The 111,857-nt window shown below is 41.9% G+C and carries 136 protein-coding genes and 1 pseudogene (2 of these 137 cut by a window edge); 58 read left to right on the top strand and 79 right to left on the bottom strand.

Features of this window, described 5'->3' with window-relative positions; genetic code table 11:
• The 3 genes from SYN7509_RS26895 to SYN7509_RS0222580 form a co-directional block, all read right to left on the bottom strand.
• On the bottom strand, positions 1–373 hold the 5' end (the start) of the coding sequence (locus SYN7509_RS26895) for a two-partner secretion domain-containing protein (protein ID WP_009631556.1). 2,141 nt of this gene lie to the left of the window's left edge; the window shows 373 of its 2,514 coding nt (coding positions 1–373); the start codon lies at positions 371–373; its stop codon lies beyond the left edge, outside the window.
• Entirely contained in the window at positions 373–1,131 is a 759-nt protein-coding gene (locus tag SYN7509_RS0222585; protein WP_009631557.1) for a DUF3598 family protein, read from the bottom strand. The genes SYN7509_RS26895 and SYN7509_RS0222585 overlap by 1 nt, the downstream gene beginning before the upstream one ends.
• A 167-nt stretch (positions 1,132–1,298) precedes the next feature.
• Entirely contained in the window at positions 1,299–3,734 is a 2,436-nt protein-coding gene (locus SYN7509_RS0222580; protein ID WP_009631558.1) for a CHAT domain-containing protein, read from the bottom strand.
• Positions 3,735–3,779: 45 nt separating this feature from the next.
• Here SYN7509_RS0222580 and SYN7509_RS27915 point away from each other — a divergent pair, with 45 nt between their 5' ends.
• Positions 3,780–4,517 carry a DUF928 domain-containing protein gene (locus SYN7509_RS27915; RefSeq protein WP_009631559.1) on the top strand — a complete coding sequence of 246 codons (738 nt, stop codon included), beginning with the start codon at positions 3,780–3,782 and terminating at the stop codon, positions 4,515–4,517.
• Positions 4,518–4,609: 92 nt separating this feature from the next.
• Positions 4,610–6,685 carry a CHASE2 domain-containing protein gene (locus SYN7509_RS27910; protein ID WP_158506188.1) on the top strand — a complete coding sequence of 692 codons (2,076 nt, stop codon included), beginning with the start codon at positions 4,610–4,612 and terminating at the stop codon, positions 6,683–6,685.
• 107 nt (positions 6,686–6,792) lie between these two features.
• On the opposite strand, the gene SYN7509_RS0222565 is transcribed toward SYN7509_RS27910, so the two are convergent.
• Entirely contained in the window at positions 6,793–7,422 is a 630-nt protein-coding gene (locus SYN7509_RS0222565; RefSeq protein ID WP_009631561.1) for a hypothetical protein, read from the bottom strand.
• A 143-nt stretch (positions 7,423–7,565) separates the two neighbouring features.
• Here SYN7509_RS0222565 and SYN7509_RS0222560 point away from each other — a divergent pair, with 143 nt between their 5' ends.
• From SYN7509_RS0222560 to SYN7509_RS0222550, 3 genes are all read left to right on the top strand, one after another.
• Positions 7,566–8,156, top strand: coding sequence for a Uma2 family endonuclease (locus tag SYN7509_RS0222560; RefSeq protein WP_227501581.1), 591 nt, complete (start codon positions 7,566–7,568; stop codon positions 8,154–8,156).
• Positions 8,157–8,222: 66 nt separating this feature from the next.
• Complete coding sequence (locus SYN7509_RS0222555) at positions 8,223–8,483, top strand: hypothetical protein (protein WP_009631563.1); 261 nt, start codon at positions 8,223–8,225, stop codon at positions 8,481–8,483.
• Positions 8,484–8,589: 106 nt separating this feature from the next.
• Complete coding sequence (locus tag SYN7509_RS0222550; RefSeq protein ID WP_227501580.1) at positions 8,590–8,895, top strand: pepsin/retropepsin-like aspartic protease family protein; 306 nt, start codon at positions 8,590–8,592, stop codon at positions 8,893–8,895.
• 106 nt (positions 8,896–9,001) lie between these two features.
• Here the strand turns inward: SYN7509_RS0222550 and SYN7509_RS0222545 are convergent, their stop codons facing one another.
• Together SYN7509_RS0222545 and SYN7509_RS0222540 are read right to left on the bottom strand one after the other, a co-directional pair.
• Positions 9,002–9,298 (bottom strand): hypothetical protein, encoded by a 297-nt coding sequence (locus tag SYN7509_RS0222545; RefSeq protein WP_009631565.1) that lies wholly within the window; start codon positions 9,296–9,298, stop codon positions 9,002–9,004.
• Entirely contained in the window at positions 9,295–9,582 is a 288-nt protein-coding gene (locus tag SYN7509_RS0222540; protein WP_028954530.1) for a hypothetical protein, read from the bottom strand. The genes SYN7509_RS0222545 and SYN7509_RS0222540 overlap by 4 nt, the downstream gene beginning before the upstream one ends.
• A 298-nt stretch (positions 9,583–9,880) precedes the next feature.
• Between SYN7509_RS0222540 and SYN7509_RS30820 the strand changes: the two genes are divergently transcribed.
• The 6 genes from SYN7509_RS30820 (at position 9,881) to SYN7509_RS0222520 (ending at position 14,497) form a co-directional block, all read left to right on the top strand.
• Positions 9,881–11,029, top strand: coding sequence for a dynamin family protein (locus SYN7509_RS30820; RefSeq protein WP_051482674.1), 1,149 nt, complete (start codon positions 9,881–9,883; stop codon positions 11,027–11,029).
• 371 nt (positions 11,030–11,400) lie between these two features.
• On the top strand, positions 11,401–11,724 hold the full coding sequence (locus SYN7509_RS30815; RefSeq protein ID WP_051482673.1) for a hypothetical protein: 324 nt from the start codon (positions 11,401–11,403) through the stop codon (positions 11,722–11,724).
• 209 nt (positions 11,725–11,933) lie between these two features.
• Positions 11,934–12,098, top strand: a complete 165-nt coding sequence (locus SYN7509_RS30810) for a hypothetical protein (protein ID WP_202807371.1) — start codon at positions 11,934–11,936, stop codon at positions 12,096–12,098.
• A 291-nt stretch (positions 12,099–12,389) separates the two neighbouring features.
• A complete protein-coding gene (locus tag SYN7509_RS30805; RefSeq protein WP_051482672.1) occupies positions 12,390–12,635 on the top strand; it encodes a hypothetical protein in 246 nt (81 codons plus the stop codon).
• A 453-nt stretch (positions 12,636–13,088) separates the two neighbouring features.
• Positions 13,089–13,424, top strand: a complete 336-nt coding sequence (locus SYN7509_RS30800) for a hypothetical protein (RefSeq protein ID WP_028954529.1) — start codon at positions 13,089–13,091, stop codon at positions 13,422–13,424.
• A gap of 65 nt (positions 13,425–13,489) precedes the next feature.
• Positions 13,490–14,497, top strand: coding sequence for a patatin-like phospholipase family protein (locus tag SYN7509_RS0222520; protein ID WP_009631568.1), 1,008 nt, complete (start codon positions 13,490–13,492; stop codon positions 14,495–14,497).
• 646 nt (positions 14,498–15,143) lie between these two features.
• On the opposite strand, the gene SYN7509_RS26870 is transcribed toward SYN7509_RS0222520, so the two are convergent.
• The 6 genes from SYN7509_RS26870 to SYN7509_RS0222485 form a co-directional block, all read right to left on the bottom strand.
• Complete coding sequence (locus tag SYN7509_RS26870) at positions 15,144–16,517, bottom strand: hypothetical protein (RefSeq protein ID WP_009631569.1); 1,374 nt, start codon at positions 16,515–16,517, stop codon at positions 15,144–15,146.
• Positions 16,518–16,864: 347 nt separating this feature from the next.
• Entirely contained in the window at positions 16,865–17,143 is a 279-nt protein-coding gene (locus tag SYN7509_RS0222510; RefSeq protein WP_009631570.1) for a hypothetical protein, read from the bottom strand.
• Positions 17,140–18,117, bottom strand: a complete 978-nt coding sequence (locus SYN7509_RS0222505) for a helix-turn-helix domain-containing protein (protein ID WP_009631571.1) — start codon at positions 18,115–18,117, stop codon at positions 17,140–17,142. Before SYN7509_RS0222505 ends, SYN7509_RS0222510 begins: the two co-directional genes overlap by 4 nt.
• A 30-nt stretch (positions 18,118–18,147) precedes the next feature.
• A complete protein-coding gene (locus SYN7509_RS29915; protein WP_148298169.1) occupies positions 18,148–18,351 on the bottom strand; it encodes a hypothetical protein in 204 nt (67 codons plus the stop codon).
• Positions 18,352–18,411: 60 nt separating this feature from the next.
• Positions 18,412–19,182, bottom strand: coding sequence for a Rha family transcriptional regulator (locus SYN7509_RS31100; protein ID WP_051482671.1), 771 nt, complete (start codon positions 19,180–19,182; stop codon positions 18,412–18,414).
• Positions 19,183–19,387: 205 nt separating this feature from the next.
• Positions 19,388–19,603, bottom strand: a complete 216-nt coding sequence (locus SYN7509_RS0222485; protein ID WP_009631574.1) for a helix-turn-helix domain-containing protein — start codon at positions 19,601–19,603, stop codon at positions 19,388–19,390.
• A gap of 460 nt (positions 19,604–20,063) precedes the next feature.
• Between SYN7509_RS0222485 and SYN7509_RS0222480 the strand changes: the two genes are divergently transcribed.
• A complete protein-coding gene (locus tag SYN7509_RS0222480; RefSeq protein WP_009630433.1) occupies positions 20,064–20,660 on the top strand; it encodes a hypothetical protein in 597 nt (198 codons plus the stop codon).
• 132 nt (positions 20,661–20,792) lie between these two features.
• Here SYN7509_RS0222480 and SYN7509_RS31485 read toward each other — a convergent pair whose 3' ends face one another.
• Positions 20,793–20,921, bottom strand: a complete 129-nt coding sequence (locus tag SYN7509_RS31485) for a hypothetical protein (RefSeq protein ID WP_009630434.1) — start codon at positions 20,919–20,921, stop codon at positions 20,793–20,795.
• A gap of 85 nt (positions 20,922–21,006) precedes the next feature.
• Between SYN7509_RS31485 and SYN7509_RS0222470 the strand changes: the two genes are divergently transcribed.
• The 3 genes from SYN7509_RS0222470 to SYN7509_RS0222460 are packed head-to-tail and all read left to right on the top strand — an operon-like array spanning position 21,007 to position 22,667.
• Positions 21,007–21,756, top strand: coding sequence for an SDR family oxidoreductase (locus tag SYN7509_RS0222470; RefSeq protein WP_009630435.1), 750 nt, complete (start codon positions 21,007–21,009; stop codon positions 21,754–21,756).
• Between the two features lie 51 nt (positions 21,757–21,807).
• A complete protein-coding gene (locus tag SYN7509_RS0222465) occupies positions 21,808–22,191 on the top strand; it encodes a DUF4440 domain-containing protein (RefSeq protein ID WP_009630436.1) in 384 nt (127 codons plus the stop codon).
• Between the two features lie 17 nt (positions 22,192–22,208).
• Complete coding sequence (locus tag SYN7509_RS0222460; protein WP_009630437.1) at positions 22,209–22,667, top strand: ester cyclase; 459 nt, start codon at positions 22,209–22,211, stop codon at positions 22,665–22,667.
• A 209-nt stretch (positions 22,668–22,876) separates the two neighbouring features.
• Here the strand turns inward: SYN7509_RS0222460 and SYN7509_RS0222455 are convergent, their stop codons facing one another.
• From SYN7509_RS0222455 to SYN7509_RS26855, 3 genes are all read right to left on the bottom strand, one after another.
• Positions 22,877–23,287: a GFA family protein gene (locus SYN7509_RS0222455; RefSeq protein ID WP_009630438.1), complete on the bottom strand. Its 411-nt coding sequence runs from the start codon at positions 23,285–23,287 to the stop codon at positions 22,877–22,879.
• An 85-nt stretch (positions 23,288–23,372) separates the two neighbouring features.
• Positions 23,373–23,498 carry a hypothetical protein gene (locus SYN7509_RS31480; protein ID WP_255327337.1) on the bottom strand — a complete coding sequence of 42 codons (126 nt, stop codon included), beginning with the start codon at positions 23,496–23,498 and terminating at the stop codon, positions 23,373–23,375.
• 146 nt (positions 23,499–23,644) lie between these two features.
• On the bottom strand, positions 23,645–23,950 hold the full coding sequence (locus SYN7509_RS26855; protein ID WP_009630439.1) for a Dabb family protein: 306 nt from the start codon (positions 23,948–23,950) through the stop codon (positions 23,645–23,647).
• Between the two features lie 425 nt (positions 23,951–24,375).
• On the opposite strand from SYN7509_RS26855, the gene SYN7509_RS0222440 reads away from it, so the two are divergent.
• A complete protein-coding gene (locus SYN7509_RS0222440) occupies positions 24,376–24,705 on the top strand; it encodes a glycosyltransferase (protein ID WP_009630440.1) in 330 nt (109 codons plus the stop codon).
• A 20-nt stretch (positions 24,706–24,725) separates the two neighbouring features.
• Here the strand turns inward: SYN7509_RS0222440 and SYN7509_RS0222435 are convergent, their stop codons facing one another.
• The gene (locus SYN7509_RS0222435) at positions 24,726–26,393 is read right to left on the bottom strand and encodes an IS1182 family transposase (RefSeq protein ID WP_009630441.1); all 1,668 of its coding nucleotides are present in this window, start codon (positions 26,391–26,393) and stop codon (positions 24,726–24,728) included.
• Between the two features lie 113 nt (positions 26,394–26,506).
• Here SYN7509_RS0222435 and SYN7509_RS26850 point away from each other — a divergent pair, with 113 nt between their 5' ends.
• A complete protein-coding gene (locus tag SYN7509_RS26850; RefSeq protein WP_009630442.1) occupies positions 26,507–26,833 on the top strand; it encodes an RES family NAD+ phosphorylase in 327 nt (108 codons plus the stop codon).
• 67 nt (positions 26,834–26,900) lie between these two features.
• Positions 26,901–27,590, top strand: a complete 690-nt coding sequence (locus SYN7509_RS0222425) for a thermonuclease family protein (protein ID WP_028954526.1) — start codon at positions 26,901–26,903, stop codon at positions 27,588–27,590.
• An 83-nt stretch (positions 27,591–27,673) separates the two neighbouring features.
• Here the strand turns inward: SYN7509_RS0222425 and SYN7509_RS0222420 are convergent, their stop codons facing one another.
• The 3 genes from SYN7509_RS0222420 to SYN7509_RS0222410 form a co-directional block, all read right to left on the bottom strand.
• A complete protein-coding gene (locus tag SYN7509_RS0222420; RefSeq protein ID WP_009630444.1) occupies positions 27,674–28,852 on the bottom strand; it encodes a ParB/RepB/Spo0J family partition protein in 1,179 nt (392 codons plus the stop codon).
• Entirely contained in the window at positions 28,824–29,648 is an 825-nt protein-coding gene (locus tag SYN7509_RS0222415; RefSeq protein WP_028954525.1) for a ParA family protein, read from the bottom strand. Before SYN7509_RS0222415 ends, SYN7509_RS0222420 begins: the two co-directional genes overlap by 29 nt.
• 320 nt (positions 29,649–29,968) lie before the next feature.
• A complete protein-coding gene (locus tag SYN7509_RS0222410) occupies positions 29,969–31,216 on the bottom strand; it encodes a hypothetical protein (RefSeq protein WP_009630446.1) in 1,248 nt (415 codons plus the stop codon).
• A gap of 121 nt (positions 31,217–31,337) precedes the next feature.
• Here SYN7509_RS0222410 and SYN7509_RS27890 point away from each other — a divergent pair, with 121 nt between their 5' ends.
• Entirely contained in the window at positions 31,338–31,709 is a 372-nt protein-coding gene (locus tag SYN7509_RS27890) for a DUF4326 domain-containing protein (protein WP_009630447.1), read from the top strand.
• A gap of 27 nt (positions 31,710–31,736) precedes the next feature.
• On the opposite strand, the gene SYN7509_RS0222400 is transcribed toward SYN7509_RS27890, so the two are convergent.
• The 4 genes from SYN7509_RS0222400 to SYN7509_RS0222390 form a co-directional block, all read right to left on the bottom strand.
• Positions 31,737–32,132 (bottom strand): hypothetical protein, encoded by a 396-nt coding sequence (locus SYN7509_RS0222400; RefSeq protein ID WP_009630448.1) that lies wholly within the window; start codon positions 32,130–32,132, stop codon positions 31,737–31,739.
• Between the two features lie 96 nt (positions 32,133–32,228).
• Complete coding sequence (locus SYN7509_RS26840) at positions 32,229–32,915, bottom strand: hypothetical protein (protein WP_009630449.1); 687 nt, start codon at positions 32,913–32,915, stop codon at positions 32,229–32,231.
• Positions 32,916–32,921: 6 nt separating this feature from the next.
• On the bottom strand, positions 32,922–33,131 hold the full coding sequence (locus tag SYN7509_RS29905) for a hypothetical protein (protein ID WP_009630450.1): 210 nt from the start codon (positions 33,129–33,131) through the stop codon (positions 32,922–32,924).
• 42 nt (positions 33,132–33,173) lie between these two features.
• The gene (locus SYN7509_RS0222390; RefSeq protein WP_009630451.1) at positions 33,174–33,587 is read right to left on the bottom strand and encodes a hypothetical protein; all 414 of its coding nucleotides are present in this window, start codon (positions 33,585–33,587) and stop codon (positions 33,174–33,176) included.
• A 14-nt stretch (positions 33,588–33,601) separates the two neighbouring features.
• Between SYN7509_RS0222390 and SYN7509_RS0222385 the strand changes: the two genes are divergently transcribed.
• Positions 33,602–34,312, top strand: coding sequence for an IS6 family transposase (locus tag SYN7509_RS0222385; RefSeq protein ID WP_028954523.1), 711 nt, complete (start codon positions 33,602–33,604; stop codon positions 34,310–34,312).
• Positions 34,313–34,463: 151 nt separating this feature from the next.
• Here SYN7509_RS0222385 and SYN7509_RS31840 read toward each other — a convergent pair whose 3' ends face one another.
• Positions 34,464–34,940: a tyrosine-type recombinase/integrase gene (locus SYN7509_RS31840; RefSeq protein WP_009630228.1), complete on the bottom strand. Its 477-nt coding sequence runs from the start codon at positions 34,938–34,940 to the stop codon at positions 34,464–34,466.
• Positions 34,941–35,594: 654 nt separating this feature from the next.
• Between SYN7509_RS31840 and SYN7509_RS0222375 the strand changes: the two genes are divergently transcribed.
• Entirely contained in the window at positions 35,595–36,284 is a 690-nt protein-coding gene (locus SYN7509_RS0222375) for a GAF domain-containing protein (protein ID WP_009630229.1), read from the top strand.
• A gap of 241 nt (positions 36,285–36,525) precedes the next feature.
• Here the strand turns inward: SYN7509_RS0222375 and SYN7509_RS0222370 are convergent, their stop codons facing one another.
• The gene (locus tag SYN7509_RS0222370; RefSeq protein WP_009630230.1) at positions 36,526–37,215 is read right to left on the bottom strand and encodes an HAD family hydrolase; all 690 of its coding nucleotides are present in this window, start codon (positions 37,213–37,215) and stop codon (positions 36,526–36,528) included.
• Between the two features lie 129 nt (positions 37,216–37,344).
• On the opposite strand from SYN7509_RS0222370, the gene SYN7509_RS0222365 reads away from it, so the two are divergent.
• The 3 genes from SYN7509_RS0222365 (at position 37,345) to SYN7509_RS30310 (ending at position 38,198) form a co-directional block, all read left to right on the top strand.
• Complete coding sequence (locus SYN7509_RS0222365) at positions 37,345–37,548, top strand: hypothetical protein (RefSeq protein ID WP_009630231.1); 204 nt, start codon at positions 37,345–37,347, stop codon at positions 37,546–37,548.
• Positions 37,549–37,634: 86 nt separating this feature from the next.
• Complete coding sequence (locus SYN7509_RS29900) at positions 37,635–37,919, top strand: hypothetical protein (protein WP_148298168.1); 285 nt, start codon at positions 37,635–37,637, stop codon at positions 37,917–37,919.
• 114 nt (positions 37,920–38,033) lie between these two features.
• Positions 38,034–38,198, top strand: a complete 165-nt coding sequence (locus tag SYN7509_RS30310; RefSeq protein ID WP_009630232.1) for a hypothetical protein — start codon at positions 38,034–38,036, stop codon at positions 38,196–38,198.
• A 33-nt stretch (positions 38,199–38,231) separates the two neighbouring features.
• On the opposite strand, the gene SYN7509_RS0222355 is transcribed toward SYN7509_RS30310, so the two are convergent.
• The 3 genes from SYN7509_RS0222355 to SYN7509_RS0222345 are packed head-to-tail and all read right to left on the bottom strand — an operon-like array spanning position 38,232 to position 42,114.
• Positions 38,232–39,398 carry a hybrid sensor histidine kinase/response regulator gene (locus SYN7509_RS0222355; RefSeq protein WP_202807370.1) on the bottom strand — a complete coding sequence of 389 codons (1,167 nt, stop codon included), beginning with the start codon at positions 39,396–39,398 and terminating at the stop codon, positions 38,232–38,234.
• 9 nt (positions 39,399–39,407) lie between these two features.
• The gene (locus SYN7509_RS0222350) at positions 39,408–39,854 is read right to left on the bottom strand and encodes a response regulator (protein ID WP_009630234.1); all 447 of its coding nucleotides are present in this window, start codon (positions 39,852–39,854) and stop codon (positions 39,408–39,410) included.
• Positions 39,808–42,114 carry an ATP-binding protein gene (locus SYN7509_RS0222345; protein ID WP_028954522.1) on the bottom strand — a complete coding sequence of 769 codons (2,307 nt, stop codon included), beginning with the start codon at positions 42,112–42,114 and terminating at the stop codon, positions 39,808–39,810. The genes SYN7509_RS0222350 and SYN7509_RS0222345 overlap by 47 nt, the downstream gene beginning before the upstream one ends.
• Before the next feature lie 391 nt (positions 42,115–42,505).
• Between SYN7509_RS0222345 and SYN7509_RS30305 the strand changes: the two genes are divergently transcribed.
• Complete coding sequence (locus tag SYN7509_RS30305) at positions 42,506–42,652, top strand: hypothetical protein (protein WP_158506186.1); 147 nt, start codon at positions 42,506–42,508, stop codon at positions 42,650–42,652.
• On the opposite strand, the gene SYN7509_RS0222335 is transcribed toward SYN7509_RS30305, so the two are convergent.
• Positions 42,644–43,366, bottom strand: a complete 723-nt coding sequence (locus tag SYN7509_RS0222335) for a hypothetical protein (protein ID WP_009630237.1) — start codon at positions 43,364–43,366, stop codon at positions 42,644–42,646. The genes SYN7509_RS30305 and SYN7509_RS0222335 overlap by 9 nt on opposite strands.
• A gap of 100 nt (positions 43,367–43,466) precedes the next feature.
• Between SYN7509_RS0222335 and SYN7509_RS0222330 the strand changes: the two genes are divergently transcribed.
• Positions 43,467–44,177: an IS6 family transposase gene (locus tag SYN7509_RS0222330; RefSeq protein ID WP_028954484.1), complete on the top strand. Its 711-nt coding sequence runs from the start codon at positions 43,467–43,469 to the stop codon at positions 44,175–44,177.
• Positions 44,178–44,243: 66 nt separating this feature from the next.
• On the opposite strand, the gene SYN7509_RS0222325 is transcribed toward SYN7509_RS0222330, so the two are convergent.
• From SYN7509_RS0222325 to SYN7509_RS0222280, 10 genes are all read right to left on the bottom strand, one after another.
• Complete coding sequence (locus SYN7509_RS0222325; RefSeq protein ID WP_009630156.1) at positions 44,244–45,074, bottom strand: PRTRC system ThiF family protein; 831 nt, start codon at positions 45,072–45,074, stop codon at positions 44,244–44,246.
• Complete coding sequence (locus SYN7509_RS0222320) at positions 45,052–45,693, bottom strand: hypothetical protein (protein WP_009630155.1); 642 nt, start codon at positions 45,691–45,693, stop codon at positions 45,052–45,054. Before SYN7509_RS0222320 ends, SYN7509_RS0222325 begins: the two co-directional genes overlap by 23 nt.
• Positions 45,653–46,387: a hypothetical protein gene (locus SYN7509_RS0222315; RefSeq protein WP_009630154.1), complete on the bottom strand. Its 735-nt coding sequence runs from the start codon at positions 46,385–46,387 to the stop codon at positions 45,653–45,655. Before SYN7509_RS0222315 ends, SYN7509_RS0222320 begins: the two co-directional genes overlap by 41 nt.
• Complete coding sequence (locus SYN7509_RS0222310) at positions 46,366–47,115, bottom strand: hypothetical protein (protein WP_009630153.1); 750 nt, start codon at positions 47,113–47,115, stop codon at positions 46,366–46,368. The genes SYN7509_RS0222315 and SYN7509_RS0222310 overlap by 22 nt, the downstream gene beginning before the upstream one ends.
• A complete protein-coding gene (locus SYN7509_RS0222305) occupies positions 47,073–47,504 on the bottom strand; it encodes a hypothetical protein (RefSeq protein ID WP_009630152.1) in 432 nt (143 codons plus the stop codon). Before SYN7509_RS0222305 ends, SYN7509_RS0222310 begins: the two co-directional genes overlap by 43 nt.
• Positions 47,505–47,507: 3 nt before the next feature.
• Positions 47,508–47,921, bottom strand: coding sequence for a hypothetical protein (locus SYN7509_RS0222300; RefSeq protein WP_009630151.1), 414 nt, complete (start codon positions 47,919–47,921; stop codon positions 47,508–47,510).
• Between the two features lie 11 nt (positions 47,922–47,932).
• Positions 47,933–48,742: a PriCT-2 domain-containing protein gene (locus SYN7509_RS0222295; RefSeq protein ID WP_084610778.1), complete on the bottom strand. Its 810-nt coding sequence runs from the start codon at positions 48,740–48,742 to the stop codon at positions 47,933–47,935.
• A gap of 150 nt (positions 48,743–48,892) precedes the next feature.
• A complete protein-coding gene (locus SYN7509_RS0222290) occupies positions 48,893–49,783 on the bottom strand; it encodes a DUF4351 domain-containing protein (protein WP_009630149.1) in 891 nt (296 codons plus the stop codon).
• A 71-nt stretch (positions 49,784–49,854) separates the two neighbouring features.
• Positions 49,855–50,085: a hypothetical protein gene (locus SYN7509_RS0222285; protein WP_009630148.1), complete on the bottom strand. Its 231-nt coding sequence runs from the start codon at positions 50,083–50,085 to the stop codon at positions 49,855–49,857.
• Between the two features lie 119 nt (positions 50,086–50,204).
• On the bottom strand, positions 50,205–50,420 hold the full coding sequence (locus SYN7509_RS0222280) for a hypothetical protein (protein WP_148298167.1): 216 nt from the start codon (positions 50,418–50,420) through the stop codon (positions 50,205–50,207).
• Positions 50,421–50,443: 23 nt separating this feature from the next.
• Here SYN7509_RS0222280 and SYN7509_RS0222275 point away from each other — a divergent pair, with 23 nt between their 5' ends.
• Positions 50,444–51,025 (top strand): hypothetical protein, encoded by a 582-nt coding sequence (locus tag SYN7509_RS0222275; RefSeq protein WP_009630146.1) that lies wholly within the window; start codon positions 50,444–50,446, stop codon positions 51,023–51,025.
• Here the strand turns inward: SYN7509_RS0222275 and SYN7509_RS0222270 are convergent.
• From SYN7509_RS0222270 to SYN7509_RS0222255, 4 genes are all read right to left on the bottom strand, one after another.
• Positions 51,022–51,246, bottom strand: coding sequence for a hypothetical protein (locus tag SYN7509_RS0222270; RefSeq protein ID WP_009630145.1), 225 nt, complete (start codon positions 51,244–51,246; stop codon positions 51,022–51,024). The two genes, SYN7509_RS0222275 and SYN7509_RS0222270, sit on opposite strands and share 4 nt — an antisense overlap.
• A 49-nt stretch (positions 51,247–51,295) precedes the next feature.
• On the bottom strand, positions 51,296–51,988 hold the full coding sequence (locus tag SYN7509_RS0222265) for a hypothetical protein (protein ID WP_009630143.1): 693 nt from the start codon (positions 51,986–51,988) through the stop codon (positions 51,296–51,298).
• Positions 51,989–52,059: 71 nt separating this feature from the next.
• Entirely contained in the window at positions 52,060–52,362 is a 303-nt protein-coding gene (locus tag SYN7509_RS0222260) for a hypothetical protein (protein ID WP_009630141.1), read from the bottom strand.
• Between the two features lie 84 nt (positions 52,363–52,446).
• The gene (locus SYN7509_RS0222255; protein ID WP_028954484.1) at positions 52,447–53,157 is read right to left on the bottom strand and encodes an IS6 family transposase; all 711 of its coding nucleotides are present in this window, start codon (positions 53,155–53,157) and stop codon (positions 52,447–52,449) included.
• Positions 53,158–53,223: 66 nt separating this feature from the next.
• Here SYN7509_RS0222255 and SYN7509_RS26830 point away from each other — a divergent pair.
• Positions 53,224–55,143: pseudogene (locus SYN7509_RS26830) on the top strand (Tn3 family transposase); the annotation flags it as partial.
• Between the two features lie 54 nt (positions 55,144–55,197).
• On the opposite strand, the gene SYN7509_RS0222245 reads toward SYN7509_RS26830, so the two are convergent.
• The 13 genes from SYN7509_RS0222245 to SYN7509_RS0222185 form a co-directional block, all read right to left on the bottom strand.
• Positions 55,198–55,737: a family 10 glycosylhydrolase gene (locus tag SYN7509_RS0222245; RefSeq protein ID WP_009629930.1), complete on the bottom strand. Its 540-nt coding sequence runs from the start codon at positions 55,735–55,737 to the stop codon at positions 55,198–55,200.
• 54 nt (positions 55,738–55,791) lie between these two features.
• Entirely contained in the window at positions 55,792–56,283 is a 492-nt protein-coding gene (locus SYN7509_RS26825) for a hypothetical protein (RefSeq protein WP_009629931.1), read from the bottom strand.
• 56 nt (positions 56,284–56,339) lie between these two features.
• Complete coding sequence (locus SYN7509_RS0222235; protein ID WP_028954517.1) at positions 56,340–57,218, bottom strand: IS982 family transposase; 879 nt, start codon at positions 57,216–57,218, stop codon at positions 56,340–56,342.
• 33 nt (positions 57,219–57,251) lie between these two features.
• Positions 57,252–58,244, bottom strand: coding sequence for a hypothetical protein (locus SYN7509_RS26820; RefSeq protein WP_009629871.1), 993 nt, complete (start codon positions 58,242–58,244; stop codon positions 57,252–57,254).
• 21 nt (positions 58,245–58,265) lie between these two features.
• The gene (locus SYN7509_RS26815) at positions 58,266–58,634 is read right to left on the bottom strand and encodes a DUF2272 domain-containing protein (protein WP_009629872.1); all 369 of its coding nucleotides are present in this window, start codon (positions 58,632–58,634) and stop codon (positions 58,266–58,268) included.
• Positions 58,634–59,463 (bottom strand): IS1 family transposase gene (locus SYN7509_RS29365; RefSeq protein WP_148297933.1). Its coding sequence is split into 2 segments (ribosomal slippage): positions 58,634–59,119 and positions 59,122–59,463, totalling 828 coding nucleotides; the frame shifts between segments, so codons are not numbered across the junction. Before SYN7509_RS29365 ends, SYN7509_RS26815 begins: the two co-directional genes overlap by 1 nt.
• 32 nt (positions 59,464–59,495) lie before the next feature.
• Entirely contained in the window at positions 59,496–59,945 is a 450-nt protein-coding gene (locus tag SYN7509_RS26810) for a C40 family peptidase (RefSeq protein WP_009629938.1), read from the bottom strand.
• A gap of 114 nt (positions 59,946–60,059) precedes the next feature.
• Entirely contained in the window at positions 60,060–60,209 is a 150-nt protein-coding gene (locus tag SYN7509_RS30300) for a hypothetical protein (RefSeq protein ID WP_009629937.1), read from the bottom strand.
• A 300-nt stretch (positions 60,210–60,509) separates the two neighbouring features.
• The gene (locus SYN7509_RS27885; RefSeq protein WP_009629936.1) at positions 60,510–61,400 is read right to left on the bottom strand and encodes a peptidoglycan recognition protein family protein; all 891 of its coding nucleotides are present in this window, start codon (positions 61,398–61,400) and stop codon (positions 60,510–60,512) included.
• A 21-nt stretch (positions 61,401–61,421) separates the two neighbouring features.
• Positions 61,422–62,867 carry a S8 family peptidase gene (locus tag SYN7509_RS0222200; protein ID WP_009629935.1) on the bottom strand — a complete coding sequence of 482 codons (1,446 nt, stop codon included), beginning with the start codon at positions 62,865–62,867 and terminating at the stop codon, positions 61,422–61,424.
• Between the two features lie 40 nt (positions 62,868–62,907).
• Positions 62,908–63,687, bottom strand: coding sequence for an IS1 family transposase (locus tag SYN7509_RS28830; protein ID WP_009630072.1), 780 nt, complete (start codon positions 63,685–63,687; stop codon positions 62,908–62,910).
• A gap of 121 nt (positions 63,688–63,808) precedes the next feature.
• Complete coding sequence (locus SYN7509_RS0222190; RefSeq protein ID WP_009630104.1) at positions 63,809–64,360, bottom strand: hypothetical protein; 552 nt, start codon at positions 64,358–64,360, stop codon at positions 63,809–63,811.
• A gap of 130 nt (positions 64,361–64,490) precedes the next feature.
• Positions 64,491–64,823, bottom strand: coding sequence for a hypothetical protein (locus SYN7509_RS0222185; protein ID WP_009630103.1), 333 nt, complete (start codon positions 64,821–64,823; stop codon positions 64,491–64,493).
• Between the two features lie 430 nt (positions 64,824–65,253).
• Between SYN7509_RS0222185 and SYN7509_RS0222180 the strand changes: the two genes are divergently transcribed.
• From SYN7509_RS0222180 to SYN7509_RS0222175, 3 genes are all read left to right on the top strand, one after another.
• Positions 65,254–65,505, top strand: a complete 252-nt coding sequence (locus SYN7509_RS0222180; protein ID WP_148298165.1) for a hypothetical protein — start codon at positions 65,254–65,256, stop codon at positions 65,503–65,505.
• Positions 65,506–65,661: 156 nt separating this feature from the next.
• Positions 65,662–65,796, top strand: coding sequence for a hypothetical protein (locus tag SYN7509_RS31475; RefSeq protein WP_255327336.1), 135 nt, complete (start codon positions 65,662–65,664; stop codon positions 65,794–65,796).
• Positions 65,797–66,157: 361 nt separating this feature from the next.
• Positions 66,158–67,669, top strand: a complete 1,512-nt coding sequence (locus SYN7509_RS0222175) for a cryptochrome/photolyase family protein (protein ID WP_009630101.1) — start codon at positions 66,158–66,160, stop codon at positions 67,667–67,669.
• Positions 67,670–67,776: 107 nt separating this feature from the next.
• Here SYN7509_RS0222175 and SYN7509_RS0222170 read toward each other — a convergent pair whose 3' ends face one another.
• Together SYN7509_RS0222170 and SYN7509_RS0222165 are read right to left on the bottom strand one after the other, a co-directional pair.
• Positions 67,777–68,700: an alpha/beta fold hydrolase gene (locus SYN7509_RS0222170; RefSeq protein WP_009630100.1), complete on the bottom strand. Its 924-nt coding sequence runs from the start codon at positions 68,698–68,700 to the stop codon at positions 67,777–67,779.
• 114 nt (positions 68,701–68,814) lie between these two features.
• Positions 68,815–69,774 carry an orange carotenoid protein N-terminal domain-containing protein gene (locus SYN7509_RS0222165; protein WP_028954515.1) on the bottom strand — a complete coding sequence of 320 codons (960 nt, stop codon included), beginning with the start codon at positions 69,772–69,774 and terminating at the stop codon, positions 68,815–68,817.
• Between the two features lie 256 nt (positions 69,775–70,030).
• Between SYN7509_RS0222165 and SYN7509_RS0222160 the strand changes: the two genes are divergently transcribed.
• On the top strand, positions 70,031–70,327 hold the full coding sequence (locus SYN7509_RS0222160) for a hypothetical protein (protein WP_009630106.1): 297 nt from the start codon (positions 70,031–70,033) through the stop codon (positions 70,325–70,327).
• A 58-nt stretch (positions 70,328–70,385) separates the two neighbouring features.
• Here SYN7509_RS0222160 and SYN7509_RS0222155 read toward each other — a convergent pair whose 3' ends face one another.
• Positions 70,386–70,808 carry a hypothetical protein gene (locus SYN7509_RS0222155; RefSeq protein WP_009630105.1) on the bottom strand — a complete coding sequence of 141 codons (423 nt, stop codon included), beginning with the start codon at positions 70,806–70,808 and terminating at the stop codon, positions 70,386–70,388.
• Between the two features lie 64 nt (positions 70,809–70,872).
• A complete protein-coding gene (locus SYN7509_RS0222150) occupies positions 70,873–71,583 on the bottom strand; it encodes an IS6 family transposase (protein ID WP_028954484.1) in 711 nt (236 codons plus the stop codon).
• A gap of 14 nt (positions 71,584–71,597) precedes the next feature.
• Here SYN7509_RS0222150 and SYN7509_RS0222145 point away from each other — a divergent pair, with 14 nt between their 5' ends.
• The 5 genes from SYN7509_RS0222145 to dinB all read left to right on the top strand — a co-directional run bounded on the left by SYN7509_RS0222145 (position 71,598) and on the right by dinB (position 75,444).
• Positions 71,598–71,921 (top strand): hypothetical protein, encoded by a 324-nt coding sequence (locus SYN7509_RS0222145; RefSeq protein WP_028954514.1) that lies wholly within the window; start codon positions 71,598–71,600, stop codon positions 71,919–71,921.
• 149 nt (positions 71,922–72,070) lie between these two features.
• Entirely contained in the window at positions 72,071–72,757 is a 687-nt protein-coding gene (locus SYN7509_RS26800) for a tyrosine-type recombinase/integrase (RefSeq protein ID WP_051482669.1), read from the top strand.
• Between the two features lie 269 nt (positions 72,758–73,026).
• The gene (locus tag SYN7509_RS30295; RefSeq protein ID WP_158506185.1) at positions 73,027–73,170 is read left to right on the top strand and encodes a hypothetical protein; all 144 of its coding nucleotides are present in this window, start codon (positions 73,027–73,029) and stop codon (positions 73,168–73,170) included.
• The gene (locus SYN7509_RS0222135) at positions 73,151–74,260 is read left to right on the top strand and encodes an alkene reductase (protein WP_227501579.1); all 1,110 of its coding nucleotides are present in this window, start codon (positions 73,151–73,153) and stop codon (positions 74,258–74,260) included. The genes SYN7509_RS30295 and SYN7509_RS0222135 overlap by 20 nt, the downstream gene beginning before the upstream one ends.
• A gap of 47 nt (positions 74,261–74,307) precedes the next feature.
• Positions 74,308–75,444, top strand: coding sequence for a DNA polymerase IV (dinB, locus tag SYN7509_RS0222130; protein WP_227501578.1), 1,137 nt, complete (start codon positions 74,308–74,310; stop codon positions 75,442–75,444).
• Between the two features lie 18 nt (positions 75,445–75,462).
• On the opposite strand, the gene SYN7509_RS0222125 is transcribed toward dinB, so the two are convergent.
• On the bottom strand, positions 75,463–75,780 hold the full coding sequence (locus tag SYN7509_RS0222125) for a hypothetical protein (RefSeq protein ID WP_028954511.1): 318 nt from the start codon (positions 75,778–75,780) through the stop codon (positions 75,463–75,465).
• A gap of 350 nt (positions 75,781–76,130) precedes the next feature.
• On the opposite strand from SYN7509_RS0222125, the gene SYN7509_RS0222120 reads away from it, so the two are divergent.
• Both SYN7509_RS0222120 and SYN7509_RS0222115 read left to right on the top strand, forming a co-directional pair.
• Positions 76,131–76,625, top strand: coding sequence for a hypothetical protein (locus SYN7509_RS0222120; RefSeq protein WP_009630629.1), 495 nt, complete (start codon positions 76,131–76,133; stop codon positions 76,623–76,625).
• 116 nt (positions 76,626–76,741) lie between these two features.
• The gene (locus SYN7509_RS0222115; protein ID WP_009630630.1) at positions 76,742–78,226 is read left to right on the top strand and encodes a cytochrome P450; all 1,485 of its coding nucleotides are present in this window, start codon (positions 76,742–76,744) and stop codon (positions 78,224–78,226) included.
• Here the strand turns inward: SYN7509_RS0222115 and SYN7509_RS26795 are convergent.
• The 8 genes from SYN7509_RS26795 to recD2 form a co-directional block, all read right to left on the bottom strand.
• Positions 78,220–79,623, bottom strand: coding sequence for an FAD-dependent oxidoreductase (locus tag SYN7509_RS26795; protein ID WP_227501577.1), 1,404 nt, complete (start codon positions 79,621–79,623; stop codon positions 78,220–78,222). The two genes, SYN7509_RS0222115 and SYN7509_RS26795, sit on opposite strands and share 7 nt — an antisense overlap.
• Before the next feature lie 310 nt (positions 79,624–79,933).
• Positions 79,934–80,164, bottom strand: a complete 231-nt coding sequence (locus SYN7509_RS0222100) for an ATP-binding domain-containing protein (protein ID WP_084610774.1) — start codon at positions 80,162–80,164, stop codon at positions 79,934–79,936.
• Between the two features lie 163 nt (positions 80,165–80,327).
• Positions 80,328–81,941, bottom strand: a complete 1,614-nt coding sequence (locus tag SYN7509_RS27875) for an AAA family ATPase (protein ID WP_009630381.1) — start codon at positions 81,939–81,941, stop codon at positions 80,328–80,330.
• Positions 81,942–82,066: 125 nt separating this feature from the next.
• Positions 82,067–82,996: a DUF6262 family protein gene (locus SYN7509_RS26785; RefSeq protein WP_009630382.1), complete on the bottom strand. Its 930-nt coding sequence runs from the start codon at positions 82,994–82,996 to the stop codon at positions 82,067–82,069.
• Positions 82,993–84,606 (bottom strand): tyrosine-type recombinase/integrase, encoded by a 1,614-nt coding sequence (locus tag SYN7509_RS0222085; protein ID WP_009630383.1) that lies wholly within the window; start codon positions 84,604–84,606, stop codon positions 82,993–82,995. Before SYN7509_RS0222085 ends, SYN7509_RS26785 begins: the two co-directional genes overlap by 4 nt.
• Positions 84,599–86,080: a tyrosine-type recombinase/integrase gene (locus tag SYN7509_RS0222080; RefSeq protein WP_009630384.1), complete on the bottom strand. Its 1,482-nt coding sequence runs from the start codon at positions 86,078–86,080 to the stop codon at positions 84,599–84,601. Before SYN7509_RS0222080 ends, SYN7509_RS0222085 begins: the two co-directional genes overlap by 8 nt.
• Positions 86,077–87,153 carry a tyrosine-type recombinase/integrase gene (locus SYN7509_RS0222075; protein ID WP_009630385.1) on the bottom strand — a complete coding sequence of 359 codons (1,077 nt, stop codon included), beginning with the start codon at positions 87,151–87,153 and terminating at the stop codon, positions 86,077–86,079. The genes SYN7509_RS0222080 and SYN7509_RS0222075 overlap by 4 nt, the downstream gene beginning before the upstream one ends.
• On the bottom strand, positions 87,125–89,257 hold the full coding sequence (gene recD2, locus SYN7509_RS26780; RefSeq protein ID WP_084610772.1) for an SF1B family DNA helicase RecD2: 2,133 nt from the start codon (positions 89,255–89,257) through the stop codon (positions 87,125–87,127). The genes SYN7509_RS0222075 and recD2 overlap by 29 nt, the downstream gene beginning before the upstream one ends.
• A 140-nt stretch (positions 89,258–89,397) precedes the next feature.
• On the opposite strand from recD2, the gene topA reads away from it, so the two are divergent.
• Both topA and SYN7509_RS0222060 read left to right on the top strand, forming a co-directional pair.
• A complete protein-coding gene (gene topA / locus SYN7509_RS0222065; protein WP_028954508.1) occupies positions 89,398–91,623 on the top strand; it encodes a type I DNA topoisomerase in 2,226 nt (741 codons plus the stop codon).
• Between the two features lie 116 nt (positions 91,624–91,739).
• A complete protein-coding gene (locus SYN7509_RS0222060; RefSeq protein ID WP_009630468.1) occupies positions 91,740–92,213 on the top strand; it encodes an ASCH domain-containing protein in 474 nt (157 codons plus the stop codon).
• Between the two features lie 203 nt (positions 92,214–92,416).
• On the opposite strand, the gene SYN7509_RS0222055 is transcribed toward SYN7509_RS0222060, so the two are convergent.
• The 7 genes from SYN7509_RS0222055 to SYN7509_RS0222020 form a co-directional block, all read right to left on the bottom strand.
• The gene (locus tag SYN7509_RS0222055; protein WP_009630469.1) at positions 92,417–93,841 is read right to left on the bottom strand and encodes a hypothetical protein; all 1,425 of its coding nucleotides are present in this window, start codon (positions 93,839–93,841) and stop codon (positions 92,417–92,419) included.
• Between the two features lie 23 nt (positions 93,842–93,864).
• Complete coding sequence (locus SYN7509_RS26775) at positions 93,865–97,224, bottom strand: DUF3987 domain-containing protein (RefSeq protein ID WP_009630470.1); 3,360 nt, start codon at positions 97,222–97,224, stop codon at positions 93,865–93,867.
• A gap of 146 nt (positions 97,225–97,370) precedes the next feature.
• On the bottom strand, positions 97,371–97,601 hold the full coding sequence (locus SYN7509_RS26770; RefSeq protein ID WP_009630471.1) for a hypothetical protein: 231 nt from the start codon (positions 97,599–97,601) through the stop codon (positions 97,371–97,373).
• Between the two features lie 404 nt (positions 97,602–98,005).
• The gene (locus tag SYN7509_RS27870; RefSeq protein WP_009630473.1) at positions 98,006–99,169 is read right to left on the bottom strand and encodes a DUF3102 domain-containing protein; all 1,164 of its coding nucleotides are present in this window, start codon (positions 99,167–99,169) and stop codon (positions 98,006–98,008) included.
• 601 nt (positions 99,170–99,770) lie between these two features.
• A complete protein-coding gene (locus tag SYN7509_RS0222030) occupies positions 99,771–100,136 on the bottom strand; it encodes a helix-turn-helix domain-containing protein (protein ID WP_009630474.1) in 366 nt (121 codons plus the stop codon).
• A gap of 60 nt (positions 100,137–100,196) precedes the next feature.
• A complete protein-coding gene (locus SYN7509_RS0222025; RefSeq protein WP_227501576.1) occupies positions 100,197–100,724 on the bottom strand; it encodes a hypothetical protein in 528 nt (175 codons plus the stop codon).
• Positions 100,685–102,229 (bottom strand): group II intron reverse transcriptase/maturase, encoded by a 1,545-nt coding sequence (locus tag SYN7509_RS0222020; RefSeq protein WP_009630476.1) that lies wholly within the window; start codon positions 102,227–102,229, stop codon positions 100,685–100,687. The genes SYN7509_RS0222025 and SYN7509_RS0222020 overlap by 40 nt, the downstream gene beginning before the upstream one ends.
• Positions 102,230–102,392: 163 nt before the next feature.
• On the opposite strand from SYN7509_RS0222020, the gene SYN7509_RS31470 reads away from it, so the two are divergent.
• The gene (locus SYN7509_RS31470; RefSeq protein ID WP_255327334.1) at positions 102,393–102,521 is read left to right on the top strand and encodes a hypothetical protein; all 129 of its coding nucleotides are present in this window, start codon (positions 102,393–102,395) and stop codon (positions 102,519–102,521) included.
• Positions 102,522–102,765: 244 nt separating this feature from the next.
• On the opposite strand, the gene SYN7509_RS26760 is transcribed toward SYN7509_RS31470, so the two are convergent.
• Entirely contained in the window at positions 102,766–103,155 is a 390-nt protein-coding gene (locus SYN7509_RS26760; RefSeq protein ID WP_009630477.1) for a Rha family transcriptional regulator, read from the bottom strand.
• A gap of 211 nt (positions 103,156–103,366) precedes the next feature.
• Positions 103,367–103,582: a helix-turn-helix domain-containing protein gene (locus SYN7509_RS0222010; protein ID WP_028954506.1), complete on the bottom strand. Its 216-nt coding sequence runs from the start codon at positions 103,580–103,582 to the stop codon at positions 103,367–103,369.
• 454 nt (positions 103,583–104,036) lie between these two features.
• On the opposite strand from SYN7509_RS0222010, the gene SYN7509_RS0222005 reads away from it, so the two are divergent.
• The 16 genes from SYN7509_RS0222005 to SYN7509_RS0221930 all read left to right on the top strand — a co-directional run.
• The gene (locus SYN7509_RS0222005) at positions 104,037–104,624 is read left to right on the top strand and encodes a hypothetical protein (protein ID WP_009631575.1); all 588 of its coding nucleotides are present in this window, start codon (positions 104,037–104,039) and stop codon (positions 104,622–104,624) included.
• A gap of 272 nt (positions 104,625–104,896) precedes the next feature.
• A complete protein-coding gene (locus SYN7509_RS0222000) occupies positions 104,897–105,163 on the top strand; it encodes a hypothetical protein (RefSeq protein ID WP_009631576.1) in 267 nt (88 codons plus the stop codon).
• Complete coding sequence (locus SYN7509_RS0221995) at positions 105,163–105,456, top strand: hypothetical protein (protein WP_009631577.1); 294 nt, start codon at positions 105,163–105,165, stop codon at positions 105,454–105,456. The genes SYN7509_RS0222000 and SYN7509_RS0221995 overlap by 1 nt, the downstream gene beginning before the upstream one ends.
• The gene (locus tag SYN7509_RS0221990) at positions 105,447–105,731 is read left to right on the top strand and encodes a hypothetical protein (RefSeq protein ID WP_009631578.1); all 285 of its coding nucleotides are present in this window, start codon (positions 105,447–105,449) and stop codon (positions 105,729–105,731) included. Before SYN7509_RS0221995 ends, SYN7509_RS0221990 begins: the two co-directional genes overlap by 10 nt.
• 154 nt (positions 105,732–105,885) lie before the next feature.
• Entirely contained in the window at positions 105,886–106,218 is a 333-nt protein-coding gene (locus tag SYN7509_RS0221980) for a helix-turn-helix domain-containing protein (protein WP_009631579.1), read from the top strand.
• A gap of 13 nt (positions 106,219–106,231) precedes the next feature.
• Positions 106,232–106,807 carry a hypothetical protein gene (locus tag SYN7509_RS0221975; protein ID WP_009631580.1) on the top strand — a complete coding sequence of 192 codons (576 nt, stop codon included), beginning with the start codon at positions 106,232–106,234 and terminating at the stop codon, positions 106,805–106,807.
• 82 nt (positions 106,808–106,889) lie between these two features.
• Complete coding sequence (locus SYN7509_RS30290; RefSeq protein ID WP_158506184.1) at positions 106,890–107,066, top strand: hypothetical protein; 177 nt, start codon at positions 106,890–106,892, stop codon at positions 107,064–107,066.
• Between the two features lie 8 nt (positions 107,067–107,074).
• Positions 107,075–107,401, top strand: coding sequence for a hypothetical protein (locus SYN7509_RS0221965; protein ID WP_009631581.1), 327 nt, complete (start codon positions 107,075–107,077; stop codon positions 107,399–107,401).
• A gap of 2 nt (positions 107,402–107,403) precedes the next feature.
• Positions 107,404–108,213, top strand: a complete 810-nt coding sequence (locus tag SYN7509_RS0221960) for a hypothetical protein (protein WP_009631582.1) — start codon at positions 107,404–107,406, stop codon at positions 108,211–108,213.
• Positions 108,214–108,241: 28 nt separating this feature from the next.
• Positions 108,242–108,541 (top strand): Lar family restriction alleviation protein, encoded by a 300-nt coding sequence (locus SYN7509_RS26755; protein WP_009631583.1) that lies wholly within the window; start codon positions 108,242–108,244, stop codon positions 108,539–108,541.
• A gap of 176 nt (positions 108,542–108,717) precedes the next feature.
• The gene (locus tag SYN7509_RS0221950) at positions 108,718–109,014 is read left to right on the top strand and encodes a hypothetical protein (RefSeq protein ID WP_009631584.1); all 297 of its coding nucleotides are present in this window, start codon (positions 108,718–108,720) and stop codon (positions 109,012–109,014) included.
• On the top strand, positions 109,011–109,421 hold the full coding sequence (locus SYN7509_RS28825) for a zinc-finger-containing protein (protein ID WP_009631585.1): 411 nt from the start codon (positions 109,011–109,013) through the stop codon (positions 109,419–109,421). The genes SYN7509_RS0221950 and SYN7509_RS28825 overlap by 4 nt, the downstream gene beginning before the upstream one ends.
• 12 nt (positions 109,422–109,433) lie before the next feature.
• Positions 109,434–109,637 carry a hypothetical protein gene (locus SYN7509_RS0221945; protein ID WP_009631586.1) on the top strand — a complete coding sequence of 68 codons (204 nt, stop codon included), beginning with the start codon at positions 109,434–109,436 and terminating at the stop codon, positions 109,635–109,637.
• Between the two features lie 185 nt (positions 109,638–109,822).
• Positions 109,823–110,434: an alpha-ketoglutarate-dependent dioxygenase AlkB gene (locus tag SYN7509_RS0221940; protein WP_009631587.1), complete on the top strand. Its 612-nt coding sequence runs from the start codon at positions 109,823–109,825 to the stop codon at positions 110,432–110,434.
• Between the two features lie 212 nt (positions 110,435–110,646).
• Entirely contained in the window at positions 110,647–111,177 is a 531-nt protein-coding gene (locus SYN7509_RS0221935; RefSeq protein ID WP_009631588.1) for a hypothetical protein, read from the top strand.
• 65 nt (positions 111,178–111,242) lie between these two features.
• Positions 111,243–111,857, top strand: the 5' portion of a protein-coding gene (locus SYN7509_RS0221930; RefSeq protein ID WP_009631589.1) for a hypothetical protein. The gene runs 234 nt beyond the window's last position; the window shows 615 of its 849 coding nt (coding positions 1–615); its start codon is at positions 111,243–111,245; its stop codon lies beyond the right edge, outside the window.

Below are 111,857 nucleotides of genomic sequence, written 5' to 3'. Positions count from 1 at the left end.
CATTAGGACCAAAAATCGTTCCATTAGGATTGATTAAAAATAAGTTAGCTGTGCCATTAGCTTGAATTAATCCGTCAATATTGGAGATTGACGAGCCTGTTACGCGGCTAAAAATGTTTTGAACGTCTAGAGAATTATTAAAATAGACTGTACTACCAGTAGGAACAGAAAATTCTTCAAAACTATGAAACAAATTGCTTCCACTTTTATTACCTCCTTCAATGATGATAGATTGATCCTGATTTGTGATAGAAGAACTTACAGGCAAAGTTACATCAGGCACTATTTGTCCTGCAACAGATAAAGGAACTAATGTATAGAATAAAATACTATACTTAAAAATTTTAAAGGAAAGTATTCGTAATCTGTTCATTAATCAAGAGTAAAAGTTTCTAGGGTAAAAATTTCAAAACCAGATTTTTTGAAATGCCTAATGCCACGTTGGAGTAGAGTAGGATTTACAAGGAAGTCTACTACAAACATCATCTCTTTTCCATCCTCGACTTGCTTTGGACAACTAACGGAAACGCCCCCAGGAAAGTGTAATGTGTACTGATGTTCGCTTAAATCCTCCAGCTTTTTCCATTGACTTACTTCTGAGTTCAAAATTTTTAAATCATGTGTCATTGATTCAAGAACTCCTTGCCAATTACCTTTTAGTTCATTAGCTAGAAATGGAAAAAATTCTTCAGCAAAGTCTCCAAGGTATTCAGGACTGATTGTTATACGCTGCAATGCACCGTTGCTATCGTACATTACAGCAGCACTTGCCCCTTTATTCTCATGCCTAAAACCAATTTCAAAACCAAAAGGAACCGATGATTTTACTGCCGTAGATCCCCAGGAAAAACTATTGTGTAAAAATAGCGGTGTTGTAATTGTTTTTTTATAGGGACCGAAGATTTTTGATTCAGTTTTGCCATCAGCATAAGTGTAGTCATTATGGTGATGAACAGTGCTTCCATCTTCGCTTAGATGAAAGCACCTCACGCATTTAAAAGATTCAATTGCTTTTCCATTAGCAGAGTATCTAGTCCAAATTCCATACCAATCACCCAAGTGGTACTGGCAAAAATTTTCCCAGTTTTGTGATTGCTCGTGGAGTGTAAATTCGGTATTATTCGCTGCCATATTGGGTTTTCCGTAGTAATTTACTTTAATTTGCAATTAGCCTATAAAAAATTAAAAACCAAAATTTTGAAACCTGATTAAGCTTAAGTCTGTCGAAAGATTCCCTCCAACTTGGTAATGGAGTTGCGCTATCAAACTAACTAAGGAGATTTAATTTGTCCTTTGTTTTAATTATTGACCAAGATAAAGCTAGACCATTTGACAGGATGACTGTTAGGAATAGAAATTAAACTTAACTGAGCTTTTCTAAGTGCTTCTGCTTTGGTTGTACCTGGCTGATGCACATGAGAGTAAAAGCTTTCAATTAATGTTACAGTATCAGCATCGTTGACAAACCACAAGCTAGCTAAAATATTTTTAACCCCAGTACGCGCAGCAAGCCCAGCGATACCTAAAATAGAGCGGTTATCGCCTGCCGCGGTTTGACAAGCGCTAAGGGTAAGCAAGTTTACAGGCTCTTTGTCAGCTAAGAGGACATCTTCAAACTCCTGCAAAGAGATACGACGGTCATAGGCTTGGAGGAAAGTGCTGTTTGCTGTCCCCCTAAATCTACCATGGGTTGCCAGATGAAGCACTGAGTAATTTTTATGCTCACCTATTTGCTTTTCCAAGTTAGCCAAAGTAAACTTTTGGTCTAGAAATCTCTTGCCCCCTAAAATATTATTTACAGATTGAGTTTCGGCATTAACATTAGGTAAGGAATCAAAAGGTGGCACTTTTACAGTCAAACCAAATACTAGGGCTTTTTGCTCTTTCTTTTGCGGTTCTCCTGTATTTAATCCTAAACCAAGAGAAGTAGACACTGCGTACTTTTGAACTAAAAATTGCTTGCCATCATGCAATGCTGCCATTGGTATATTTCGCAATACACCATCGTTGATAAAAATTAGGGTATTAGGTTCACTCTGGGCTAAATCTGCTGCCATTGGACGGATTAGCAGATTGTAGAGTCTTTGTGCTGGCTCAAGATATGTGTCAGTACCAAAATCTTCTAACTTGGTGCGGAATTGCTCGATCTCGCTTTGCATCTGCTTTGCTGTTAGCTTTGCTGGGTAGCTTTTGAGCGTACCATCAGGTAAACGTAAGATTAGATAAGTGCGATCGCTCAAGATTAGAAAATTAATAACAGCTTCTTTAGCCCTCAGAGGTTGTTGAGTTGTACTGAGGGCTATCTTCACCTGCAAACACTCGTCGCCAAAAAAGCTTTGCAGTTCGGTTAACTTCAACAATTGAGAAACAGAAAGCGCCTCTTGAGCCTGCCCCTTGTCTAGCAGCAATGCCATGAGTTCTCGGTAGACAGGTTCAACCGAATCGCGGATATCAAATTGTAAGTCAGTGTTGGCACTAACAACATCCCCTCTAATACGTTGTAAAGTAGCGATCGCTTGCTTATAAGAGGTTATTGCCTCTTTAGGCGCATTACTGGCTTGGTAAATGCGTCCTGCCTGCCACTGCCAGCGATACAAGCTGTCAAAGGCGCTAACGCTCTCTGCCGCACTTTGGGCTTGGCGCGTCAACTTCATCGCCTGTTGTAGTTGTCCTGATTGCTCATAGACATGACCATTAGCTCCTAGAGCAAAAGATTGAGTGCGAAAGTCGCCAAGGCTTGCACTAATGGCACTAGCTTTTTCTAAACTGTCAACTTTTTGCTTACCTGTTTGATATTGGGTTAATTGAATAAGAGCATTGGCTTTATTACGAGAGGGAGGCAAATCATCAAGGATAGAGAGCGCTTGCTGATTGTACTTGGTAACTAAATCCGGTTGTGATGAGAGGGCAATTATATTGAGCAACGCTTTAACTTGAGGTGTACCACCAACAGTATTACCCAAGGCAACAGCGCGGTTGGCAGCAGCAATAGCGGCACTCCGATCTCGCTGGATTAGTGTAGCTAGACGAGTTTTTTCTTGAGTATCTTTTTCCTGCTGGGCAGATTGTGATTGAGTTAAGTACCGCCCCTGACGAGCTTGCAAAAGGTTGACTTGATTGTTGAGAGCAATAGTTATGTATCTAGCATTGCCTAGTTCTTGAGCTAACTCAAGGCTAGATTGATAAGCTGCCAAAGATTTATCATAGTCCCCAGCTAGAGCGTAAGCATTTCCTAATACCCCTTGGGCTACGGTAGCCACTTCTTTGTTTCGAGCTTCTTGGGCGATTAAAATTGCATTTTCTACCAACGGTATTGAAGCGCGAAACTGACCGAGATCGTTATAAACTTGCGCTCGATCAATTAGCGTTTTAGCTAACATTGAGCGCGACTGGTTATCTGGTTGTTGCTGATAAATTTTAGCTGCTTGTTCCCATTGCCTTACAGCTTCGGTCAGATTACCCGAAAGCTGGTAAGCAGAGGCTAGATTATTATGGATGTTAGCTTTAACTTTATCAGTTGGGGCTGATTTTAAAGCCTCAAGCCAGAGCGAGATCGCTTTATCGTACTGTTTTGACTTGTAATAGTTATAGGCTGTAGTAATTGTTTGTGTGTTTGTAGGTAAGGCTTGCGAACGTAATGGATTTATTGGTATTAAGTTGAGTAGAAGGCAAAAACTGATACTCAGTAAAAAGAGAATTAAAATCCTGAAGCGCCATCGCTTACTTATGAGCATAAAATTTATGTAATAATTTACTCGAATAAAATTTGCCTTGACAAAATGAGATATTCCTTAAAAGTTGCTTTATTACTGTTTGGTTTTACAGTATTTGTAATGCCAGACATTGATGTAATTAATGTACCTATAATAGGACGAACGGTAAACTTTAGTAAAAAAGTTTCTGCTCAAACTGCCCAAGTGTACATTCCGCCAGTAGGTCCAAATAGGACATCACGGACTAAAGGGGCAGGTTCGAGAGGATGCGACCAGTCTGGGAATACAAACTTGCAACTTTTAGTCCCTGACGATCACCTGCCCTTAACTGTATCGGCTCGTCCGACTTTCTTTTGGTACGTATCAGATATAACGCTGCCTGTACGATTCACTTTGGTAGAACCAGGGGTAGCAAAGCCGATTGTAGACCGCTCTTTTAAGGTAAAGCGTTCAGGTATCGTGCAATTAGAGTTACCATCAGATGTTCCTGGGTTGGCATTGGGCAAAGAGTACCGTTGGACAGTATCTTTAGTGTGTAACAAAGAGCGTCCCTCAGAAAACAGCTATGCTGATAGCTCGATTAAGCGTGTAGCTATTACTCCTGCACTTGCTCAAACGCTTACAAAGGAAGGTCAAGAGCCACAAAAACGTAGTTTAGTTTATGCACGATATGGGATCTGGTATGATGCGCTCGACAGTAGCTACATCAGTTATAAGGCAAATCCGCACGGCAAAGTAACGTTCTGGTATTTTTCTAAATTGCTCTCTCAGGTGGGGATGTCCACAGTAAGTGATCGGCAGTAGCCTAACACTATTAGTAGTCAGTAGAAGTATAAAGGCAACGACCGTTCAACTCGATTATGCGTAATTTAAAATCAGCTTTGCTTTGGTATTTTGTGGCTGCATTTCCAACAATAGCAATACTTGCAGTACGCGCTCTAGGTTGGATGCAGCCTGTCGAGTGGACGGCGTTAGATATATATTTCCAACTGCGCCCTACTGAAACGGTAGATAATAGAATTGTAATTGTTGGATTTGAAGAAAAAGACATTGCGATCTTAAAATCAGCAGAGCCGCTATCAGACGAACTCCTAGCCCAGTTGCTAACAAAAATTAAGCAGCAAAAACCACGAGTAATCGGACTAGACTTCTATCGAAATGTGCCAGTAGGGAAAGGATACCCCCAATTAGCTCAAGTATTTAAAACTACACCTAATCTCATTGGTATAGAAAAAGTAATTGGCGACAAGTATTATCCAACGATTGCACCGCCACCTGTTCTCGAACAGCTAAACCAAGTAGCTGCTGTTGATACAGTAGAAGATGGAGATGGTGTGGTTCGTCGCGCTCTTTTATTCCTTAATAACCAAACAAGAACTTTAGGAGTAGCTCTTGCCCTTAGTTATTTAGCAAAGGAAGGGATTGCCCCGAAAACTGTTGATGATTGTTGCATGAAAATAAAAGACACAATATATAGACCGTTGCAGGAAAACGCTGGTAGTTACGTCCGCACTGACTCAGATGGCTACCAAGTTCTGCTTAACTACCGCAACCCCAATCAAAGTTTTACTAGAGTATCAATTACCGATATTTTAGCGGGGAAAAAATTTAACAATTTGATGCGCGACCGCATTGTTTTAATCGGTAGAACTTCTCCAAGCTTCAACGATGATAAATTTTCTACTCCTTATAGCTGGAATCTAAGAACAACACCGATTGAAATTTCTGGGGTGGAAGTTCAAGCTCAAATAGCTAGTCAAATTGTTAGTTCGGCTTTAGATAATAGACCAATAATTAAAACTTTAAACGAACAAGTAGAACTATTATGGATGATAAGTTGGAGCCTACTAATTACTATTTTAGCTAGAAAATGGTGGCACACTAGCGATTCAAAAAACTTAGTAGCAAAGTTTTTTCTGAATTTGATATCTAGCAGTTTAGCAGCAGCAGTTGCAGTAATAAGCATTAGCTACTTAGCTTTTTTATGGGGTTGGTGGATTCCAGTTGTCCCTTCTTTTTTAGCTTTAACTATATCTCCTTTATTAATTTCCACTTATACATACATTATTAAGTTGAACGAACGTCAACGAAATTTAGAAGTAAAGGTTGCCGAACGCACTCAGGAATTAGAGCAATCTATGACTCAACTGAAGAACATTCAAGAGCAGCTTATTACTCAATCTAAACTTGCTTCTCTAGGTACTCTGATGGCAGGAATAGCGCATGAAATTAATAATCCTCTTAGTTTTGTAATCTATTTTACAGATATGGTCATTCAAATGATTGAAAAGCTGCAATTAGAAATTGAGCAAGAATATGAATATTTACCGATAGCAATAATTGAGAACTTTGAAGAAATTATTACTGGTATTACTCCAAATATTACAGATATTAAAAGTCAAGCTAAGAGAATAGAATTAACTATTCAAAGCATGACTTTTTCAGCAGACCGACCAGCTTTTCCTTCCCAGCCTATTAATATTAATGAACTAATTGAGTCAACAATTAAAGTAGTTTCTTATAGTTTGCAATACAAATATAGTGATTTTGACGTTAAATTAATAACTGAATACGACAACTCAATTGGGCAAGTTAATTTTATTGCTCAATATATTTACAGAGCTTTAATAAATATTATCGATAATGCTTGCCAAGCAGCTTACGAAAAATCTTTAACTGAACAAGTCCTAAAGCCAGAAGTCAAGATTAAAACAAAGAATTTGGCTGCAAATGATTCTGTAGAGATAACTGTCCAAGACAATGGGGCAGGGATACCTCAAAATATCCTAGATAAAATTTTCGATCCTTTCTTTACTACAAAAACTCCCGATAAAGGAACTGGAATCGGTTTGTATTTCGCTTATGAGCTTATCGTTAACAGACATAAAGGTCAGATAGGTGTAAATTCTCAATCAGGTATCGGCACTATCTTTACGGTGGTTTTACCCAAAAATGTTGAAGTTAGTGGTTGAAATTTATTAAACACAATTTATATTATTGTGTTTATTTATAAATATTGTTTAAAACTATGGCTAATAACGTAGTTGTATGATGATCCATAGTTTTATACCCCACCCTTCTATCTGGTTGCGCTGTCCTCAACGGCTGCTTTCGACATACTATACTTACCCAGTTTTCCCCGATACCATTTCCCTTTCTTCGCTCCCACCGAGAGGATATTAGAGACACGCTCCCGCGCTGTACTTTTTATATCTTTTGGGATTTCCGGTACAAAGAGAGTATTTAGTATTGTAGTAATCTCTAATACCCGATCTGGCTGTTGCTGCATGACTTCAAAAACAGCAACAGCTAAACTGTCCTTAATAAACTCGTCTTGTAAATACTGTTGCCAAATAGCTGCTTCCTTAATTGTCTCTTTAGCGGGCGCAGGTTTTTTATTTAGTTTGTCGCTGTTAGGCGATAAGTTTCTCTTACCTTGTCGCTTTGGAGGTTGTGGCGCAGTTTCGGTAATTTCCGTCGTTACCTCGTCTAATTCTTCTGGAATTGCCGCTTCTTGAGGTTCTGCCACATTTTCAACAACCGGGGTTGGTTCTGCTACGGTTGTGGGAGTGGCAGTATTTGATAGAGGAAATAGACTAATAACGTTTTTAAGACTATGGCGTTTTTCTTGAATTGACTGGAGTTGAAGTGTTAATTCAACTTCCTGTGTTGCTAATTTATTATCAATTTCTAGCAGTTGGGCGACCATAAGATCGGAGGATTGGGAGTTTTGCACCAGGAAAATAAGTTGAAGTAAACGATATCCTCTTTATAGCTTAATTGGGCAGTAATTTTTTTATTGAGTGTAGAGACGCGCGGTCGCATAATTAGGCAGTATCCTAGAAAATAACTATGTGTTTGGGCTTATCCTCTATGATTGCTTCTCCTGGGCAGCCTTACCTTACCTTCCACGAGTACCTCCAGATGGAGGAGCAAAGCAATATCAAGCATGAATACGTTGATGGACAAATCTTGGCTATGGCAGGTGCAAGCGATGCCCACGTCACCATTGCTCTAAACCTCGCTTCTAGCTTACGCAGCCACGTTAGGCGTTCTGGCTGTCGTGTTTACATCTCAGACATGAAAGCCCGAATTGAATCGCTCAATCGGTTCTATTATCCCGATGTTATGGTTACTTGCGATCCCGATGACCAAGAAACTCCTACCTATAAGCGTTTCCCTACTTTAATCGTTGAAGTCTTGTCTGAATCTACTGAAGCTTTTGACCGGGGCGATAAATTTGCTGATTACCAAGAAATAACCAGCCTGCGCGAGTACGTTCTAATTAGTACCAAGCGCAAAAGAGTTGATTGTTTTAGGCGTGGTGAACAAGGGTTATGGGTATTACAGTCTTATCGACCGGATGGGACATCATTTCGGTTCGATAGTATTGGTTTTGAGGGGACAATAGTAGGGCTGTACGAGGATGTAACGTTAGGATAATTGAAGCGTAGCATTAAAGATAATAGCAATTAATCTATTTAATAAGTAAATACCCCTTTATAGCCTATGCCTTTATCCGAATTACTTCCTACCGTCAGTCAATTATCTCATCAAGACAAGCTACGCCTAATTCATTTTCTGCTATTAGCAGTAGCAAAAGAAGAAGGTTGCGAACTGGAAGCAAGTAACATTGGAACTCAGGAGGATTCGTTACTAAAGCAGTTGGCATCTACCGAAGCGGTTGTATGGTCGCCTTATGAAGCAGACGAAGCAGTTCAAACGCTTTCAGAGCTTTTAGTGGCAGCAAAGCGTGGTGACAATGCTTGATAGCAAGCGGTTTTCTTTTATCGAACGTACTAACAGTCGCGGTCTATCTAGCACATTGCCATATCTACCGCTCTCGCTGACCTACAGAGATCGGTCTTGTGAGACTATGGCTTTACTGGACACGGGAGCAAGCGTTAATGTTTTGCCTTACGAGGTTGGATTGCAATTGGGCGCAGTCTGGGAAGATCAAACAGTTCCAATCGAATTAAGCGGTAATTTAGCTCAAATGGAAGCGCGAGGGTTGGTTTTATCAGCTACCGTTGCGGAGTTTCCCTCTGTCTTGCTGGCATTTGCCTGGACGCAATCTACAGAGGCTCCGTTAATTCTAGGTCACATGAATTTTTTTGCCGAGTTTGATGTGTGCTTCTATCGTGCTGATCTAGCTTTTGAGTTACGTTCAAGAGTAAAATAGCGGGAGCGAACCAGCAACCCAGCATTACGTTGGTACGAATGGGGTGATAAAGTCTTTGGGCGTTACGCTCAAAATAAGCAAATTGCTGTTACTGACTGCGATCGCTTCAGTTAGCTTCCTCAATTTGGCGACTTGAACCGAACCTCACCTCAATAAGCTTGCCCACCAAAGACCCATCAGTCTCAGAAACGATATTCCCCGCCTCATCCTCAAATACGAGCTTCTGCACTATATCGATCACAACTACTTTACAGTTGCGATCGCTATTAACTAGCGCAAGAAAATCATGTCCGCACTTTTGAGCAATCCTTTGGCGTTGGGCTTGGGCTTGTTTTCGCACTGCTCGTAGTTCTAACTCTAACTGGGCAATACGCTTTTTGAGTGGGTGAATGCGATCGCTCATTTTACTTCTCCCCCATTAATAAAGCGCTCAACCTCCGACCAAGACAATGACCGTAACCGACTCCACAATCCTTGACCACCGCCCACGAAATGCACCATGATATCGCCGTTATGAGACTGGGAATACTGCATCAACCGCAGCTTGATTGCTTCATCCGCCCATTCCTTCCAGCCGCAGCCTGGTTTAGTTAGGGAAGGCTTTTGACCAGACTTAAGGGCGTGAATGAATAAACCAATCCCCGGTTTATTTTTCCAGGTAGCGATCGCTTGCTGAAAATACTCCAAAGCATCATTAGCCCGCGCTGGATAACGATCAAGAGCAGAATTAAGACTCGTGTCGAGAAGCAGGACTAGCTAAGGAATTGACCAACACAGTATTTTGAGGGAATATATCGCCCCCGTTTCAAACTCAATTCAGTAGGACTCATTGTTACTTTTGAGCAATTGCCTTTTAGGGACAAGCAGGCAATTGGCTAGTGAGCGGTAAAGCAATCAATAGCTTAGTAATTTTACTGAGGTAATAACTAACCTATTGAGCAACGATAGGCTTAAGTGGATTCACTATTATTCGGAATAAAACTTAATGGTTGCTGAAATTCTCAAGCCGACCGTCCAAGACTTGCAAAAAGACGTTATTGAATTGCTAGAGCAAATCAGCGCCTTAATGAACCGTGCCAGTACAGCACTTGATTCTGATAATAATGAGAACAAGTACGGAGAGTTTCAGAAAGATGTAATTGCCGCAGTCATCAAGGTTAAAAAATTAGAGTTAAGAATGGCGATTGTTGCGCCGATGAAGGCGGGAAAATCTACTATTATTAATGCGATCGTTGGTCAAGAAATTCTACCTAGTCGTAATGCGGCAATGACAACACTGCCCACAGAAATTATCTTTAATGCCGAGCTAGAAGAATCAACTTTAACACTAAGTGCTGAAATCTTAACAGTTTTTCAGGAGACGGTTATAGCTTTACGTCAAAAAATTAAGGCATTAGGCACTGAGCAGATGAAGGAACAAATTGCTCAGTATCCACATTTAACTCAGTTATCACAAGAGATTCAAAATGCAGTAGGATTCCAAACTCGTATTAAAACTACTGGACGCGAAGAAATTATTAAGGCGCTAACAGGTCTAAACGATATTATCCGTTTGTGTAGTTTATTAAATCCTGCTAAAGATCCTCTTGGTCAGCTAGAGGATGTTCCTTGCATTGATACATCCTTTTGGCGATCGCAGACGACTCAATTAGACAAGCTCGGCAACTTAGTCATTGTGGATACTCCTGGACCCAATGAAGCAGGAGACAATCTTAAACTAGGAAGGATTGTGTCAGAGCAATTAGCAAAAAGCTCAATAGTATTAATTGTTTTAGATTTTACTCAACTAAAAACAGAAGCAGCAGAGAAAGTTAAAAAAGATGTTCAACAAGTTATTAATCTACGTGGCAAAGAGAACTTGTACGTCTTGATTAACAAAGTTGACCAGCGCCGTGACGGGGACATGAATCCTGAGCAAGTGCGACAGTTTGTAGAGGCGGAATTAGGGCTTGGAGATGCTAGAGATACAAAGCGAGTGTTTGAGGTATCAGCTAGAAGGGCGTTTTCTGCGGCTAACTTTATGCAGGAGCGAGAACGCAAACCTAATGCCGAAGTTACTGAAATGCAAACAGCACGTTCACTAGCTCAAGAGGTATTCGGGATTGATTGGGAAGAAGAGCTTGAGGAGACCTAGCAGTAGATGAAAATACATCAAAAAAGCGCCAAAAAACTATTGGAAAAAGTCCGGGAGATTTGAGCCATTTCTAGAAGGAGCAATTAATGCACTTATGGAAAGAGCGGCTCCTAAGTGTATAAAGTCTGCGCTTAATCTTAGTCGTAGCCGCTTGATAGAACTGCGTGATGATGTAAAACTTCGTAGCAGTGCCATCGCTCAAGATGCAGAAAAAATCTAAAATCTGAAGTTGATAGCTTAGAAACTGGACTTAGAGCGTCGTTAGTTTTTTGTCAAAGTCATCTACAAGAAGTTGATAAAATTAAAAGCCGACTTCAACAGAAACTTGTTTGTATTCTTGAGAATATTAAGGGAGCAAGCTAAAGTTAGCATTGGAACACTACTTTCAAAAGAACAGCTCCGAGCGTGGTAGTTGCGCGCTTGCACCTCAACACTTTGAGGCTGCATTTCTAAACAAAGATATATCACTTCCAAATCTTAATCTTATAAGTTGGTTTAATTGGATATATAAAAAGCTTAATTCTAAAGTAGATTATACAAGTTCGGGGAAAGTCGAATTTAAAAGTAAAGTTGATGCCAAAGAGTTTACAGACCAGGCAGTTGCGTGGGCTAAACAAAGAGCAGAAATTATACTTGCTGCTACACGCGAACAAGTTGGAGAAGAAATCGAACAAGGAGCGTCAAAAGGTGCTTGATTGACTATTTCAAGTCAAGCCAATAATTTGGCGGGCGCATAGTCGTTTAAATGAAACTTTTAGTAACTTAGATTTAGCATTGCCACAACCTAACCTTGAAGCTGATGGAGTATAAATTTAGTCCAAACCTGACGTAGACCAGTCAATATCGAAATAATGATAGATGGCGGTTACGGAGAACGAGTCGTAAAAAAAAGAAAATTATCGCATTGGTTTGGCTCGTCCCACTTGAAGTCAAAGAAACTTTTAAACGACGACCTGATACAAAGGAAAATTTTTATACGGTTTCTTTAGAAGAATTAATTATTCAGATTAATCAATCAATGGAAACAAGCATTAATAGTATTAGTCAAGGGATTAACTCAGTATTTTAGATGAAGATTTTAAGGGAGAGGGTGGATGTCCCTATTTTACAAAGCTTGGATAATTTATCTTCGTAACTACCAAAATAGTTTAAACCAAGCTCAAAAAGACCAGAAACTTTTACTTGACACAGCAAGAGCAGTTAGTAAGTGAACTTACTTCTGTAATTCCAGAAGCAGGTGAAAAAATCAAAAATAGCAGATACCTATATTGAACGTACAGATTTTTTAATGAGAGATAAGCAATGGACCGATATTCTTTACTCTCGAACCTTCAAGTACGCAAAGTGCAGAATATAGGCGTTGCCAAGCCCGTCAACCGATCGCTTACAATATCCGCAGCGCCAAGTTCCTATCGTTGGTGATAAAGCCTTAGTCGATCTAGTTAATGGCATTCAAGTTAGCAAGATATTATCCGCTACTGCAAGAGTAGAGGCTTCTTTAGACAAAGTGTTTGATACCCTTGATAATAGCGACAATAAGCGAAGACTTTGCTTGATGGCACACCTACTTGCTGGTCAAGAAAGCCTTATCAAACCTGGGTGCTAGAACTTAGCGATTTGCGGCTGTGTATTAGTCCAAGTAGCCTTGCAAGTTACCGCAAACATCAATTATTAGAGGCGCGGGGATGCTATTCGGCACTCAAAATCAAATCGTGCACCAACAACACAAAACAATCGACATACTATCTTTAGGCAACAAACTTTGACCAACTCGCTCAAACACATCGAACAAGACTTGACGAGCAAGAAGCAAGAATACATAAGCTAGAAGTGCGTGTTGCTGCTAATGAAGATTTAGACCAATATATCCACGGCTTGGGCAGGAAGGGCAAACCTACAGTCAGCTAAATTGGTGTTGCAAGTTGCCATCACTACGCGGGAAGTCTTCAGGCAGTTCTGTTGTTAAGTACGAACTAGAAACCGGGAGATAAGGAGCGTTTATCGCCAGCTACTTGTAAATAAAATCCTGTGCTACAAGTAAAGAACTACCTAAAACTTTTTGCCGCTAGCGACCTGTTTATTATTAGAACAAGCTTGGTCAGAAACTAAAAGTAGCGAAGTCTTTCCCGCACGAGAATTAGCTGCGGGGTTACTTGAAGTTCGGCTCCTACTCCCCCATCAACGCCTTGTTCATACTCCTTACTTGTTTGCGATTGGGACAACGTTGGAACTCGCAATACTACCTGAAGAAGCCAAAGTTAATAAACCTGCGAGTAGTGCGATCGCATTATGTCGCGCTCAAATTGCTCCTATTTCGCGCACTACCGATGTCAAAGAGTTTATTACTGCGGTGGTAGAAGAAACAGCTAACGATTGTTTAGCGATAATGAGATGAGATTAGGAGCGAGTAAAAATGTCTTACAAAGTCAGCACAGTAATTGAATAAATATTTACACCACAATGAAATCTATTAAACCTAAAATTGGACTTGTACTTGCTGGAGGAGGTGCAAAAGGAGCGTATCAAGTGGGAGCATTAAAATACCTGTCCGAATTAGGGATAGTACCCCAAATTATTGCTGGTACTAGCATCGGCGCTCTTAATGGTGCAGTTTTGGCAACTCATTCACCATTCCCTGACGCTGTAAACCGATTAAGTGAAATGTGGCAGCAGTTAGGTAAAGCGCCAATTTTACGACCGAATACTGGTACAGTATCCCAAACATTTAGTTATGCGGCTCAAACTTTCGTCCCTACATTGCGCGAATGGGTGCTTGATTTTTTAGTGCAACAAGGACTAATAAAAGACCGTAGTGCTATATTTGACCCTGCTCCTATCGAGCAACTATTAAGAGACTCTGTAGATCCAGCTAACTTCGCTAATGGAATTGAATTATGGGTAACAGTATTTCCTTCTTTAAAAATTCCTGGGTTGGGCTACGATTGGTTAATTGATTTTGTTCGCGCTAAAACTGGAACTGATTCTCATTGGCTGTGCGTCCAAGACTTTAGAGACACAGAAACTATTTATAACTTACTGTTAGCTAGTGCCGCTATTCCTTTAGCGTTTCCTAGTCGAAAAGTTAATGGCAAAGCTTATGTAGATGGGGCTTTAGCTGACAATGTACCGCTAAAAGCACTAGCAGCGCGTGGATGCACTCATGCAATTGTAATTCACTTGTGCAATGGTGCAGTGTGGAGTCGTCACGACTTCCCAGAGCAGACAATTATTGAAATTAGACCAGAACAACCAATTGATAGCAGCGACAATCTATTTTTAGGTTCAATTAGTAGTTTACTAAATTTTAAAAGCGATCGCATTTACGAACTACAACAGCAAGGCTACAACGATGCAGAACGTTGTTTAAAGCCAATAATTCAAACCTTAATAAATACTAAAAACCAGCGCCTTACCCATGATGCGCTAGCTAATTCTACCCAAAGTTTATTAGAAGACTTGCCCCTTTAACCCTCTTTAATCACTCTGGGTAAACACACACAAAATAACCAAGACTTGAACAAGCTTGTAATGTAAGGCTTTCAAGCTTAATTTCATCACAGATGAACTCACTTACGCCAACTTTGCCAAAATCCTTATTCACAAGAGGTTCCAGATTTTAATCTTCCGAAAGTGACAAATGAGGAATATCATCTCTGTAAATCTTTCTTTGCCATGAAGCGATTGTTTGAGTTAGTAACTCACCAGCAAATTTTTAATTTCCCAAAGGTATTCATGTATGGTGTGTTTTCATAACTGATTCAGGATTGCTATATATAAATGTTGCCACTTGAATAGGAACTTATAATTCGTTGAATATAGACAAAAGTATTTCATTTATTAAAATTATTTTAATTTATTATTTCCTTTTAGAATATAGCAACATTTTACTATCAGCACAAAAGCTGACAATGTTCTTAATCTAGTTTCATAATGAGATATTTATGGTCAAAACGATTATGATTCCAGGTTATTATGATGAGCATACGTTTTGCTTTGATACCCCAATACTTACTCAAATATTAAAAGAGTGAAATCAAAAATTGTTAGTGAGAGCAAACCAATCTCAAGAAACTGATTTAGCTTATCTACCCTTCTCAATTCAATTATTTTAAATCTAACTTAACAAGATTATGTTATCAATCAGATCAAGTAAAGTTGTATAACATTTTCGCTCATCAATTTTTTGCTTAACCAAGAGCCAGCTTTCTTTTACAAGCTCAGTTTTGGTAGTTTGTTCAAAAAGATTTACCATAATTTCTGGAATTTCTCTATCAGCCGAATAAATCTGGTCGTTTTGCCAAAATGCTTGTAATATAATAATTAGTTCTTCTTCAAGAAGCCATGTTGATATTAAAAGTAACTTTTTACCGTAGAAACTGCTTGTAGCAAAGCTTTTAGATTCTATAAATTTATTAATTGTATAATTTTTGTAAGTGAATATAATTTCAGTTATCTTTTGAGATTTAAGTTTTATTTTATTTTTGTCAATAATTTCTATTGCAAAAGTTAAATCTTCATTATTAAATTCATTAATTTTCTCAAATGCAGCAGATTCAAAAATAGGTATTTCTAAAGCATGAACTAACAACACTGCATTATAATTATCACTGAGGTTTTGAATATTTTTTAAACAAATCTGAGCTTTTACTCTCTGTCTTTCATTTAGAGCTTCCCACACTTGCATACGACGTAAATAATTAAAAACTTTGTACCACTCTACATCAGGCACAGAATCAATAATTTTGGGGAGTTCAGTCTTGATGACTTCATGAAAGTCAGCAAAATAAAGTTCTGATATTGCTTCTAAAGCAATATTTACACGATTGCGTTGTTTTCGAGTTATTTCATTTTCAACTAATAACCTTTTTGTTAATACAATTATTATATTCCTAACTAATGCTTTACGAGCATGACCTAAAGGACTTGACTTAAAAATTTGAATCGCTTGCTGTTTATCTTGTTCTGGAAAAAACTCAGACTCTATATCCTTTAAAATGTGATTAAGAGCAACTTTGCCTTGAACAGGCGGATGTTGTAGTAAATATATTATTGCATTACGTAAATGGTAACGTGCTAACTCAGGTGTAGCCTGAAATGGTTCTTCTAATGATTGCATAGAAGGATGAGCGCAACGATTACGGTCAAGATTTAATCTTCCCAAATCTTGACATTCTATTGGTGAAATAAATTCAAGTTCTTGAGCTAATTCAGGTATGCTGATTTCAAAATTCCATAGCTCTTTTGGATTATTTGATAAACGAAGGGTTTCAAATCTTGCTAATAATTCTTTTGCTCGTTTATCTCCAGTTAATTCAAGTTGACGCAACTTGAAAAGAACATCAAATACTACTGCATTCCAAGTTGAAACTATACAAGAACGAAAAGCACCTACTCGATAACAAGAAACAGCCTCTTGAATGTACTCTCTTGTTGTTTTGTCTTTACAACGTAGGATTAGCTCATCTAAATCAACTAAATGGTCACTCATATGTCTTCAACTTAATTAATAAGCAGTAATTGGAGTTAAAAATATATTTCCCATAAATATGCCTTTTCTAACAGTTTTAGAGAAAGTAAGACTGAATCAGCAAGTTCCAAGATGTAATGAGCAAGAATGCAGAAAGCTACTTAACGTTAGTTCGAGATAAGGAAAGAGCAAAAAAGTAGTCTGAAAGTACCAATTAATTAATTTACCTAACTGTTTTATGTTTTAGATATTTCTTGGGCTACTGCTGGGTATTAATTTTAGTAACATTTGTAATGACGATGGAGCAAATACACTCTAGGGTATTGATGCTTAAAACTATTCGCAGAAAAGCTTGTTTAGCAACTCCCTCAATACAGTAAATTAAACCTTACCTCAATAATCTTCCCCACTAAAGACCCATTGGTTTCAGAAACGATATTCCCTTCCTCGTCCTCAAATACAAGCTTTTGCACTATATCGATGGCAAACACTTCACAATGGCGATCACTATCAATCAATGCCAGAAATTCATATCCGCACTTCTGAGCAATCCTTTGACGTTGGGCTAAGGCTTGTTTCCGCACCGCTCGTAGTTCTAACTCTAACTGGGCAATGCGCTTTCTTAGCGGTTGGGTACGATCGCTCATTCTAATCCTCCATTAGCAATAGGCTCAACCTCCGCCCACGAAAGTAATCGCAACTGACTCCACAATGCCTGACCGCCGCCCACGAAATGCACCATGATATCGCCGTCCTGAGAGTGTGAGTATTGCATCAACCGCCGCTTTATCGCTTCGTCCGCCCACTCTTTCCAGCCGAAGAATGCACAAGGCGGAGTAGCATCTTCAGAAGGTACGCCTTCTTTCAAAGCCTTAACCAGCACTCCAGTCAGGTTACAACGCCAATTTTCTTGTACTGCAATTTTCAGTCTTTCCAGCGCCGCCGGGAAATTAGACCAGTATTTTTCGATGGCGGCTTTGACCTGAGAATTAGTTTGAACTTGCGATGATAAACGAGAAATTTGAGTACAAGCACTTTGCAATTCTTCACCAGTTGGAGGAATTACAATCTTTTGTTCAGGGATAGGTTGTTCTTCCTCTTTAACTTTTTCCCCAGCAGCAGGCAGGCTGTGTTGTGGTTGTACTTGGGATGAATTAGGAATTAAACTTATGTATGCTGTCTGATTTTCTGCTATCGGCTGCCTAATTTCAGACTCCCGGCTATCTGATTTTAGGCAGTCGGCTGTCTGATTTTCGATTGTAGAAATATCTACAAGCGGCGCTAATTCTTGTTTGAGCCTGTCAAAATCAATGGAGTACGCCCAAATGTTATCTGTTGCCCAACGCTTGTAGGGGGTCTTCCTCAGTATTCCCATTTCGCACAAGTCTTTGAGGTGGCGGAAAACTGTGTCTCGACAACAACCAAGAGCTTCGGCTAATTCTTGGTTGATTACATAAACCCAAGGGGGCTTTCCTGCTTTCAATTTGTTATGAATCCAGCCGTCTAACCAGGAGAGGATGTATGCTTTGAACTTTTTAACTCCCCTAAACTTACTAAGATATTCAGTCAAAATATTAGTAGGGTGCTGCACTTGCCCTAGAACTGCTGAGGTAAATGTCATGGCTTCACCTCCTCTATCTTTTCGCCCGTTTCAGGACTGATGACCCAGAGGACAGGAAGACAACTGCACCTGTAGATAATGCCGTAGTATTCGTCCATGCCAGAGACAATGCCAAAGCGATTGCACCTGGGGGCAACGACATCTCAATAAGTCAAGTTGGGTCTGAGCGCGATCGCTAGTCAGCGCCTCTAAAACCTGACGGTAATCGCCAAGCTCGTTTACGTTTGTTGACATAAATTTATCTTAATTTTGGTTAGGTGTAGAAAAACTTGGCTACTGGGAAAAAGAATGCACTCACTCGCCCAATATTCGTTGCCTCGACCCTTGCCGTGCTGCCCAAAGCCTGTCTAACTCCGGGACATACTCGAACGGTACAAACTGGCAGGGAGCGGCAGTCATTGCTGGCTGGATGAAATGATCTTTGCCCATCGATTGCAGCCAATTGACCAACTCTTGGGGCTTCTTCATCCCATAGCGTCTAGCGAGTTTTGTTTTTGATAGCCCTTCGTAGGTTCGGACGGGTCTACCTGAACGATCAACCAGGATATTTTTCTCGACAACAATTGGCGGTTGTTCGACAATTGCCTCTGGTTTACCCAAGATTAGCCCTAGCATCCCAGCACCGTGCATCGTTACGATAGCGCTAGAGACTTGCATCAGGCGCTCTTGACTCTGGGCGGCGGTGGCTTGGGCTTGCGCTACTTGTAGCTCTAGCTTTAGGCGTTCGATTTCTTGGGATTGGGCGGGGATAAGTTGTTTGGCTTTAACAAAAGCATCAACTAAGGCATCCTTACAGTTAAGGACTTGTTGGGTATTGCGGCTATAAGTCATTAACAATGTTGACTGCCGCTCATCTAGCCAAGCATAACGAGTATGAGAACCCCCGCCCTGCGGACGTTTGACCACATCTACTTCAAATCGAAGTGGTGATTTTGCTTCCAGTCGGGCTGAATATTTGTCGATTGTCTTAAGTAAAGTATGATGTTCGATTCCTAGTTCAATCGCAACTAACCGGGAATCAACAACTAAAATACCATTACGCTCGGTAACTGTTAAATTAGACATTGGCATAACCTCTACGGTTAAAAGTTAGGTTGTGGTAGGTAGCGATCGCATCTCCGCCAAGAGTCAGGCGATTGCTACTCTTTACAGCTAAAAGTTTCTATGACAAAAGCTGCTTGGAAAGAAAAACCATAATATTTTGCAAGCTATAAGAAATGATGATGTTGGCTAGGATTTAGTAATTAGTTGTTAAATCAATTACTGCTGACTAATCTCCTTCTTCAAATATCACTTCAAATAGATCGCCTATGCCTTTGCGAAAAAATTTGCATAGAACCATTAATGTATCTTTATCAATTCGTTCAAACTGATTACGATATAGCTTTCCTACAGTTGTAGGGCTTAATCCTGTTGCATCTGCAAGTTGACTTTGATTAAGACCCTGTTCGTCCATTACCTGTTTAAGCTTACAAATCACTTTCATCCTAAGAACTCTGCCCGTATTATAACAGCTAGCTAGCTAGTTAACAGAGTTATTAGCTAGCTTTATATATTACAGGTAAAAGATCACTATATCTAATAGCTAGTTAACTTGACAGCTAGTTAACTAGCTGTCATAATACAAGTATGGATGAGGAAAGCAAACCGCCTCACCGAGAACCAAAAATAAAGAGTTGCACTTTCATTGACCGATTCACAACTCTAGACAAAGAAATAAGGTTGTTGTTAGCTCGATAACAAGGGAACTGGAAACGGGGCATCGCCTGCAACCCCCAGACGAGAGACAAACCAGGTAGCCCGGAAGGGATGAACGCTGATTAGAGATGCCCTGGTGGATTAAAAATTTACTTTAGACAATTTGTACAAACAACAAAGCCTGTAGCGTTCGACTTTCGACGGGAGAGCGCTTACAGGCTTTGTTTCCTATTACCTAGGTAACTTAAATGTTAACTCAAGCAAAACCTACAATTCAAGTCTGCTCTGAATCTACCCCGAAAATCTGGGATAGAGCAACAACCAAGGCAAACATCGGCGACATTATCCACGCTCCTTTTACACCTGTCATGCAGATATTGAACAAAGACGTTTACGCCGATGGTCGAGTATGGCTGAAAGTTAAACCTACAACCGCTTCTTATCTAGAAGAATGGGTACTTGATAAGGAAGACGATGACGTACTACCACCGCCCCAAAATGAGTTTGAGCAAGGATTTAATCACGGACGATTAGAGGCGATAGATAAAACAAACCCACTGTATACAAAAGCCGAATGCGAATACACCAGAGGATATACAGAAGGCTATAAACAGCATACAAAACCATATATACCAACTCCTCCCCCTAAACCCCTTACCTGGTCAGTAACTTATGACCACAAGTGGCAATGGTATTGGGTCTGGGTAGGCGGTCGCGCTATTGGTCGAGCGGACGACCATGAAGAAGCCGAACAGATAGGACAAAAGTATCTGGGGTTGAGCCGAGATAGCTGTAAAAAAGTGCCACTTACCTTAGCAGACATGATTTTAGGGAGTTTTGAGTAGCATTAGCAGACATAAAACCCTTGTTTGAGTCAATTTACATCTGCTAATAATAGTTAGCAGACATTAGCCGAGCGGAACAAACTATGGCTGAAATCTAGACCTAGTAGGTCTTAAGAGCAAAGTGGCACTGAATTACACGTATCTCGGCTCAATCCCTAAATAGAGCCGTTGTGCCGCAACCGTTACACTCCGTTCTTGAAATAGTGATTCAAAAGCAACCAGCAAATTTAAGTCTATTGCTGCTAAGTCAATTGATTTCATTGATACCTACTATATTTATAATCGATTTGATTAATTTATAGGATTTTGATAGGGTAAATTCAAGCTTGATTGAGTAACGAATATCATGAAAGAACAATCTAGAATCGCGGTTGTAACGGGAAGTAATCGCGGTTTAGGCTATGCGATCGCTAAAAAACTAGGTCAGCGTCAAGAAGTCCAAGTTGTTTTAACAAGTCGTGATGAAGCGTCTGGTCGTGCGGCTCACGAAAAACTAGCTCAAGAAGGTGTAAGCGCTGACTATCATAGTTTAGATGTCAATAGCGATCAAAGCGTAGAAACCTTTACACAATGGTTGAGTCAAACTTATGGCAAAGTTGACATTTTGATTAATAATGCTGGAGTCAATCCTACAGGGCAGATTGAAGAATCCAGCGTATTAACTGTAAAACTTGAGACGATGCTCTCAACCTTTACCACAAATGTTCTCGCTGTCGCGCGCATTTCTCAAGCTCTAATTCCCTTGATGAAAGAGCAAAACTATGGGCGGATTGTGAATGTTTCAACGGAGATGGCATCGCTTACTATCACACCGAATGATTATTATCCTCTTGCTCCATCCTACCGATTGTCTAAGCTGGGACTCAATGGACTAACAGTACTTTTGGCAAAGGAGCTACAAGGAACCAACATTTTAGTGAATGCTTACTCACCCGGTTGGATGCAAACTGATATGGGTGGCGAAAATGCGCCCTTCACCGCCGAAGAAGGCGCGGAAACTGCGGTGTATCTGGCAACTTTGCCCGATGGTGAAGCGCAAGGTAAGTTCTTTGCTGAAATGCGAAAATCTGGCGACGCGATCACACTAAATTGGTAATCCTTTAAAAGAATTGAGCCACTATCGAATCATTAACTGAGAATAGCCATAATGACTGAGAATATCCGCGATTTTAGCAAATACTGGAATGAAATGAGCGCAAAAAGAAATCTGCCTGGAATAGTTGCGCTCCATACCACAAATACCTGGTGGCTTCCGCATAATGATGCTCGTTCTGTCGGCACTAATAAAGTTAGAGAAACCTACGAACGACTTTTTCAAGCTCAAAATATGAGCCTTGTTCATACGACCGAGAACATTACAGTCAGCAAGTCGGGTGATATGGCAGCCGAAATCGGTGCCTACGAACTTAGCATGGACACTCCGCAGGGAGAGTTCAAAGATAAAGGCAAATACTTTTTTCTGCTAACCAATGTTGGTAGTGAATGGAGAATCGCCGCCGATATGTTCAATAGTGATAAACCAATTTTGTAGCAAAGGAGCTGATACAAATGCAACACGACAACATTACTCTTGCTCGTCGTTTCGTTGAAGGCGTACTTGGCGGTCAAAACCCTGCCGCTTTTGACGAAATAGTAGATGAGAATATAAGAATTTCCACCGGACTGAAGCCGGATGGGGATATCAGAGGTAAGGAAGAGTACCAAACTATATTAACCAAGTTTGGTTCAGCTTTCACGAACGGTCGTCTGACGATTACGGACATTTTTGCATCCGCAGACGGCGAGCGCGTGGTAGTAATGTTTGATGCCTACGCTACTCATACTGGAGAGATGTTTGGCGTGTCAGCCACTGGCATTGAAGTACCTATGATTGAAACTCATGTTATGCGCTTTGCTGGTGGTAAGTTGGTTGAAAATATTGTCGGTGGCAATAATCCGCTCGGCTTCGAGATGCTATTGGCAGACGCAATACGACCGCTAGTGTTACCAGAGGTGTACAGCAAATAAGCTTCCTCACTAACGAACTATCAGTCTCAGAAATAACATTTCCCTCTTCATCCTGGAATATAAGCTTCTGCACTGTGCCAGTAATAGTTACCTTAGCACTAGCATCAGGAGCGTTATCATCAGCGCAAGAAATTTATGCCCGTATTTATCAGCAATTCTCTGAAGTTACCTCTGCCCACTAGATGCACCATGATGTCTCCTTAAGTGCCTTAAATATTCTCACTTGACGCAAATTTGGTGAATATTTCGGCTTCTGTCATATTCAAGGTTTGGTTAGCAAATTCGTAGTAACTAGGTTTCCTGTCGATAAAGATTTGCTCCTTGAACTCAAACTCAAGACCATCTTGAAAAAGACCTACTGGGACAAAATATTCATTGGTAGACAATAACCTGTAAAAAATATGCGTACCACATTCACTGCAAAAAGCTCTTTGCGCCCATTCTGAAGACTTGTACACTTTTAGTTTATCAACGCCCTCTATCTGCACTTCTAAGCCGCAAGATACAACTAATGCTGGTCCGCCTCCCCATCGCCGACACATCCCGCAATGACAGGCATCTATGCTTTTTTTATCTGGCGTTCTGATGGTTACCGCACTGCAAAGGCACTGACCCTCCATCCCTATCTCCTCAAACTTAATTGACTACCGTTTGATTTTGACACATACTACTGGGGGTAGGGTGTAATTAACACCACGAATTCTCTCAAGGGCTTTCCAGATTTTCGGTGACAACCACTTTACAGTTGCGATCGCTATCAAATAAAACTAAAAATTCATGTTCGCACTTTTGAGCAATCCTTTTACGTTGAGCTTGGGCTTGTTTCCGCACCGCTCGGACTTCTGTTTCTAACTGGGCTATGCGTTTTCTGAGTGTGTGAGTGCGATCGCTAACGGCGGAAGGCAGATCCCAACCCCAATCTGTCTGCTCATCACTTACTGATTTGTGTTCTGCTACGAGCGAAGTGCAGAATTTACTTAATCAGCAACAAAATCAAATGCAACCGCATCTTTGAGGAGCGCAAACAAGGCATTTTTAACAATTTCGTGATGGGGATGAGGTAGATAGAAGTCGCGGGCTGCAGCGTTTTCAAAAGTGGTGAGAAAACCGTGCGTAAAGCCTTTGTTAAATCCTTCAGGACTAGAATAAGCACCACTGGAACAGTAATCAATTCCAGGAATAGAGTGCTTTAATTCCTCAACTGCTTGCAGAACTTCCGCGATCGTCGTGTCGTTCACATCTTGCTTAAATTTGAGCAGTACCATGTGATGAACTTGAGGCATAGCGATCAGGCTCCAAACCTATTAGTGTGCAAACTGCATGACCAGAAATTGCAATTCTGTTCAGTCTAGATTACATATTGCAAATCATAGCAGTAGGAGTCCTATGCAACAAAAGTAAGTTGCAGAAGCAAGTTTAGACTACGAACAGTGCAGTAGAAAAAAGTATCAACTGAGCAAAGCTTGAAGATTGGTAGCGATAGCAAATATATCAGCAATTAAAGCTGTCAACGATTGTTCAATCCATTCTTGTTTTACTTCACCATCGCTGAGAAGATATTCTTGAATAATTATTCCTCCTAAGTTAGAACCTAAAACTAATTAAAGCCGATTCTCAATCTCAAGCTGAAATTAGCAAATCATACTGATTAAATCACGCTATGACTATAAACTAAATAACAAACGTCTTTTGCGGATGAGAAAATCTCATGACTCATTTTGGCATCATTTGTCCTGCGGCGACGGGTCATCTTAATCCTATGACGACTTTAGGTTACGAACTTCAAAGACGCGGTCATCGTGTCACTGTATTAGGAATTGAAGACGCTCAACCAAAAGTTCTAGCCGCAGGCTTAGAATTTCAGGTGATTGGCAAATCTGATTTTCCTAAAGGAGCAACCAAAGACTTATTTACTCAACTTGGTAATCTGAGTGGGTTTAAGGTATTGCAGTACACAATTAAGTGGATTACTAAGGCAGCCAAGATGTCTCTTCGGGATGCTCCAGAAGCAATTAAAGCAGTAGGTATAGGGGTTTGAGTAGCAAGTGATACTGTTGGTTAACTTAACAACCCATTGTTAGGACGAAGAAAGGCGAATCGGGATATTCGTGTCTGAGCAAAAGGTACATCATCAAGCCAAGCCACCATCCGCACAAAATTAATAGCCGTTGCCGTAAGAATATGCTGTAGTTGAACTTTGGCTAAACCGTGATAACGGGCTTTTCGTAAACCGAAGGCTCTAACTCCCTGGGAAATAGTTCCTTCTACTCCTGCTCTGATCTGATAAATTTCCTTCCATGCGGGAGTTTCTTGTTGAATTCTTTGGGATTGAAGAAGTTCATGCTCGTTCTGTTGGCGTAGAGTTAGTCTTCGGGCTTCCGTCTTTGAGTGAGTACATAAAGCCCGACTTGGACACAGTAAGCAAGTCTTTCTAGGAAAAGAAACCCGAATTACGGAATTGCCCCATTGATCTTGATAAGGAATCCATTTTTTGAGGCTTTTTTTTCCTTGAGGACAGGTCACTCGTTTAGTGTGCCAATTAATCTGGAATTGGCTGATGTCATAAGCCTCGGAATTTTTGGACTGCCAACTCGCATTAGGACGCATGGGTCCAATAATTGCCACCCCGTAGTGCTTCTGACTCTTAAGCAATAGAGTTGCATCAACATAACCCGCATCCACAAGATGCTCGTCAGGAAGTAAAGCTTTCGCCTCTAAGGATTGATGAATAAGTTCTGTCTGGTCAACATCGGCGCGATTAGCTGGTGTTGTCTCTACACTAGTGATGAGATGAACTCGATCTTCATCGCAGGTTTCTGTAAGATGAACTTTGTAGCCAGTCCAGGTCGTCGTGCGTTTGTTGCCATAACGAGCATCTGGGTCGTAGGGCGAGTCAAAACGTTTTCCCGAAGGCGCTAAGTCTTTTGCCTGCCGCCAGTGCAGTTGTCCGTTTTCCACAAAATATTGAGCAATCCATGTTTGACGCAGAATTTCAACTAATTCCAACTGGCGCAGCCATTCGGGAGTGGTCGGGTCATCATAAATGGCATCAAGCAAGCGCATTCCATCTATCCCGATTTTTTCGCCATAAGTATTACGAGCTTCAATCCCTTTTGGTAGACGTTCCTCGCAGACCGGACGACTGTAACGGTCAAACCAATCTGCCTCTATTTGAGTCCTTAGCCAACTTGGGGCAACAGTTGCCAGAGTGTTGAGAGCAGCTCTCAAGGTTTCCCCAACACATTCTAGGCGATTGAGAGTCCGAATTGCTCCCAGAATATGGGTTGAGTCTGTTCGTTGTTTACCCTTGTTCTTCAACCAGCCTTTTCTCTGGCATTGTTCTAAGAACTTATCTAAAAGAATGTCTACAACTCCTCCCTCAATGAGGCGTGAACGGAACTCACTTAGAACGGAAAAGTCAAATCCACAGTCGGTTAATTCTAGTCCTAACGCATATTTCCAGTCAATACGACCTCTGACTGCTTCGGCTGCTTGTCTGTCTGCTAACCCTTCTATATATTGCATGACGCAGATCAAGACTAACTGCCAAGGAGCAATCGCCGGATGCCCTTCCAAGGAAAATAAAGCTTCAAAATCCTTATCTGTGTAAATTGTTCCTAATTCATCCCTGATGGTTAAATATAGATTCCCTTTCGGGAATGCTGCTTTTGCCACTTGCTCTGTTTCTTTTGGGACTGGCTTGATGGGTTTTGGATGTAAGGACATACCCTGACTCCTTTACCTGACTTGGTTACTCGAATAATTTCTAGGATATCTGTTGCTATTCTTTTTATAGTCCTCTTTTTCTTGGTTTTGTTAAGTTAACCAACAGTATCCACTTGCTACTCAAACCCCTACATACCGAGAGCGATCGCATTCCTTTAGTCGCCATCCGTGCTTTTCTGCCCGACAACATTGCGATGACGGTAATAGACGTAGATAGCCTACCGGAGAATTGGCAAAGTATAGAAGCTTATTCGGTTTTGCAAAATATCGGAAAGCAGTGGCTTCAAAAGCAAGAGACAGCCGTGCTGAAAGTTCCATCCTCTATTATTCCCGTTGAATTTAATTATCTGCTTAATCCTCAGCATCCTGACTTGCAGATTAGTTTAGAGCCACCACTGAAGTTTAAGTTTGACGACCGGATGTGGAAGGTTAATCTATAAAATGTTCAACGCACTAACATTTTGGGAACACTGATAATATCCACCGCCCAAATCTTGCTTAATCCCCTTGAAAAACTTATTAATTAAAATCTCGTTAGTTTTTCCTCTATTATTTTCTCCCTCCCTAGCCTTAGCTCAGAACGCCCCCGCCACCGTCATTAGCATAGGCGACGGCGACACCTTGCGAGTCCGCCAATCAGGACAGGTGACAACAATCCGACTTGCTTGCGTTGATGCTCCTGAGCGATCGCAAAGTCCTTGGGGACAGCAATCGACATCCAAACTCAAGCAACTGCTACCCCCAGGTACGCCAGTGCAAGTCCGCACGATAACGCGCGATCGCTATGGGCGAACTGTTGCCGAGTTATATGTCGGTAAGCAATCGGTTAATCTCCAAATGGTCAAAGACGGTCAAGCAGTGGTTTATCGCCAATACCTCAGTGGATGTGCTGCCACTAAAGACCAGTATTTACAGGCAGAAGTTCAAGCGAAAAAGCAACGGTTGGGCTTCTGGAATCAAAAGTCACCTGTGATGCCTTGGGATTACAGGCGGGGGAAGCGTAGCAGCAATCCTCAAATAAATAAAGTCGCTTCATCTACACGAACTCAATCTCTACCAAATTGCACTAATAGCGATTGCAATTGCAGCGATTTTCAAACTCAAGTCCAGGCGCAGCAGGTGCTAAAGGCTTTCCCTGGGGATAAATTTAGGCTGGATAGCGATTCGGATGGGGTAGCTTGTGAAAGTTTGCCATAGTTGAAAAGCGATCGCTCGTGGTCAATAAAACAAGTTACAAACATCATTTAGTTGCTTGCTAGAAAACTGACAGCAGCGATATATCACTTTAATAAGCTCTTTAGATGCTCAAGCGTATTTTCAAGAGTTTGTTGAAGTTCCAGTAACTGTTCTGATGTTGCCTCTCTATTTGAGAGATCGAGCTTTTGAACACTTGCCAAGAAACGATCTACCTGCCTATTTCTACTAATAGATTTAGAGGGTTGTACATACTGTGCTTCTTGTTTGATTACCCATTGTTTAGTTTGCGATATGGAAAGGTTTTGAGCGCGAACTTCTTTAATTCCTTTTTCACGCAGCGTTTTTGCTTGTCGTTCTGTAATACCAAGTTGTGCTGCGGAAAGTCGATTAAGAATCAAAGCCTGGGGGCAACCTAGGGATTGTTCGCGCACTGCGGTTTTCAAGTCTGGAGTGAGATTTAAGATTGGAAAAACATTTCGATTTAATGAAACTGGATGCTCTTGCAAGCTTAAAAAAATACTGAAAACTTGGAGTTCTACTTTCTCCATTTCCCACTGGTCTAAGACAACCTGCCAATGATCGCTTGGTTGTAAATGAAGCCGTTCTCCAAGACTCTGCTTATTTCGTTTCAAGCGAGTCAAAACCCTATTAATAACACGTGGGACTTCTTCTGGAAGAAGTTCAGGAATCTCATCGCACGCAATCGCTACCAACGTCTCAGCTTTATCAAGAGTATTTAATCCACGTCGATGCAAGCTCGTCAGATACGCTCTACGCCGTAGGATCTTTGACAGGTCGGGTTTGGCTGTAAGTACAGTATTTATTGTCTCCCATCCTAAGCTTTTTGCTGCCCGCCAACGGCACTCCCCATCAAACAACATTCCATCCTCAAACAAAATAATTGGATCGAGTTGTCCTTCTTGTTGCAAAGAAAGTGCCATCGATTCTACTTCTTCGGTAAAGGTTTTACGCGGCTGCTCTGGATTTGGCTGAATTTTACTAACAGGGTACTGGATGGTTCCTTGATTTTCTTTTAAATGTTCTCGCAGTTGGCTAATCTGACTTTGCAATTGCGAATTGCCTGGTTCAAGAGAACGCGATCGCAATTGTTCGATCTCGGTAACTAGATGTTGCTCGCGATCAACTTGTTGATTTAACTGATGCTCTAATATCTTAAGCCGCTCTCGTAAATTGTGTACTTCTTGATTTTGATCGACTTCTGAGAAAAAGCTATCAACGTCGAGCCGATTTTGTTTTACCACGTTTCCCTCCTTTAATTTTTTCTCCGATTGCCAGAGCTATTGTTTCAATTGGTTTTAATGCTGGATGTGTTGCACGATGTACTCTCAAAGGAATAGCTTCCGACCAGGCATTTGTAAAAGCCGTGTAATGTTTAATAGCAGGAAATACATGATACCCCCTTGCCTCGTATTTTGGTGGCAGTTCTTTAGAAAGGCGTTGATGTTCTGCCCCATCTTCCACGTTATTAATAACAAATCCTAGAAATGCGGGTGCTGGAGACAGTTGAAGTTCTTGAACGTTAGCTGCGTACCAATCGAGCAAAACCCTCGTGCCATCAATTGCTTTAGCATCTGGCATAAGCGGAACTAGCAAATGCGTAGCAGCAATCAAAGCAGACTTAGGAATTTGCTCTAATGTAGCTGGGCAATCAAAAATAATTAGATCGTGAGGCAGAGGATACTCAGTTAAAGCCTCCTGTAATAGATGGCTTCCACCAGCTTGAGCAAGATTAGACATAACTTTAAACAAAGCACTTCCACCTTGGAACACTTCTAAGCTCTTTACGTGCTGTTCCCATACGTGAATTAAAGTGTATGTTCCATCAAAAAAACCAGAGTAAATCCAAGCGGTAGTGGCTTTCGGAGCCGGAGTTTTGTTCAGTCGGCAAGCTACATTGAGAGAACCTTGAGGATCAAGGTCAAAAATAGCAACTTTGTATCCCAACCGAGCGACTTCGTAGCCGAGGTTGGCTGCTAGGGTCGTCTTTCCAACGCCTCCTGCTCCAGTCATAATTGCAAGTCTTATTTGATTGAGCATACTATAAAAGCATTTAGTGACTGAGTTAGATTTTGTACCGTAATGCTACAGTACATTTTACACAACGTTTTTATCGCAGTATTTCTTAAATGTGAATATAGTATCAGGATCGGTAGCAATTAAAAATTTGTATTCAGCGAAACGTATTAATTTTGTACTGTAGAGTTACAGTACGCCAACTAACTTGTTCATCCTAAATCCAAAGTATTTAAAAGTAAATAGAATAGTTAGTCCCTTAAGGAAGATCCATTAGCAAGCTTGATGATCTGCAAAGGATATCCTGTTAGCAAATTAATAATCATCTAGCAGCAGCAATCATCTTATTTTTCCAGGCTGGCTATATAAACTCCCAGTTTGCCCGGTACTCCCTGCCAGCGTTTTTCATTAGCTCCAGACCAAAGAGCTTTGCCTATCTTATTTTTAGCCGCAGCAAACACTTCTTCTTCTGCTTCGCCAAATAAAACTCTTGCTACCTTCTCTGAGTTCATAGCTTGCCCAATATTTTCCTGTAAAACTTTTTCCACAGCTTGCGTCAGCTTTAGACCGTGATAAGCCGGAGGCAAAGCCTCTATTAGAGCGATCGCAGAAATTTCTTGCTGTTTGGTATTAGTTTTTTTTGTCTCTGGCTTTTTAATCGCTTGTTCTAGGACAATGGTGTAGCAGCCAGAGCGACCTGGTACTTTATCCCACAACCCGTTTTCTGTACCTTGATTCAGTGTATTGTAGAGTCTATTTTTTTCAGCTTTAAATGCAGGCATCTCCAAATCACCGAATAGAGACTGAATAATATCATCTATGTGTAGAATATTACCTGCTTCTTCCTGTAGTAATTTTTCTATGGCTTCAGATTTGCTCAAATCCTGATACTGCGGCAATAATGGTTGTTTTAAAGGCTTCCTAGCCTTTTGGGTGGGATGAATAAAAACTTCTTGCTCTAATATTTCAGGTGTTGTCTTTTGAGAAAGGTTGTCTTGGATAGCGGCATCTGGTAATTCTTCATCTATAAGCTCTGGGGTTTCAACTACTGGCTTAGTAGTGTCAGCCTCTAATTCTATCGGTAGCTTTTGGTCATCAACATTATGTGTAGAGGTTAAATCAGCTAAAAGGTCTTCTGACGAACTTTGCTCCTGGATATATTCTTCTAGTGATTGTAATGGTTCAACTTCTTCGGCTTTTGGTATAGCCTCGCTTATAGATTCGGAAATCTCATTAGCTTCTTGTAGGGCTAAATCATCGTCTACGGGGCTTGCCTGCAACAAAATAGCATTGTCGTTTCCTTGCTGGATTATTAATTGATCGGCGAGTAAAGCATTGATGTGATTTAGCTGCGATCTCGCACTACTTGAAGCACGATTGTTCTCCTCAACAATAGTTTGATAATGCACTCGCATTTGGGTCAAATTTTCTCTAAACTGTTGGCTACCTGATAATTCATTAACAAGGAGAGCGTTAATGTGGGTTAAAGACTCCTCGGCAAGTTTTATCGAGCGATCGCTCTGTTGGATTTGCTTGGTGTAGTGCGATCGCATTTCAATTAAATTATCAATGAAGCGCTCAAGTTGGGGCATTAATAAATTACTCTTTCTCGAAAAAACTGATATTACAGTTAATATACTAATCCTAATGCTTTTTCTAGCTGTAAAGTACAGGACGCGCTACCGCGCGGAAAAGGCGGAAAGGAAAAAACTTATGATAAAAGTAACCAACGGCTACATCGTGGGTTGGGATTCCGGTCATTATATCGGACGCGGTGGCAAAGGTAAAAAAGGCTCGGCTTTAGCTAATCCCTTCAAGTTGGCAGATACCAGCAATACTGAAGAACGCGATCGCGTAATCGCTAAATATCGCCGTTGGCTTTGGCAAAAGATTCAAGAAAAAGACTCGGCAGTGATGGCTGAGTTATTCTATTTGAAGGAACAAGCGATAGCGCAAGCACGCACGCAGGGCTTCGCAAACGATTTAAACTTGCTATGTTTTTGTAAGCAACCAACGCGCGAGGTTGCTTGTCACGGGGATGTGATTAAGTCATGTTTAGAGTGGATGATAAACCAAGAAGAATAGCTTTTGGAAAAGTTGAGTGCGATCCGCTCATAATACTTCTCCCCCACCAGCAACAAGCTCAACCTCCGCCCATGACAATGACCGTAACCGACTCCACAATCCTTGACTGCCGCCGACAAAATGCACCATGATATCGCCGTTCTGGGAGTGCGAGTATTGCATTAGCCGTCGCTTGATTGCTTCGTCCGCCCATTCCTTCCAACCGCACCCAGGTTTGGTCAGTGATGGCTTTTGTCCAGTTTTAACGGCATGAATAAACAAGCCAATCCCTGGTTTATTTTTCCAAGTAGATAGAGCCTGCTGAAAATACTCCAAAGCATCAGTCGCCCTGTCGGGATAACGGTCAAGGGCAGAATTAAGGATAGTATTGAGGCGCAGAGTGTCTACAGACTCAGTAGTCAGGGCTGATAGTTGGGTGAGCAATCCAGCGCGAGCAGGCGATTCAAACAGTCTTACTTGTGGAGGTGGGCAATTTGAGTGATCGCTATTGGGTTTAGAAAGCTGGTTAGCTGGGACAGGTTAAGGTAAGCCGTTACTCTGTTCATCGGTTATGGATTGGGAAGAAGCAGAGGAGTCTACAGGAGTATTTGAGCAAGGCAACCCATCAAAATCGTTTTGGATATGATCGCCAGAGGCGGAACGTAGATCCCGAACAAAATCTGGCTGCTCGTTACCAGACAACTTATCTTGCTTTAACGATGGAGTGCAGGATCTAGCTATTACCGCCTTATTTAACTTTTCTTGTTTCCTCTCCTCGCTCTGGGGGGAGGTATTTTCTGAAGTAGTAATTGTTGTAGTCTCTGTAGATGAACTGCTCAAATTGGCTACATTAAGGTGTTCGATTTGAGCATATTGAAAGTGCTGATTTGAACAAATGCTAGAAATCAATACTTCCAGCCGTTGGTAGTTAATGCTGTACCACTTCGTCTGAATCCAACGCTGTTTGTCGAATCGCTCGGTCTTAAGTAAATTCAATCCTTCTAGTCGAGCGATCGCCTTGCGAATTGCGCTCAAGCTCAAGAAGGGGAACTGCTGCTGCCATGCTTGGTAAGTGTTATAAATCCACCGACAACCGTTAATTAAGTGGTTTGACCTTTCCAACCAATAGTGAATTTGCTGGAGGATGACCGCTTCGTGTAAACCAATCTCCTTAGCTAAGTCTGGTGGGATAAGTAAGGGATGCAAGGCAAGTGATGTTGTTGTCATACTACTTTAACCTCCCTTTAGCTTCTCGCCTGTTTCTGGACTAATTACCCAAAAGACATCGTTGCAGGTGCAGTGGTAAATTTTACCGTAGTATTCGTGTACACCAGAGACAATGCCAGGGCGATCGCATTTGAGGCAGTAGTTGTTTCTTTTGAGATTGCCTTCAGTTAGGGCTTTTATAATGTGGCGACTATTGCCAGGGTCGTAAGATGGCATAAATTATTCCTCAATGCGTAAATGTGTATGGAAAAAATTTGGCTACTGGGAAAAAGACAATTGCTCACCAAGCAACCGTTGCCGCGACCCTTGCTGTAATGCCCACAGCCTGTCTAGCTCTGGTACATACTCGAACGGGACGAACTGACACGGCGCGGCGGTTAACCCTGGTTGGATTAGATGATCTTTGCCCATAGACTGAAGCCAGTTGACTAAATCTTGGGGCTTCTTCATCCCATAGCGCCTAGCGAGTTTTGTTTTCGACAATCCCTCGTAGGTTCTAATGGGTCTGCCTGAGCGATCCACTAATATATTTTTCTCAACAATCGGCGGTTGCTCGACAATCGCCTCCGGCTTACCCAAGATCAGCCCCAGCATCCCCGCGCCGTGCATGGTGACGATGGGGTTGTGTTGCAAAAAATGGTAGGCTGAAATAATTCCGCTAGAGAAAATCATTGTACCGGCCTCTAATGAATTCTAAATCCCCCTTCAAGTGGCGGCATTATCAGTCAGAAATCATCCTACGTTGTGTTCGGTGGTATCTAAGCTATCCGCTTTCCTATCGCCAAGTAACAGAGATGGTGAACGAGCGGGGATTAGATATACATCACAGCACCGTCTTCCGTTGGGTGCAAGAATATAGTCCAGAAATGGACAAACGAGTCAGACCGTATCTAAAGCTTACTAATGACTCATGGCGGGNAGATGAAACCTATATTTTGGTCAAAGGCAAGCAGAAGTATTTATACCGAGCAGTCGATTCGGCAGGGAACACCTTAGACTTCCTCCTCACAGCGAAGCGGGATGCGAAAGCGGCGAAACGGTTTTTGCGTAAGACATTGAAAGCAATTCACACTTCCGTACCAAGAGTCATCACTGTGGATAAGAACCCTGCTTATCCAAAAGCGATTAACGTACTCAAAGCTGCCAATAAGTTACCCGAAGTAGTGAAATTACGACAGATTAAATATCTCAATAATATTGTGGAGCAAGACCATCGGGGGATAAAACGATTAGTCAAACCAGGAATGGGATTTGGCTCCTTCAACACTGCAAGAAGAACCATTCGGGGATATGAAACTCTGAACATGGTTAGAAAAGGACAAGTTATTGGTGTTCCCAGGGGAGCCATCAAAGAGCGACTTGTCTTTATCTATCAAATCTTTGGGGTAGTTGCATAATTTCAACTCCTGCCACAGGGGTTTTCTGTCTTCACTAAGTTTTTGCAACACAACCGATATTTTTCCCAATTCTGATTTATTGCTTGGATTTAATCATCTAATCAGTGCCATGAATCAATTCAAACCCTTTTATTCTTCTGGATGAAATGCTTTATTTACTACTTTTTAATCTCGGAAAGTGACAGAAGAGGGTTATATGACGAATAGTTCTAGTAGACAGAGGGGCTTTGCGTTCGGAGACAAACACATACTGGGTTTCGGGATAGTCTCGCTGAATCTGACGTAATGCTCTCAGCTCAGGAGCGCGTAAGGGATGGGTGCTATCATGTCCGTGTTTTACTCTTCGGATCTCAATGTAGCCTCCACTTAAATCGACCTGTGACCATTTCAGTGCAACTAACTCTGCCGTGCGCAACCCATGCCGAAACATGAGCAAGATAATCGCTGCATCTCGAACTCCATGCCGACCAAATGAATGAGCCGCACTGAGCATCGCTGCAACTTCTGAAGGACGCAAATATTCCCGCTCTCGTTTTGAAGGGACTTTCACGGGTGGAGGAGAGCGAGAAACAGACTTTGCCGAAAAGAGAAGTTGGTCGAGTTCGGTAAGGATGGCTAAAAGCCTCATAATAGGTTTCTTCTTCCATCATACATTGCCTAAATTGACTCAAACTAGGCGATGTTTTTTAGCCTTTAATACATTTCTAATTTACGAAACTTTACATCGTGATAAATTTTGCGCGTATCTTGTCTTTACCCCCTAATGACTGGTGACACCTCGCAGAGTACCTATGAATAAAACAGTTACAAGGTACTTTAATTTTTTCTAACTCCCTAGCAGGCTAACTTATTAGTAATACTGGATTAGAAAACTCACTTCCAATAAAAGCAATCATTTTAAGCTATCTGTTTCAAAGAATTGTTCAAGATAGATAAAACAAGATTTGCTTTTTCTGGAATATCTTTTTACCCTTTTTGTACTTAAATATGGCTTAGACCTGGGCTTAACACAATTGGTTTAGTTAATTATGTTAAGCACTGTCAATCTTTTTATTGTTTACAATCACGGCTAGTTATGCTTATAAGTAAAGGGTTAAACTAACTCACCTTATCCACTATTACTTGAGGACAGTTGAGGTGTTAGGAGCGGTCTGTACAGGTGAACTATCTTTGTGCAGTTTAACCCTAGGTGCAAGGCATTGATACAAGCGTACATTAGCTCAAAAGCAAAAGTTGCTGATAACTGCTGACTTTTGCTGTTCGACAAAAACAGACATCTCCTATGAAACCAGCAATAAAATTCAACCAGGAAGCTGCTAGACTTGAAGCACTGAGACAATACAGTATTTCAGATACTTCTTCAGAACAAGCATATGATGACTTTACCTTATTAACCTCTTTTATCTGCCAAGTTCCGATTGCTCTGCTCAGTTTTGTTGACGCAGAGCGTCAGTGGTTTAAGTCAAAAATCGGATTAGAGGTAGCTCAGACTGCTCGAAATATCTCGTTTTGTGAAAACGTGATTTTAAGTGAGCGAACATTGGTGGTTAAGGATACACTATGTGATGAACGCTTTTGCGATAATCCTCTTGTTACCTCTGCACCGGGTATTCGGTTTTATGCGGGCGCGCCGCTAATCACTTCGGCAGGATATATCCTTGGTTCATTGTGTGTAATCGATCATCAACCACGAGATTTGTCAGACTTACAAAAGATAGCACTGGAGGCTCTGGCGCGGCAGGTAGTAACCCAATTAGAGTTACGGCGGGTGTCTTTAAATCTAGCCAATGCCCTCAATAAGATCGAGCAAATCGCAGGATTGGTGCCAATTTGTTCATACTGCAAAGGAATTCGCGATGACCAAGGTTATTGGTCAACGGTCGAAAAGTTCATCATGCAGCATTCAGGCGTGGAATTTACTCATAGCATTTGTGATAATTGTGTGCGCCAGCATTTTCCCGACGTGGCATAAGTCTTGCTAGCACCGCCAACACAGGAGTCATCGAGCGCACAAAATTGAGGCAGAAAAAGTATATAAATAACCTTATTGAATCAAACTAAATCATTGGGACGCTCGATAAGTGAAAGTCTTTCTCAAACCTTCATAAATTGAAGCGTGACACTGCCTATTTTCACATTAGTAGGCTTACCATTAGGCTAAACGATTCAAGCAATCACTTGAACACTCATTATAACTTGGCATCCACCAAAAATCACTTGAGCGGAGACTCGTCGTAGTGTGCCATCAGGTCGGCGGCTATATCTTGGTAGATGGCAATGCAACCTGCCCGGCGTAGTTTTTCTGGGGAGAAACCACCAGAAAGTACACCAATCGTGCGTAAATTCGCCTTAGCTGCCGCTTCTGCGTCATAGGGTGTATCACCCACCACAATGACATTATTAGGAGCAACGTCCCCTAACTTATCCAATGTGACCAAGAACAAATCTGGATCTGGCTTAGACGATTTCACCTCCATAGTAGTGGTTGCAGCATCGACCAGTTCTTTAACATTCAGGATCTTTATGTAGGCTGCCACATCGTCCTTGGTAGCCGAGGAAGCTAGAGCAATGCGTTTGCCGTCTGCTTTGATTGCCACGAACAACTCACGCACTTGAGGAAAAGCTTTGATCCGGGGATGATATTCGTTCTTGTACAGTTCCCTGCGATAATCTCGCATCCGTTCGTCGAAAGTGGGACTTTGACCATCATTTGATTGGTTAAGTTCTTCCAGGGAAAAAAAGACTGGCATTAACTTGTCACTGCCTTTACCAATCTGGAAGCGGATCTGCTCATAAGGAATCTGATGACCAAAGTGAGTAAAGGTTCTCTCCCAGGACTGGGCATGAAAGTCAACAGTATCAACCAGTGTTCCGTCGATGTCAAAAATTATAGCTTCAATCACAAATTACTTGCTCGGATGTCTAGTAATAGAACGTTGTTGTATATTGCAGCAAAATTAGCCGCAAAAATGTTCTTCCGCAAGATAGGTAGACTGGCAATTGAAGGTATCTACGAATAACTTAAAAGTAGGATGAGCCTAGATTTTAGTCAGAGAATTCGTCGTGGCTTAAGGCACTTGTTATTCCAAGCGGAGGCGGCAATGATAAATTTTGAGCAAGCAAAATTACTCTACCTCAACGCGACTAACTCTGCTAAAGTTAGCGCTCAGGAAAAAAGTGGGGCATGGGTAAAGTTGGAAACGGTTGAACAGCATTTATTATTATTCAAACCCTAATCACGAATAAATGCACGGCTTTAGAACCTGCCCCAACGAGATTTTACGCTCCAATAAGACTATTTACTGACGAAGATTTGCGCCAATTGAGCGCCGAGTGCTTAGGCGAAGTCATCGTTTCTCCTGGTGGCAGCTTTCGTTATCAGGTGATTTCGGACCCACTCTGTCGGTTGTATTGGGAGCGTGGGAAACCACAACCAAATATAAATGAATCGGCGTATTGCCGAAACTCTAGCGGCAAAGGTTGGAGGCGATCTCATCCTAATTTTCTTTCCTATCAGATCGCCGACGGCAGCTTTGTAACAGTGCGATGGCAGTTGCCAGTACAGCAGACTATCGGATCTATCAGCGTAAATCTAGTAGCCGCTTGAAGAATAAAGTGCGGTGGCTTTGACAAAACAAGCAACATAATCATTTCCAGCGTTTTAAAAGGATTCCGTTTTAAAATTGAGGGATGATAATATGGTTCTGCTCAGGAGAGAACAATGATTGACGACAAAACTTTTGAAAAACTACAAAATGCCTCGATTGAAGATCGTATTAGTGTTATTGAGGCAATTTTGGGATCGTTGAAAAATGACATTAAACAAAACAGTACACCTGGTTATTCTTTCATTTTGGATGCCCTATCAGCCCTAAACACCGTTTAAATTGGTATGAGCTAATTGAATTTATCCTCTGGGTTAGTCATTAGAAAAGTTTTGTAAAGGTAAAATTGCCGTAAATACACTACCTATACCGATTTCACTTTGCACAGAAATTTGACCGCCGTAAACTTCCACGCACTTTTTAACAATCGCTAGTCCTAAACCCGTACCAGGAATTTTGTCCGTATTTTCTGCCCGATGAAACGGCTGAAATAGCTTTAAAAAATCCGATTTTGGGATACCAATGCCTGAATCTTTGATTTGAAAAGTTACGGTTTTTGCTTGAAAAGTTAAATCAAAATGGACTGTACCGCCGCTAGGTGAATACTTGAGAGCGTTGGAAAGGAGATTGGTTAAAATGTGTTGCAGCAAGCTTTGATCCCATAAACCTACTGTTAATTCTCCGGTGCTGGTAAAAATTAGTTGATGGCTGGGAGAAAGGAAAGGCTGAGTTTCCGCAACTATTCGACGACAGAGAGATTCTAAATTGAGCGATTCAAGATTGCACTCAAGCTTACCGACATCGGCTTTACCAATTAATAAAACTTCTTCTAGCAAGCGATCCATATTAAAAATCGCTGCGCGAATTAGCTGGTATTGATTAGACTTTGTTTCTTGACTCAATTCATGCTCGTGGTCTTGCAGCAGTCCTGTGGAGAGTAAAATTGCTGTTAACGGGTTGCGGAAGTCGTGAGAAAACATCGAGACAAAAGCCGATGTTTGTTGATTTACTTCCTTGGCTTTAACCAATTGCGCCGTTTCTTCAATAACTTTCCCTTGTAGCGTCTGATTTGCCGATCGCAATTGCTCTGCTACTTGTTTGCGTTCGATTGCGTAAACTAGCGATCGCACTAAAACTTCTGTATTGTTGACTTGACGCTTGACTAAATAATCTTGCGCTCCCTGACGTACTGCTTCAATTGCTAATTCTTCATCATTAGTATTTGTTAGCACCACAATCGGTAAACTAGGTGCTAAATCCTTTAAAGGGGTCAAAGAGTCTAGTCCTTGACTATCTGGTAAAGTTAGATCCAACAAAATTATATCAAAGCAACTTTCCTCAAGTTGCGTTAAAGCTTCTTTTAAGCGCGTGACATGAACCAGACTAAACTGTTTACTCTGGGAAGCTTGCAAAAATTCGTGCAACAGTCTAGCTTCGGCTTTGTTGTCCTCAATTAATAAAACTTTGATTGCTGTAGACATAGACTGCATTTATTCTGAAGGTAAAGTAACAATTTCTAGCCAAAATTCTTCAATCTCTTTAATGATTATAAATAGCTGGCGGATATTACGAGGTTTTGTAATGTAGCAATTTACCTGCAAATCGTAGCTTTGAGCTATGTCTTCATCATTACTAGAAGTTGTCAGCATTACTACGGGAATGCTTTTGAGCAGAGGGTCTGCTTTAATTTCTGCTAATACTTCTCTACCATCTTTCCTCGGCAAATTCAAATCCAGCAAGATCAAGTCAGGACGAGCAGCAAGAGTGTACTCGCCCTCTTGACGTAAATAAGCCATAGCATCTATACCGTTTCTGACTGCGACGACTTGATGGGTTACAGTGCTACTTTTAAACGCTTCTTCAATTAAACGAATATCGGCTTTATTGTCTTCAACTAAAAATATCGTTTTGTGTCTTTTGTCCGTTTCTACGCTCATGCTTGCGCCCTCCTACGGGAATAGTAAAGTAGAAAGTTGCGCCTTGTCCTAATTTTGATTCTACCCAGATTCGTCCTCGGTGACATTCGACGATTTTCTTACATATCGCTAAACCCATACCTGTACCAGGATACTCATCCCGCGTATGCAGGCGTTGGAAAATTACAAAAATGCGATCGCTAAATTGCTCCTCGATCCCCATACCGTTGTCTTTAACGGCAAATAACCACTCATCGTCTAAGCGAGTAGCACCGATATGGATTTGAGGTAAATTACTACTATGGAACTTAATGGCGTTACTAATTAAGTTTTGGAATAGCTGCATTAGCTGTGTCCCATCAGCTAAAACTGTTGGTAGTTCGTCGCTCGTAATTGTTGCGCCAGTTTCGTTAATGCGTCCTCGCAGGTTAGTTAGGGCGCGGTTTAAGGCTGTTTCTACATCTATTGGCTGAAACTCAACTGAGAGCAACTCTACTTTAGAATAGGTCAGCACGTCGTCAATTAAAGTTTGCATCAAGCTAACTCCTTCTACAGCAAAATTAATAAACTCTTTCGCATCTTCACCAAGTTGCTCTTTGTAGCGCATTTCTAATAGCTGCACGTAGTTTGCTACTTGATTGAGGGGTTCTTGCAAGTCGTGGGAAGCAACATAAGCAAACTTTTTTAAGTCCGCATTAGAGCGTTTTAAGTCTTGAGCCAATTGAGCTAATTCGTCAGCTTGACGTAGAACAATATTTACAATTGCCTTTCTCAGTTCAAGGGCGGCTTCAATTTCTATTTGTTTCCAGGGTAAAGAAGTTAAACGTACAGTTTCTTTCCATAAATCGAAGGATTTACGTGGAGATAGGCGGATATTTCCGTTTGATTGGATAGTTTCAAATGCTTTATTAGGATCGCCTCCCCAATTTACAGTTTGAATTACTTCTTGTCTAAACCAAAGTACATAATGACGCTTAGATATTTGAATTGCTAATAAACCACTAGCAACATTTTTAAACTTTTCCGCATCAGGATAAATTTGTGCCAAAGAATTAGTATAAAAAATTTCTTCTTTAACATTATTTTTTAGCCATTCAACTAAAAAATTAATCTCGTCTTCTTTAGGAGTATTTCCGATTACCGTGCAGTTATTGCCAACACCAATGGCGGCTCCTTGAGCGCTAGTAAGATTGAGAAGATTAGGCTGGTATTTCACTAAGCCATCAATAAAATTTTCTTCTTGAGACATATACTCAATCAAAGCTAACTGAATATGACTTAGTTGGATTCGATAGTCGTAATCTTTTGTTTCTTCTTTTGTAAAAATTTCGGCAAATATTACTCGTCCCAAAAATTCGCAAGCTTTACGCAGTTCGTAAGAAATATATTTGGGTGTTTGATGATGACAAGCTATTAGTCCCCAAAGTTTGCCGTCTAGGTTGCCATCTTTAGTTAAAGATATAGTTAAAGAAGCCCCAACACCCATATTATGCAAGTATTCTAAATGACAAGGGGATGCGCTTCTTAAAGTAGAATAAGTTAAATCTAGTGGACGCTCGTTAGTTGGATTTTGGGCGGGATAAATTTCTACAGATTCCGCTTGAGTGTCAGGGATTAATCTCATCCAATTAGCGCTAAATAATTTTCTAGCAGCTTGGGGAATATCTGATTCTGGATAGTGCAACCCTAAGTAAGTTTCCATACTTGCAAGTTTTTCTTCCGCTAGCACCGAACCATGTCCATCAGTATCAAACTTGTACAACATTACTCGATCAAAACCCGTAACCTTCCGTACCTCTTTAACAATAATTTGACAGAACTCGCGCAAGCTTGAGGTTTCTTGAAGTTGATTGATAGATGCTCTAGCTAAGTTGTAAAAACTGAGAAAAGGGATATTTTCTTGAGAAATAGCTGGCTCTAATTCTAAAATTAAAAATCCGTCAATATTGCGATGAAATATCCCATCAAATATTAAGTAATCGTTGGCTTGGTTTTTTACCCAAATTTTGGTGGAATTAATATAATCAAGACTATCTTCTGCTAATCCTACCCGGATTTTTTCTACTTGAAAGGGATCGAGTAATTCTTCTAAGCTTTTGTGCAAAACTTCTTCACAAGCCAAGCTAAAAACCTTAGCTGTATTGCTACTAACTTGAACTACAGTCAATTCTGGCTCTTGCAAAACTAAAAGCAAGCCGTGAGCTTGAATTTTACTTGCTTTAATCACTCTTTCTTCAAAGCTGTTGATGCCTTGAACTTGTAAATCGATTTTCATGACGATTCTCTTATTTTGCCAAAAGGCGATCGCAATTACAATAGATCGATGGTATTCACTGTCTTAGCAATCAACTATTACTTAAAGCTCCCTTAAAGTAGCAATTTAATACTTACCTTGCAAGTTGTTATTATAACCTTTAGTTCAACGGTGCGATCGCCACAAACTAGGTAGGGTTTCACAAGCAAATGTTGAAAATTGATTTGTCCATCGACTTATTGATAATTTATACTTGTTTTTGGCTCGGTAAGTGCAGAATCATTGATACTTGTCCGACTTATTTTGTAAGTTGCTACTAACAAACAGTTTTTTTATTTAACTAAAATTTTAAGTTTCTTATCAATTTTTATCAAAGTCGTAATTTTACATAAAAATATGCTACCCCGTAGCAATGAGAATGTCTGAAGAAACACGAGCCACCTTAGAGAAAATAGCCCTTCAGTATGGGTGCAAGTATGGCAATAAGCCTTGGATTGCTGGATTACTAGCCAAGATTGCAGAGGGTGAGTTGCTGATTGTTCCTGCCCCTCCTGGTTCACGCTGATAACCCAGCCTGTCGAGCGTTGGAAGCTTGGCTACGCGCAAATTCCTGTCGTTCCACTTTAGCAATGCTACTTAGACGCTCTTGCAACTGAGGAGACTTTAGCCCTTGGGCAAGACTCCGCATCTCCATAGTTTGCGATGCTTTATCCCATAAAGAGTAAGCTCTTTCCAGCTTATTCCATTGCCCTAATTGGTGTTCTCTTTGCTGCAAATGGGCGATCGCATTCTCTAGCTTGTTTGCCGTCTGTTCTACCTGGGCAACAGCTAAGTCGTATTTCCCATTCCAACTGCGGAAAGGGCTTTTCTGCATAGCTTCAACGGTCGCTAACTGCTCAGATTGCTTGCTTCCCAAAGTGTTGATATAGTCCGTAATCTGCTTAACCTCCGACTCAACTTTTTGTCGGTCAGCTAGAGGTGGAGATCCCGGTGGAGGCGTGTTTAAGTAGTTGGTGATATTTTGGTTGAGGTTGACCAGATCCCCATCGCTCAGGTTACTCAACTGCTCAACCACCATTAATTGTTTATAGTACGCCTGAAAGTCTGTCTTCATAGCTGTTACAGCTTTATCAGTTAAAGGTATTCCTATTTTGAACTCGTTACCAATTTCAGAAATCCGGTCAAGATGCTTTGGGGATTTATTTAACTCCCTGGCGGCTCTGTACCAATCGCGCAGCGTATTGAGCGATGGGCTAGAAGACTGTAAGGTAGCCAGCATTTCGTTAGTCCGCTTATCAACGCGCTCTACTACTGGTTGTGTTGCAAAAAATGGTAGGCTGAAATAATTCCGCTAGAGAAAATCATTGTACCGGCCTCTAATGAATTCTAAATCCCCCTTCAAGTGGCGGCATTATCAGTCAGAAATCATCCTACGTTGTGTTCGGTGGTATCTAAGCTATCCGCTTTCCTATCGCCAAGTAACAGAGATGGTGAACGAGCGGGGATTAGATATACATCACAGCACCGTCTTCCGTTGGGTGCAAGAATATAGTCCAGAAATGGACAAACGAGTCAGACCGTATCTAAAGCTTACTAATGACTCATGGCGGGTAGATGAAACCTATATTTTGGTCAAAGGCAAGCAGAAGTATTTATACCGAGCAGTCGATTCGGCAGGGAACACCTTAGACTTCCTCCTCACAGCGAAGCGGGATGCGAAAGCGGCGAAACGGTTTTTGCGTAAGACATTGAAAGCAATTCACACTTCCGTACCAAGAGTCATCACTGTGGATAAGAACCCTGCTTATCCAAAAGCGATTAACGTACTCAAAGCTGCCAATAAGTTACCCGAAGTAGTGAAATTACGACAGATTAAATATCTCAATAATATTGTGGAGCAAGACCATCGGGGGATAAAACGATTAGTCAAACCAGGAATGGGATTTGGCTCCTTCAACACTGCAAGAAGAACCATTCGGGGATATGAAACTCTGAACATGGTTAGAAAAGGACAAGTTATTGGTGTTCCCAGGGGAGCCATCAAAGAGCGACTTGTCTTTATCTATCAAATCTTTGGGGTAGTTGCATAATTTCAACTCCTGCCACAGGGGTTTTCTGTCTTCACTAAGTTTTTGCAACACAACCGTTCGTACTGTTTAATACCTGGCTAAAGTATCGGGGTGAGTATATAAGCTCCGCGACGAACCAGAATTGATATCAAAGTAAGTCGCAAATTTTCTCAACCCCCCTGTTAAAGTAAGAGCTAATAGATATTCACTGGCGATCGCGGCAACGTGCTGATTGACAAACAAACTCTGTTGGTTTCGAGCTATTAATTCCGCACAAGAAAGAGGAGTTTGGGCAATCTCCTCTGGCAAAGGTTGTAGTAATTCAGGATGAACAAGAGCGGGACTAGGCAGATGCTTACAGAAGTTTGGTTGAGCTAAGTTATCGAAGGCTTTTTCAAACTTGAAGCAACTTGACGAACCGAGTAGAACTTGCCCAGAAGTACGGTGGTTGCCGCAATCGAGCCACCAAGTATCGGGCAAATAATAAGTTCCATTTCCTCTACCAAGACTTTCAGCAATTGTCTGACGAGCGGCGGCATTGTCTACGCAACCAACTACGATGATTAGAGTATGCCAGTGTGCTTTTGCCATTTCAATCGTAAAGTGCTGATTAATAGCACCAATATTACAGCCCATAGCAAGAGCGTACCTTGCTGCCAAGACTTCGGCTTTCGGTAAACCAATATCTCCAGGTTGGAAGTTTTGCCTAGGGATATTTTTTGCTTCGATAATATCCGGGTCAATAACTGTACATGAAGTAGTTTTATTAGTAGTTGCCTCAATTTCCTTCATTAATCTGGCGATCGCACCAATTAAAAATCCTCCCGTTCCGCCTGCACCAACCAATAGAAACATTACATGGTCATGCTGGGAGACAACTAGCGGTACAGATTGGCTATAAGACAAATCTATTTGCATCGGTAATACCTGGTGGTAGTTGAAATACTTTAGAAGCAGGTAGAACTTGAAAATGATTGTAGATACCCACCCGGACGCTAATGGTGGAACTTGTAAATATTTCTCCCAAAACTGCAAACAGCCTAAATTTGCCAGATTCTTCTTTATCGTCAGTAAAAGAAAATTCCGCTTCCATCTGGTGATGAGAGTGAACTTCTATGATCGCTGACTCGTAGAAAGGATCGAGGGGATTAGTTGGGGTAACACTATACTCTGTAGCAATTTGGTCGGGGATTAATAGCTGCCAAATACCTTCTGTAAAAGCCAAATAGAATAAAACTTCCTCTTGTCCGGCAGCAACAGATAGTTCTAGCATCGTAGATAGTAAATGCGGCGGTACGCAAGGAAAGGTGAAATTAAAGTAAGGCTCAAGTTTTGGCAAGCCTGGAATATTTAACGCGCATAAGTGAGCGCATACATGAATTCCATTTCTAGCTCCTCTTAGAAATACTCCGTTTCCTGCTAACCAATACTCTTGAAGATTGGAGCTAATAGGCGGAAGCAAAATGCTTGTAGCAATATTGTAAGATACAAACGTACTACCGAGCTTCAATAATTGACTTGATAACACTACTGACATTTTGTTTAAAGCTGATTAGATCGCTAAGGGGATAAGTTCTGGCTTTTTTTTCTTTTCCGTGCAATTGGAGTAGTTGAGAACGCACATCTTTGGGGAATTTGTTAGATTTCGATTGCACTACATGATCGTTAAAAGGACTGTGCCAAAATCCATCCCAAGTTTTGACTATGTTTGAAGCAGAACAGGGACTAAACGGTGTGGTTCCAAAACAAATAGCACCAGTTTCCATCACGTTAGGCAATGGTGCGTGGAATAGTTGCGACTCTGGGGTAAGTTGCTTATCTTTTACCGACCAAAGCCAATATTTTAGTCCCCAGCCCATAAATAGCATTCCAGGAATTGGTATCGTAATCGTCACTAAGCGATCGCCCCCAGCATTACTAAGAGTTAAAGCTTGCTGATGCGGTGGGATATACTGCACTAGGTATTCGCAGGCATCCCGCATTCCCCATTGAATAGTATTGGCGGGTAAAAATCCCGAACTCAAAGGGAGATTGCTAAAAGCTTCTTTAACGCTGCTAGGGGACAGAAACTTGTAAGTTTTGCGATCTGTTTGATTGTCAACAAAAAGGTACTGCCCCTCCATAAATAGGAGTTGGGCTTGAATATTTGGGTTATCGGTTCTATTTGCGAGACTTCGGGCAATGTCGCTAGTATTTAGCGCCTGTTTACTTATTTCTTGGCACTGTTCCATAATTCAACAACTTCCTTGCGGTTATTTATGTCGGCTTGCAGCCATTGGTCGAATTCTGTCATCTTGGTTAAGTAGGGTTGAGCGATTACCCAGTCTTGAGTTAAATAGTCAATAGATTTTTGCTCCCAAGTGAAGCATTCGTAATCTTCCCAAACAATATCGAGCCAAATGCAACCTGTACTGTGGTCAATTAGACTTAAAACATCGTATAGAAGTGATAAGGGAGAAGTGTGTTCGTCGCATAGCAACTTTAGCTTCTCAAAATCTATTTGTTCGGCACTTACTAACTTTTCCGGTTCAAACTTGAATTCTTCCAACCAATTGGTTAGCAAGTAACCACAGCCCAAAACTGAGATCAAAAATTGCTCGGTATCAGTTAATTGCTCAAGTTCCGCATCGTACCAATCGGTATTTTGCGGATATAGGAGGATTTCTGACAACCTTTCATCTCTATCGAGATTGTCTACTTCCCCAAGAGGAAATAAGCGATCGTTGACTAAAGTTAAAAACTCAATTTCACGATCGCTACACAAACAGTCATTAGTGCAAGTCAACCAATCTACTTGAGAGCTTGCCCACTCGTCGGGAAAATAGTGTTGATAAAGGGCAAGCAGAATTGTCTTTTGATTTAGGTTGCTTAAGTACGATACAGAGTCTGGAACGGTAAGAGGCAGCTTAAAAGCAGTTAAATCCCGATAATAGGAAATTGTGCAGGAATTGGCGAACATTTGCTTAAAACTTTTAAACTATCAGTTATTGTTCTTTCCCAGTCTTCGCCAGTTTTGACCGCGTTATCTATTTGGTCTTGGAGGCTAATTAGAGTTTCAATGCTCAAATTGCCTTGTTGTTCTAACTGCTTTAATTGCCAGGTTAGTTCTAAAGCTGGGTTAACTTCTGTCTCACTAGCCATCAAGCTTTGGAGAGCGTTATTTCCTTTTGTTCCCGCCCGTTTGATCAGGCGAATTTCTGTAATTCCATTTTTCTCTTGACGAACAATTTCCGCAGTGCCTACTTCTGGAAAGTAGGGAGCTATTGCACCTCGTAAATTGTCATCGGTAGCTGCAATTTCATCGGATAAGGGTATCTCTTGACCTTCGAGGAATAATTTGTAGGGCATGGATTATGTAAATAAGGTGAGTTGACTTGGTTCGGTTGTATTATGAGGAACAGGAAGGTCTGGGATTGGCACTTTTGTTTTGGTTTTAGTAGAAGCAATCAAAGCAGCTTCTTTAGTTGCGGCTTCCTTAGCTCTTTGTGGTAGCAACTGCTTTAATTGCTCTAATGCCTCAGCTAACACAGAACTTTGGGCAATTTCTGCCAAAACAGTGCTAGTGATAATTGGTGGCTCTCCTTTAATGCCTGCTGTAACTAACACTTGTCTACTGCCTTCAACTCCCGGTAGTATTTGCAAGCCTATTAATAAAGTCGTGGCATCAAAACTGTATTTGTCTTGAAGACCGCTTGAAGACGCGGCTTTATCGTTCTCAATGTCTTCAGTATCCTCAGTATCGTCATTTTCAAAATCTTCTGACATGGTTGATTCACCTATTTGTGTGCAAAGTAATAAAGCGTTCCAATGGTAGAACGAAGATTTTTAAACGATTGCCAGCGCCACTGACATTCTCCTGGTTTGTATTTCGGAGATTGTTGGCTCCACTTGTCCCAAGCATCTAATAGGTCTGGGCTAACGCTTTTTAGTGCCATGCCAATTTGTAGCCAAGAGTGGTAATCATCGGCAAAGTGAGCAGGAATCTTTTGGAGATAATGTAATGCCCTTTTTTCTTCCCTATCTGCGCTTTTGGGGTAGTAAGTCACAACAGTATTTTGCGCTTTGAGACTAGGCGGTGTAATCAACATTTGCGCGATCGCAAAGTCAGGTGCTGTAGCCACTTCAATTTGTTTGGGACTGCGCCCCGGTAGCCAATAGTATCTTCCAGTTATTGGATGTTTGGATGGTGGTAATACCGAAGCATGACCTGTACCTCGAAGCTCTAATTTCTCAATAGGTGTAATGGCAATCTTTCTTGATTTTAAACGGTCGCAACTGATGTTAGTTTTGTACAAATACTGCGCTCGTCCTGGTCGCCCCGAAGTAAAAGCGACGGTGGGTGGCAAAGTAGGAATTGCTTCATGAACCCTCTCGCCATCGCAATCAATGGCGATTAAATATTCAAGACTGTTTTGTCCGCAAACTATCGCAAAACCTGTGGGGGTAATGCTACTGGAGCCTTTTAATTTGCTTTTGACTCGTACTTGACCGCAGGTATTAAGTTGCTCAAAGAGGCTTTCGGGCGTAAATGGATGTTTTTGCCATTCAAATTCTACTGGTTGCTTGTCAATTGTTGGTGTAAGCAGCCAGTGAATTGGTAATTCTTTGAGGGCTAAAGCTAAAGACTGGATGTGAAATTTTTTTAAGCACTTAGATTTTTGAGTTATTGGTGGAGTTTACAGCAATAGCGCTCCGCGATAAAGGGCGCGAAGCGCTATTTGCCAAGCTAAGTTACTTTAACCTTGGGGATGTTCTAACCATTTTTCTAGGTCTGTTAGGTCGCCAAAGTCGAGTAGGTCTAACGCTAATGATTCGATTTGTTCGCTTGGTAATGCCGCAACGAGTGTTTGAACTGACTCCGGTACTTCTCCAAATCTGCGTGTAAGCTGCTTTTGAACCAGACTGCGTTCTGCTCTCTCTCCCCAACTTGTTTTAATTTCCATAACACGCTCCTGTTCTGATGTTTCTAATTTACCAACTTCCTCAGCAAACAATCTTTCTTCCGATTCGTCTAGAATCAAATAAGTATCGACAAAGCTTGAAATTAATCTTGTTCTAGCTCCATCTAATCGCAAGGTGGCTAATATTCGCAAACATTCTGCTTTAACTAAAGGGCGATCTTTTGGAGCAATTTGCATTTTTGCCATTAATGCTGCGGCAACTGGGTTTTGTTGATTAAGAAAATCCCGCCAGCTTAACCTATTTAACTGAATTGCCGCAAAGTTAAATTCCAAAACTTTCAAACCTGGGAAATTAACACTATGGGATTCCGGTTCTGGTCTTAAAGGTTCATCGAAGGAAAAGACAACAATGGGATAAATTTTCTGCACGTACTTTTGATACAATCTCGCAAAATAGAAAAACATTCTTCGGGCAAAATCTGCTTGCGAATAAGATTGTGCTTCAACATGAACGAGAAAGCCAATATCCTCCCCCGCCTGCTTAACCTCAACAAGCAAATCGATAATTTTGTCTTCACCTGCTGTTAAGTCTCCAAAATACTCTTGAGGAAGAAATCGAATTGAACTAAAATCAATAGTGTTAGCAATTTCTGGTACAAATAGTTCTAGAAATTCCCTAAAAAAGGTGGTAAGCAGTTCCTTAAATAAGCGATCGTGGTCAATCATTGTATTTCACTAATGCTCGAAAAGATATTTTTTAAAGGAAGAGACAGTGCAAACTATCTCTTGCTGCTGTGCTAAATTGGCTCTGTAATGTTAAGAACTCGGAATTTTACATATTCTTCGTCAACAAACCAAGCTAATTTTGTTTGCTGGCTGCCACTTAGTTCAGAACTTTTTACAGGGAGAATGCCGCTATCGGCATTTCCCAAAATTGCCGCTACACTCTCGCTGCGTTCGATAGTTCCTTGGAAAACTCCGTAACTGAAATTCCACTCGATTTCAGACAAAAAATTGATTAGAGACATTGATTTACCTGATAATTTTCACTTGCTGATTGCACTAGCAATTATTCAGGTTAACTATCTGATATAAAAAATCTGTTAAGAGCGATCGCATCTTATAACTTTCGGCACTTGGCAGTAAATCAACTAAGATAGTTTTTAGACTCGGACTGGAAGCCAGTGTAAAATGCGGATTGAAGTTCATTGGTTATTTCATCGGGTAAGTCACCCCATTTTGATACACCAGCGCTGGCAATCAAATCTTTTCTATCATCAGCCGTCATAAAGGAGGCTTTCTGATTAGCTCTAGCTTCGGCTCCAAGAATGCGAGCATAATTTAAAAGTTTTTGTTTATCCATTTTCTTTTTCTGCATCCTAGTAAATGAATAATAATAATGCCAAAAATCAACTTTTAGAACTACTCCAAAACCTTGGATGTAATAATTGTATTGATTTTAAGTTCATCTGTCTTTCGCCTAATCTTTACCGTTCCACAATTATAATAGAGTTTCCTAATGGTCAAGTAATTTGCGAAAATGTTGAGAATGAGAGTAAGTCTGAGGCTAATTTGCTAGTAGCACAGCATACTTTTGATCGAATATTAAGCAATTACCCGGAATTTTTAGTTAATTGGGACGAAATTAATATTGAGGCGCAGGCAGGCGACGCATTGATTAAATTAAGTGTTTATCTTTCTAATCAGTCAAAGAATTCGCACGATAAATCCAAACAACTACAACAATTGGAGTCTGATTCTAATCTTGCAAAAATATTTGACTGTTGGAAAGCTCAAAGCAACCCCGAATTAGCAATTTGGGGAACATATCTAAGTGAAAAGCGAAAAGCTACTTTAGTTGAAGCTTTACTATGGCGACGTTTCAGCAAGCAAATTCTTACTATTAATGCACCTATGGAATTAGAAGTTTTGCTTGGCACTTTACAGTCAAAAACGATCGCACTTTAAGCACAGATATGCTTTTCTGGTTCTACGCTAGCTTCGCGCATAGCGATCGCCAATGCCTCGTTTGTCGGTTCGCTAATTATTCCCATTTTGTGCCATATATCTAGCTGAAAATTGCGACCGCCTAAGCAAATAGTACGATTACTGCGATCGCTATTGCATAAATGATTTGCACCAGAAATTAAATAACTATGTATTTTTGCTATTTCCTCTGGTTGTAACATATCTGAGTTAACAAAAGGACACGTAGCGCAGTTTTTTTTTGTAATTTCATCATGTTTTTGTACTCCAAAACAACTTAGAGAATCTTTTTAGTGAAGTCAAGTTGATACTATTTGTAGCTTTTGGTACTACTAAAGTTTTCCGATGCACTAATCCTGAGATTAACTTATTTGTTTGACTATTATACTTTGCGGGATACAAAGAAGTTGCGTCTGGCAAGTAATCTGGATAATTTTTAACTATACTTTTAGCAGATTCCAAGTATTGCGATTCTATACGGTTCGGTTGGTGCTTGGATATGGAAGGTGGTCTAATTACCTTTCCATGTTGAGTCGGGATTGATAAATTAAAGTTTATCCTTAGTATATAAGGTACTTTACGGGTGTTTTCATTTTCTAACCTGGTGCAACTAATTCGTTCCGCTCTGTAGGTTAAAAAGTGAACAAGGCAACCTGGCTCAATTCGGAAATCGTCAGCCCTAGTCACTATGGCGCTAACAAAACCCCACTGCTTGCTTTCTCCCATACCGACGATTCCGTGCAAGTCATCATCAAACTTGGCGATCGCACACTCCAACCACTTCCCACGCCCATAAGTTTCCATTGACTCATGGTTGTACTGTTCAATTAAGCCTGTAGCGAAACACCCTACCTGCTTATTCAGTCTCAGCAAAAAGGGGCTTTCCGGTAGAGTAATTGATACTTTTCTATCTGGATGAAGTTCTGAACTAAATTCAATTTTCATGGTAGTAGTTTAAATATTAGTAACATTTATCTTTAGTGTTATTACTAATACTTAAAGGTACGATTAAAGTATTAGTCAATCTTCCAAAACAAGTTAGAAAGACCTTTAAGCGAAATAACTTTTGGTATTTCTTGGTTTGCAGTTGCTACTTCTACTTTTGGTAGTAATTCTCGTAACAATTGTTCGTGCCTATTAATTTCTGGAAGCTTTGATAGAATTACAAAAGGGTCGATTTTTGTACCTAAAGGAGTTGGGACTAGACTTAAGTATTCGTCGATAGTTTCGGTGTTGTAATAGCTTTTACTTTTTAGTTGTTCTAGTAACTCCAAAGCTCGGTGGATAAGCTTTATTTCTACCGACTTAGTATCAAGCACTGATGGTTTATAGCCTTTTTGCTTTTTTTGGTTGTGTTGCAAAAACTTAGTGAAGACAGAAAACCCCTGTGGCAGGAGTTGAAATTATGCAACTACCCCAAAGATTTGATAGATAAAGACAAGTCGCTCTTTGATGGCTCCCCTGGGAACACCAATAACTTGTCCTTTTCTAACCATGTTCAGAGTTTCATATCCCCGAATGGTTCTTCTTGCAGTGTTGAAGGAGCCAAATCCCATTCCTGGTTTGACTAATCGTTTTATCCCCCGATGGTCTTGCTCCACAATATTATTGAGATATTTAATCTGTCGTAATTTCACTACTTCGGGTAACTTATTGGCAGCTTTGAGTACGTTAATCGCTTTTGGATAAGCAGGGTTCTTATCCACAGTGATGACTCTTGGTACGGAAGTGTGAATTGCTTTCAATGTCTTACGCAAAAACCGTTTCGCCGCTTTCGCATCCCGCTTCGCTGTGAGGAGGAAGTCTAAGGTGTTCCCTGCCGAATCGACTGCTCGGTATAAATACTTCTGCTTGCCTTTGACCAAAATATAGGTTTCATCTACCCGCCATGAGTCATTAGTAAGCTTTAGATACGGTCTGACTCGTTTGTCCATTTCTGGACTATATTCTTGCACCCAACGGAAGACGGTGCTGTGATGTATATCTAATCCCCGCTCGTTCACCATCTCTGTTACTTGGCGATAGGAAAGCGGATAGCTTAGATACCACCGAACACAACGTAGGATGATTTCTGACTGATAATGCCGCCACTTGAAGGGGGATTTAGAATTCATTAGAGGCCGGTACAATGATTTTCTCTAGCGGAATTATTTCAGCCTACCATTTTTTGCAACACAACCAGTCCAAAAACGCTACAAGCGCTAATCAGAGAGTACAAGTCAAATACTCCCACCTATCAGGAGAAAGTTTACACCGTGATGCGCTCATCATACCTGCATCATTATCGGCGTATGGTACCCCAACTGCTGTCCACTTTAGAATTTTGCTCTAACAACAACACTCACCGCCCAGTAATTTCCGCCTTAAAATTGCTCAAAAGATACCAAAATAGTAATCAACGATATTACGAAGAAGGAGAGGAGATATTTATTGAAGGTGTGCTGAAAAGTGGCTGGCATGGTTTGGTTATAGAAATAATGGAAGATGGACAAGAAAGAGTTAATCGTGCTAACTACGAAATCTGCGTATTACAGACACTACGAGGTAAGCTGCGCTCAAAGGAAATTTGGGTAGTTGGGGCTAAACGCTACTGTAACCCAGAAGAAGACTTGCCCCAAGACTTTGAAGTACATCGAGAAACCTACTACAAGGCTTTAGGGCAACCATTAGATGCTCTCACCTTTATCAGCCAACTCCAGCAGGAAATGACTCAGGCTTTAACAATGCTAGATACTGGAATGCCCAGCAATACTAAAGTCAAAATTCAAAAGCAGAAAAATGGCTGGATTAGCCTCTCCCCTCCAGAAGCACAGCCAGAACCACTCAATCTCTTGCAACTTAAACGTGAGATAGAAAGACGCTGGCCCTTGACCAGTTTGCTAGATATGCTGAAAGAAGCCGACCTGCGGATTGGTTTTACTAATCATTTCAAGAATACGGGTGTGCGCTCTAACCTAGACCGAGAAACCCTACAACGACGATTGTTGTTGTGTTTGTACGGATTGGGTAGCAATACCGGACTCAAGCGTATGTGCGGAGGAATTAATAGTGACTTAGAGTACGATCTGCGTTATGTCAAAAAGCACTATATTCACCGAGAACACTTGCGGAATGCTATTGCAGAAGTTGTAAATGCTACTTTCAATATTCGTAAGGTAGCAATTTGGGGCGAAGGTACGACAGCGTGTGCTAGTGATTCTAAAAAGTTTGGCTCGTGGGATCAAAATTTGATGACAGAGTGGCATATCCGCTACGGCGGTCGGGGGGTGATGATCTACTGGCACGTTGAGAAAAAATCTGCTTGCATCTACTCTCAACTGAAGACTTGCTCTTCTAGTGAAGTGGCAGCAATGATTGAGGGACTCTTACGTCATTGCACTGATATGAAAGTAAAGAAAAACTATGTAGACACTCATGGTCAAAATGAAATTGCCTTTGGCTTCTGCCGTTTACTGGGCTTTGAGTTGATGCCTCGGATCAAGCGCATTGGTTCCCAAAAGTTATATCTACCAAGTGCTGGACAAAGACAAGATTTTCCTAACTTGCAACTTGTCCTTACTAAAGCGATTGATTGGGAACTGATTCGCCAGCAGTATGACCAGATGATTAAATACACTACTGCTTTACGTTTAGGAACGGCGGAAGCCGACACGATTTTGAAACGTTTTAGCCGTTCTTCTCCTCAACATCCGACACAAAAAGCACTTTCTGAGCTAGGTAGAGCGGTTAAAACCATCTTTCTCTGTCACTACCTCAATTCTGAAGCTTTACGGCGTGAGATTAATGAAGGGCTGAATGTGGTGGAAAATTGGAATAGTGCTAATGGGTTTATTTTTTACGGCAAAAATAGTGAAATTGCCACTAACCGCCTGGATGAGCAAGAATTATCGGTTTTATCCCTGCACCTATTGCAAATTAGCCTTGTTTACATCAATACACTGATGATTCAAAGGGTTTTGGCAGAAGCTACTTGGATGAAGCAAATGAGAAAAGAAGATTTCCGGGCGTTATCACCGTTGATTTGGGTACACGTTAACCCTTACGGCACTTTTCGACTGGATATGAACGAGCGATTACAAATTGATGCTGCTAATACTTAATTTTTTTCTGAAACCTAATCTGGGTAAGTTTTTCAACCGTCGCGCGGCGGCAATTTAGCTCTTCGCTACTTTTACCCCAATAAGCTCCACCATAAAGTTTTGAACTTCAGGATGGCAGGGATTCATCCAGACAAAATCATCAGGTACTAATTTTCCTGAATCATCGCGCATTAACTGCCCTAAATCATCTTCTTTAATCCGAATTTTCCCACCATCTTTAGTTCTGGTAATTAAGTCTTTGAATTTGCTTGGATCTTTATCCTCAAGCTTGTCGATAGGCGAGTTAGGAGGAACCATTAAACCGAATTCAAACCAAGGAATTAGTCGAAAGTCTTGTTCTTTTGAAACTTTAACGAGTTCTTCCATAAGCTTTCGGTCTTCAAAATCTTTGTCAGGTTTAACGGCTACACCCATAAAATTCTCAGCAACCTGACTATGGTAAAGGGTATGACCGCTATGCCACACAGCAGGATAAATAGTGTTGAAACCGTGGGACTTTAGCTTTGTCAGCGCCTCTCTAATATTTGTTTCCGATTTGAGAACGTTACTGTCATCAAGCGTCAGCCAAACTCCTCTAACTTCTAAGTCAACCATTGCCTCAATATCTCCAAATAATTAACGATTGGACTTTAGGATACAAGATTTTTTTTAAGCTAGTTCCTCATTGACAATCCGCCGGACGATTTCTGTAACGGCTGCGGCTAAATGAGTATCTCTAGATTTATTCGAGGCTGGAGTCGGACATCGCAGTGCCAAGGCAAATGTTCTCAGCTTAGATGGAGTTATTCGATTATCGACAAACTTTACTAATGCAGCATAGGTCATGGAACTATTACCCCAACCTACTTTAGAGATAATAACTGGTTTACTAATTACATTAACTATCCCTAAAGTTTCTAGTGCCACATCTACATAACGGGCAGTATCATTGCCCATAGCTCTAACTACACTTTCTAAACTTTTCCATTGGGCTGATGGTAATTTAGCAGTATTTGGTAAGTGTAAGTGCCATCCTAGCATTGAAATTAAACGTACTAAGTCGTAAGCAGAGACTGAATTGTTGCCAGTAGCACCTATACCACCAGAGGATAAAACAAAGTTTCCACTCGTAGTATCTTTGACTTTTGGATCGGCAATCAATGGATCTTCGCCATATCCTCCACGAAATTCAATCCCACTATTAACGTCAGTTCGGGTTAAGCAGAAGGCAGCAAATTATGGATGGTAGCAATACTTGGCTTCTTTGGTTGATGGCAATAAGCAATCAATCCACAGAGGATGTTGACAAAGCAGTTGACTGGCGAACGATGCCTTGAATGCTCTATCTGGGAGATATTTTTTAATTGGTCGATAATAGTTTCGATCACTGCACGTTTACGTAATAGCAGTCGTTCGCCTAGAGGCATTAAACGCTGCTTCATGTTGCGCTTGAGCTTAGTTATAAGTTGGATGCCAGCACTTTTCCACAAATCTTTGGCAAGTTGTAGAGAAATGTAGCCTTTATCTGCAAACACTTTACCGAAAAGTTGTTGTAGCAATTTAGGAACAGGTTTACGGTCGTCAATATTGCCTGGAGTTATTTGACAGTTAAGTAACTCACCTTTGTCATTGACGACCAAATGTAGTTTAAAACCAAAAAACCAATCTACCGAGGTCTTGCCACGAGCAGCAAGATTTTGAAATACTTGATGCTGATGGATGCGCTTATTGTGACAGACCCGGAGGCTAGTGGAGTCCATGAAACTGATCCCACTACAAGCGCCAAAACGAGAACGTAGATAGGCGCATAAGGGTATTAAAATGCTAGGGAGCCATTCCACAAACCGATTGTAGCTTACAAGTCTGGGAAAATAAGCCTGCCAATGTTTTTGCACCTTTTCCAAGTAGTAAGTTTTAAAATTCCGGTAACAAGACTGATGAAAGCTAATCACAATCGTCATGATTTCGCTCAAGCATAGGGTACGTGAACGTTTGCGCTTTCTTAAATTATGACTGAGCAATTGCTGCTCCCACCGTGGTTCAAAGATTTGGCAAAAATCATCGACGGAGCAGAATAGGTCTTCTAAACTAAGCATAAGGCATCCAGGTAGATTGATTAGTTGGTACTTTCAGACTACCTGTTTTGCCCCTTTTTTAGCTTTTTCCTTATCCCGAACTGACGTACTATTACCTGTTTGATCTACGATCCATTGTTCTAGGATTGGGCGTTTAGTGAAGCGTTTAAACATAGCACCAATGGCGTTGGATGAACCAAATTCCCACTTGTAAGTTACCATGTCCCTAACTAAAGCATTAAAACGAAATCTTGGGGATTCAATGACACAATCATCAACATCCGTATTGATAGAGTTACTATTGATTTGACAAACAGCATTTAAAACACCAATAAATTTAGTAGTGCTAAGAAACTGTTCTGGTTCAAATGCATTTTTCCCTAACCAGTGAGCTTTAATATCACTACCTCTACCAGCGAAACTACCTACACAAACACAGGCATTACTGATATTACTAGAAAGAAAGTTTAAGCCTGTATTATCAATATTTGGTTTATCTCCGGTATCGGGATAATCATTAAAATTAACTGTGACACCAGTAGACAGAGTAAAGCTGTCTCCATAGGAAATAACAGAACTACCATCAGGTTTTTGTTCTAAATAAGCTGGATAGTCATTGATAAATTTCTGGAAAGGTGACTTGCTTGTTGTTCTGGCAACAAATGCAGCAGCTTCTGTATTTGGATTGACAATTATGGAAGCAGTTTGAATTTTTGTCAGCTTTTCTAAAGTAAACGAGGTATTTTTAGCTTCATCTAAAATAGAATCTACTTTTAGAGTTTCCAGTAGCTTTTTGGCTACACCTAGATTGATAGCAACAGTATCTGATGGTACAGTAACACTACCAACTGTTCCACAGAAATTAATTAATCCTTTCCAAGAAAAGCTGCTGACACCGCCTAAATCGCCATCAATCCATCCACCTCCAGGGTAAAATCCTAAAGCACTTAGTTTAGTTTGAATTTCCATTACTAAAGCTTTATCGGCTTTTAATTGAGTGCGTGTCAATGATGAATTATTAGTAATAACATCTTGTAAAGTCGACATGATTTCAATCTTCCAGTTTAATTAAAAATTGTTTCTCAGAACACCATAAACATTGTTAACTGGTCTGAGAAAACCACTAGCATTCAATGGGTATGCAGCTATTGATACTGACTGGTTAACATTACCCCCAAGAGTACGAACTTCTGTATCCCGAATTTCTACTACAATGTCACAGTGACTCTTAAATCCTCCACTTGGGAGCGCATCAATGGAAGTAATGGGGTTCTCTCGCCAACGGCAGACTAAATCACCCAATTGAGGTTTATGATCGTTAATTTTAAATCCCCAAAAAGGTGCAGTGGTAACATTTGACTTGCGTTTATCAACTGCATCATAAACGTATGTAGAGTGAGCCGGAGCAAATTTGAAATCGTTATAACGGTGATGCATCAAATTAATGTGGGATAGGTAGCAATATCATGCCAACTCCACGCTCTCGTTGCTAATCCGGCTCGTTGTGCAGCAGTTGTTTTGAATCGGCTATGCTGCCAAATCCAGTTGAAGTAACTCACCACTAATCGAGTTGTCACTTTTGTCTGTTCCCACACCTTACCAAACTTGTTCTGTCGTCGATGCCATCTTCCGGTTTGTTGTCGCACAGTACCATTAGTACGTTCTAATCGCTGCGTTTTGTCTTTGCCAATGTAGTGGTGAATTTCAGGAGGTAGAACTCGCTCATACCCGCCCCAAGCATCACTGTTAAATTGCTTGCAATTTGTTTTTCCCTCGGTGTTGAGGACTAACTGACCAATCAGTTCATCAGTGTGTTTGCCAACTCGCGCCGCCAGAATTAAGCCACTTGAATCGGCAAGACTCAGACCGATCCAACAATCCCCGACTTCTAGTTCTTGAGCGCAACACTGTTTCTGTTTTTTGAGACAAATGACCACATCTCATCGGCACTTACCTCCTCTGTTTGTACAGCTTGGACTTCGGCATTGTGAACCAATTGGGCTTTTTGACTGGCAGCGCGAACAATACTCACAACTGTGTTGTAGGCAAGCCCAGTTGTTCTACTAATCCCTCGTAAACTACTGCCCTCACTATGTGCTTGCAACACTTGGCGAATTTGTTCAGGACTAATATGTCGACGATAGTACAAACTGTCGAAGGATTCCGAGAACGTTTGATGGCAAGCGGGACACAGGTAACGTTGATGTCCGTTCGGCATCTTGCCATGTTTATGGGCTTTAATGTGACCACACAGAGGACAATCCATAGAGATGCTTCGAGTTTAAAACCACCCTGTCACTATATCATCCCACATTGAATTGACGCACTACCGTTATAACCAGCAGCACGAGCAACAAAAGAAATAAAAGCTGCTGACCAAGGTTGATCTCGATCCCTGCCAGTAAAACTTGAGCCAATTTTTGACCAATACTCTCCCACATATTTATATTGAGGATCTTGATTTTCTAATTTATCTCCACGTTCAAATCGCAGCCATTCTTTAACTGCGGCACTAATTAGTGCCTCTTTAGCTGCGCTTACAGGTTGACGTAGAAAGGCTGCACTAGCAAACCCTGTTAAAGTGTTACCGTTAACTACTGTTTTAACTTCCCAAAATCTATCGGTTGGATTGCCATTTACAACTTCTACCTCTTGGGCAAGTGGTAAAGCGGTAATAATATTGCCATCTTTGATCTCTGGGGAATTGCGAAGATTCAGACTATCAGTTTTAACTTTTAATGTTGCCATGATTATTCACCTTGAAAGAATTGTGTTTACAAGAGTTAAACTATCAGCTTTGATTGGAAGGCCAGCACATTAATAGCAGCAGTGGTCAACCAAATACCACGAATTTTATTAGGATTATCCTGCTTGTGCTACCGCCTCCCAAATGGCAGATTTGACATCTTCAGTTGCGGTATAAAAATGCCTACTAGCAATTCCTTGTTTTTTAGCTTCTTCTGCATATTTATCTATTTGTGCTGCTGTGGAAAATTCTAGTTCCCCTGCCATTGAGACAATCTTGTTTCTAGGCGCACCTATTGCATCCCAATCATCAAGTGATTGACGATAGTTTTTTTCCGGCTCTCCACCATTAATCAGCCCATCAGCAGACTTCTAGTAAGCTTGAGGAAGAAATACAGGCGTTGCTGAATTCAGATATAATTTCGCCCTCCTAGCCCCCAATTTTGGGGAACCGATTATCAAAGTCCTTTATAGTTGGGGAATTTAAGGGGCAAGGCAAGAATCATGACAGCAATTCATACTTCGGTTCAGCAACGCCGAAATACATTAGAGTGGCTGTAATTAAGTTCAAGGACAACCGACTGATTCTGCACTTAGATTATTAGCATCTAATGTTTTAACCAGCACAGTAATGGTTGTTTCTGGCATTCCTCCAGTAGCGACTAATAGGGTTTGTCCGTCTTCTTCTGCTAACGCTACTGTGCAAGTTTGCCAAACCCCATCCCCATTTTTTTCAATTTTGGGAATGATAGATATTACTCGCTCCCAAACAACATCTAAAGAAATAACCCCCTGTCCTTTAGCATCTAAAGGCACCGTTACCAGATAAGTAGTTAGGACAAGATTATCAATTTCGACTTCTATCTCAGAAGGGAGGAGCAAAGCAAAGGCTTCTAGTTCAGGCTCTAATGACTCCAAAATCCCGCCCATGACGATTTCTACCTCGGCTCGCGTGTAACCTGGATCCCAGTGATCGTTCTCAGGCACATGAGAATGTCCATAATGTCCACCTTTAGTATCCCAATTCGTCCTATTTCGATTATGTCCTCCCGGATCTCTTGCTCCAAACCGGGGAAATCCATTAGGCCATACTTTGGGAATCCCATGAGTAGTTTCTATCCAACGGCAGAGTCGCTCTACATTTGCTAAGGTTTCTCGATCTTTAGGGCGACCAGCAAAACCCACCACTTCAATTTGTACCGCAGAATCTCTGTTAGTTTGTACGCCGCCATCTAAATTTTCCAACGACCGAGCACCAGCCCCTGTATCAATATGTTGATAAATAGTGGTTGCATCTACAGTGAAATGAGGATCTGAACGATTATCTCGATATGCTCTCATAGCATCAGATGCTTTAAAACCTTCTGTGGTGTGATGAACGATTTTGAAAGGACCACCTAAATAAGAACCGCTAGAACCTGTTATCGGTTTCCAAACAGCAAAAGGACAACGAGCCATGTTATTTCTCCTTGCTTAAATTTATTGTTCTTCAATCAAAGCCTTTAAGGAAATCAGTCCTAAGCCCTGTGTGTTAGCATCCACGTTTTGAAATGCTGTACAAGCTCTTAGAAGCAAATCTCTCTGCTCGTCTGGTGATAAGTCTGGTACTTTTTCTAAAAGCAGTGCTAATAGTCCTGTCACGTGCGGAGCCGCAAAGCTAGTACCATATACACCTTGATTACCAAATCCGCCTCCCACTAGGCAACTGAAAACACTATCGCTCTCAGTACCACCTGGAGCTACAAAATGTGGGCGCTTTAAGCCGCCCTGTAGCGATCCCCTGCTGCTATAGTCCTGCACACCGATACCGTTTCGGTCTGTAGCTCCTACAACGATAATGCCGTCCGCCTGACCTGGGTTTGTCACGGTGCCGGAACCAGGACCTCGATTACCAGCACTTTTGACAATGGTCATACCAAGAGACCAGGCTTTGTTGCACGCCAGGACTTCGCGGGTTTCACCATTAGCTAGTCCTACCCCCCAAGAGCAGTTGGCAATGTGAACTCCATCTTCGAGTGCCTGTTGGAGCGCCAGTGAGCCTTCAAAGTTGTTCGCGTTTAAACTCCTGTTAGTTGCTAGCACCTTGTAGTTGTAAACTGTTGCCTCTGGTGCCATGCCAATTAAATCTGCATGGTTAGCGGCAGCAATACCAGCGACAGCAGTGCCGTGTTTATCTGGAGAACCCCAAGGCTCTTGAGTATAATTTTGTCTATGAATGACTCGATGCTGGAATGCAGGGTGACTTATGGCTACTTCTGAGTCAATAATCGCAATAACGATCCCACGTCCTGTAAGCTCATACTTTTCCCGGTATTGAACCGCTCCAACGGTAGAGCCAGTCACCATCACCTCTGCCTCCAACCGACGCGGCAGGTCTACCTTGGCGATTTTTGGGTCTGCCACCACCTCAGCTAGCACTGTAGGGTCAGCAAGGGTGCGGAGCGACTGATTTAGCCAGCAGACTTGGGTTAGAGAAGACGGTTCTCTCAGTGCTTCAGAGTGCAAGGCAAACAGCCGTTCAATGTGGCGTTCTAGTTCAGCAGTAATCGGGCTAACGGATTTTAAAACCTGCTCTCGTTCAGCAGCAACTCTAGTCTGGCGCAATCCAGTATATAGCCGTAGTTGCTCTTGCTGGGATAGATTTAACTGGGCTAGTGACTCTTTGATTGGTTCCCATGTCAGCATTCTTTGTGGTTGAGCAGCTTCAAGGATTTCGCCATTTGCCTGGTCTTCTGTGGCGAACTCAATGATGGAACTCAAGAGTGAAATAGAGCTAGGGAAAGCTTCGGCAGCAGCAAACGCAGATGGACTTGCGTGTGTCAGACAGAACTCGTCACTGGCTTTTTCGGCAAGCAAAGAGCCATATTGAGTGCGAATCCTAGCACGTGCTTCCTGGATGATTTGTCGTTGTTCTGATGATTCCATAGTAGTTTCCTAGGTGGTGTTCTCGATCTGTGACTTAGCTCTAAATCGATAAACCAAACTCATAACAGTTAACGAATAAGCCAATTACTAAATCATGCATCTCTTCTAACTTAGAGAAACAAATAGTCTTCCTGGCTAATCGCTTAATCCTCGTCCTCAGATTTAGATGTTTACGCTCAATCCTCTGAGTGTTTTTCTTCCCAACTTCATGCTTGTCTTCCGGCAAGTTGCGTTCATAAGCTCCCCAACCATCCGTACAATATCTCTTGATACCAAACGGCTCTAACAGTTCTTTCAGCTTGAGAAAAACTTCATCTTTTCGTCTGCCGAAAACATATGCTAGAACTTTCCCTGTACTGCGGTCTATCGCATGCCATAGCCATCGAGGATTTTTCTTATTGCCTACAAAGCTCCACATCTCGTCTAACTCAGATGATTTGATTCCTGGCTCTGGCTCCTTTTCTTCTTCGACCTTGTAGATTTCTACTTCTACCTGCTCTGGTCGAATAGTCTTTAACAATTTCTGATTAACTGCTTGCAAATGCGGCTTCTTTTTCTTTAATTCTCGAATCACCGTAGAGGGGCTGACATGAAGTACCCGCGCAATATCTCTGACTCCACTACCATTGATGCTCATCTCGACAATTTGGTGCTTGACACTTCGCTTTCGTCCCGGATGACTGTTGTCGAGGATAAAAGTGCGTCGCAGACATTCAGAATTATTACAGGCGTAGCGCTTCTTGCCTTCGGTAGATTTGCCATGTTTAGAGACATCAGTAGAGTGGCAATCAGGACATTGAACAGCAAGCCAAACAGTCATGTAACCTCATAGAATACTTAACCCCACTTTAGCAGTTTGTCTCTATTCCTAACAAGGTTTCTACAGATTGAGAACACCACCGTTTCCTATACTAAAAATTAAGTTCTACTTGATACTCTCATCAGAACCCAACGTGCCAGATAACAAGCCCTCCTTCCCGTTGCAAGAACTGGCGTGGACTAAGCGCTGTGATGGCAGATGTGGGGCAACTATTTGGTTTCACATCAAAGGCACGACCTGATAGATGCTTTGAAATACCCATTCGCTGTGCCTCCGGCATAGCATTCATTAGATCGGTGAGACCCCTAGCAATTTCATCCACTGTGTCAGCATTTGGATGAGAATTTACCCACTGCTGTAGCGATCGGATAGCTGTAGTACTGCGGTAGGTTTGCTCAATCCACCTCCTGTTGACAACAACATTACCTGCCATAGCCCGCGCTTGTCTGGCAATGTCTCGCCGCCCGCTAGTAAAAATTACACCTGGCGCTCGTCGGCGTAGCTCTCGTGCTTTGTCTGCCACGTCAGAATCGAGGTTTAGGCGATCAATATCTGAAGAACCTGCTTCCGAGATGTCTTCCGTGTCAAGATTCATTCCCTCTTCGTGAAATGGATCTACATCCTGCTCCTCTTCTTCGTAGACTGAGTTCTGAGCCGCGTCTAAATTGTCCATTGCCTTTCATCCTTTGGCATTTATATGTAAGTCTTCAAAGGAAGAATAAGCATTTCCAGAAAGAAGCGGATTTTTCCGTATTTTCTACATATAAGTTAATAACATCGGTTTTAGAGCCTCCTTTGCTAAATTAGTCACGTTCAATAGTTTTCGGAATGTCTAGTGCTGACACAACATCAAGTTCGGAGAGTTGCTTCAAACCGTAGGCAGGTATGTATGCTCGTAGCGTTTGGTTGAGCCATCCTCTACCAATTACTGTGCCTCCTACTTGATGAATAACTTGTTCAATCGGCGCTGTATTTTCGTTGAAGGCTTCTTTCAAGGTTGTAATTTTCTGTTGTCTTGACTGTCCCTCTTGGATCTGCTGGATTGGTAAGGTTAACTCCAGAACAACATCAAGGGGTTCACTTGTATCAAGCTTTTGCAAATGAGCAGCTAGGTTAGGTGAGATTTTGGAAGACACTGTATTTACACAAATATTATTTGTTTTTTATGTGTACCTCGATTGTAACTGGAGTTCTAGCTAAAAAAACTACTACTCACTACCCATCTCCATTAGACTATGGCAAACAGTGTATTGTCCAAGTCATAGCTTAACTTAGGGTATGTTGCAAAAATACAAAAGGTAAATTCAGTAGTGTAATAGCTTTATCGTTTGCTTTTAAAATGCGTTCGAGCGATTGAGAGCAGCCGCTATTTTGCATAAAGCCGATGATGAACTTTCTGAAACTGAGTTATTTTGGCTTCCGCAAAAAACCAGCTTTTAAGTTAAAGAGATCGGGAGTTGGGTATTAAATTACACAAAAATTCATCTAACTATTCTAAGCAGTTAGGGTGTGGTCAAAACCTGTTGGTAGGCATTGAAGTTTAACCGAGCAAAAAAAGGAAGTTTGTTGCAATGCAAGCTTTGTGGCGAATTACTCATTCACACCTCCCCTTCGCAACTAACTACTTTTGACCACACCCGTCCAGACTTCCAGCAAAATCCAGACCTGGAAATAAGAAAATTTGTAGATTTTCTGGGATTGCTACAGCAGATCGAAAGCGATCGCAATGGCAACGAGCCATCTAGCAATCCTTTTGCTCTAAATCCTATGAGGAACAGTGGGAACCAGAGGGAGCTAGTTACTACAATGGCGAATTAATCCTACAGCCTAAGCAGCAAAAGACAAGAGAGGAACAGTTGTGGCTGTTAGATAATCACCCGCTTTTTACTAGCGTTTATCCTGAGTGCAAGGACCATTTCCCACAAGTGAATTTTCACCTCGTTCATTTTGATTGTCCAAGTTGCGGATGGGTAGATGATTCAGTGTAAGCTCATCAGCAATAGTGCAAAAGCTTTCTTAATTAATTGGTGGCGATCGCATCGTACCCGCGCCAGCTTCTCACGGTTCAAAAGCGCCGTAGTTAGCAGACAACAAGAACTGAGTCAATAAAAGACCCTCCTACGCGACATTGCATTAAGAGGGTAAAAGTTGAATCAAGTGTGAGGAGCAAGCATTACTAAAGCTCATATAAATAGTTAAGCACTTGAGTATTACAGCCCTATGGCAGACAGGACACAATGTTGTGACGGTAGCTGCCCAGCTTGTAACTAGCAAGATGACTTAATCTAAATCGCTAAAGTTATGTATCAAATGATCTATTTTATGGGCTGTCACTTAAAACAATTTGCAAATATTTTTAGTTCAAAATAAGAAAAGCGATCTCCTTCTAATTTTCCTAAAAACTAAAACTGCAAAAGAAATTACGCTAGGAGATTATAGGAAACTTTGCATTTTGTACTGAGGGGAAAACATGACCAATGGAGTATGGGTTCTCGGCGACCAACTTTGGACTGAACAATCAGCACTTGCTAATTGTGCTGAAGAAAAATCGCAGAGCCAAGTAATTTTCATCGAGTCACTTCACCATGCCCAAGAACTGCCCTACCACTTACAAAAGTTGGTATTAGTCTGGTCCGCTATGCGCCACTTCGCGCAAGAATTGGAGCAAGCAGGTTGGAGTGTTACCTACAAGATCGCCGAAGATTTTCACTCTCCCTTAATAGAGTGGATTGAGCAAAACAAAATAACCGAGTTACGGGTAATGACTCCAAGCGATCGCCCGTTTGCAAAACTAATTGCTAGACTCAATCTTCCATGTCCAGTGACTTTCACGCCCAACAATCGATTTATCTGGAGCGACCTAGACTTTCACGATTGGGCATCTAAGCGCAAGCATTTGATTATGGAAGACTTTTACCGAGAGGGACGGCAGCGCTTTGACATTTTGATGGTAGGTAATCAACCTGCGGGAGGGCGGTGGAATTTTGACCGCGACAATCGCAAACCGCCCAAGGGCAAGCTGACGATACCCGAAGCTCTTTGGTTTGAACCAGATGACATAACAACCGATGTCATTAATTCATTGAATTCGGCAGCCTTCAAGAGCAGTCACGAGTATTGGCAACTACAGCCTTTTCGCTGGGGAGTGACAAGGCAACAAGCCCTCCAAGTGTTGGAGTTTTTTATCCAAACCCGCTTGTCCGATTTTGGTCCCTACCAAGACGCGATGGTGACAAAAGAACAGACAATGTGGCACGCCATGCTCTCCCCTTACCTCAATTTAGGCTTAATACACCCGTTAGAAGTCGTTGAAGCAGCACAGCAAGCTTATTCCCAAAATCAACAGTGGGAACTAAGCAGTGTCGAAGGATTTATCCGTCAGGTACTCGGCTGGCGCGAGTATATGCACGGTATCTACATCTACATGGGCGAGGATTATCCAGAACGCAACTGGTTCAACCATACCCAGCCTCTACCTGATTTTTATTGGACAGGTCAGACGCAGATGAATTGCCTGCATCAAATACTGACGCAAGTTAAAGAAATTGGCTACGCCCATCACATTCAGCGATTAATGGTGCTAAACAACTTCGGCTTGATTGCAGGAATTTCACCTCAAGAACTTGAAGACTGGTTTCATGCTGCATTTATCGATGCTTACGACTGGGTAATGCAAACCAATGTAATTGGCATGGGACAATTTGCTGATGGAGGAGCAATCGCTTCTAAGCCTTATGCTGCTTCTGCTAACTATATCAACAACATGAGTGATTATTGCAAGCACTGTATCTATAACCCGCGCAGTCGCACTGGAGATAATGCTTGTCCCTTCAACTTCTTTTATTGGGACTTCCTAGCACGTCATTATGACAAGCTCAAGAACAATCATCGGATGTCGTTAATTTTGCGGAATCTGGAACGCATACCACCAGAAGAATTACAGCAGATACGCCAACTAGCAGCCGCTTGGCATGAAGCTTAAGTAACTTAAGAATAAGCTGCTAATATCAACTTATGGACAGAATAAATAGCAAAAGTCTGGAGTTTTATCCTGCTCTGTGTCTTCATTAGTACATGAGAATTTCATAACTACTGCACTGTTAACTTTGTGTTTTCAAATCCTGCTAACGTAGCAGTAAACTCAGATGTTGACTCGTAGGGCAGAACATTACGACCAGCTATCTTTACGCCTTCGCCATGAGGCAAGCACTTGAGGTAATCTACTAATCTTCGCTCTGGAGTATCCTGCTTATTTTTACTAATACTTGACGCGCGATCGCCCATGACAACTAATGTTGGTTGAGTAATTGCGGCGATCGCATCTCGATAGTTCTGCCTCCAGAAACCAGCTAAAAAGGAAAAAACTGCGTGACGGCTGGCGGGATTTGCCGCACCTAGTGCTAGCAGATCCAACCATTCTCTATCGACTTGCTCAGTATTTGCAAATAGTTGGCGAGTAGAAAAAGAACTCAAAAACTGCGGTCTTCTAGCATATAAATAAAAAGCAGCACCAAGGGGCGAATCTAGCAAATTCCAAGTTAATTTTTGCTTTCTGGTTCCTGTAGCTTGGGTCATGAGTGCCATCGCTGGGGGACTAGCCAGCACCAGTTTTTGGATAAGATTTGGTTGAGTTTGCAACTGCACTAATTCAAGTGCTACAGGTAGCAGCGCTCCTTGCACGACTAAGGTAACAGGTTTTTGGATGACTGTTTGCAAAAAGTGTTGCAGTTGGGCAGCCCAATCAGCCGGAGTGTAGGCGACGTGGGGCATCTCGCTCTCTCCGCAACCTAAGAGATCAGGATTGTAAATGGGGTTGGTGCATCCGCTTTGACACCAATCATCACAGAAGCGATGCCAGAATCGTCGGGATAAGCCAACACCAATCGGGTGAATCAGTAGTAAAGGAGTGCTATGCCGATCTTCCCCAACATCCGGGGAGTAGTTTTCGTAAGCACAGCGATAGTTTTTCCAAGCATAAAACTGTGTACTTGGGATTTCAGTAGTCTGAGTCATGACTTACCACCAACGCTCGGAGTGAATTATCGTTATTTATCAGTTGGTAAACGATTTTTGACGAATTGCCTGTAAACATTCTGAAGAAATTATCTCTGTCAACCTCAGAAAGTTTTACTTTACTAAACCTAGATTTAGCAGTTCCTGGGGAGAGGCAAGCACGTCAATTGCCACAAAGTAAATCTCACTTTGAGGATTAAGCAAAAACCGCCATGCTAGAGGAATACCAACACTGTCACCAGCCCACGGAGTCTGCACTTTACCTGTCACTTTAATCTGGGTAAATCCGCCTGCTGCTGGCTCCGAGATTCCCTGCTCAGGTATCAGCTTGAGTCCGTAGCATTCTTCACGCATATAGGTAAGGATAGACTCTTGGCTCACAATCGGTTCCTCAAAAGGCGGTTGCAATGCACCATCTTTAGCAAATAAAGCTACCGCCGCCGGAAAGTCAAAGGCGTTCATATTCTCCATATAGCTCAGAACTATAGAGTTGTTGATGCCCTCAATGCTGATTTTAGTTCGAGGTTTGACATCTTTAGGTGGAACTACAGGTTCGTCAACTTCTTGAGTAGCCATGTTTGAGCTATATCCCATGTTAAGGACAATATCTCGTAATACTGTCAACTGCTGACCCCCTTCAAGTTGACGGATGGCTTCCAGCACCTCTGATGCCGTTGCAGACAATTTATAACCTTCTGGAATCGGAGCAACAATCCCTTGTTTCATCCACTCGCTTAACTGATACCAAAAGCCTAATTTGACATTTGTGCCGAAAGCTGAGTAAGTACGGCAGATAGGAGTGTCAGTATGATTAACTAGATCGCACATAACTTGCGTTTGCTCCATATCCGGCATCTGTTTAATTTGAGTCAGGGTTTTTTCGGCGAAGACCATATCTACTACCTGCATAGCGGCAGCAGTGATCGTAATTCCCATCTCCGTGTAAGCAAACCAAAGTAAAGCTAACTGATCCTCAGCCTTGAGTCGCTCAAAAGATTCAACTGTAGCTGGAATCGCATTAGCAACTTGAGTGTCAGGAAAAATGGAGCGTGCAGACTCGATAGTAAAAGACATAATCGAACTCTCCAAAACTAAATTACCTTTGACGATATCTATCGTCAAGCCGATATTGCCCAGCATACAATTAACTGAGTTTTTGTAACTGATAAGACATAAAATTTAGAACTGCGATCGCACATATATCAAGAGGCTTTATAATATAACTCATTGGGTAATTAAATTTTATGGTAATTTTCCGCAATTTATTTTCTATAAATTTTAAATATGTTGATGAAATAACAACATCAAGCTAACCATAGATATTAAAATTATGTTGAAATTGCATTGCTTAATTAAGAACCTAGCTGTACCGCTCGCTCTTACTGTATATTCTTCGGCTACATTTAGCGCTCCATTGACCCAACATTCTCGATATCCAAAAGTACAAAATTCTCAAATTGATCGACCACTTTGCTATATGCAAATGTCTAATGGCACAACTTTAGACCTGCAAAAGCTGTGTAGTAAAAATTCGTCACCGAAAACCAATTTAGGTAGTCGCGTTGCCAAATCTCAATTTAGACGAGGGACAGGTAATGCCTACGCTTCAGATAATCAATCACCTTGAAAAGCAAGAAGTAAGCTTAGAATAAACCTCTAAGCTTACTTATCAAAAATCAGTCAATCTATTTGGAGCTAATAGATAAAACTTTGCTTGAACTCCTTTTTTCTAACAATTGAGCGCGATTTTGGCGTAAATCTGCCTGACTACGCTCAGTGGGATAAGGCACATTATCGCCTTTAATTCCTGCCCACGAAACGCGATTAAATGCCTCGCTATCAACCTTATCCTCTACTTCAAAATTGAAGCCTGCCGTTGCTTTTGCCCACCACTGGCGATCACGCTTTAAAGGCATTGCTACGGTTTTCACAGCTTGAGGATCTTTGCAAGCTGGGACGAGATTAGGGTCTACAGGTGTAGTACACAAATTCCCAGGAATAACAGCTTTATAAGGCTTAAAGTTAGGCACTCTTGTAAAAGCATCTACCATTGGTTCAGCATTAGCGTCATTCATCCCCACGTAGTTGATCCCTAGCAAGTCTTCCATAGTGCGGAGGGTTGTGTTGCAAAAACTTAGTGAAGACAGAAAACCCCTGTGGCAGGAGTTGAAATTATGCAACTACCCCAAAGATTTGATAGATAAAGACAAGTCGCTCTTTGATGGCTCCCCTGGGAACACCAATAACTTGTCCTTTTCTAACCATGTTCAGAGTTTCATATCCCCGAATGGTTCTTCTTGCAGTGTTGAAGGAGCCAAATCCCATTCCTGGTTTGACTAATCGTTTTATCCCCCGATGGTCTTGCTCCACAATATTATTGAGATATTTAATCTGTCGTAATTTCACTACTTCGGGTAACTTATTGGCAGCTTTGAGTACGTTAATCGCTTTTGGATAAGCAGGGTTCTTATCCACAGTGATGACTCTTGGTACGGAAGTGTGAATTGCTTTCAATGTCTTACGCAAAAACCGTTTCGCCGCTTTCGCATCCCGCTTCGCTGTGAGGAGGAAGTCTAAGGTGTTCCCTGCCGAATCGACTGCTCGGTATAAATACTTCTGCTTGCCTTTGACCAAAATATAGGTTTCATCTACCCGCCATGAGTCATTAGTAAGCTTTAGATACGGTCTGACTCGTTTGTCCATTTCTGGACTATATTCTTGCACCCAACGGAAGACGGTGCTGTGATGTATATCTAATCCCCGCTCGTTCACCATCTCTGTTACTTGGCGATAGGAAAGCGGATAGCTTAGATACCACCGAACACAACGTAGGATGATTTCTGACTGATAATGCCGCCACTTGAAGGGGGATTTAGAATTCATTAGAGGCCGGTACAATGATTTTCTCTAGCGGAATTATTTCAGCCTACCATTTTTTGCAACACAACCGGCAGCAGTATGTAAAAGAAGACTTTATTAACGCTAGTCTAGCGGAGGCTGTCGCTGAAGTTATGCAACAGCACTCGGAGCAGGTATTAGAGATTACAGCAATCCTAGATGCCATTTTTATAGAGGAGATCCCAAAAGAGGTAAGAAGCAAAGCGCGAGAACGTGTCTCGAATGTCCTTTCCGTTGGTGCGAAAAAAGGAAAATGGTATCGAGGGCTTGCTGGTAGGTACAGTAGTTCAAAAGCAGCAGTAGAAAATGACTCCGCAGCATAACAAACTGAAAGTTCTAACTAAAGCTTAACCACTCGAAACCTCCACTGCTCCAAGGATAAAAATATTTAGCTTTTGGTGCTGGTGTTATACCTCATACAGAAATTAGACGGTTTAGCCTGGAAATATATTACTGACAGGTGGCGCTGGGCATGAAAATAGACAGGCATGGTAGAGCCAAAGTCCTCACACAAGCCGAGATTCGGTTGTTGTTCAACCAAGGATTCGCCACCAATCGAGATCGTGCTTTGTTTGGCGTGTGCCTGTTTACCGCTTGCCGAATTAATGAAGCCTGTACTTTGCAGGTAATAGACGTTTATGACACCAGAGCAAGAGTTAGACCTTATTTAATTATTCGCAAGGGTAGTACTAAAGGGAAATTAGCCACCCGTACTATCCCCGTAATTGCTGACTTGAGAGCGCTTCTATCTAGCTATAGCCTAGTCAAGGGTCAGAACTATCTGTTTCCCGGTCGTTACGATGGCAGCCATATTAACCCGGATTCGGCGGCGAGGATTCTACGAAAAGCTTGCTGCCTAGTGGGGTTAGAAGGAGTTTCAACCCACAGTTTTCGGCGCACTGCTTTGACCAACATGAGCAATGCGGGAATTGGGTTAAGAATTATTCAAGAGATATCAGGTCACAGAGATTTAAGCCAACTACAAAAATATTTAGAGGTGGCAGAGGCGCAAGTATTAGGAGCGGTCGCTTCCTTATCAATGCTGTCTCCGGTTGAGTATGAAGTCGGGAAATACTGTTTAGACGACTTGCCAAAAAATGAAAAACCGCAGCAGCTAATTGAGCGCAAACCCTTACGCCAGCGCAAAAAGAAGCGTTGATATTCTTAATTCTTGCCAAAGCAAGCCCAATAATATTTACAAAGTGTTACAAGCTATGGGCGGATTGAAAGTGAGAAAAAGTTGCTGCTTTTGAGGTGGCGTGACAGGCAATACTTCAGGAAATATTACTATCTGTAGTAGCAACGTTTGCTCTCTAACTTTTTGGACAATCCGCTTATCTAAAAGCCGTTACCCTTTCGACTAAACCGCCTCTAGCAGAAACGCCAACCATATTCTATGAATAAAACAACCCAAACTCTTGACAGTACATGAACTTGCGCTCATTGTGGCATGGAGATTATGCTAGTGGAATGACAGGCTTTTCTATCCTCACGAATTTCTGGCAACACAACCACATTATTTTGAAACAACAAACGAATGACCCCTCAACCAATGTCTACAATGCTACTTAGCCCTTTTAAAGTAGGAGATTTAACCCTCAACAATAGAGTAGTAATGCCTCCCTTGACTCGCGCTCGCGCAGGCGAGGAGCGTATGCCTAACTCTCTCATGGCGGAATATTACGCTCAACGGGCAACCGTTGGTCTGATGATTGCGGAAGCTACGGTGATCTCGAAACAGGCTAATGGTTGGTTAAATAGCCCTGGTATTTATTCAGACGAGCAAGCGCAAGCCTGGAAGCAGGTTGTAGATGCAGTTCATGCTAAAGGAACTCCGTTTTTTCTCCAGCTTTGGCACATGGGTCGAGCGAGTCACAGTAGTTTTCAGGAAAATGGTCAACTGCCAGTTTCCGCTTCTGCTGTCAAACTTCAGGCAGAATACATTTACACTCCTATTGGCAAACAACCCTACGAAACACCCCGATCTTTAGAGACGAACGAAATTCCTCTAGTGGTAGAAGATTATCGTTCTGCTGCTCAACGAGCAAAAAATGCTGGTTTTGATGGGATAGAAATCCATGCAGCTAATGGCTACTTAATCGATCAATTTTTGCAATCTAAGACAAACCAGCGAATAGACCAATACGGCGGTAGCTTAGAGAATCGCTATCGTCTTCTTAAAGAAATTGTAGAGGCTAGCCTAACTGTATGGCCCGCTCACCGAGCAGGAATTCGACTGTCTCCAAACGGTAATTTCAACGACATGGGTTCGCCAGATTTCCGAGAAACCTTTCTGTATGTCGCACAGCAGTTGAACACTTACGATCTAGCTTACTTACATATAGTAGATGGACTGGGGTTTGGCTTTCACGACTTGGGAGAGCCGATGGTATTAGCTGAATTTCGCGGTGTGTTCACAGGTCCACTCATAGCTAATTGCGGCTATACACAAGAAACGGCCGAAGCAGCGATTAAGGATAATTATGCTGACTTGATTGCTTTTGGACGACCGTTAATTAGCAATCCTGATTTAGTGGAGCGTTTTGCTAATAGTTGGCCTCTAAATCCACCCGCCGATCCAAGTATCTGGTATTCGTTTGATAAAGAAGGTTACGTTGATTTTCCTGCTTATCAAGAATCTGGAACGTTCAAGCTTAATTGATAACAATTCCTCAGATGGAGCCTCTTGAGTTATGTTGAAAAAAATTCTTGTTGTCAATAGCCTATAGTAGTTGCCAACCTAATTCCACATTTAATGTTTACTTATTCTTTAAAACTCTGAGAAAGATCCTGCACGTCGATCTCGATGCTTTTTATGCCTCGGTTGAACAACGGGACAACCATAACTACCGAGGGAAACCCCTTGTGGTCGGTGGATTACCCCAGGAGCGTGGTGTAGTAGTTGCTGCTAGTTACGGGGCTAGGAAGTTTGGTGTTCATTCTGCCATGCCCTCCTACCTCGCCCTGCAAAAATGTCCTGCTCTGGTCTTTGCTCCACCCCGCTTCGAGGTCTACCGCAGCATTAGTGCGGAAATTCACGCTATCTTTAAGCGCTATACGGATCTAGTAGAGCCTGTAGCCTTAGATGAGGCATACCTTGATGTCAGCCAAAATAAACTAGGGCTGCCTTACGCTACAACTATTGCTCGGCAGATTAAGGCAGCAATTCTGGCAGAAACTAGCCTAACGGCAAGTGCAGGAGTTTCTGTAAATAAGTTCCTGGCAAAAATGGCATCAGGCATGAATAAGCCCAACGGATTAACGGTAATTCTACCCGAACACGCCGTAGATTTTGTTGCTGCCCTACCTATTGAGAAGTTTCACGGGATTGGAGAAGTCACTGCCACCAAAATGAACAATTTGGGCATCCATACTGGAATAGACTTGAAGCAATACAGCCAAGCCGATTTAGTGCGTCACTTCGGCAAAGTAGGACATTTCTATTACCTCATTGCTAGGGCAGAGGATAACCGCATAGTTGAGCCTAACCGCATTCGCAAATCAATCGGAGCAGAAACTTCGTTCACCAAAGACTTAGACGAACTAAAAATAATGCTACTGGAATTAGAAAATATTGCTCAAACCCTCCAGCATCGCTTAGAAAACTACCAAGCTTTGGGACGCACCATCACCCTAAAAGTCAAGTTTGCCGACTATCAGCAAATTACGCGCAGTAAAACCGTATCTGCTGCTATTGGCGAAGCACAGGCAATTAGCCAAATAGCTGAGGAACTGTTAGCAGCAATTTCTTTAGAGGGGCGCAGCGTCCGGCTATTAGGTATTTCCCTATCAAATCTCGACTGCGCCCAAGAACCAAAACCAGTTCAATTATGCTTGTTTGAATAAACTGTTAAGGCTTTTAGCTCAACTAGCCGCACTAACAACAGGTGTAGTTTCCTTTGATTCCTTTGGCTTTTTCTCGAAGGTCTGTACATTCGGCTCCTTGAGTACAAAACCCGAATCAGTCTTCTCCCCCATCAGCCCAGCGATCGCTGCTACCCACATCGGATAATTCTCTTGGGCTTGCTCTAATTTTTTGAATAACTTGGGCTTGAGGCTGACAGTAACTATTTGTTCACCTGCATCAATATCAAACTGCTTGTGACCACTTTCTAATGTCTGTACGTCTACTGGAAATTCGTTTATTTTGATGGTCAATTCTAACTTTCCTGCTGTGGGCATGATTGTTTTCCTTTATTGCGATACTTTTTCTTATAGCACTGCTATGGAAAATCAAGTCTATAGATTTCTATTCTTGTACCGTCGGAGAAACTGAAACAAGATTTTACAATATAAAAAATACTCCTTCTCAAACTAAAGTTTTGGATTAGTTTAAATATAAATTAACGACATATTTCCTGGAAATATCTCTAATTTTATTGAATAACTTAATAGTTAACAATAAGGTAGCCTACTTCATACTGTTTAAAATTATGTTTATTTGCAAGATGAAAAATATTAGTTGAGCTAATAAACCAGAGTTAAATAGTGAGAGTTGGCTTAATTAGGTTGAGCAACTACAGGAGGTAGGTATGCTTACACACTCTCAACTTTATAATTTTTGGTTACGTTCGCAAGGTATTTGGATTTCTCAACTTGTAACCGTGTCAGTAAATTGGTTAGATAACCAAGAACTAGCAGCAATTAGCCAGATTCACTGTCTGAGCGCAACCGAATTTGGTGTAAAGATGGGTTGGCAATATAACAAAAAATCAGATTCGGGTGATATGTGTTGGTGTGTTGATGCCGACCAACCGCAAGTCTTTACTAACAAAAGCCTAACCGATAATAGTCCACCTCGGATATTTGATTACCGTATGCTTGCGGAAAATAAGTTAATTATTAACGCAGGTAAGTATGAAGAAATGTTTTTATTAGAAAGCGACAATCACAGGTTAAGGGAATTAAGGATTGAGGGTAAGTTAATTAGACGGCTCAAGGAACAAAAGGTAACTCCTGAAACTTTGCAAAATCTGCCCATTGGTCTGATTGAAGTAGCACAACCAATGATTAAGATGAGCAGCTAGACTGAATAAAAGATGTAAAAATATCCTGTATGGATTTGTTGCCCAGCGATACTCCATATAATACCAAGTCAAGCTCTCTTATCAGTTAGAAAATATCCTCCTACGAGAAGACACCAATGGCAACGACTACAAATAATCTTGCCTTAACAGTTCCTGGACCTCAGCCAGCAAAGCTCTTTGGACGCAGCACTAATTTATTTCGCTTTGTTAAAGACTCTGTTGGCTACACGCGCCAGTTATTTGAAACCTATGGTCCGATAGTTTCTCTTGCCTATGGTGGTGGTACTAATATCTACTCACCTTTGCCTAACTGCCCTGGGACGGTCTTCGTCTATGGACCAGAATTTGTCCGTCAAGTAGCCACTGAACACGAAGTTTATTATAAATATCCTTTATCAGGAAAGATGTACCGCCAGCGATCGCGCTGCGAACGAACCGAACCTCTCAAGCACTTTGGTGTGGGACTGTTCGGTGTCAATAGCGAACAGCACCGTCAGCATCGCCAATTATTGATGCCTGCCTTTCACAAACAGCGCATTGAGTCTTACCGAAACGATATAGTTAGCATTACTCAAGTTGTCCTCGACCAGTTAGGGGTGGTACAGCAGTATGACATTGCAGAAATCATGCGGCTGCTCACCTTACGAGTGGCAACCAAAACCTTATTTGGTGAAGATATTGGCATTGAAGGTGGCAATACTGGCAGACTATTGCAAGATACATTAGCTCTGTTAGGAACACCGCAGGTAGCCCTCCTGCCTTGGGATCTCCCTGGATTCCCTTATCACCGCTTGCTCAACCTCATGGCTCAACTGGACGATCAAATGCGTGCGCTGATCCAACACAAGCGCGGTAGAGGTAGTGACCAGCCAGATGTACTATCAATGTTACTTCAGGCACGAGACGAAGAAAGTGGCGCTTTCTTGAGTGAAGATGAACTTTTAGGACATACTGGTGTAATCTTTGCCGCTGGTCACGAAACTAGCTCTAATGCCTTAACTTGGACGTTATTTTTACTGACGCAACACCCACAAATCGCTGCCGACCTTTTAGACGAGTTAGATAGCTTGCTTAAGGGTGAAGCTCCAACAGTCGAACAATTGTCACAGTTACCTTTGCTGGAGCGAGTAATTAAGGAAAGTCTTCGCATCCTGCCACCTGTACCTTGGAACGGGCGCGTCACCGCAAGTCCAACCCAATTAGGCGGCTATACCTTGCCTACAGGCACAGAGGTATTCGTTAGCATCTACCAAACCCATCATATGCCCGAACTATATTCTCATCCAGAGGCGTTTAATCCTCATCGCCCTGAAGCGCTTGCCCTTAATACTTTTGAATACAATCCCTTTAGTGCAGGACCGCGCACTTGTATCGGTGCAGCCTTTGCCATGATGGAAATCAAGATTGTCTTAGCAATGCTCTTACAGCGCTTCCGTCTACAATGTGTCCCGCGGATCAAAGTTGACCGCACTGGATTAATTGTTATGGCTCCTAAACAGGGAATGCCCATGATTGTTCATAAGCAAGACCGCTTGTTAAATTTGGGGGTAGGGCAGGTGCGTGGTAACGTGCGGGATATGGTGAACTTGCCTAGTTATTGAATTGATTCCATACTTTTTTGGCTAAGTAAGACTGCTTTATGTGCTGCCCTAGAGTTAATACCTTTGACTAGGTGCTTGAGAACTGATGCTAAGATATTCGGCTGAAAAAGTGTAGTGGGCGGCTTGACTAAATGTAGTACCTCCAGAAAGGCTTCTAAAGCCTTGGGATTGTTGATAGTGACTGACCGTACTCGATCTATATACCATTGCATCAGTCGATTAATTATGCTAGTCTGACCACCTTCAGTAGTAGACCATCGCAAGTCTTCGCTAGTTGCCATCATCCACGCAATACCATTAACTTTTGCTAGCTGCTTATGAAAACGTCGGGTTAAACCAGCTAACTCGTTACCTTGTTGATTTTGCTCTGCCAAGCATTGAGCTAAAGCCACAGCGTCCATAGCAGCAACGGTCATACCTTGACCATAAATAGGATTAAAGGCACAAGCTGCATCCCCTAGTGCTACGAAACCTTCGGGATATCTAGACAGTCGTTCGTAGTGACGTAAGCGATTCTCCGTGCGGCGATAGCTGTAGATCGGCGATAGTGGCTGGGCATTTTTAATCGCTTCGTATAAACTTGGAGTACGCAAACTACGTGCGAATTCTAAGAAGCCAGCCTCATCAGTCGGCGGGTAATCTCGACCTACACCTGTGAGCGTCACAATACAGCGTTCGCCCTCGATCGGGTAGAGCATGCCAGCACGAGAGCTATTAGGTGGTTTGGGCCATACCAATAGACTTTGCCCATCAGCTACAGAAATATCTGAACGCTGATACCAGCGACTAGCATAACCTACGAAAGCATTAATGACGCTCTCTTGCGGTACTGGATAGCCTAATGCCTCTAACCACTGCGAAGCTTCAGAAGTACGACCACTAGCATCCACTACTAAATTGGCTGTTAACGCTGTTTCAGCCACACTGCGACCCTGCACCGGATAGTTAGGATGCACTCGAACACCACTAACTCTAGTTTGGTCAGGATTGGACAGCAATCCCACTACTTGGCTATTTTCTATGAAGCGGATATTGCTGTAAGCCTCCAGTCGATGACGGATTGACCACTCTAGTAAATTTCGGCTACAGGTGCGCGTAATCAACCCTGACTTGAAGCGAGGCTCCCAACCACCAAAACCAAACATGGCGCAATCTAATGTCCAATCTATGGTGGCTGCACCAGCAGCAGTTAGTTCCGCTTCTAAACCAGGAAAAAGCTGTTCCAAAATTCGTTGTCCCTGCACTAGCAACACATGTACTTGCCAGGACTGAGGTACACCTCGGCGTGGTTGGCAAGTTGTTGGTAAGTAATCTTTCTCTACAATCGTTACTGTCTCAAAGCAGTCTGCTAAAACTCGTGCAGCTACTAAACCAGCCATACTGCCGCCAATTACCAACCCATGCTTATTTGCTTTAATAGTAGATCAACTCCCATCTATAAAAAAGCTGTTTCGTCAAACATCTTAGCCTTACTAATATTCTCACCCATCTTTTCCACAGTTAACAGCAACTCCCTACTTAAGAAAAGAAAGTTAATAATGTAGTGGAAAAGTTTAAGAACTAATAGTTTTATCGAGCCAAAGCCAAAGGTGTGTAGAATTCTTAACTCTATTGAAACCACTATCAATTTCAACCTAATTTTATAGTTGAATAGTAAAATTGAGATAATAAGAAAACTAGCGCTACTAACTTATTAGTTAGTGTTAATTAGGTTGATACTGATAGCAATTTCAATCGGTCTTGCAAATAAGTGTATCGCTCTTGATCTCTAACTTGCCTAATAGCTAAACCAATTGCTTTAGTTGTCCCAACGACAATTGCTAACTTTTTAGCACGAGTTAAACCCGTATAAATCAAATTGCGCGACAGCATCAAGTAATGCTGCATGAATATAGGCAGGATTACCACTGGATACTCTGAACCCTGTGCCTTATGTATTTTATGTATTACATAACATCTACAACGATGATGTAATGATAGTTTTATTGTTGTGTATATATTCCACGATGTAAAATTTAAGTCCTCGCAACTGAGTGGTTACTCAACGTGCCGATATGCAATGAGATTGTTAGACACTGAGGCAGAATATGAATACACGCAATCATACTGCCTCAATATCGGATTCCAGCGTGCCAAAAAGAGATTTAACAAAAGCTAATGCTTCGTTATTATCCATTAATAGTTTCCGTACAGCCCCTTGATACTGTTCACAGTCTTGAAATCCAAGCTCCTTTACAAGCTTTTGTAAGGCAGGTGTCTCACGAACTGGATATTGTGAAATAATCTCCGTCAAATTGCCAGCATTAAAGGCATTTTGTAGCCGTTCACGCTCTGCTGTGACAGCACTAGCCACGTCAATAGCAATATTTATAGGCTTCCCCTCTACGATTTCTTGTCTTCGAGGCAGATGCCGAAAAACTTCCTCACGAAGTGCCTTTTCAGCAGTTCGCTCACTCAAGCGTTGGATGTGTGGTTTAATTGCTTCGAGCGCAGCAGTTTTAGCATTAGCGAGGTGTGTAGAGGCATCATTCCCAGTAACAGCTGCATGACGCTGTGCAACAAACCATTGAACTTGCGGATGGTAATAGATCGACTCAACTGAAAACACCGAAAGAGCATATATACCCTTCTCTTTGAGTCGATTAATGTCATTTTCCATTCGCCGATCATTATCAACAACACCAAAAGCATGAAGCCAGTGCAGATCACCAGATTCCCGAAGGCTAGAAACGGCATGTTCGACATCGCGGCAGCTTGATTTCGCAACGATAGAGACGGTTGGAAATACTAGACTATAAAGCGGCTTGTCAAGACTTTGCTCAGTACCTTCAATAAATAGGAGCTTTCTGCGCGCACCAAGAATGTCTTTTTTGAGATCATCATCTATTTCACTGCCGGAGGAAACAATATCTGCATCCCAACTACTTACGGAAGCACCAGTATAAGTGCAGTCTCGAATGAGTAATGTACGTGCGCTTGGATTATCGGAGGGCAACATCACCTCGTGTGTAGATACAATGAATGCACAGTCACTTCGTTTGGAAAACAAAAGTGTCAAGAGCGGTGAAATGATAGAGCGATGAAGATGGCGTTCCGGTTCGTCAATGAGTATTAATGTACCATCCTTAACAGTTAACACATCCGCCGCAATTAACAAAGCATTACGTTCACCATCTGATAACTCTGCAATGCTATAAGCAACACCTTCATGTTTTTTAGCAACTACTTCATCATTCTCATGGACAGAAATCTCAATGGGAACATTTGAAAGACGTAAAAGCTCGTTGATAATTTTTATAGGAGCATCTTTCTTTGCAAGAGTTTTTGCAAGCTCAATATTTTCACTATCAACTGCACCAGTAATTGATCGCGCACGGACGTTTTCAGCATCAATGAGACCATAGATTGCAATGCTTGCGCGTTGTGTAGCGTAATCATCTTTCCAGCGCGACTGTTGATTAGTGTCTGCACTTCGGATATTGGATTCAAAGTCTCGCTTCTGCTGGGACGATAGAGACATTGCGTTAGAAGAAAACCAATTTTGGCGATGTGCTGATATCCATCTTGCGGTAGTATTGTGAGAAGTATATAAATGTTGCATAAGGCTGGACTTACCTGTACCGTTGGCACCAAGGATGAACAGGTGTTCTCCGAGGTTGATAGTAAGATTGAGTGGTTCGCCTACAGAGGGAGGGATTGCTAGATTAAAGACCACGGATGTATTGCCATTTAGACTTTTATTATTTTAAACAAAGCAAAATAAAGCTGTGTAAAAGCATATTGCATCTACGAAAAGAATCTTAGAACATCAAAACTATGCGAGATAATGAAGAAAAGTGATTAGCAGTCAGTATATTCTTCCTCGTATTCAGCTTTAGCCTGATGCCAAGGCATAGGAGTCCAAGAACCGTAAACTGAAGCTCGATCAATTTTGACTACAAACTCTCCTCCCTGCACTGAAAGGTGGTTCTTGGGGACATCAAGCAGGAAACCTTTAGCCACTGCATCTGCATAGAACTGGTCAAACTCGTTATGCTCAAAAGTTGACGGTTCTGCTGCTTCGTTCGGAACCCAACCTTCCTCAATAGCCCGTCTTAGGCAACCAGCAAGACTCTGAATTTCATGAGTCTTTTTGTACTGCCTAAAGGCTTCAATAGCAAATAAAACAGTTTCTTCATCATGTTCACGGATTACTCGGTTTAGGCTTTCTGTAGACCGAATCCTTAAACTCTTCAGTTCATCTTGAACTACATCACTCACTTGACGGCTTTTAGCTTGAGCAATGGGAGTGACCTTAACTGCACTGCTCTCTCCCACTCGCTCTTTTATACGAGTTTGCAAATCAACAATTGTTTGCTGCTGTCGTTCTACTTGCTCTTGTAGATAGTGAACTCGGTAGACCTGCCCTGCTAATGCTTCATTTTTACGTTTGAGTTCGCTGTTTTCCTGCTCTAGTTGTCGAATACGCTCTTTTAGCCTAGCAATAATCTTTCCCGTAGCAGACGAATTGGGTTGAGCTACAGGAGTAACAGGCATTGAATTCTGTTTAGACCGTAACTCGGCAATATGGCGTTTTAGTTCAGGGTACTTATATAGGTAGCTAACGCTAACATTGGCTTCTTTAGCAATGGTCTGAAAGTTAATTTTGGCATTGAGCTTCCGTAGCCGTTCGATAGCTTTGTACACTCGGTCAAGAGAATCCTGCTTACGAGCTTCTTGGGTCTGTTTAAGGATATCAATCCTAGACTCCCTAGTATCCCCCCTACTCATGCTGCCTCCTGTAATGATGCAATAATCTTGTCTAACTGGTCGGATTGCCGTCCGAACTGCTCAACAAGCACGTCTTGTCCGTTGACTTTGGCTCTAGATTCCTTCGCTCTCAATTCATCCCGAACTTTGATGTATTGAGGTAACTTTTCAAGTACAGCGACAAAACAGCGACAGGTATAACAGGCTCGGAACTTCTCACAACGCTCGTCCAATGGCAGACCACAATAGCCATAAATAGGAGTGTTGATGTGGTCGCCAAAGAGTTCGAGTTGATGGGCCGTTGGATCTTCCCAAAAGGATTTAGGTAAAGATTCGTAGTGCAACGGTTTTCCCTCTGCATTAAGAAGAGCTTTCTGGATATGTCCAGCTTCTTTTTCAATTAAATCACAGCTTATATGAGTGTAGTAAGTGCTAGTAGTTACTAATCGTTTATGTCCAGCCCACGCACTAACCACTGCCAGATCGTGTCCTTGTTCAAACAGTTGTGTTAAGCGAGTAGGTCTAACTAAACAAGAACTAAATTTAGCTAATTCACCATTTTCATCTTGAATATTTTCAGCATTGATGAGGCATCTAATAATTATATTCAAGGGATTGTGAGATTTATGGATTACTTTTTTAACAGGCTTCAAATTAGGTTGACTTGGATCTGTTCTAGAAAAGTATTGATAATCGCAAAATAAATAATCCCACTCATCACCCCAGAGATCCTGAATATATTTCTGCTGTTGTTGAACAACTTTAGCAATGATTCTAGTAATTGGGATTTCGTGCTGGTCTTGTGTCTTGTTACGTTGCCAAACAATTTTCCAACCCCCTCCTTCCTGAATCAAACAATTTTTGCTTAAAAATGCTAGTTCATTTGGTCGCATAGCTGTAAAAAATGCTATAAACCACATCCGGGCAATTGAGTCAGGAATTTTATGTAACCTTTTCTCAATTTCTTCCAGAACAAAATCGGGAATGGAATCAGGATTATTGATTATTTGTTTGGGCAAGTCAGATTTTCTAATCAGCTCTTGTTCGAGATTGAAAAAGTCTTTGATTGTTCCTGTTATAAAAAAATCGCGCAGAGCTAACAATCTGTTCCGTCTACCATAATGTCCTGATTTATCCCAAGCCATAAAATCAATGATTAAACAGCGGTTTATCTCAAAAATTCCTTGAATGTTTTTTTCATTTAAGTATTGAGAAAAAATTCTAAGATGATGCGAACTTGTAATTATATAGCTAAAAGATTTATTAAGTTTACAAAGTTGATAAATATATTTTTTTACATATTTTCTAAACCAAGCTAAATGAACAGTAGCAAAATTGACAGTCAAATTACTAACTCTCTCATGATAGGAAGATGTTACAGTTCTTAAATCCCATACTTCATCTTCAAAGCTAAATTCTTTTCCAATTAGTATTTGATCAGAGAATTGACTAAGAACTTTAGCAGTAAGATCTATTGATTGAACAGTTGAAATTCCGCAAGTTGGACAGTAAAATTTTCTTTTTCCTTTTTTTCCGCTACCAGATAGTCTAACATTTCTAGCATTACAATCCTTACTGGGACAAGCAAACTCACCGATTTTGTAGTTCTCTTTCCAATCTATATCAATCATTATCAGCAAGCTTCTCCAATCCTTTAATACAACTCATTAAGCTATTTTGGTCGTTTTCTAAACCTTGCTGCTGTCGAACCATTTTCAAGACTTGAGCAGTTTTTAGTTCTTCTTCAACTCGCTTTAAATCTTCTTTTAAATAAACTAAGTCTTCATTGGAAGTACGCCAATGTTCGCATCGCCAACAAGCATTTACTGTTTGGCATGGAGATTTTACGATTGGCCTATGACATTCTCCGTACTGAGTAGTAAAAGAGTGCATTTTCCGCCTTATTAACTCAGTGATAGGATTTTTAGGTTGATAAGTAGTGATAACTTTACCAGCAATGTCAACATACTTTTTCTCTCGCATCAGTTCTTGATATTCTTCTCCCAAAACTTGTTTAAGAAGATGTTTGTAATGACGCTGCATATTAGGAGAACGATGTCTTAAATATTTTTGAATAATTAAATCTCTCACACCAGCATTGGTCATTACCGTAGCAACTGTACGGCGGAATTGATGAGAAGTAAAATGCCAAAGTTCTCCTTCATGAGAACAAATATTACTTTTCTTCGCCAATCTATTTAACCACTTATTAAATGTTGAACCAGACATAACCTTGGGCTGGGGTTGAAATATCAGTTTATTAGAAACATTTGTTTTGGCATTACTTCCACAAAATAGCTTCTCATAGTCTTTATCCAAATTTTGTCTAATATAGTATTGCTGCTCTTTAATAACAGCAACTAATTCTAACGGTATTGGTAATTCATCTTCTATGTTAAATTTTTCAGTAGTAAAGCGTAGCCGCCATTGGCTCTTTCTCTTTCTCAAACAATCAAAAGGCATATTTAAAAGCTCCCCAATTCGCATTCCTGTTGTTCTTATCACGAGAACCATTCTTTGTAGGGTTTCAGGAAAATAATACAGATTTTGTTCTAATTGATTCCAAATATTTTCAGGAATATAATTGATTTGTTCATTAGTTGGACATCTTAACTTAAATTTCCCCTTAAACCAATAAGTGTTAACGTTAAACAAGTTCTCAATCCGACAAAATTCAAAAAAGCTGCACAAGGCTTTGTAATATCCCTCGGTTGTTCCTTCAGTTATTTTTTTTGTCTTTAGGTAGTAATCAAAGCTTTCAAAAGTCTGGTTGCTGATTTTAGCAGGATTGTCTATGGACTGAGTTTTTAAAAAACAAGAAAAAGTTTTTAGACTTCCTACGTAAATCTTAATTGTGCTAACTGAAAAACCTATTTTAGCCTTTACTAACGTATATACTTTGACTGACAACTCAAACCAGTGTTGTGAAAATCCATTAAAATTTATGGTTGATATTTTTTGATGGTCTTTGATTTTTAATCCTAAGTCTTCTACAGTTTGCCAAACATTTTTTTTAAGCAATGGATTTTTAAGAAGTTGTTTAATTTCTTGACTTTGACTAAAAAAAGGATAATTTTTCTCTAGAATTAATTCAAATGAATTCATTTATTCTCCTCTCTTTCTACTACCTCTATGAGATTTCCTTCACTAAGTACGTGAGAATAAATATCTAAGGTTGTTTGAATGCTCGCGTGTCCCAATAGATGTTTTACCCGCTCTGGTGGGTATTTGGCTTTGAGAAGCCTTGTAGCGTATGAATGCCGAAACAGGTGCGGATATACCTTAATACCCGTTTTCTCACTCAAGCGGTAGAACATGGTGTTGATTACACCCGCTTTCATCGGCTGACCTACTACTCCTTCCCAAATGTTGACGAATACATAAGGCGATTCTACTTCTGGGTACTCGTAGATCAGGTAGTCGTCATACATCTTTAATAGTTCAGGAATAACAGGGATGAACCTTTCCTGACCTTTTGCTCTTGCTTCATTGAGATTATTTCGCTTCTTAACTTGGATGAAATAGTCATTGGCATCTCCAACATCATCATGTTGTAGTCCCAGTAACTCTCCGATTCTCATTCCCGTTCCGTTGAGCATTAGGATTATGAATTTGTCTCGCAAGCGATGGCAAGTATTGACTAAAATTTCTACCTGTTCGTCAGTAAGACAACCAGGAAATTTCTTTGGCTCTTTTAGTTTGACTAGCTTCTGTCGAATTGGATTACTCTTAGCAATGCCTGCCAGTAATCCTTGTCTAGTTATTCCATACGGAAGGTAAAACCTATTAAACTGCTTGAAATCAACGGTTTGATTAACAATGTGGTAGTCATAAAAACCCATGATTGCTGTGATAGCTCGATTAATACTTTTCTCTGACCGTTTAGCCTCTACTGGTTGTATCGACAAAACAGACGTATCTCCAACCCTGAGCCAATAGGCAAAGTCTTCTATGTCATTTAGCTTAATATTCCGCCAGTCTAGATGCCTACTGTCAAGAAAAGCCCACCACAATTTGAAGTCGTAACCGTATGCCTCGACAGTCTTAGGTGATTTGTTAGTGCTGAGATAGGTTAGGTACCTCTGAATAGGTTCGATGACCTGATAGTCCCCGTCTAGCATCAACCAGACTATCTCTAAAGTGTTTGGGTCAATTCCTTTTTGCAGTGTGAGTTTCATTTACTAAGTATATAGTCATGATACTCGTTGTATAAGCTAAATTTTGTAACGAGATATCCCTACACCATGAATAAAAAAAGACTCGTTGTTGTTGTTGTTGAATATAAATATTCTGTAAAAGATAATGAATAGTCACAGCAAATGCTAGTGCTAACTCATTAATGTCCGCATAGTCATAGGTGACACTCCGCCCTTCAAACTGCACTGTCACCTCTTGTTCCTCGGTGTCAATTGCGGCAACTGTCCCCAAGTCACCGTTGAACACCTCGCGGTTATAGTCATTCACTTGCTGAATTACCCGATCGCCCACGCGCAGTTTCATCCCCCCTCGAAATAGTTCAGCCTTACCTTGGTACGGTGGATTAAGTAATTCTTGCAGTACCGCGTTAAGATTGCGCGTTCCCACTTCTCCCCTAGTCATTGGGCATAGCACCTGTACATCCTTCGCTGGGTCAAAACCTAATTTTGGAATTACATCTGTTAACAATTCTCGAATACCTTGAACTCCATGTTCAGGTTCGGGAGCGTTTAACCATAAACAATCGGAACGCGGATTTAGAGATACCGATTCAAGACGTGGGTACTGCCCAGAATTAATCCGATGGGCATTGCTGACAATATGGCTTGTTTGAGCTTGGCGAAATACTTGTTCTAATCGCACTACAGGTACTTGCTCACTTGCAATCAGGTCGCGCAACACGTTTCCTGGTCCCACACTAGGAAGCTGATCGATGTCCCCTACTAAAAGTAATTGGGCATCATTCGGTATTGCTTTCAGCAGTGAATGAGCCAAGAATAGGTCAAGCATTGATGCTTCATCTATGCCGATTGCTTGCGCCTCTATTGGATTCTCTAGGTCATGCTTGAATTTCATCGTCTTGGGGTCAAATTCCAGTAGGCGATGAATAGTCTTGGCTTCGCAGCCCGTCATCTCGCTCAATCGCTGTGCGGCTCTGCCCGTCGGCGAAGCTAGAGCAATTGATTTACCCATTGCTTTCCACAATGCCACAATTGTCCGAGTTGTGAAAGTTTTGCCCGTTCCAGGTCCTCCAGTAAGAATTAGGACTTTTTGAGTAGCTGCCATTTCTACCGCTTGCCTTTGCCCAGATGATAACTCCATCCCTGTTGCTTTTGTAAACTTGTCAATCCATCCAACAACTCTCTCTTTATCTACTACGACCGGACGGCTCAACAACTGATGCAGCCGTTTAGCCAAATTCTGTTCGCTGCTAAAAAATGGTAATTGATAGCAAATAAATTGATGCTGCCGATGACCCTGCATCACCAACTCCTCGTCCATCGCCATTACATAAATTAGTTGGGTTACTACCTGGGATGATGGTTGATGATCGGCTATTGTTAATCGTTCTACTACTTTCTCGACCAGTTGCACATAGGGTAAAAAACAATGACCGTCTTCTGCTGCTTCGCCTAAGACGTGGATAATCCCCGCGCGGTATCGATACTCGCTATCTGGTGCGATCCCTAAGTTCCGTGCGATCGCATCTGCTGTTACAAAACCTATCCCATAAATATCCGTTGCTAGTTGGTACGGATTGTTGGTAACAATTGTGATCGAATCATCGCCATAATGCTTGTAAATTTTTACTGCATAAGTTGTGGAAACACCATGCCCTTGCAAGAAGACCATCACTTCTTTAATCGCCTTCTGCTTATCCCAGGCTTCTTGTATCATCTTCACGCGCTTTGTAGCGATGCCGGGGACTTCTTTTAAGCGCTCAATTGAATGTTCAATAACATCCAAAGTATCGAACCCAAAGTGAGCGACGATGCGTTTGGCGGTGACTGGCCCCACCCCTTTAATCAAGCCGGAGCCTAAATACTTTTCAATCCCTGTAATCGTGGCAGGTTTAGTTTCCTGATACTGTGTGACTTGAAACTGTTGCCCGAACTTGGGATGCTCCCGCCATATCCCAGCTAGTTTTAGTGTTTGACCTGCTTGAATATTAGGAAAGCTACCTACAATCGTTACTAAGTCTCTGTGACCTGAAGCTTTAAGCCGCGCTACACTATACCCCGACTCTGCCGAGTGGTACGTCAAGCGTTCTACTACTCCTACCAGTGACTCATCCTCAACAGACACTTTTCCATCCTCACTAAAAGTAGCGACTGCTCAAACCTCCATTCCTTACTATAAATTACCAGCCTCAAGCAAGGTTTTACACTAATTTCATAGTACACAAATACTATAATTTTATAGTGAAGTGCAAAGGAAACACTGCTTTGGCAACCAAGCTCCTGATTGTTGAAAGTCCCGGCAAAATCAAAAAGCTCAGCCAAATCCTCGGCTCTGACTGGTTGGTCAAAGCAAGCATGGGTCATGTCCGAGAATTAGCATCGGATGGACAAGATGCTTTGGGCTTTGACTTAACGGGTAGTACAGTCACTTGTCGCTTTGTTCTGCGCCAAGAGAAAGGGCAGCAGACTATTAAACAACTACAAGCGGCTGTTCGTCAGGTCAAGACAGTTTTTCTGGCAACCGATTGTGACCGAGAAGGGGAAACAATCGCTTGGCATCTTGGGCAAGCCTTACACCTAAAAAACCCCCAAAGAGTCATTTATACCGAAATTACCCCAACAGCAGTCACAAGAGCGCTCGCTCGTCCCCGACAAATAGACCAAAACATGGTCAATGCGGGACTGTGCCGGAGCGTTCTTGATAAATTAGTTGGCTACAAAGGCTCTCCCTTGCTGTGGCAGCTTCAAAATGGGGCGAAAAGTATGGGTCGGGTGCAAAGCGCTACCCTACACATTCTTTGTCAAAGGGAGCAGCAAATCCAAGCTTTCGTTCCTCAAGATTATTGGAACGTTTATGTTGATTACGTTGAGGGGTTTCGCGCCTACTACTTGGGGACAAATCAGCAAAATGATTCACAGCCTTCTGAAACACCACTACTCGACGACACCAGCGACACTAAAGAGCAAGCGAACTTTGAGTCAAGCAAAGTTTTAAGTGCATCCCACGCAGATAGTTTAGTTCAACAGGCAAAAGCTAATCCACATCACATTGTTTCTGCTGAAGGAAAAAGCACTACTCGTACTCCTCCCCCGGCTTTTGTCACATCTTCTTTACAACAAGTCGCAGGAGCGAGGCTGAAGTTCAGTCCTGAAAAAACAATGCTTGTGGCCCAGTCGCTTTATGAATCCGGGTTAATTACCTATATGCGGACTGACAGTATTGCCCTAGCTCCAGAATTTTGCGCCGCCGTCAGGAGTTGGTTGGAAGTACATGACCCTGACAACGTACCGAGGAAGTTAGCGCAACACAGGCAGGTCAAAGGAGCGCAAGCAGCCCATGAAGCTATCCGCCCTACAGACATCCACAAGAGGAGCGCCGACTTGCGCGTCCAATTGTCTGCTGATGCCTTTGCCCTGTACGTGATGATTTGGAAGCGCTCTGTTGCCTCTCAGTGCCAAAATGCGAGAATCCGCCAAACACTCATAGTTACTCAATCCGGGAATATTTTCTGGCAAGCCAAAGGACAACTAATTGAATTTCCTGGCTACACCAAATACTGGAATAACATCAGCGCTGATGTCCAACTGCCTAGCTTACGGCAAGGGCAAATTCTCACGCTTCAACAGGCACTTCACGAGCAGAAACAGACTCAACCGCCACCGCGTTACAGCGAACCTAAATTAGTTCAAGTTATGGAACGCAAAGGCATTGGTCGCCCTAGCACTTACGCCGCCACAATTCAAACCCTTAAGCAAAGACAGTATGCCGAGCTTATTAAAGGTCACTTACAGCCGACTAAACTGGGCTTAGAAGTAGATTGCTTCTTAGCCGATGCCTTGCCCGACTTGCTCCAAACAGAGTTTACTGCCGAGATGGAAAATCAGCTAGATGCGATCTCTGCTGGCAAGCAGGATTGGCAGCAGTATTTGACTGCTTGGAATCGAGATTATTTTGTCCCAGCCTTAGCCAAAGCCAAGCAAGTAATTAAGCTTCACCTCAGCAATAATCCTGCTGCTCAAATTGGAAGTCCTTTACGCCAATTATCTTCAACCCAACCACAGACAAAACAACAACCGGGGCAGCATAACCAATCGCGTACCCGTTGCCCCCAGTGTCAGAGTTATTTAGTTAAAATCCCAAGCTCAAAGCTGAAGAAAAAGTATTTTCTCAAGTGTGTCAGTGGTTGTATCAATACAGTTATGTTTTGGTCAGAGCGCGATAAAAAGTGGCAGCTACCCCACACTGGACAAACCAATGACACGCCACTAGAAACTGCAAATGCTCAAGTAACTCAATATTCCTGCCCCGTCTGCCAAAAACCTTTGGAGGAATACCGTTACCAAAAGGATGGTCAAACCAAGAGTTTACTGAGGTGTTCGGATTCCAATGCCAAGAGCGATTCTAAGCATAAGGAAGCGGTTTATTTCCATACAGTAAAAGGCTGGTGGAGTCCTAAGTTTGGAGAATTGCCATTCAAACTGGATTGCTGACAAACGGTAACAACTAAACATACCGCAATTATCTTTTACAGTTCTAATAATCAAGGTTATTTGTTATAACTGACCTTGGATTGGGAACAATATTCTTGTACCTTCTAAGTGATGACATGGTTCTCCAACCCAAATTTCCAGATAATCTGCGCGCTTTAAGCATTGCAGGTCCCTATGCTTATTTGATTGCAATAGGCAGAAAACCCTCAGAGGGACGAAGTTGGAAAACAAATTTTCGAGGAGTTGTGTTGCTCCACGTCTCTACAGGAAGCAAATACGGAGAGCCACAAAGCAAAGATATGATATCTGCAATTATTGGTGCAGCAGAATTATACGATTGCACTCCTAATCAAGAATATGAGGGCTATTATGCTCATTGGATGCAACATCCCGTTCTTTTTCAGAAATTTATTCCTGGCGTTTCAGGGAAACGCAACTATTGGCAGCCCAGAACTGCATTAAGCATCAGAGCCTTTAACCTAGCTTGGGAACAAATTCAGGAACAAGCACCTTACCTGATTGAACAATCACCCCTTTCAAAATCTCTGCCCAGAATCTTAATCACTCCTCCACCTAAAGCTCACAGCTAAAATAATCCCCTCGCTATCAACCTCACCCTAACTTGACACTGCATACAAATAAATAAAACTTCTGTTTTCAGCTAGATTGTCTCTACCCTCTTTAGTGACGAGCATTCTATAATCAATATCTTCGACCCTCAGTTCAAAACTGTTCACCACCCAACTGTTCGCTTGATAAATAGCTTTTTTATACTTGTATTAATGGTAATTTTTTAGTCATTAATGCCGTAGCACTGCTCCATAAACGTCAATAATTTATCCTCAAAATCTGTTAGATATATTTGCCGTCCCAAGCCTTCAAGTGCGTGATAAACACCCCGATCCAACATTTCTGCGTTATTCCGCAGCCTTTTTATCCGTTTGAGCGTTTCTGGTAACTGACGGCGTACATCAGGTAAATCAATAGGGTTAAGATTTTCTGGTTTCACAGCCAGTTCTCCGTCGTAAACATCAACGGCTATTGTAAAGTCTCGATGCTCCCGTGCGATCGCCCAGCAGCCATTATATTTTCGTTCAGCCCCCTCTAATCTAGTCAGGATAAACGGATCGCCAATAGTACAGAAATCACTGGCTTTAACCAAAGGTTTTTCTTTGAGGCGTTCGACAATGCTTTTAACTTCTTTACCCGTTGGGTGTTTACCCTCTGTCTCTTGCAAAATTTCTTGCCAAACTTCTCTTTGTTGATCGGGTCTAAGAATCGTCAACGGACGACAAACAAATTCTTTGGCTGGTAGTATGTGTCCAAATTGGACACAAAACTTTTCTAAATTTTCAACAACGTTGGCTGCGTCAATCAAGCGATATGGATGGCGACGGCTGAAACCAAATCTGTCAGAGCAATATTCCTCAAAAGTCTTATGAGTTGAGCGATACAGCCGTCTATCCCTCAGTTTTCGTAATGCCGTCCCCGCCTCAACGAATGCTCGTTCTACCTTTAATTCCAACCGATGCCGCTCTTTTTCCTCGTCTTCACTTAATTCTTCGATTTGAGTAGCAGTCGTATTTACCGTAACTATGGTGTCTGGCTTTTCACTGCCTGATTCCTCTGTTAACTGGGTAACCATTTGGGTTTCCTGGCTAAAACTACCGTTATGTATTGAATACTCATCGTCTTCGCTCCTAGTCTGTACAACTTTTTGATCAGCTTCTTCAACTTTTTGCCACTTCTCTCGCTCAAAAATCATCTCATCGGTCGTCTCTACTGCCCCACGCGCTAATAACCGCTCTACAGTAAAGATTTTGCCAGCTTCTTCATGACCCTCAACGATTTCTATGCGATCGCCCACAGCAATAATTTTCGCCAGCGCCGCACCATCAATCTGTAATAGGTTTGGTTGTTCGGGAATTTGTAGCACACCATCCCAACTCACCCATACTTCTCCCATGCCTCCAGGCGTGATTTTTAATTCCTTGACAATTCCAAGGCGGGGTAAATTAAGTCGGTGGACGGGCATTCCAATTTCAAAAACAGCCCAAGCCTGTAAATTTTGGCGCTTACCCAAAACCATTGCCAGTTCTTTCTCTAGCTGTCTATGTTCTTTAACCTTGCTTTTTTGTCCACGCAAGTTATCTAGACTGGTATGCAGTCGGTTTTCTTGCTTCGTTAGTAACGATATTTCTTCCGTAACGCTAATCATAATTATTGATTCTCGTAAAAGGATTAATTTCTGACCGAGATTCCACAAATTCCATCCGTACCAAAAACTGGGATATTTCTACCACTTGTCAGATCGCAGAACACCCAAAACTCTTTACTACTACCCAATCCTTCAACCGAGACAAAAGACAAGTTCTCAACTTGTTCCATCCGCGCTTGGTCAATAGAATCACCACCAATGCGGGAAATCGTGAATTGCAGGCGTTTGAATATCCAGTTGAGCATTTTGATTGGTATCCAATTTAGTTCTTTAAGACTCTGGGGTTCATTACACAGAAACTCAATTAATACTGAGGCAATTTTTCTTTTTTGCTCTTTATCAAACTGATTCATGGCATCAATTAATTTTTGACTATCTTTTTGCATTGAGTCAGCTATCTCTACCCAAGTTGTCAGTTGCAATAGTAGTAAAACTGGATTTGATGTTGGTGATGTTGGTGGGTCATTGGTGCTACCACCAACCGCCTCAACGTCTGCGATAGTAATACTTCCAGCTTCTAAGTTGGTGAATTGGTGGACTCTCGTATCTAATACTTTTTGTTGGTGCTGTTGAGCATCAAGTTCGATAGTTATTTCGGGATCTGCTAAAGCGGTAATTTCTGATGGCAGTACAAAGCTACTGAGTATTGTCTCTGAAAGTATTTCCTTATTAGTTAATTCACCAATTTCACCAATAGTTGTCTGTACTTCATCATTCGTATGGCTTTGAGCTATTGGTGATACCACCAACTTTGCACCAACATCCACCAATAGTTGACTCAGGGGAAAATATTTCATTTCACTACCCTCCCCTTCAATCCGCCCATGTCCCGCCGCCGCCAACGTTTTAAACACTACCGTGCGGATTTTCTCTGTTGCCCAACTTTTGAGGGCGTTAATTCTGGTTTTGAGAAACGAAGCATTTAGTCCCTGCTTTGATTTGGCAAAGTATTTCTCGGCTTGAGTTTGGACTTTGAAAAATATGCCTTCCAATTTTCGCGTTGGCGCGTTATTGCCGTGAATTAATTTTTGCTGCCACAGGTAGAAAGATGAAATCTCTATCGCGTGACGCATTGTCTCACCGTCAATCGTTGGTTCCGGTAACTTGCCAGCACAAACGGCGTTAACTATGTGCAGCCACAGGGCAATTCTTGCCGCGTATGCTTCGATTTTTGCGTAGACAATCGAGAAGCCAAAGTAGTTTTCTTCCCTTTCATCGTCGGCTAAAGTATGGTTCCAGGCTTGAAATAGCACTTTAGCTTCTCGCGTTAACAAATAGTCTTGCTGTGGTAATCCCTCTAATTGCTCGTACAGCCACTCTAGAGTCTCGGTGAAATTGCTATTCATCTTTGGAGTAAGCAAATCTAAATACCGGAGTGGCGCATCGAGAATTGAGCAATACAAAAACCTGGCGCTGTAGCCGCTTGAAATAAAATTCACGTCATCACCCATTAACCGCGCTAACGTATCCCACTGGTATGTGCCTGTTTTACTAAAAGCAGTGCGGTTTAAAAATAATCTCGCGTCGTGGCGGTCGTAGTTGCAGGCAGCACCATTGAAAAAACTTAGCTCTACTTGTAAGTCGTCTCCTTTCCCACCCCCTTTGTATTGGTTTAAGCGTTGGTAATCAGCGACAAGTTCATCTATATATTCGAGCAGTCCGCGCGGATTTTCTTGGTGGATGCGGATTTTTGTAGAAGTCGTTACATTACTTAAAAGTCGCCGCATTCTTACAGGCGGTTTGCCCTCGGATTTTTTATCTTGTTCGTAGTCACTAAGAAGAGTATCGTAAATATCTTTGGCTTCTCCTTCCATCTTTTCCAGGGGGGAGATTACTTCTTTTTGCGGTGGTGTTTTGGCTTGCCCAGAGTGGTTAACATTTGCCGTCCAAAATATGCAGTCCTGGGTATAGCCGGACACGGGATCGATAACAATCCTGGCGCTCGTACCAATTCTTGAAGCGCAAGATGGTAAAAGCGTATTAAACAGGTACTCCGGCGCTGTAGGCATTGCTGAAGCTTTTGCGATCAGTGGTTCGGCAAGGATGGGATTGAGGTATCGCCTGATATCTAAGCGCTTGCGGCAGTTTTTAATTATTGGCGTGAAGGACTCAATGGCGGTAACTACTTCGGTTGCTTGCTCTCCCTCACTCTGAATGATTCGCGCCAAATTCTTTATTTCATTAAATGATTTTCTAACGTCGGCAGCTAGGTCCATTAATGCCGCCGTTTGGGTTGATTCAGTTTCGTAGCTTGTAAGAATACGTTTTATGCGATCGCACAAATTTGTCTTAGAGCTTGTGCTTGGCTGATTACTACTAGGGCTAAAACCAAAGCATTGCTTATTATTGTGAGGTTTATTGTTCTGGACGTAATTCTTCCAATACCAGGCGCGGAGACAGTTTTCTACACCATCAGGGGTACAGCTAGGCGCAGGATTGCTCTTAGCCGCCGATGCCCAAATTGATTCAATTTCTTTTGCTGGCAAAGGGGGAGAGCAACGAGTGCCGTAATTTTCTAGTAACAATTGAGGATTGCCATCAAAACTTTGTCCGATGGTTTGTAAGTAAGAAGCTGTACCAATTAGGTCACGGGCTAGTTTAGCACCACCAAAATTACGCCCACCTTGGGCGCAGCCGGATTGGAGTAAACTACGGGACTCTTTCGCTAAACAAACTTCAATCGGTACAGTTTGGGGTACAGGTAAACTTATATCCTCGTAGCGCTGGTAACTAAGTGTTGAAGTAATTGGGCGCGTTGCTTGTTCCATAGGGGGTTTAGCTAGAGATTGGAGGCGCTCTCTTAATTGTTCGTAAGGATATTTTTGCCCTGATTCCTGGACTATCTCCGTTCTTCTCGGTTCTCGTCCGGGTTTAACGTGCCAGCCGCCAGCAAGTCTAAATACTCTTGAGGGGTTTTTGTTACTTGGATCTGCCCCCATTACCTCAATTAAAAGTCGTTGCAATTCCCGCCACTGTTCAACATTTATTGGCGTGTCAAACACCCAGTAGGGTTGAGCAGACTTGTCGCCGCTATATACCGTGAAAGTTGGCTCAAAAAAGCCTAATGTCTCCCAATGTAGTAATTGATCTTCAATTGGGCGATCGTCCCATTCGCAAAATATCGCCGCGCACTGCTTGATATCTTTATCTTCGTGTCCGCCGTCAGCACCGTTAACTACTACATACGTGCCGCGCTCGTCTTGTTGGTAAGATGCGATCGCTTTGTAGTCCAGATTATTTAATTTACGCCCTTTATCATCGCCTTTTTTAGGATTATCTGAGTGGTAGAAAAAGCGTAAAAATACTTGGCTAGAAGTGTAACCAAGGTACATTAATTGCTTTTGGGCTAGTTCGCGGTCTGTTTGAGGAAATGCGTAGTTCATTTGGTTCTCGTTATTTATGTTGAACCAAGACAACCCCTAAAAATAAATTATGCTTATTTGTCTAGATTTTGTTAGACTTACGATTGCTATTAGGTCGTGGCAGTCTAGTCTAGGTTTATTTCTAGGTAGGGATTGTCCCGGCTTTTTTATTGGGTAATTTCAGCTAAGTTCAGAATTTGTAATGCTAGGCGCACTCGACTCAAAGTCATGCGGCAAGCACTAGCCATGTTATTAAGGCTCTCCCACGCTTCTCCATTACCAGCGCGGTGAGTGATCCGGGCGTAGATGCGAAACTCGCAAGTGTCTAGCCCGTAGTCATCTATTTCTCGTCTGACGAATAGGCTTAACTCGCTTTTCTCCTTGACGGCAGCATTCATGAAGCTCCCTCCTTTTCTTTGAGAGTAGCCGCAGGGACTGTAATCCCTATGCTGCCGTTATCTAATGTCTTTGAACCAAAAGAATTTGAAATTATTTTGGGAAATAACTTGCCAAAAGGCACACTAAAGTTGCACAATACTAATAATAACATTGACGTTCTGACCTCCAGATTAACGGTTGTGGGTCGGAGCCTTCGGTGGCGGAAGATAATAGTCTGCTCTAACAGACTTTCCTCACCCACGAAGCTTTATTCAATTGAAAGTATTATACGGGATCTAGCGCACAAAGTAGAACTTAAGGAAATAATTTTAGATATTGCTGTAAGCATAAATAGTTCTCCATTCGTTCAATATTAAAGGTTTTAACTTGGTTCAAAGCTGAGATAAGGCAATAGAGCTTGCCCTTACCTTACTTTTTCTACCTTTAGTCCAGCTTGTTTCCAGTCACTAATCACAGCATTGACACGCTTTGCATCCGGTTCAGCAAATAAACCCCGACGACCTAGGCGATTAACGATAGATAGGATCTCTAGAGATGGTACAAAGCAATTAACTACTACCATTCCCACCTTCGAGTGGTGGAGTAGATTAAATTCTAGAATTTCATCAAGCAAGTTCGGGTCTTTACACTGCGGTAGATGTTCGGTGATTATGACCCGAACATCAGCTTTTATAGCTGTTTGCCAGTCCCTTTGCTGGGGAAAAGCCAGCAGTAAAGAGACTTGCTCTGGAATTTGCTGCAAAAACTGACTGGAGTTAGGATCTCCGCCGTAAAGTAAATGTTTTCCTACTAACTGCCACCAGCTTCCAGCAACATCAGTCGTAATCATGGGCGATGGAGTGCCAACTTGTAGTAGTGGCGTTGGTATAGCCTGGAGACTGATGCTAGAATCGGTTGTGGGCAAAGCAATAGCTACAGGCTTAGGGCGAATAGCAATAATTTCTTGCTTTATACGCGGTTGAGCTAGGGAAATCTGGGGTGTAGGAGACAATTGTGAGATAGGCTGAACATCTAGTTTAGGTGCTGGCTCTGACTTGGGGGCAGCAGCAGGCGGAACGTACTTCTGCTTGATACTTTTAGCAGCTTGACGAGTAATAGATTCACCTGCTTTAGCACGAGCAATGGCTTCGTTACGGGCGGCTTCGGGAGTTGAAGCACCAGCTAGCTCGTAGAGAGCAGAAGGGGCAAAGTTCTCAATTTGAGAAGTTTCCTTAAAAGAATTAGCTACTTGCATAAAACGAGCAGCCGTTGGGTAACTCCAACCGAACTCCGCTTGTAGCCAGGTTAGGAAGTATCCATGCCCTAGTCTATTTTTTACTTCAATCAGCTTTTGCCCTACCTCAATAATATTTTGAGCAGTACGCTTCATCAAAGCCTGAATTTCGCCAGTTTGCTGCTGCACAAACTGAGAAGTTGGGGCATCAAGACTAGCGTAATCAAATCCTTGATGAGCTTTAGGAGTGATAGAACTTGGCATGAAGGTTAAAGGAGCAATAGTAAGGCTGTTGCTTCTAATTTTAGCTAGACAGTAGCTTTTTTGCGCGGGAGAATTTGTGAGGGTTGCCATAGTAATGAAAATTTCTCAGAAATCATTTCAGTGAGACAAGACTTGCAGGACAAGAGGCTGTTGTAAACTCTAGCAGGGAAATTAGTAACTAGGTAGTGACCGTTGGCATCAGCTATAGGCAAATTTTCACAATATGAAGATTTGGAAGATAGTACAGATACAAATTTTCACATTAGTAAAAATTGGGGATGAGTGGTACAGATGCGAATTTTCACATTAGTAAAAATTTGGGAGAGGTCATGGGGAATCACTAGATGTAAAAGGTGGTGTCAGCTACAGGCAAGTTTTCACAATGTGAAGATTTGGAAGGTAACATAAATGCAAATTTTCACATTAGTAAAATTTTAGGAGGATTAGTCCAGATTCAAATTTTCACATTGTGAAAATTTGAGAGTACCTACTGCCTTAACCAGCTTTAGCCCGATAGAGATCCGTTGACCAATGACAACACAACTTATAATGTGTAGCATATCATGAAAAAACTCTAATGTTCTGGGGAATGTTCCTAACAGAAAATTTATTTACAAATACAGTGACAACTCCTACCACTGCACCGTACTCGGTTAGTGGGGGCTTCTAAACTTCACATATTATCTGTCGCTCAACGTTTGTAGGGAGTTTTCCTGAGTATGCCCATCTCGCACAGGTCTTTAAGGTGACGAAATACTGTATCTCTACAGCAGCCAAGAGCTTCAGCTAGTTTTTGGGTAACTACATATACCCAAGGTGGTTTTCCTTTTTTTAACTTTTGATAAATCCACCCGTCTAACCAGGAAAGAATATATGTCTTAAACTTCTTAACTTTGTAGATAATGCCGTAGTAGTCGTGCATATCAAAGACAACGCCAAAGCGATCGCACCGGGGACAACGACATCTCAATAGGTCAAGTTGGGTCTGAGTGTGATCGCCAGTCAGTGCCTTTAAAACCTGATAGTGATCGCCAAGCTCATTTACTTTTGGTGACATGAATTTGTCCTAATTTTGGTTGGGTGTGGAAAAACTTGGCTACTGGGAAAAAGAATGCGGTCACTCCCCAAGTAGTTTTTGTCGCTCTCCTCGCCGTGCTGCCCAAAGCTTGTCTAACTCTGGGACATACTCGAATGGGACAAACTGGCAGGGAGCGGCGGTCACCCCTGGTTGAATCAAATCCGCCTTACCCATCGATTGCAGCCAGTTGACTAAATCTTGAGCCTTCTTCATGCCATAGCGTTGGGCAAGCTTAGTCTTAGAAAGACCTTGGTAGGTTTTAATGGGTCTGCCTGCCTGATTCACCAACAGGGTTTTCTCAACAACAATTGGCGGTTGTTCGACAATTGCCTCTGGCTTGCCCAAGATTAACCCCAGCATCCCCGCCCCATGCATTGTGACGATGGCGCTAGAGACTTGCATCAGGCGCTCTTGACTTTGTGCTGCGGCGGCTTGGGCTTGGTTAGAGTCGAGGGCTGGTATTATCCAGCGCCCCTCTCTGTTAGATCCGGACGTGCCGCTTTCGCTGCATCCGGCTCCCGATTCAATTAGGCAATGCCTTTGCTCATGTGTAGGTAATCGTGGCAACTCGCATGTAAGGCTTCCAGATTATTGTTCTTCCAGTTGTGGTGATTGTTATCTTTATGGTGCAAGTGAACTTGCTCCTCAAAGGTCATCTTTAATCCGCATCTGGCACATGAATGGTTTTGTCGTTTTAGGACTTTAGAGGTTGTACCGTCATAGAGCTTACTATTACGTTCGCTCCAGTAGGTCAAATCGCCGTCGTAGGGTGATTTATTACCCTTGACGTTGATGTGTTTGTTTTCGGAGTAAGGAACTGCTGGAAAAGCCTTATTTAACAATTTCTTGCTAGTGTAGCGATTCTGTTTAGCTTCTTTATTAAATACCTTGAATGCTCTGTTTTGAGTATGGTACAGCGAAAACCGTGACCCATCCATTTTGCAGAAGCGGTGGTAATTTCTCCACCCCCTAACTACTGGGGCTAATTTTTCAGCCTTTGTGGTAGCGCCATAGTTTGAGTTGTTGACTATGTGTTTTACTTTCTTGCGAAAAGCTTTAAAGTTATCCACTGAGGGAGTGCATTTAAACTTTCCGTTGCTCTGCACTTTGAAATGCCAGCCGAGGAAATCAAACCCATCTGTCGTAGCGGTTAGCTTCGTCTTCTTTTCACTTACCTTTAATCCGCGTTCAGCTAAGAATTGGCTAATACTTTCCAGTATTACCTCGGCATTGTCTTGGGGTCTGATTATTACAAGCATATCGTCCGCATAGCGGATCGATGTTTCTTTAATCCTTCCCCAAGGGTCTTTGTACCTGTAGATACTTTCGATGCCGTTTAGCGCGATGTTGGCAAGTAATGGGCTAACGACCCCGCCTTGTGGCGTTCCTTGTTCAGGAAACCCTGGGTTAACTCCTGATTTAAGACAGCGAAAGATTCCTGCCCGTATGCCCTTTGGGGCAATGAGTTTATCCATTATGGATGAGTGATTAATCCGGTCGAAGCACTTTTCGATATCGAGTTCAATGACTCTTTTATCTATTCCGTGACTGGTGCTTTGTAGATTTAGAAACAGGATTTTTTGGGCATCGTGTGCCGAGCGACCTGCCCTGAACCCATAGCTTTTAGCATGGAATGTTGCTTCGTGAGCGGGTTCTAAAGCATATTTTGCGAGGCATTGCCAAGCTCTATCTGCGATGGTTGGAACTTTTAGAATGCGTTTCGTACCATCCTTTTTTGGGATTGGTATTTCTCGCAGTTTATTGTGTTTCCATGTGTTAACGTTTTCTTTGAGTTCATCGCTTAGGTTAAAGCGTTCCTCGAAAGTAAGGTATGCTTCACCATCCACACCCGCCGTTTTCTTGCCATCATTTAGCTGAGTCACCTGACGTATTGCCAGATACCTCGCAGCCTTGGACTTCAAGATTAGTTTCTGGAGTGACAAAGCTTTACGCTTGTCTTCAACTGAAACCGCTTTAAACACTCTCTTTTGCAAGCGAAATAAATCTCTCCGAAATTTCTTCCAGGGTAGATTCTTCCAAAGTTCACTAGCGTTGTCGCTGTGTCTAACCATGCTCTGCTCCAAAAAGTGTTGTCTTTGAACCTTGGCTCAATTACGAGCCATCCTACCCAGTCTGCGGAGTTCCGCTTCTCGTCCAGCCTACTGGGGTTACGAAACCCCAGACCTAACAAACTGTTTCTATTCGTTCCTCAAGGTTGATTGTTCGTTCCCTTAGATGGATTCACTTCAACCGCCAGAACCCCTTACTCTTTGTCGCTATCGTAGCCAAATGCGACGGGATACTAATCTCTGGCGTGGTCAGGCTTTCCAGGTATTACCTGTTTTACGCCCTGCCTCTCCATAGGTTGCTTTTCTAGAATCTGTTTCATCATAGAAACCCCCTGTTAGCGCCAGTGTCAACCCGTAATAGTTGTCTGATTGCGCCCTGCTACCCGCTTCAGCCTCTAGGAACCGAGCCTAGTCACTGGGGTCAGATAAGGAGTCACGTCTGAGTTTGACGGGTAGGGCTTTCACCTACATCAACTTTGAGGTTCAGCTAGACTTAGGAGTCTTGGCTGGAGTGCTTATGTACGGGCTTTCACCGTGATTCAGCACTCAACGAATCGCACCGCTACTTGAAGTTCCAGCTTAAGGCGCTCGATTTCTTGAGATTGTGCAGGGATGAGTTGTTTGGCTTTAACAAAAGCATCAACTAAGGCATCTTTACAGTCAAGAACTTGCTGAGTATTGCGGCTATAAGTCATTAACAATGTTGCTTGCCGCTCATCTAGCCAAGCATAACGAGTATTAGAACCGCCGCCCTGAACACGTTTCACCACATCTACTTCAAATCGAAGTGGTGATTTTGTCTCTAGTCGTGCTGAATATTTATCGATTGTCTTAAGTAAAGTATGATGTTCGATTCCTAGTTCTTGGGCAACCAACCGGGAATCAACAACTAAAATGCCATTACGCTCGGTAACTGTTAAATTAGACATTGGCATAACCTCTACGGTTAAAAAGTTAGGTTGTGGTAGGTAGCGATCGCATCTCCGCCAAGAGTTAGGCGATTGCTACTTTTTGCAGCTAAAAGTTTCTATGACAAAAGCTGCTTGGAAAGAAAAACTGTTGTATTGTGCAAACTACGGGAAATAATGATGATGTTGACTAGCGATTTAGTAATTAATTGTTAAATCAATTACTGAATCTCTAATCTCCTTCTTCAAACATCACCTCAAATAGATCGCCTATGCCTTTGCGAAAAAATTTGCATAGAACCATTAATGTATCTTTATCAATTCGTTCAAACTGATTACGATATAGCTTTCCTACAGTTGTAGGGCTTAATCCTGTTGCATCTGCAAGTTGAGTTTGATTAAGACCTTGTTCATCCATTAACTGTTTAAGCTTACAAATCACTTTCATCCTAAGAACTCTGCCCGTATTATAACAGCTAGCTAGCTAGTTAACAGAGTTATTAGCTAGCTTTATATATTACAGGTAAAAGATCACTACATCTAATAGCTAGTTAACTTGACAGCTAGTTAACTAGCTGTCATAATATAAATATGGGAACAGGGAAAGAGACAGCCCCCACCCCAACGGAATCCAGAATCTCACTTTAACGACCGATTCACAATCCTAAAAAAGAAATAAGGTTGCTGTTGGCTAGACAACAGGGGAACTGGAACCAAGGCACTGCCTGCAACCCCCAGACGAGAGAGAAGCCAGGTAGCCCGAAAGGGATGAACGCTGATAGGAGATGCCCTGGTGGATTAAAAACTTTAGACAATTTGTACACAACAAAGCCTGTAAGCGCATCAACTGTGGAAGGGAGATCACTTGCAGGCTTTGGTTCCTACATACATAGGTAATTCAAATGTTAACTCAAGCACAACCCACAATTCAAGTCGGCTCTGAATCTACCCCGAAAATCTGGGATAGAGCCACAACAAAAGCGAATATTGGTGATACTATCCACGCTCCATTTACACCTGTAATGGAAGTGATAAACAAGGACATTTACACCGACGGTCGCGTGTGGCTAAAAGTCAAACCTACAAACGCTTCTTGTTATACGGAGGAGTGGATTTTAGAAAAAGAAGAAGATGACTTGCTACCTCCCCCACAAACCGAGTTTGAGCAAGCCTTTAATCACGGGCGACTAGATGCGACAGAAAAATCAATCCCACTTTATACAAACGCAACGTGCGAGTATTCCAAAGGATACATGGAAGGCTATAACGCCTTCACCAAGCCTCCTATACCAACTCCTCCTCCTAAACCCCGTACTTGGTCAGTCACGTACAACAGCACTTGGCAATGGTATGTAGTTTGGGTGGGCGATCGCGCTATAGGTCGAGCCTTTGATTCTGAAGAAGCTGAAAGAATAGGGCAGAAGCACATTGCAGGGGAGAAGTTTTGGCAGGAGCATCGGGAACGGGTTTTAGCCTCCTACGCTGACTAAAAGACTTCGCACTCTCTAACGATTGAGGCGCTTTCAACTCTACATAAAGCGCCTTTCCTACTTGCAGCAGTCAATGTTGAAAGTCTAATAATTATTTGGAGGTTCATATATGGCAAATAGCATACTTCCAGCCTTGCTAATGAGTGCGAAGTCTTTTTTAATTCCATTCGCGCAGATTGCCCTATTCAAAGCACTTCTACGTTCTGAAATTAAAAATTAATTATCCGCAGTCAATCCAAGCAAACTTACCAGAAAAAGGAAAGCAAATAACTATGGATTTTGAACGTAGAACCCTCAAGAAACGACACCCTCATAAAATAACTTTGGAATTTGACGTTACCAGTGATGTTGATCTAGTTAAGTGTCAACAGATAGCTAACAATTTAGCTGCTTCGATTCCCGTACAGTTGTTAGCCGAGCGCTGCATCGAAGTTACCTGTAGCTTGGCTTCGGTACAACCATCGCCAAAGAAGACTTACAGCCAGGTGCAGTTACCTCCACGAGAAATGATAGTAACCGTCGTAGGCAAAAGAAAATAATGTATGAACATATCCAAGACATGGCAACGAGTTTAGTAGAAGCAGGACTAGCTACAGACGGAGAGCAGGTAGAACTTGTATTAGCAGCGTATTGGGCAGATAAAGTAGCCGTTGTTTGGACAACTGAGGATGTTCATAGTGTTCAAGACGATTTTGACGAGGACAAAGAAACATCTTCTTTAACCGAAGAACAAGCACAGAGCGTATTACAAAGGGCATTCGATAAGCACGATGCCAGCGAAGGAATTACTTGGGAAGACTTGCGGTACTGGAGTGAGGAATTATGCAGTTAAGGGTAATTCAAGATAGCAACAACTTGGGCATTGGTAAGATCGATGCCCAAGTGAGTATGAAACTAGCGAACGGGTACAAAGTTGTTAAAGTACATAACAAAAGCATAATTGGAGAAAATCATGCTTACACTGACAAACTTTTCTCCCCGATCTCAATTTATTACACCCAAGCGGCTCGTTGGGGATTTACTTGTCCTACCGTAAACGATCAAAGTGAGCAATTAGCCGCTATCAAGAAGATATTTGGACGCGGCGAAGGAAAGTTTAGGCAATGAGCGTGAGAATGGCTATATTATGCCACTATGCAATCGTATAGAAGTTGCTGGCTATGAATTTGCCAAAGAAGTGCAAGCAAACAGAGAGGCGGCAGTATTGGAATTAACGAACAATTCCAAGCAAAAAGAATCTTATGCGAACAGGAATAGTTGAATGACCCAAACCTTTGGTCAAGTTATCCGCACTGCGCGCACTAGCATAGGCTATAGCCAGCGCAAACTAGCGGCACTGGTAGAAATAGACTTTACCTATTTATCGAAACTGGAAAGCGACAACAGCGAATATCCACCTAAAGAGTATGTAATCCAACAATTAGCGCATTACCTGGACTTGGATAGAGAGGAGCTAATGTGTCTAACGGGTCGCTTACCAGAACGCTACCAAGATTTTCTCAAGCAGAACTACAAGCAAATGCCTGGGCTATTTCGATGGATGCGGCAAAAGCCAAACTTTATAATCAAGGTAGATAGTACATTGGTACCATAACCGAGGTAACTTTATGGATGACAACAATGATAGCAACGCATACCTGCAAGCAATCCTTCAAGAATTACAAGCATCAAAACAGCAACTAGGGTTTGGGCATTCTCCTAAACCGCGATACATATACGCTAACCGCCAGTATGCTGAGTGCTTGTGGTACTTTTGGGACGGGGCAAAGAAAGAACATGAGCCAATACTATTCCAAGCTTTGACGGGCATTGTTGAGAAGTTGGAAATAGAGGAGAAAGAGTATAAAGGTAAACCAGAGTTCAAAGTTAATTTGCATATTAAAGCCGACCGCAATTATGTAATTCAGTCTGGTTATGAAACACTCTTTGCTAAAGGTTTAATCTATACGCTTGCTACGTTACCAGTTGTCTGTTTCAGTAAGCCAATGACAATTGCTGTAGAACCTGGAGACACAGAGCAAGTATTATTCTCCCGTATTTACAACCCAGTAACCGGACGAGCAGCGTATGCGCCCTATAACGAGCCTGTCAACTGGCAGCATACAATCGCACGGGCAATCTCTAAAATCGATACAGCACACGGGCGGGTAGAGCCAAGAGTCCAGCTACAGCAGACCGCGTAAAGTATTACCACAACATTTAGTAACGAGAGGCTAAAACGAATACTTTAGCCTCTATTTTGTAATGAAAAAGAGAGACTTAATCATGCTACAGCCAGTATTTACAAAGCAGAAAAACCTTGAGCAATTGCCGCAATTGCTTAAGCACTATCAGCAGGTGTATCCGCAAGCCAAACAGCAAGGCAAGATTGTCTTACGGCAATATCTCAAAAAGTTGAATCATCAAATTCAACATCTTCAATTCCGTTCCAAGCAGCGATAAACGAGAATATGCGATCGCCTAACAGCACTACCGTAGGTAATCACCTTTCAATAATTAACCAATCAACCAAAAATATGCAACATACAACAGTTGGTATCACATACACGCAAAAGTTCAACTTAGGCAACTATGAAAGTTTGGAGCTTGGCATTAATCTGTACGCCAAGGTAGATGCCGACGAAGAAGCTTCAGCAGTAACAGAGTTTCTGCTGAAACAAGCAGAATCTATTGTTAAAGCGCAGGCGGCTCCAGCGCTGAAGGCTGTTAACCACCAAGCGCAAGTGAAACACAAGCCGGAGTGGGTAGCAGATTCGGGTGAAGCAGAAGGGTTTTAAGTATGGCAAACCCACGTCTGAACACTCGTCAAAAAACTTGGTTAAAAACTTTTCTGGCTAAGTATCCTTACTACAAATTGCGAAGAATAAATGAGGGGTTAAGTGGTGATAAAATCTTGTTGCTAGAAGGAACAGAAGACCTACCACTACCGTTGATTCCAGAATTTGAGGGAGCAAGATCCGGCTATCGATTTCATACTTTATCAACCAAAATTCGCGTCTATGGGGACGCGCGACTCACCGCAACTCACCATGTTAAAACCATCTATCCTCACTGTAACATTGGTGATAAAATAACTTGTAACGTTAAAGAAGGACAACTTTCTTTATCACTATCAACAGTTTTAGACATTCCCACACCAGTCAATCCAGTTGTTGTCAACTGGAAGCCTAAAGGCAAAACCAGAGCCAAGGACGGCGTTCAGCTAAGTCTACCTGTGGGTGGGCTGGAAGCTAAGTTGTTTGCCCTGCGGCAACAAGCGCGTCCTCATTTGCCGCCTGCTTCTTCCCAAGAACTTTTGGCAGAGAAAGTGTTGACTTGGAATGCGCGCGACTGCAAAGAAGTGGAGTTGCCCCAGGTCATTATCGACTTGCTTTTGGCTCAACGTGCTAGTGACGAGGAGTGGGAATCAGCAATAGACCTGCTTGGCGTAATTGGACTCTCCAGCACAATCAACTATGTGGAATCGCTACCAGTATTTCGCCAGCACTTCAATAGGGCGGAATCTACGGCGGTGGTATCGGCAAAAGTTCAGTCTTCTGCCAGCAACTCAACTGCTGCGGGTCAACAAGTGTCGGTAACGGGAAACTAAAAGTTTCAAACAACTTTAGAGGTAACGAATGAAAAGATTACCCTGTCCGTTTTGTGGCAGTTCAGAACAAGAAATTTATGATCTGTATTACGACGGTTCGCACCGTTTGATCTACTGCAAATGCGGCGTACAAGCAGGATCAGCAGAGGATGAGCAAGGAGCGGTCGCATTGTGGAACACCCGAACAACTTTTGAATTCCAAGCAACACCGATGGAACCATTACCTTGTCCGTTCTGCGGGGGACAGGAGAAAGAAGACGTGATAACAAGGAAAGTATTTTTGGGTTTGGTGCAAGTGTGGCGCACAAGGAAGCCACGCGGCAAATAAACAGGAAGCAATTGCTCTTTGGAATACCCGCAGCAGAATGATAACTCTATCGGCGTAAATCCACTAGCCGCCTGAACTATCGCTCAATAATCTTTTCCCAGTAGCTCCAATCTAATTACACCCACTCCGCCAGCTAACAACTGGTTGGTTTTACTTTACCTACCTAAACCTACGCCATGCTCAACTTAACCAGCCACTCGTTTAATCAGAAAGACGAGCCAATTTTGCAGCAGCTAGAAATCCATTTGCACCACCTAAGCCAGAACAAAAAAGCAGCGATTGCTATGGCGGCTATCTACGAAGCAACCGAACCTAGTGCCGTCGATTTCCATCACGTTTGCGATCTCTGTCCCAAGTTCAACAAAGCGATCATCCTACTGCAAGACCTATCCAAACCAGGACTTTTAGCTGTTGCTAGAGCCATAACGGAGGAACTAGCGGTACTAGAGCAGTTGCAGGGGTCAGGCAGATGAAACCCTACTGGTGTCCCTTCTGTCGCAGTAGTGTGTCGTTAATAGACAGCGCGAAAATTTACGGTCAAAGTTACGGGTTTATCTACCTATGTGATGCTTACCCCAATTGTGATGCGCGGGTGGGGTGTCACCCGCGCAGCATAAAGCCACTGGGGACTCTAGCCGACAAGCAGTTACGGAAATGGCGCAGTTTAGCTCATCGCAAGTTCGATCCCCTATGGCAATTAGGTGTTTTCTCTAGCCGTCAAACCGCATACAAATGGTTGTCGAAAGCTATGAAGCTGCCTTTGGATAAAACTCATGTAGCCATGTTCGACATCCGGCAGTGCCAAAGAGCGATCTCACTTGTTGAGAGTTTTGTTAACAGTCGGCAGCACGTCAGAACAAAAGTAACCACTCGTTGTTAAGGAGAGTAAATAATGAAATACAAACCAATCGCCATAACTCCCCATGATGGATTCGACTTACTAGCCGTATGGGAAAAAGATGGAAGAAAGTGGTACTTATTGCGACTGGCACGTCCCCAAAGTGCGATTGCCCTGGCACAAGAAAATCCTCAGACGAGATTGGTCTTTCCGACATCTATCGACCCAAATTGCTTGAATAAACAGAGCCGCAAGTAAAATGGTTTAAGGCAATAAGCAGGTTTTAAGTAATTATTAATTGTAGCTTTTGGATAAGATAGCTGCTGGGAAAAAGAATATCTCACTTGAAAAAACTTAATGTGTAAACTCAACAAAATGGGTGCTGTGACTTGATTTACTTATTAATTAATGCTATTAATTAATAATAGTTGCAGGCTAACAATATGCCAGCGAACAACGGATTCTTTCTACTCAAATCAAGACTTAGTAAAGTTATACAACAAGAAGTTTTAGCAGCAGCTAGATCCGTTGTAAAACAAGCGCCATTGTTTCGACCAAGTATGCCAACTGGTCAATCTTTCAATTATTCAATGACCAACTGCGGCGATTTGGGATGGGTTGCGGATAGGAGTGGATACCGCTATCAGCAATATCATCCAGAGACTAGAAAGAGATTTCCGCCTATGCCCCAGGTAATTCGTGAATTAGCAATTAGTTTAGCTAAAGAAACAGGAAACGATGATTTTTATCCCGAATCCTGTCTAATCAATCTGTACCGAAAAGGCGAAAAACTAGGGTTGCATCAGGATAATACTGAGGAGAATAAGAATGCGCCAATAATTTCCATTAGCTTAGGGGATAGCGGAATTTTTATTTTAGGCGGACTTATGCGAACAGACGAAACTAAGCAGTATATTGTCCAAAGCGGAGACATAATCGTCCTGGGTGGTGAAAGTCGAAACTTTTTCCACGCTTTCAAGGGGACTGTCCCCAATACTAGCAATTTGCTAAAAGACGGCGGGAGATTAAACTTGACAATTAGACAAGTTAACTAAAGTCTATGTCTATTATTAACAAGTGCTTTGTATGCAGTTATTAATAATAAAATGCTTGACTTATAGATTGATTTATTGTATTATTAAATCAAGTAAGTTTTAAAGAAACAGTAGCTTAATAGCAGCACTCCTTAGAACTACTAACGCAGGAAAGATACGACATTTTAACTCGGCACTCTCTACACGCTGAACTAAACAAAAGGATTTTTATCATGTCTACACAAGAACTACTGACGTTTCTGTTTAACGCGATCGCATTAGGCTTCATAACCATCGCATCAATAGATTTCGGCACAAGATTAGTTATCGCCTACAAACAAGTTTCCATCACTTTAGACTCGCCCTTACCTAACCCTCAACAGCCAAGCGGTCAATTACCGCTAATAATTAAACCAGAAGAATTAGGTCAATTACCCGACCCTTGGTTATTGCCACTACAAGACAAAGGAAAAATAGTACCCTCAACTAATTTAGCTCAAAGAGAGCAAAAGCATTTGCGATTACTCCCTCCAGCTAAAACCATCAATGTTTCTAATCCCCAACTTGAAGATTTGTTGAGAGGGGTAGACGTAGATAAGCTAAAGTTGCGACAAGCGAGAAAGATAGCGAAGATACTGGGGATAGCCCAGAAAGTGAACGGGCGCGACCAAAAGCTTGGGTTTTTAGTTAGTCAAATAAAGAGTAAATTACAGCAAGCTCACGTTAGAGATTTTTTGGTAAAACAAGACCTACTTGCTTGCTAAATATTTTCTAGTGGGGATGCTACTTCAGCATCCCTGGTTTTCGAGTAAACTCAAACAAAAAAATCATGAATCTAAAAGGCTATTTGCAGGAAATATTTTCATTTATAGTTTGTAGAAAAATATCGGTAGACTTGCCTTATATTTACCGAGCAGCGACAAAACACGAACCACCGCAGCTAGAAGTAAAATATCCTTGTGCTGAAGCTGCCTCAGTAGGATACGCCCAAGCCGTAAGATTGCCATTAGAGATTGCTGGTGTCGCATGGGATTATCCGCAAGGCACATTAGTAGTCCGCCTCAGTTCTGGGAACGAAACAATCGCCACTGGCTATGCTAATGCCCTAGACCTACCGCACGACGGGAGGGGATCTCATAGGGAGTACGTTTGCGCTCCTATGAGAGCAGGCATTCCCAAACCTAACGTTGAGGCAATATCAGAAAACTTGGACGAGTTTTTGCAAATTGACTCGCAGTATAAAGGAACATTAAATTACGCAACAGTTCACGGACTTCGTACCGTGAGTGATCGCCTAGAACATAACCAATTCCTAATAACTGGAAAAGGAGGTGGATTTGCTAGACCCAAAAACCTACCTTATCTTTATTTCTCAGCAAGAGAAGACTATCCGTCGCAGCTAGTAGTTGTAAGCGTATGTGCCGAGGCAAACTTGGCTGGTTAT

Source organism: Synechocystis sp. PCC 7509 (assembly GCF_000332075.2).
Lineage (GTDB): Bacteria > Cyanobacteriota > Cyanobacteriia > Cyanobacteriales > Chroococcidiopsidaceae > Aliterella.
This window is presented reverse-complemented; position numbering and strand designations above follow the sequence as displayed.

Coding starts and splice junctions, on each gene's coding strand:
- SYN7509_RS0222585 (WP_009631557.1), bottom strand. CDS start 1,131: ATGGCAGCGAATAATACCGAATTTACACTCCACGAGCAATCACAAAAC.
- SYN7509_RS0222580 (WP_009631558.1), bottom strand. CDS start 3,734: ATGCTCATAAGTAAGCGATGGCGCTTCAGGATTTTAATTCTCTTTTTA.
- SYN7509_RS27915 (WP_009631559.1), top strand. CDS start 3,780: ATGAGATATTCCTTAAAAGTTGCTTTATTACTGTTTGGTTTTACAGTA.
- SYN7509_RS0222565 (WP_009631561.1), bottom strand. CDS start 7,422: ATGGTCGCCCAACTGCTAGAAATTGATAATAAATTAGCAACACAGGAA.
- SYN7509_RS0222560 (WP_227501581.1), top strand. CDS start 7,566: ATGTGTTTGGGCTTATCCTCTATGATTGCTTCTCCTGGGCAGCCTTAC.
- SYN7509_RS0222555 (WP_009631563.1), top strand. CDS start 8,223: ATGCCTTTATCCGAATTACTTCCTACCGTCAGTCAATTATCTCATCAA.
- SYN7509_RS0222550 (WP_227501580.1), top strand. CDS start 8,590: ATGGCTTTACTGGACACGGGAGCAAGCGTTAATGTTTTGCCTTACGAG.
- SYN7509_RS0222545 (WP_009631565.1), bottom strand. CDS start 9,298: ATGAGCGATCGCATTCACCCACTCAAAAAGCGTATTGCCCAGTTAGAG.
- SYN7509_RS30820 (WP_051482674.1), top strand. CDS start 9,881: ATGGTTGCTGAAATTCTCAAGCCGACCGTCCAAGACTTGCAAAAAGAC.
- SYN7509_RS0222520 (WP_009631568.1), top strand. CDS start 13,490: ATGAAATCTATTAAACCTAAAATTGGACTTGTACTTGCTGGAGGAGGT.
- SYN7509_RS26870 (WP_009631569.1), bottom strand. CDS start 16,517: ATGAGTGACCATTTAGTTGATTTAGATGAGCTAATCCTACGTTGTAAA.
- SYN7509_RS0222510 (WP_009631570.1), bottom strand. CDS start 17,143: ATGAGCGATCGTACCCAACCGCTAAGAAAGCGCATTGCCCAGTTAGAG.
- SYN7509_RS0222505 (WP_009631571.1), bottom strand. CDS start 18,117: ATGACATTTACCTCAGCAGTTCTAGGGCAAGTGCAGCACCCTACTAAT.
- SYN7509_RS29915 (WP_148298169.1), bottom strand. CDS start 18,351: ATGTCAACAAACGTAAACGAGCTTGGCGATTACCGTCAGGTTTTAGAG.
- SYN7509_RS31100 (WP_051482671.1), bottom strand. CDS start 19,182: ATGTCTAATTTAACAGTTACCGAGCGTAATGGTATTTTAGTTGTTGAT.
- SYN7509_RS0222485 (WP_009631574.1), bottom strand. CDS start 19,603: ATGAAAGTGATTTGTAAGCTTAAACAGGTAATGGACGAACAGGGTCTT.
- SYN7509_RS0222480 (WP_009630433.1), top strand. CDS start 20,064: ATGTTAACTCAAGCAAAACCTACAATTCAAGTCTGCTCTGAATCTACC.
- SYN7509_RS31485 (WP_009630434.1), bottom strand. CDS start 20,921: ATGAAATCAATTGACTTAGCAGCAATAGACTTAAATTTGCTGGTTGCT.
- SYN7509_RS0222470 (WP_009630435.1), top strand. CDS start 21,007: ATGAAAGAACAATCTAGAATCGCGGTTGTAACGGGAAGTAATCGCGGT.
- SYN7509_RS0222465 (WP_009630436.1), top strand. CDS start 21,808: ATGACTGAGAATATCCGCGATTTTAGCAAATACTGGAATGAAATGAGC.
- SYN7509_RS0222460 (WP_009630437.1), top strand. CDS start 22,209: ATGCAACACGACAACATTACTCTTGCTCGTCGTTTCGTTGAAGGCGTA.
- SYN7509_RS0222455 (WP_009630438.1), bottom strand. CDS start 23,287: ATGGAGGGTCAGTGCCTTTGCAGTGCGGTAACCATCAGAACGCCAGAT.
- SYN7509_RS26855 (WP_009630439.1), bottom strand. CDS start 23,950: ATGCCTCAAGTTCATCACATGGTACTGCTCAAATTTAAGCAAGATGTG.
- SYN7509_RS0222440 (WP_009630440.1), top strand. CDS start 24,376: ATGACTCATTTTGGCATCATTTGTCCTGCGGCGACGGGTCATCTTAAT.
- SYN7509_RS0222435 (WP_009630441.1), bottom strand. CDS start 26,393: ATGTCCTTACATCCAAAACCCATCAAGCCAGTCCCAAAAGAAACAGAG.
- SYN7509_RS0222415 (WP_028954525.1), bottom strand. CDS start 29,648: ATGCTCAATCAAATAAGACTTGCAATTATGACTGGAGCAGGAGGCGTT.
- SYN7509_RS0222410 (WP_009630446.1), bottom strand. CDS start 31,216: ATGCCCCAACTTGAGCGCTTCATTGATAATTTAATTGAAATGCGATCG.
- SYN7509_RS27890 (WP_009630447.1), top strand. CDS start 31,338: ATGATAAAAGTAACCAACGGCTACATCGTGGGTTGGGATTCCGGTCAT.
- SYN7509_RS26840 (WP_009630449.1), bottom strand. CDS start 32,915: ATGACAACAACATCACTTGCCTTGCATCCCTTACTTATCCCACCAGAC.
- SYN7509_RS29905 (WP_009630450.1), bottom strand. CDS start 33,131: ATGCCATCTTACGACCCTGGCAATAGTCGCCACATTATAAAAGCCCTA.
- SYN7509_RS0222390 (WP_009630451.1), bottom strand. CDS start 33,587: ATGATTTTCTCTAGCGGAATTATTTCAGCCTACCATTTTTTGCAACAC.
- SYN7509_RS31840 (WP_009630228.1), bottom strand. CDS start 34,940: ATGAGGCTTTTAGCCATCCTTACCGAACTCGACCAACTTCTCTTTTCG.
- SYN7509_RS0222375 (WP_009630229.1), top strand. CDS start 35,595: ATGAAACCAGCAATAAAATTCAACCAGGAAGCTGCTAGACTTGAAGCA.
- SYN7509_RS0222365 (WP_009630231.1), top strand. CDS start 37,345: ATGAGCCTAGATTTTAGTCAGAGAATTCGTCGTGGCTTAAGGCACTTG.
- SYN7509_RS30310 (WP_009630232.1), top strand. CDS start 38,034: ATGATTGACGACAAAACTTTTGAAAAACTACAAAATGCCTCGATTGAA.
- SYN7509_RS0222355 (WP_202807370.1), bottom strand. CDS start 39,398: ATGTCTACAGCAATCAAAGTTTTATTAATTGAGGACAACAAAGCCGAA.
- SYN7509_RS0222350 (WP_009630234.1), bottom strand. CDS start 39,854: ATGAGCGTAGAAACGGACAAAAGACACAAAACGATATTTTTAGTTGAA.
- SYN7509_RS30305 (WP_158506186.1), top strand. CDS start 42,506: ATGTCTGAAGAAACACGAGCCACCTTAGAGAAAATAGCCCTTCAGTAT.
- SYN7509_RS0222335 (WP_009630237.1), bottom strand. CDS start 43,366: ATGCTGGCTACCTTACAGTCTTCTAGCCCATCGCTCAATACGCTGCGC.
- SYN7509_RS0222330 (WP_028954484.1), top strand. CDS start 43,467: ATGAATTCTAAATCCCCCTTCAAGTGGCGGCATTATCAGTCAGAAATC.
- SYN7509_RS0222325 (WP_009630156.1), bottom strand. CDS start 45,074: ATGCAAATAGATTTGTCTTATAGCCAATCTGTACCGCTAGTTGTCTCC.
- SYN7509_RS0222320 (WP_009630155.1), bottom strand. CDS start 45,693: ATGTCAGTAGTGTTATCAAGTCAATTATTGAAGCTCGGTAGTACGTTT.
- SYN7509_RS0222315 (WP_009630154.1), bottom strand. CDS start 46,387: ATGGAACAGTGCCAAGAAATAAGTAAACAGGCGCTAAATACTAGCGAC.
- SYN7509_RS0222310 (WP_009630153.1), bottom strand. CDS start 47,115: ATGTTCGCCAATTCCTGCACAATTTCCTATTATCGGGATTTAACTGCT.
- SYN7509_RS0222305 (WP_009630152.1), bottom strand. CDS start 47,504: ATGCCCTACAAATTATTCCTCGAAGGTCAAGAGATACCCTTATCCGAT.
- SYN7509_RS0222300 (WP_009630151.1), bottom strand. CDS start 47,921: ATGTCAGAAGATTTTGAAAATGACGATACTGAGGATACTGAAGACATT.
- SYN7509_RS0222290 (WP_009630149.1), bottom strand. CDS start 49,783: ATGATTGACCACGATCGCTTATTTAAGGAACTGCTTACCACCTTTTTT.
- SYN7509_RS0222285 (WP_009630148.1), bottom strand. CDS start 50,085: ATGTCTCTAATCAATTTTTTGTCTGAAATCGAGTGGAATTTCAGTTAC.
- SYN7509_RS0222280 (WP_148298167.1), bottom strand. CDS start 50,420: ATGGATAAACAAAAACTTTTAAATTATGCTCGCATTCTTGGAGCCGAA.
- SYN7509_RS0222275 (WP_009630146.1), top strand. CDS start 50,444: ATGAATAATAATAATGCCAAAAATCAACTTTTAGAACTACTCCAAAAC.
- SYN7509_RS0222270 (WP_009630145.1), bottom strand. CDS start 51,246: ATGTTACAACCAGAGGAAATAGCAAAAATACATAGTTATTTAATTTCT.
- SYN7509_RS0222265 (WP_009630143.1), bottom strand. CDS start 51,988: ATGAAAATTGAATTTAGTTCAGAACTTCATCCAGATAGAAAAGTATCA.
- SYN7509_RS0222255 (WP_028954484.1), bottom strand. CDS start 53,157: ATGAATTCTAAATCCCCCTTCAAGTGGCGGCATTATCAGTCAGAAATC.
- SYN7509_RS0222245 (WP_009629930.1), bottom strand. CDS start 55,737: ATGGTTGACTTAGAAGTTAGAGGAGTTTGGCTGACGCTTGATGACAGT.
- SYN7509_RS0222235 (WP_028954517.1), bottom strand. CDS start 57,218: ATGCTTAGTTTAGAAGACCTATTCTGCTCCGTCGATGATTTTTGCCAA.
- SYN7509_RS26820 (WP_009629871.1), bottom strand. CDS start 58,244: ATGTCGACTTTACAAGATGTTATTACTAATAATTCATCATTGACACGC.
- SYN7509_RS26815 (WP_009629872.1), bottom strand. CDS start 58,634: ATGCATCACCGTTATAACGATTTCAAATTTGCTCCGGCTCACTCTACA.
- SYN7509_RS26810 (WP_009629938.1), bottom strand. CDS start 59,945: ATGGCAACATTAAAAGTTAAAACTGATAGTCTGAATCTTCGCAATTCC.
- SYN7509_RS30300 (WP_009629937.1), bottom strand. CDS start 60,209: ATGGCAGGGGAACTAGAATTTTCCACAGCAGCACAAATAGATAAATAT.
- SYN7509_RS27885 (WP_009629936.1), bottom strand. CDS start 61,400: ATGGCTCGTTGTCCTTTTGCTGTTTGGAAACCGATAACAGGTTCTAGC.
- SYN7509_RS0222200 (WP_009629935.1), bottom strand. CDS start 62,867: ATGGAATCATCAGAACAACGACAAATCATCCAGGAAGCACGTGCTAGG.
- SYN7509_RS28830 (WP_009630072.1), bottom strand. CDS start 63,687: ATGACTGTTTGGCTTGCTGTTCAATGTCCTGATTGCCACTCTACTGAT.
- SYN7509_RS0222190 (WP_009630104.1), bottom strand. CDS start 64,360: ATGGACAATTTAGACGCGGCTCAGAACTCAGTCTACGAAGAAGAGGAG.
- SYN7509_RS31475 (WP_255327336.1), top strand. CDS start 65,662: ATGATTCAGTGTAAGCTCATCAGCAATAGTGCAAAAGCTTTCTTAATT.
- SYN7509_RS0222175 (WP_009630101.1), top strand. CDS start 66,158: ATGACCAATGGAGTATGGGTTCTCGGCGACCAACTTTGGACTGAACAA.
- SYN7509_RS0222170 (WP_009630100.1), bottom strand. CDS start 68,700: ATGACTCAGACTACTGAAATCCCAAGTACACAGTTTTATGCTTGGAAA.
- SYN7509_RS0222165 (WP_028954515.1), bottom strand. CDS start 69,774: ATGTCTTTTACTATCGAGTCTGCACGCTCCATTTTTCCTGACACTCAA.
- SYN7509_RS0222160 (WP_009630106.1), top strand. CDS start 70,031: ATGTTGAAATTGCATTGCTTAATTAAGAACCTAGCTGTACCGCTCGCT.
- SYN7509_RS0222155 (WP_009630105.1), bottom strand. CDS start 70,808: ATGGAAGACTTGCTAGGGATCAACTACGTGGGGATGAATGACGCTAAT.
- SYN7509_RS0222150 (WP_028954484.1), bottom strand. CDS start 71,583: ATGAATTCTAAATCCCCCTTCAAGTGGCGGCATTATCAGTCAGAAATC.
- SYN7509_RS0222145 (WP_028954514.1), top strand. CDS start 71,598: ATGATTTTCTCTAGCGGAATTATTTCAGCCTACCATTTTTTGCAACAC.
- SYN7509_RS26800 (WP_051482669.1), top strand. CDS start 72,071: ATGAAAATAGACAGGCATGGTAGAGCCAAAGTCCTCACACAAGCCGAG.
- SYN7509_RS30295 (WP_158506185.1), top strand. CDS start 73,027: ATGAACTTGCGCTCATTGTGGCATGGAGATTATGCTAGTGGAATGACA.
- SYN7509_RS0222135 (WP_227501579.1), top strand. CDS start 73,151: ATGTCTACAATGCTACTTAGCCCTTTTAAAGTAGGAGATTTAACCCTC.
- SYN7509_RS0222125 (WP_028954511.1), bottom strand. CDS start 75,780: ATGCCCACAGCAGGAAAGTTAGAATTGACCATCAAAATAAACGAATTT.
- SYN7509_RS0222120 (WP_009630629.1), top strand. CDS start 76,131: ATGCTTACACACTCTCAACTTTATAATTTTTGGTTACGTTCGCAAGGT.
- SYN7509_RS0222115 (WP_009630630.1), top strand. CDS start 76,742: ATGGCAACGACTACAAATAATCTTGCCTTAACAGTTCCTGGACCTCAG.
- SYN7509_RS26785 (WP_009630382.1), bottom strand. CDS start 82,996: ATGAGTAGGGGGGATACTAGGGAGTCTAGGATTGATATCCTTAAACAG.
- SYN7509_RS0222085 (WP_009630383.1), bottom strand. CDS start 84,606: ATGATTGATATAGATTGGAAAGAGAACTACAAAATCGGTGAGTTTGCT.
- SYN7509_RS0222080 (WP_009630384.1), bottom strand. CDS start 86,080: ATGAATTCATTTGAATTAATTCTAGAGAAAAATTATCCTTTTTTTAGT.
- SYN7509_RS0222075 (WP_009630385.1), bottom strand. CDS start 87,153: ATGAAACTCACACTGCAAAAAGGAATTGACCCAAACACTTTAGAGATA.
- SYN7509_RS0222060 (WP_009630468.1), top strand. CDS start 91,740: ATGGTTCTCCAACCCAAATTTCCAGATAATCTGCGCGCTTTAAGCATT.
- SYN7509_RS0222055 (WP_009630469.1), bottom strand. CDS start 93,841: ATGATTAGCGTTACGGAAGAAATATCGTTACTAACGAAGCAAGAAAAC.
- SYN7509_RS26775 (WP_009630470.1), bottom strand. CDS start 97,224: ATGAACTACGCATTTCCTCAAACAGACCGCGAACTAGCCCAAAAGCAA.
- SYN7509_RS26770 (WP_009630471.1), bottom strand. CDS start 97,601: ATGAATGCTGCCGTCAAGGAGAAAAGCGAGTTAAGCCTATTCGTCAGA.
- SYN7509_RS27870 (WP_009630473.1), bottom strand. CDS start 99,169: ATGGCAACCCTCACAAATTCTCCCGCGCAAAAAAGCTACTGTCTAGCT.
- SYN7509_RS0222030 (WP_009630474.1), bottom strand. CDS start 100,136: ATGTCACCAAAAGTAAATGAGCTTGGCGATCACTATCAGGTTTTAAAG.
- SYN7509_RS0222020 (WP_009630476.1), bottom strand. CDS start 102,229: ATGGTTAGACACAGCGACAACGCTAGTGAACTTTGGAAGAATCTACCC.
- SYN7509_RS31470 (WP_255327334.1), top strand. CDS start 102,393: ATGGATTCACTTCAACCGCCAGAACCCCTTACTCTTTGTCGCTATCGT.
- SYN7509_RS26760 (WP_009630477.1), bottom strand. CDS start 103,155: ATGTCTAATTTAACAGTTACCGAGCGTAATGGCATTTTAGTTGTTGAT.
- SYN7509_RS0222010 (WP_028954506.1), bottom strand. CDS start 103,582: ATGAAAGTGATTTGTAAGCTTAAACAGTTAATGGATGAACAAGGTCTT.
- SYN7509_RS0222005 (WP_009631575.1), top strand. CDS start 104,037: ATGTTAACTCAAGCACAACCCACAATTCAAGTCGGCTCTGAATCTACC.
- SYN7509_RS0222000 (WP_009631576.1), top strand. CDS start 104,897: ATGGATTTTGAACGTAGAACCCTCAAGAAACGACACCCTCATAAAATA.
- SYN7509_RS0221995 (WP_009631577.1), top strand. CDS start 105,163: ATGTATGAACATATCCAAGACATGGCAACGAGTTTAGTAGAAGCAGGA.
- SYN7509_RS0221990 (WP_009631578.1), top strand. CDS start 105,447: ATGCAGTTAAGGGTAATTCAAGATAGCAACAACTTGGGCATTGGTAAG.
- SYN7509_RS0221980 (WP_009631579.1), top strand. CDS start 105,886: ATGACCCAAACCTTTGGTCAAGTTATCCGCACTGCGCGCACTAGCATA.
- SYN7509_RS0221975 (WP_009631580.1), top strand. CDS start 106,232: ATGGATGACAACAATGATAGCAACGCATACCTGCAAGCAATCCTTCAA.
- SYN7509_RS30290 (WP_158506184.1), top strand. CDS start 106,890: ATGCTACAGCCAGTATTTACAAAGCAGAAAAACCTTGAGCAATTGCCG.
- SYN7509_RS0221965 (WP_009631581.1), top strand. CDS start 107,075: ATGCGATCGCCTAACAGCACTACCGTAGGTAATCACCTTTCAATAATT.
- SYN7509_RS0221960 (WP_009631582.1), top strand. CDS start 107,404: ATGGCAAACCCACGTCTGAACACTCGTCAAAAAACTTGGTTAAAAACT.
- SYN7509_RS26755 (WP_009631583.1), top strand. CDS start 108,242: ATGAAAAGATTACCCTGTCCGTTTTGTGGCAGTTCAGAACAAGAAATT.
- SYN7509_RS0221950 (WP_009631584.1), top strand. CDS start 108,718: ATGCTCAACTTAACCAGCCACTCGTTTAATCAGAAAGACGAGCCAATT.
- SYN7509_RS28825 (WP_009631585.1), top strand. CDS start 109,011: ATGAAACCCTACTGGTGTCCCTTCTGTCGCAGTAGTGTGTCGTTAATA.
- SYN7509_RS0221945 (WP_009631586.1), top strand. CDS start 109,434: ATGAAATACAAACCAATCGCCATAACTCCCCATGATGGATTCGACTTA.
- SYN7509_RS0221940 (WP_009631587.1), top strand. CDS start 109,823: ATGCCAGCGAACAACGGATTCTTTCTACTCAAATCAAGACTTAGTAAA.
- SYN7509_RS0221935 (WP_009631588.1), top strand. CDS start 110,647: ATGTCTACACAAGAACTACTGACGTTTCTGTTTAACGCGATCGCATTA.